This window comes from Candidatus Halocynthiibacter alkanivorans (assembly GCF_003333265.1).
Classification (GTDB): domain Bacteria; phylum Pseudomonadota; class Alphaproteobacteria; order Rhodobacterales; family Rhodobacteraceae; genus Halocyntiibacter_A; species Halocyntiibacter_A alkanivorans.
The window spans coordinates 1-83,315 of record NZ_QOLB01000066.1 but is presented as its reverse complement, the minus strand read 5'-3'; the positions used below and the strand labels follow the sequence as shown (position 1 = coordinate 83,315).

At 58.3% G+C, this 83,315-nt stretch carries 104 protein-coding genes and 1 tRNA gene; 65 read left to right on the top strand and 40 right to left on the bottom strand.

Features of this window, described 5'->3' with window-relative positions; translation table 11 throughout:
* Positions 1 to 82: 82 nt before the first annotated feature.
* Positions 83 to 1,756 carry an acyl-CoA dehydrogenase family protein gene (locus DWA01_RS06630; RefSeq protein ID WP_114285055.1) on the bottom strand — a complete coding sequence of 558 codons (1,674 nt, stop codon included), beginning with the start codon at positions 1,754 to 1,756 and terminating at the stop codon, positions 83 to 85.
* Between the two features lie 168 nt (positions 1,757 to 1,924).
* Between DWA01_RS06630 and DWA01_RS06625 the strand changes: the two genes are divergently transcribed.
* Both DWA01_RS06625 and DWA01_RS06620 read left to right on the top strand, forming a co-directional pair.
* Positions 1,925 to 2,695, top strand: coding sequence for a sulfite exporter TauE/SafE family protein (locus tag DWA01_RS06625; protein WP_114285054.1), 771 nt, complete (start codon positions 1,925 to 1,927; stop codon positions 2,693 to 2,695).
* 207 nt (positions 2,696 to 2,902) lie between these two features.
* Positions 2,903 to 3,331 (top strand): GFA family protein, encoded by a 429-nt coding sequence (locus DWA01_RS06620; RefSeq protein WP_114285053.1) that lies wholly within the window; start codon positions 2,903 to 2,905, stop codon positions 3,329 to 3,331.
* 161 nt (positions 3,332 to 3,492) lie between these two features.
* Here DWA01_RS06620 and DWA01_RS06615 read toward each other — a convergent pair whose 3' ends face one another.
* Complete coding sequence (locus tag DWA01_RS06615) at positions 3,493 to 5,091, bottom strand: phosphoenolpyruvate carboxykinase (RefSeq protein WP_114285052.1); 1,599 nt, start codon at positions 5,089 to 5,091, stop codon at positions 3,493 to 3,495.
* Positions 5,092 to 5,442: 351 nt separating this feature from the next.
* On the opposite strand from DWA01_RS06615, the gene DWA01_RS06610 reads away from it, so the two are divergent.
* From DWA01_RS06610 to DWA01_RS06580, 7 genes are all read left to right on the top strand, one after another.
* Positions 5,443 to 6,147: a response regulator transcription factor gene (locus DWA01_RS06610; protein WP_114285051.1), complete on the top strand. Its 705-nt coding sequence runs from the start codon at positions 5,443 to 5,445 to the stop codon at positions 6,145 to 6,147.
* Positions 6,147 to 7,889 carry a sensor N-terminal transmembrane domain-containing protein gene (locus tag DWA01_RS06605; protein ID WP_114285050.1) on the top strand — a complete coding sequence of 581 codons (1,743 nt, stop codon included), beginning with the start codon at positions 6,147 to 6,149 and terminating at the stop codon, positions 7,887 to 7,889. Before DWA01_RS06610 ends, DWA01_RS06605 begins: the two co-directional genes overlap by 1 nt.
* Positions 7,886 to 8,356 (top strand): HPr kinase/phosphorylase, encoded by a 471-nt coding sequence (locus DWA01_RS06600; RefSeq protein ID WP_235008441.1) that lies wholly within the window; start codon positions 7,886 to 7,888, stop codon positions 8,354 to 8,356. Before DWA01_RS06605 ends, DWA01_RS06600 begins: the two co-directional genes overlap by 4 nt.
* 317 nt (positions 8,357 to 8,673) lie before the next feature.
* Positions 8,674 to 9,585 (top strand): RNase adapter RapZ, encoded by a 912-nt coding sequence (gene rapZ, locus DWA01_RS06595; protein WP_235008443.1) that lies wholly within the window; start codon positions 8,674 to 8,676, stop codon positions 9,583 to 9,585.
* Positions 9,586 to 9,591: 6 nt separating this feature from the next.
* Positions 9,592 to 9,984 carry a PTS sugar transporter subunit IIA gene (locus tag DWA01_RS06590; protein WP_114285047.1) on the top strand — a complete coding sequence of 131 codons (393 nt, stop codon included), beginning with the start codon at positions 9,592 to 9,594 and terminating at the stop codon, positions 9,982 to 9,984.
* A gap of 11 nt (positions 9,985 to 9,995) precedes the next feature.
* Positions 9,996 to 10,274, top strand: a complete 279-nt coding sequence (locus DWA01_RS06585; protein WP_114285046.1) for an HPr family phosphocarrier protein — start codon at positions 9,996 to 9,998, stop codon at positions 10,272 to 10,274.
* Positions 10,275 to 10,355: 81 nt separating this feature from the next.
* Positions 10,356 to 11,177, top strand: a complete 822-nt coding sequence (locus DWA01_RS06580) for a lysophospholipid acyltransferase family protein (RefSeq protein ID WP_114285063.1) — start codon at positions 10,356 to 10,358, stop codon at positions 11,175 to 11,177.
* Between the two features lie 310 nt (positions 11,178 to 11,487).
* On the opposite strand, the gene DWA01_RS06575 is transcribed toward DWA01_RS06580, so the two are convergent.
* A complete protein-coding gene (locus tag DWA01_RS06575; RefSeq protein ID WP_114285045.1) occupies positions 11,488 to 12,363 on the bottom strand; it encodes a 3-hydroxybutyryl-CoA dehydrogenase in 876 nt (291 codons plus the stop codon).
* A 168-nt stretch (positions 12,364 to 12,531) separates the two neighbouring features.
* Between DWA01_RS06575 and DWA01_RS06570 the strand changes: the two genes are divergently transcribed.
* Positions 12,532 to 13,359 (top strand): DUF6473 family protein, encoded by an 828-nt coding sequence (locus DWA01_RS06570; protein ID WP_114285044.1) that lies wholly within the window; start codon positions 12,532 to 12,534, stop codon positions 13,357 to 13,359.
* Between the two features lie 107 nt (positions 13,360 to 13,466).
* On the opposite strand, the gene DWA01_RS06565 is transcribed toward DWA01_RS06570, so the two are convergent.
* The 5 genes from DWA01_RS06565 to DWA01_RS06545 all read right to left on the bottom strand — a co-directional run bounded on the left by DWA01_RS06565 (position 13,467) and on the right by DWA01_RS06545 (position 17,101).
* Positions 13,467 to 14,387 carry an electron transfer flavoprotein subunit alpha/FixB family protein gene (locus DWA01_RS06565; protein WP_114285043.1) on the bottom strand — a complete coding sequence of 307 codons (921 nt, stop codon included), beginning with the start codon at positions 14,385 to 14,387 and terminating at the stop codon, positions 13,467 to 13,469.
* Entirely contained in the window at positions 14,387 to 15,145 is a 759-nt protein-coding gene (locus DWA01_RS06560) for an electron transfer flavoprotein subunit beta/FixA family protein (RefSeq protein ID WP_114285042.1), read from the bottom strand. The genes DWA01_RS06565 and DWA01_RS06560 overlap by 1 nt, the downstream gene beginning before the upstream one ends.
* Before the next feature lie 266 nt (positions 15,146 to 15,411).
* Positions 15,412 to 15,984, bottom strand: coding sequence for a cob(I)yrinic acid a,c-diamide adenosyltransferase (locus DWA01_RS06555; RefSeq protein WP_114285041.1), 573 nt, complete (start codon positions 15,982 to 15,984; stop codon positions 15,412 to 15,414).
* 5 nt (positions 15,985 to 15,989) lie between these two features.
* On the bottom strand, positions 15,990 to 16,193 hold the full coding sequence (locus tag DWA01_RS06550) for a twin transmembrane helix small protein (protein ID WP_114285040.1): 204 nt from the start codon (positions 16,191 to 16,193) through the stop codon (positions 15,990 to 15,992).
* A 56-nt stretch (positions 16,194 to 16,249) separates the two neighbouring features.
* Positions 16,250 to 17,101, bottom strand: coding sequence for an SDR family oxidoreductase (locus DWA01_RS06545; RefSeq protein WP_114285039.1), 852 nt, complete (start codon positions 17,099 to 17,101; stop codon positions 16,250 to 16,252).
* Positions 17,102 to 17,338: 237 nt separating this feature from the next.
* Here DWA01_RS06545 and parC point away from each other — a divergent pair, with 237 nt between their 5' ends.
* The 41 genes from parC (at position 17,339) to DWA01_RS06340 (ending at position 47,202) form a co-directional block, all read left to right on the top strand.
* Positions 17,339 to 19,600, top strand: a complete 2,262-nt coding sequence (gene parC / locus DWA01_RS06540) for a DNA topoisomerase IV subunit A (protein WP_114285038.1) — start codon at positions 17,339 to 17,341, stop codon at positions 19,598 to 19,600.
* A gap of 89 nt (positions 19,601 to 19,689) precedes the next feature.
* Positions 19,690 to 20,316, top strand: a complete 627-nt coding sequence (locus DWA01_RS06535; RefSeq protein WP_114285037.1) for a hypothetical protein — start codon at positions 19,690 to 19,692, stop codon at positions 20,314 to 20,316.
* A 93-nt stretch (positions 20,317 to 20,409) separates the two neighbouring features.
* The gene (tuf, locus tag DWA01_RS06530; protein WP_114285036.1) at positions 20,410 to 21,588 is read left to right on the top strand and encodes an elongation factor Tu; all 1,179 of its coding nucleotides are present in this window, start codon (positions 20,410 to 20,412) and stop codon (positions 21,586 to 21,588) included.
* A 128-nt stretch (positions 21,589 to 21,716) separates the two neighbouring features.
* Positions 21,717 to 22,025: a 30S ribosomal protein S10 gene (rpsJ, locus tag DWA01_RS06525; protein ID WP_114285035.1), complete on the top strand. Its 309-nt coding sequence runs from the start codon at positions 21,717 to 21,719 to the stop codon at positions 22,023 to 22,025.
* Positions 22,026 to 22,037: 12 nt separating this feature from the next.
* The gene (gene rplC, locus DWA01_RS06520; RefSeq protein ID WP_114285034.1) at positions 22,038 to 22,763 is read left to right on the top strand and encodes a 50S ribosomal protein L3; all 726 of its coding nucleotides are present in this window, start codon (positions 22,038 to 22,040) and stop codon (positions 22,761 to 22,763) included.
* Complete coding sequence (gene rplD, locus DWA01_RS06515) at positions 22,760 to 23,380, top strand: 50S ribosomal protein L4 (protein WP_114285033.1); 621 nt, start codon at positions 22,760 to 22,762, stop codon at positions 23,378 to 23,380. The genes rplC and rplD overlap by 4 nt, the downstream gene beginning before the upstream one ends.
* Positions 23,377 to 23,673 carry a 50S ribosomal protein L23 gene (locus DWA01_RS06510; protein ID WP_114285032.1) on the top strand — a complete coding sequence of 99 codons (297 nt, stop codon included), beginning with the start codon at positions 23,377 to 23,379 and terminating at the stop codon, positions 23,671 to 23,673. The genes rplD and DWA01_RS06510 overlap by 4 nt, the downstream gene beginning before the upstream one ends.
* Positions 23,674 to 23,836: 163 nt before the next feature.
* Positions 23,837 to 24,679: a 50S ribosomal protein L2 gene (rplB, locus tag DWA01_RS06505; protein ID WP_114285031.1), complete on the top strand. Its 843-nt coding sequence runs from the start codon at positions 23,837 to 23,839 to the stop codon at positions 24,677 to 24,679.
* A gap of 3 nt (positions 24,680 to 24,682) precedes the next feature.
* Positions 24,683 to 24,961, top strand: a complete 279-nt coding sequence (gene rpsS / locus DWA01_RS06500; protein ID WP_114285030.1) for a 30S ribosomal protein S19 — start codon at positions 24,683 to 24,685, stop codon at positions 24,959 to 24,961.
* Between the two features lie 3 nt (positions 24,962 to 24,964).
* Entirely contained in the window at positions 24,965 to 25,345 is a 381-nt protein-coding gene (rplV, locus tag DWA01_RS06495; RefSeq protein ID WP_114285029.1) for a 50S ribosomal protein L22, read from the top strand.
* Positions 25,345 to 26,052: a 30S ribosomal protein S3 gene (rpsC, locus tag DWA01_RS06490; protein WP_114285028.1), complete on the top strand. Its 708-nt coding sequence runs from the start codon at positions 25,345 to 25,347 to the stop codon at positions 26,050 to 26,052. Before rplV ends, rpsC begins: the two co-directional genes overlap by 1 nt.
* A 13-nt stretch (positions 26,053 to 26,065) precedes the next feature.
* Positions 26,066 to 26,479 carry a 50S ribosomal protein L16 gene (rplP, locus tag DWA01_RS06485; protein WP_114285027.1) on the top strand — a complete coding sequence of 138 codons (414 nt, stop codon included), beginning with the start codon at positions 26,066 to 26,068 and terminating at the stop codon, positions 26,477 to 26,479.
* Between the two features lie 100 nt (positions 26,480 to 26,579).
* Positions 26,580 to 26,780 carry a 50S ribosomal protein L29 gene (gene rpmC, locus DWA01_RS06480; protein WP_114285026.1) on the top strand — a complete coding sequence of 67 codons (201 nt, stop codon included), beginning with the start codon at positions 26,580 to 26,582 and terminating at the stop codon, positions 26,778 to 26,780.
* Between the two features lie 14 nt (positions 26,781 to 26,794).
* A complete protein-coding gene (gene rpsQ, locus DWA01_RS06475) occupies positions 26,795 to 27,025 on the top strand; it encodes a 30S ribosomal protein S17 (RefSeq protein WP_114285025.1) in 231 nt (76 codons plus the stop codon).
* Between the two features lie 81 nt (positions 27,026 to 27,106).
* A complete protein-coding gene (gene rplN / locus DWA01_RS06470) occupies positions 27,107 to 27,475 on the top strand; it encodes a 50S ribosomal protein L14 (RefSeq protein ID WP_114285024.1) in 369 nt (122 codons plus the stop codon).
* Position 27,476: 1 nt separating this feature from the next.
* Positions 27,477 to 27,782 (top strand): 50S ribosomal protein L24, encoded by a 306-nt coding sequence (gene rplX, locus DWA01_RS06465; RefSeq protein ID WP_114285023.1) that lies wholly within the window; start codon positions 27,477 to 27,479, stop codon positions 27,780 to 27,782.
* Positions 27,782 to 28,345, top strand: coding sequence for a 50S ribosomal protein L5 (gene rplE, locus DWA01_RS06460; RefSeq protein ID WP_114285022.1), 564 nt, complete (start codon positions 27,782 to 27,784; stop codon positions 28,343 to 28,345). The genes rplX and rplE overlap by 1 nt, the downstream gene beginning before the upstream one ends.
* Positions 28,346 to 28,365: 20 nt before the next feature.
* Positions 28,366 to 28,671, top strand: a complete 306-nt coding sequence (gene rpsN, locus DWA01_RS06455; protein ID WP_114285021.1) for a 30S ribosomal protein S14 — start codon at positions 28,366 to 28,368, stop codon at positions 28,669 to 28,671.
* Between the two features lie 14 nt (positions 28,672 to 28,685).
* Positions 28,686 to 29,078: a 30S ribosomal protein S8 gene (rpsH, locus tag DWA01_RS06450; RefSeq protein WP_114285020.1), complete on the top strand. Its 393-nt coding sequence runs from the start codon at positions 28,686 to 28,688 to the stop codon at positions 29,076 to 29,078.
* A gap of 11 nt (positions 29,079 to 29,089) precedes the next feature.
* Entirely contained in the window at positions 29,090 to 29,623 is a 534-nt protein-coding gene (gene rplF / locus DWA01_RS06445) for a 50S ribosomal protein L6 (protein ID WP_114285019.1), read from the top strand.
* Between the two features lie 11 nt (positions 29,624 to 29,634).
* Positions 29,635 to 29,994, top strand: a complete 360-nt coding sequence (gene rplR / locus DWA01_RS06440; protein WP_114285018.1) for a 50S ribosomal protein L18 — start codon at positions 29,635 to 29,637, stop codon at positions 29,992 to 29,994.
* A 12-nt stretch (positions 29,995 to 30,006) separates the two neighbouring features.
* Positions 30,007 to 30,570 carry a 30S ribosomal protein S5 gene (gene rpsE, locus DWA01_RS06435; protein WP_114285017.1) on the top strand — a complete coding sequence of 188 codons (564 nt, stop codon included), beginning with the start codon at positions 30,007 to 30,009 and terminating at the stop codon, positions 30,568 to 30,570.
* 12 nt (positions 30,571 to 30,582) lie between these two features.
* The gene (rpmD, locus tag DWA01_RS06430) at positions 30,583 to 30,771 is read left to right on the top strand and encodes a 50S ribosomal protein L30 (protein ID WP_114285016.1); all 189 of its coding nucleotides are present in this window, start codon (positions 30,583 to 30,585) and stop codon (positions 30,769 to 30,771) included.
* Between the two features lie 315 nt (positions 30,772 to 31,086).
* Positions 31,087 to 31,536 (top strand): ribose 5-phosphate isomerase B, encoded by a 450-nt coding sequence (gene rpiB / locus DWA01_RS06425; RefSeq protein ID WP_114285015.1) that lies wholly within the window; start codon positions 31,087 to 31,089, stop codon positions 31,534 to 31,536.
* A 303-nt stretch (positions 31,537 to 31,839) separates the two neighbouring features.
* A complete protein-coding gene (gene rplO / locus DWA01_RS06420) occupies positions 31,840 to 32,307 on the top strand; it encodes a 50S ribosomal protein L15 (protein ID WP_114285014.1) in 468 nt (155 codons plus the stop codon).
* A gap of 104 nt (positions 32,308 to 32,411) precedes the next feature.
* The gene (gene secY / locus DWA01_RS06415) at positions 32,412 to 33,773 is read left to right on the top strand and encodes a preprotein translocase subunit SecY (protein ID WP_114285013.1); all 1,362 of its coding nucleotides are present in this window, start codon (positions 32,412 to 32,414) and stop codon (positions 33,771 to 33,773) included.
* Positions 33,770 to 34,411, top strand: coding sequence for an adenylate kinase (locus tag DWA01_RS06410; RefSeq protein ID WP_114285012.1), 642 nt, complete (start codon positions 33,770 to 33,772; stop codon positions 34,409 to 34,411). The genes secY and DWA01_RS06410 overlap by 4 nt, the downstream gene beginning before the upstream one ends.
* A gap of 196 nt (positions 34,412 to 34,607) precedes the next feature.
* Positions 34,608 to 34,976 carry a 30S ribosomal protein S13 gene (gene rpsM, locus DWA01_RS06405; protein ID WP_114285011.1) on the top strand — a complete coding sequence of 123 codons (369 nt, stop codon included), beginning with the start codon at positions 34,608 to 34,610 and terminating at the stop codon, positions 34,974 to 34,976.
* A gap of 16 nt (positions 34,977 to 34,992) precedes the next feature.
* Complete coding sequence (gene rpsK, locus DWA01_RS06400) at positions 34,993 to 35,382, top strand: 30S ribosomal protein S11 (protein WP_114285010.1); 390 nt, start codon at positions 34,993 to 34,995, stop codon at positions 35,380 to 35,382.
* A 111-nt stretch (positions 35,383 to 35,493) separates the two neighbouring features.
* Entirely contained in the window at positions 35,494 to 36,510 is a 1,017-nt protein-coding gene (locus tag DWA01_RS06395) for a DNA-directed RNA polymerase subunit alpha (RefSeq protein WP_114285009.1), read from the top strand.
* A 133-nt stretch (positions 36,511 to 36,643) separates the two neighbouring features.
* Positions 36,644 to 37,060: a 50S ribosomal protein L17 gene (gene rplQ / locus DWA01_RS06390; protein WP_114285008.1), complete on the top strand. Its 417-nt coding sequence runs from the start codon at positions 36,644 to 36,646 to the stop codon at positions 37,058 to 37,060.
* A gap of 311 nt (positions 37,061 to 37,371) precedes the next feature.
* The gene (locus tag DWA01_RS06385; protein WP_114285007.1) at positions 37,372 to 37,983 is read left to right on the top strand and encodes a helix-turn-helix transcriptional regulator; all 612 of its coding nucleotides are present in this window, start codon (positions 37,372 to 37,374) and stop codon (positions 37,981 to 37,983) included.
* A 53-nt stretch (positions 37,984 to 38,036) separates the two neighbouring features.
* The gene (locus DWA01_RS06380) at positions 38,037 to 38,624 is read left to right on the top strand and encodes an acyl-homoserine-lactone synthase (RefSeq protein ID WP_114285006.1); all 588 of its coding nucleotides are present in this window, start codon (positions 38,037 to 38,039) and stop codon (positions 38,622 to 38,624) included.
* An 80-nt stretch (positions 38,625 to 38,704) separates the two neighbouring features.
* Positions 38,705 to 40,033, top strand: a complete 1,329-nt coding sequence (locus DWA01_RS06375) for a replication-associated recombination protein A (protein ID WP_114285005.1) — start codon at positions 38,705 to 38,707, stop codon at positions 40,031 to 40,033.
* Between the two features lie 58 nt (positions 40,034 to 40,091).
* Positions 40,092 to 41,135 (top strand): RluA family pseudouridine synthase, encoded by a 1,044-nt coding sequence (locus DWA01_RS06370; RefSeq protein ID WP_114285004.1) that lies wholly within the window; start codon positions 40,092 to 40,094, stop codon positions 41,133 to 41,135.
* On the top strand, positions 41,132 to 41,794 hold the full coding sequence (locus tag DWA01_RS06365; protein ID WP_114285003.1) for an HAD-IA family hydrolase: 663 nt from the start codon (positions 41,132 to 41,134) through the stop codon (positions 41,792 to 41,794). Before DWA01_RS06370 ends, DWA01_RS06365 begins: the two co-directional genes overlap by 4 nt.
* A 1-nt stretch (position 41,795) precedes the next feature.
* Positions 41,796 to 42,506 carry an ATP12 family chaperone protein gene (locus DWA01_RS06360; RefSeq protein ID WP_114285002.1) on the top strand — a complete coding sequence of 237 codons (711 nt, stop codon included), beginning with the start codon at positions 41,796 to 41,798 and terminating at the stop codon, positions 42,504 to 42,506.
* Positions 42,507 to 42,721: 215 nt separating this feature from the next.
* A complete protein-coding gene (locus DWA01_RS06355) occupies positions 42,722 to 43,738 on the top strand; it encodes an amino acid ABC transporter substrate-binding protein (RefSeq protein WP_114285062.1) in 1,017 nt (338 codons plus the stop codon).
* 127 nt (positions 43,739 to 43,865) lie between these two features.
* Positions 43,866 to 45,083, top strand: coding sequence for an amino acid ABC transporter permease (locus DWA01_RS06350; protein WP_114285001.1), 1,218 nt, complete (start codon positions 43,866 to 43,868; stop codon positions 45,081 to 45,083).
* Position 45,084: 1 nt separating this feature from the next.
* Positions 45,085 to 46,398, top strand: coding sequence for an amino acid ABC transporter permease (locus DWA01_RS06345; RefSeq protein WP_114285000.1), 1,314 nt, complete (start codon positions 45,085 to 45,087; stop codon positions 46,396 to 46,398).
* 12 nt (positions 46,399 to 46,410) lie between these two features.
* The gene (locus tag DWA01_RS06340; protein ID WP_114284999.1) at positions 46,411 to 47,202 is read left to right on the top strand and encodes an amino acid ABC transporter ATP-binding protein; all 792 of its coding nucleotides are present in this window, start codon (positions 46,411 to 46,413) and stop codon (positions 47,200 to 47,202) included.
* A gap of 58 nt (positions 47,203 to 47,260) precedes the next feature.
* Here DWA01_RS06340 and DWA01_RS06335 read toward each other — a convergent pair whose 3' ends face one another.
* The 11 genes from DWA01_RS06335 to rpmH form a co-directional block, all read right to left on the bottom strand.
* Positions 47,261 to 47,767: a SixA phosphatase family protein gene (locus DWA01_RS06335; RefSeq protein ID WP_114284998.1), complete on the bottom strand. Its 507-nt coding sequence runs from the start codon at positions 47,765 to 47,767 to the stop codon at positions 47,261 to 47,263.
* A complete protein-coding gene (locus DWA01_RS06330; protein ID WP_114284997.1) occupies positions 47,764 to 48,435 on the bottom strand; it encodes a ferredoxin in 672 nt (223 codons plus the stop codon). The genes DWA01_RS06335 and DWA01_RS06330 overlap by 4 nt, the downstream gene beginning before the upstream one ends.
* A 72-nt stretch (positions 48,436 to 48,507) precedes the next feature.
* Positions 48,508 to 49,371, bottom strand: a complete 864-nt coding sequence (gene argB / locus DWA01_RS06325) for an acetylglutamate kinase (RefSeq protein ID WP_114285061.1) — start codon at positions 49,369 to 49,371, stop codon at positions 48,508 to 48,510.
* Positions 49,372 to 49,446: 75 nt separating this feature from the next.
* Entirely contained in the window at positions 49,447 to 50,094 is a 648-nt protein-coding gene (yihA, locus tag DWA01_RS06320) for a ribosome biogenesis GTP-binding protein YihA/YsxC (protein WP_114284996.1), read from the bottom strand.
* A 3-nt stretch (positions 50,095 to 50,097) separates the two neighbouring features.
* A complete protein-coding gene (gene yidC, locus DWA01_RS06315; RefSeq protein ID WP_114284995.1) occupies positions 50,098 to 51,909 on the bottom strand; it encodes a membrane protein insertase YidC in 1,812 nt (603 codons plus the stop codon).
* Positions 51,910 to 52,038: 129 nt separating this feature from the next.
* Positions 52,039 to 53,586: a putative bifunctional diguanylate cyclase/phosphodiesterase gene (locus tag DWA01_RS06310; RefSeq protein ID WP_114284994.1), complete on the bottom strand. Its 1,548-nt coding sequence runs from the start codon at positions 53,584 to 53,586 to the stop codon at positions 52,039 to 52,041.
* A 79-nt stretch (positions 53,587 to 53,665) separates the two neighbouring features.
* Positions 53,666 to 54,535, bottom strand: a complete 870-nt coding sequence (gene ttcA / locus DWA01_RS06305) for a tRNA 2-thiocytidine(32) synthetase TtcA (RefSeq protein WP_114284993.1) — start codon at positions 54,533 to 54,535, stop codon at positions 53,666 to 53,668.
* 30 nt (positions 54,536 to 54,565) lie between these two features.
* The gene (locus DWA01_RS06300; protein WP_114284992.1) at positions 54,566 to 55,750 is read right to left on the bottom strand and encodes an MFS transporter; all 1,185 of its coding nucleotides are present in this window, start codon (positions 55,748 to 55,750) and stop codon (positions 54,566 to 54,568) included.
* An 80-nt stretch (positions 55,751 to 55,830) separates the two neighbouring features.
* Entirely contained in the window at positions 55,831 to 56,121 is a 291-nt protein-coding gene (gene yidD, locus DWA01_RS06295; protein ID WP_114284991.1) for a membrane protein insertion efficiency factor YidD, read from the bottom strand.
* Positions 56,118 to 56,540, bottom strand: coding sequence for a ribonuclease P protein component (gene rnpA, locus DWA01_RS06290; protein ID WP_114284990.1), 423 nt, complete (start codon positions 56,538 to 56,540; stop codon positions 56,118 to 56,120). Before rnpA ends, yidD begins: the two co-directional genes overlap by 4 nt.
* 22 nt (positions 56,541 to 56,562) lie before the next feature.
* The gene (gene rpmH / locus DWA01_RS06285; RefSeq protein WP_114284989.1) at positions 56,563 to 56,697 is read right to left on the bottom strand and encodes a 50S ribosomal protein L34; all 135 of its coding nucleotides are present in this window, start codon (positions 56,695 to 56,697) and stop codon (positions 56,563 to 56,565) included.
* Positions 56,698 to 56,983: 286 nt separating this feature from the next.
* Between rpmH and DWA01_RS06280 the strand changes: the two genes are divergently transcribed.
* The 5 genes from DWA01_RS06280 to ade all read left to right on the top strand — a co-directional run bounded on the left by DWA01_RS06280 (position 56,984) and on the right by ade (position 62,503).
* Entirely contained in the window at positions 56,984 to 57,712 is a 729-nt protein-coding gene (locus DWA01_RS06280; protein ID WP_114284988.1) for a TVP38/TMEM64 family protein, read from the top strand.
* Positions 57,709 to 59,124 (top strand): dihydrolipoyl dehydrogenase family protein, encoded by a 1,416-nt coding sequence (locus DWA01_RS06275; RefSeq protein WP_114284987.1) that lies wholly within the window; start codon positions 57,709 to 57,711, stop codon positions 59,122 to 59,124. Before DWA01_RS06280 ends, DWA01_RS06275 begins: the two co-directional genes overlap by 4 nt.
* 40 nt (positions 59,125 to 59,164) lie before the next feature.
* Positions 59,165 to 60,562, top strand: coding sequence for a sensor histidine kinase (locus DWA01_RS06270; RefSeq protein WP_114285060.1), 1,398 nt, complete (start codon positions 59,165 to 59,167; stop codon positions 60,560 to 60,562).
* A 64-nt stretch (positions 60,563 to 60,626) separates the two neighbouring features.
* Positions 60,627 to 60,703 (top strand) — tRNA-Arg (locus DWA01_RS06265).
* Between the two features lie 105 nt (positions 60,704 to 60,808).
* Positions 60,809 to 62,503: an adenine deaminase gene (gene ade / locus DWA01_RS06260; RefSeq protein WP_114284986.1), complete on the top strand. Its 1,695-nt coding sequence runs from the start codon at positions 60,809 to 60,811 to the stop codon at positions 62,501 to 62,503.
* Here the strand turns inward: ade and DWA01_RS06255 are convergent, their stop codons facing one another.
* A complete protein-coding gene (locus DWA01_RS06255; RefSeq protein WP_114284985.1) occupies positions 62,504 to 62,962 on the bottom strand; it encodes an RrF2 family transcriptional regulator in 459 nt (152 codons plus the stop codon). It lies immediately after the preceding gene.
* A 485-nt stretch (positions 62,963 to 63,447) separates the two neighbouring features.
* Between DWA01_RS06255 and DWA01_RS06250 the strand changes: the two genes are divergently transcribed.
* The gene (locus DWA01_RS06250) at positions 63,448 to 63,699 is read left to right on the top strand and encodes a hypothetical protein (protein WP_114284984.1); all 252 of its coding nucleotides are present in this window, start codon (positions 63,448 to 63,450) and stop codon (positions 63,697 to 63,699) included.
* 61 nt (positions 63,700 to 63,760) lie between these two features.
* Here DWA01_RS06250 and DWA01_RS06245 read toward each other — a convergent pair whose 3' ends face one another.
* From DWA01_RS06245 to trmD, 4 genes are all read right to left on the bottom strand, one after another.
* The gene (locus DWA01_RS06245; RefSeq protein ID WP_114285059.1) at positions 63,761 to 64,570 is read right to left on the bottom strand and encodes a division plane positioning ATPase MipZ; all 810 of its coding nucleotides are present in this window, start codon (positions 64,568 to 64,570) and stop codon (positions 63,761 to 63,763) included.
* A gap of 273 nt (positions 64,571 to 64,843) precedes the next feature.
* On the bottom strand, positions 64,844 to 65,065 hold the full coding sequence (gene rpmE / locus DWA01_RS06240; RefSeq protein ID WP_114284983.1) for a 50S ribosomal protein L31: 222 nt from the start codon (positions 65,063 to 65,065) through the stop codon (positions 64,844 to 64,846).
* Positions 65,066 to 65,076: 11 nt separating this feature from the next.
* Positions 65,077 to 65,460, bottom strand: coding sequence for a 50S ribosomal protein L19 (gene rplS / locus DWA01_RS06235; RefSeq protein WP_114284982.1), 384 nt, complete (start codon positions 65,458 to 65,460; stop codon positions 65,077 to 65,079).
* Between the two features lie 59 nt (positions 65,461 to 65,519).
* The gene (trmD, locus tag DWA01_RS06230; protein ID WP_114284981.1) at positions 65,520 to 66,341 is read right to left on the bottom strand and encodes a tRNA (guanosine(37)-N1)-methyltransferase TrmD; all 822 of its coding nucleotides are present in this window, start codon (positions 66,339 to 66,341) and stop codon (positions 65,520 to 65,522) included.
* Positions 66,342 to 66,429: 88 nt separating this feature from the next.
* On the opposite strand from trmD, the gene DWA01_RS06225 reads away from it, so the two are divergent.
* Positions 66,430 to 67,413, top strand: coding sequence for a phosphotransferase (locus DWA01_RS06225; protein WP_114284980.1), 984 nt, complete (start codon positions 66,430 to 66,432; stop codon positions 67,411 to 67,413).
* 3 nt (positions 67,414 to 67,416) lie between these two features.
* On the opposite strand, the gene rimM is transcribed toward DWA01_RS06225, so the two are convergent.
* The 11 genes from rimM to DWA01_RS06170 all read right to left on the bottom strand — a co-directional run bounded on the left by rimM (position 67,417) and on the right by DWA01_RS06170 (position 74,064).
* A complete protein-coding gene (gene rimM / locus DWA01_RS06220) occupies positions 67,417 to 67,938 on the bottom strand; it encodes a ribosome maturation factor RimM (protein ID WP_114284979.1) in 522 nt (173 codons plus the stop codon).
* Complete coding sequence (locus tag DWA01_RS06215) at positions 67,935 to 68,360, bottom strand: EVE domain-containing protein (RefSeq protein ID WP_114284978.1); 426 nt, start codon at positions 68,358 to 68,360, stop codon at positions 67,935 to 67,937. Before DWA01_RS06215 ends, rimM begins: the two co-directional genes overlap by 4 nt.
* Before the next feature lie 9 nt (positions 68,361 to 68,369).
* Positions 68,370 to 69,026 carry a 5,6-dimethylbenzimidazole synthase gene (gene bluB / locus DWA01_RS06210; RefSeq protein WP_114284977.1) on the bottom strand — a complete coding sequence of 219 codons (657 nt, stop codon included), beginning with the start codon at positions 69,024 to 69,026 and terminating at the stop codon, positions 68,370 to 68,372.
* A gap of 154 nt (positions 69,027 to 69,180) precedes the next feature.
* The gene (rpsP, locus tag DWA01_RS06205; protein ID WP_114284976.1) at positions 69,181 to 69,549 is read right to left on the bottom strand and encodes a 30S ribosomal protein S16; all 369 of its coding nucleotides are present in this window, start codon (positions 69,547 to 69,549) and stop codon (positions 69,181 to 69,183) included.
* Positions 69,550 to 69,588: 39 nt separating this feature from the next.
* Positions 69,589 to 69,885, bottom strand: coding sequence for a chorismate mutase (locus tag DWA01_RS06200; protein WP_114284975.1), 297 nt, complete (start codon positions 69,883 to 69,885; stop codon positions 69,589 to 69,591).
* Positions 69,886 to 69,956: 71 nt separating this feature from the next.
* Positions 69,957 to 70,472 (bottom strand): GNAT family N-acetyltransferase, encoded by a 516-nt coding sequence (locus DWA01_RS06195; RefSeq protein ID WP_114284974.1) that lies wholly within the window; start codon positions 70,470 to 70,472, stop codon positions 69,957 to 69,959.
* A gap of 3 nt (positions 70,473 to 70,475) precedes the next feature.
* The gene (locus DWA01_RS06190; protein ID WP_114284973.1) at positions 70,476 to 70,988 is read right to left on the bottom strand and encodes a GNAT family N-acetyltransferase; all 513 of its coding nucleotides are present in this window, start codon (positions 70,986 to 70,988) and stop codon (positions 70,476 to 70,478) included.
* A gap of 3 nt (positions 70,989 to 70,991) precedes the next feature.
* Positions 70,992 to 71,327, bottom strand: coding sequence for an NIPSNAP family protein (locus DWA01_RS06185; protein WP_114284972.1), 336 nt, complete (start codon positions 71,325 to 71,327; stop codon positions 70,992 to 70,994).
* On the bottom strand, positions 71,324 to 72,838 hold the full coding sequence (gene ffh / locus DWA01_RS06180; RefSeq protein ID WP_114284971.1) for a signal recognition particle protein: 1,515 nt from the start codon (positions 72,836 to 72,838) through the stop codon (positions 71,324 to 71,326). Before ffh ends, DWA01_RS06185 begins: the two co-directional genes overlap by 4 nt.
* 265 nt (positions 72,839 to 73,103) lie before the next feature.
* Entirely contained in the window at positions 73,104 to 73,457 is a 354-nt protein-coding gene (locus tag DWA01_RS06175; RefSeq protein ID WP_114284970.1) for a DoxX family protein, read from the bottom strand.
* A 22-nt stretch (positions 73,458 to 73,479) separates the two neighbouring features.
* Positions 73,480 to 74,064, bottom strand: coding sequence for an FMN-dependent NADH-azoreductase (locus DWA01_RS06170; protein ID WP_114284969.1), 585 nt, complete (start codon positions 74,062 to 74,064; stop codon positions 73,480 to 73,482).
* Between the two features lie 177 nt (positions 74,065 to 74,241).
* Between DWA01_RS06170 and DWA01_RS06165 the strand changes: the two genes are divergently transcribed.
* Positions 74,242 to 75,129 (top strand): LysR family transcriptional regulator, encoded by an 888-nt coding sequence (locus tag DWA01_RS06165; protein WP_114284968.1) that lies wholly within the window; start codon positions 74,242 to 74,244, stop codon positions 75,127 to 75,129.
* 37 nt (positions 75,130 to 75,166) lie between these two features.
* Positions 75,167 to 76,027 carry a DMT family transporter gene (locus DWA01_RS06160; protein ID WP_114285058.1) on the top strand — a complete coding sequence of 287 codons (861 nt, stop codon included), beginning with the start codon at positions 75,167 to 75,169 and terminating at the stop codon, positions 76,025 to 76,027.
* Between the two features lie 137 nt (positions 76,028 to 76,164).
* Here the strand turns inward: DWA01_RS06160 and DWA01_RS06155 are convergent, their stop codons facing one another.
* Entirely contained in the window at positions 76,165 to 76,488 is a 324-nt protein-coding gene (locus DWA01_RS06155; protein ID WP_114284967.1) for an ArsR/SmtB family transcription factor, read from the bottom strand.
* A 215-nt stretch (positions 76,489 to 76,703) separates the two neighbouring features.
* Between DWA01_RS06155 and DWA01_RS06150 the strand changes: the two genes are divergently transcribed.
* The 5 genes from DWA01_RS06150 (at position 76,704) to DWA01_RS06130 (ending at position 79,329) form a co-directional block, all read left to right on the top strand.
* Positions 76,704 to 77,036, top strand: coding sequence for an AtpZ/AtpI family protein (locus DWA01_RS06150; protein WP_114284966.1), 333 nt, complete (start codon positions 76,704 to 76,706; stop codon positions 77,034 to 77,036).
* An 80-nt stretch (positions 77,037 to 77,116) separates the two neighbouring features.
* Positions 77,117 to 77,869 carry a F0F1 ATP synthase subunit A gene (locus DWA01_RS06145; protein ID WP_268807704.1) on the top strand — a complete coding sequence of 251 codons (753 nt, stop codon included), beginning with the start codon at positions 77,117 to 77,119 and terminating at the stop codon, positions 77,867 to 77,869.
* A gap of 41 nt (positions 77,870 to 77,910) precedes the next feature.
* Entirely contained in the window at positions 77,911 to 78,147 is a 237-nt protein-coding gene (locus DWA01_RS06140; RefSeq protein WP_114284965.1) for a F0F1 ATP synthase subunit C, read from the top strand.
* Between the two features lie 80 nt (positions 78,148 to 78,227).
* The gene (locus DWA01_RS06135; RefSeq protein WP_114284964.1) at positions 78,228 to 78,770 is read left to right on the top strand and encodes a F0F1 ATP synthase subunit B'; all 543 of its coding nucleotides are present in this window, start codon (positions 78,228 to 78,230) and stop codon (positions 78,768 to 78,770) included.
* 4 nt (positions 78,771 to 78,774) lie between these two features.
* On the top strand, positions 78,775 to 79,329 hold the full coding sequence (locus DWA01_RS06130; protein ID WP_114284963.1) for a F0F1 ATP synthase subunit B: 555 nt from the start codon (positions 78,775 to 78,777) through the stop codon (positions 79,327 to 79,329).
* Positions 79,330 to 79,397: 68 nt separating this feature from the next.
* On the opposite strand, the gene DWA01_RS06125 is transcribed toward DWA01_RS06130, so the two are convergent.
* The 4 genes from DWA01_RS06125 to DWA01_RS06110 form a co-directional block, all read right to left on the bottom strand.
* Positions 79,398 to 80,141 (bottom strand): tyrosinase family protein, encoded by a 744-nt coding sequence (locus tag DWA01_RS06125; RefSeq protein ID WP_114284962.1) that lies wholly within the window; start codon positions 80,139 to 80,141, stop codon positions 79,398 to 79,400.
* A 238-nt stretch (positions 80,142 to 80,379) separates the two neighbouring features.
* Complete coding sequence (locus DWA01_RS06120) at positions 80,380 to 81,147, bottom strand: FadR/GntR family transcriptional regulator (RefSeq protein ID WP_114284961.1); 768 nt, start codon at positions 81,145 to 81,147, stop codon at positions 80,380 to 80,382.
* A 292-nt stretch (positions 81,148 to 81,439) separates the two neighbouring features.
* Positions 81,440 to 82,111 carry a YiaD family glycine zipper/OmpA-like lipoprotein gene (locus DWA01_RS06115; RefSeq protein ID WP_114285056.1) on the bottom strand — a complete coding sequence of 224 codons (672 nt, stop codon included), beginning with the start codon at positions 82,109 to 82,111 and terminating at the stop codon, positions 81,440 to 81,442.
* Between the two features lie 97 nt (positions 82,112 to 82,208).
* Positions 82,209 to 83,204 carry a methylated-DNA--[protein]-cysteine S-methyltransferase gene (locus DWA01_RS06110; protein WP_114284960.1) on the bottom strand — a complete coding sequence of 332 codons (996 nt, stop codon included), beginning with the start codon at positions 83,202 to 83,204 and terminating at the stop codon, positions 82,209 to 82,211.
* Positions 83,205 to 83,315: the final 111 nt, after the last annotated feature.

Sequence of the window (83,315 nt, the reverse complement as noted above, 5' to 3'; positions counted from 1 at the left end):
GGCGGGCGCATTCGGGCAGGGCGCTGGTGGAGAGGCGCTGTGGGTGGGCCGCCTGCAAAGACGCCCCCCCGGTGGTGGCAGGTCAGCCGAGCAGGCGGCGGGCGATGACCTGGGCCTGGATTTCACCGGCGCCTTCAAAGATGTTGAGGATGCGGGCGTCACAGAGTATGCGGCTGATCTGATATTCCAGCGCAAAGCCGTTGCCGCCATGGATCTGCAACGCATTGTCCGCCGCTGCCCAGGCCACACGGGCGCCGAGCAGTTTCGCCATGCCGGCTTCGACATCACAGCGCCGGTCATGGTCTTTTTCCCAGGCGGCAAAATAGGTCAGCTGCCGGGCGATCATGATTTCCACCGCCATCATCGCCAGCTTGCCTGACACCCGCGGGAATTCGATCAGCGAGCGTGCGAACTGTTTGCGGTCAATGGCGTATTGCAGGCCGACTTCCAGCGCGTTCTGGGCGACGCCGATGGCGCGCGCAGCGGTCTGGATCCGAGCGGACTCAAAGGTCTGCATCAGCTGTTTAAAGCCATGGCCTTCGCGGCCACCAAGCAAGTTCTCGCCTTTGACCTGAAACCCGTCAAACGCCAGCTCATATTCTTTCATGCCACGATAACCCAGCACTTCGATCTCGCCGCCGCTCATGCCCGGGGTGGGGAAGGGATCAGCAACCGTGCCCGGTGTTTTTTCGGCCAGGAACATGGAGAGGCCTTTGTAATCCACGCTGTCAGGGTCGGTGCGCGCCAGCAAGGTCATCACATGGGTGCGGGCGGCATGGGTGATCCAGGTCTTGTTGCCGGTGACGGTATAGTCTTCGCCGTCGCGCACGGCGCGGGTGCGCAGCGCGCCGAGATCAGAGCCGGTATTGGGTTCAGTGAACACGGCGGTGGGCAGGATTTCACCGGTGGAGATTTTGGGCAGCCAGTGGGTTTTCTGCGACTCTGTGCCGCCGCAGAGGATCAGTTCGGCGGCAATTTCAGAGCGGGTGCCCAGCGAGCCGACGCCGATATAGCCACGCGACAGTTCTTCCGACACCACCACCATTGAGGCTTTGGACATGCCGAACCCGCCGAACTCTTCGGGGATGGTCAGGCCGAACACCCCCATTTCCGCCAGCTCATCGATGATTTCGATCGGGATCAGCTCGTCTTTCAGGTGCCAGTCATGGGCGTGGGGCGTGACACGTTCATCGGCAAAGCGGCGGAACTGATCGCGGATCATCTCCAGTTCTTCATCCAGTCCGGTGGCGCCAAAGGTGGCGTGGCCGGCGTTTTGCTGCATCAGTGTGACCAGGCGGGTGCGGGCGGCGGAGGTATTGCCGCTTTGCATCAGATTGGTGACTTCAGCGGGAGCGGCAGGCAGGTCGCTCAGCCCCATGTCGGACAGGCGCAGAATCTCGCCCTGGTTCATCGGAATGCCGCCGTGGATCTGATTGAGATATTCCCCAAAGGCGATCTGCAGGATCAGCGCTTCCATGTCATTGAGCCGGCCGTCGCGGTCCAGCTGCTCTGCCCATTTCTGCATCTGGCGCAGCGCCTGGTGATAGGTGGAGAGCCAGGCATAACCGTGCACGGCGGTCTGGTGCAGATCCACCAGATCACCGGCGATGCGCCCCTCTTTCAGCACCAGCGCGCGCACCGATGTCCGGGCCAGGTCGCACAGGGTCTCCACATGAGGCAGCGCGCCTGCGGTCAGGTTCAGCAGATCGGGCAGGCGGGGCTCTGGCCGCTGCAGAATCAGTCCGTTGTCAGGCATGTGCTGTCTCCTCATTGTTGGCTGCAGGTATATTCACTTTGCAGGTGCAGCGCAATTAAAATACCGACAGAACATACGTTTTGAACGAAAGTAACTCTGTCGATTTTGCAGCGCAGCATCAGAAGATCGGCTAGATTGCGGGAAAACACCGGGCAGACAGGCAGAATCATGAGCGCAGTATTCGCAGATATCCCGATGACCTATGTTTTGTTTGCGCTGGCGTTCGGGTTGCTGGCGGGGTTTGTCAAAGGCGCGGTGGGATTTGCACTGCCGCTGATCCTGATTTCCTCTCTGAGCACATTTTTGCCGCCGGAAGACGCGCTGGCGGTTCTGGTTGTGCCGACGTTGGTTGCCAACCTGTGGCAGGCCGCGCGGGGCGGCTTTGCACCGCTGAAGCTGGTGTTTCGTAAGTTTCGTCGCTTTCTGGCGGTGTTGCTGGCCGGGATCCTGATCGGCGCACAGTTTATCCCGTATTTTTCCGAACAGGTGATGTTCCTGCTGATTGGCGGGCCGGTGGTCGCCTTTTCTCTGGTTCAGCTGGCGGGCTTTAAGTTCAGCGTACCCGACGGACGCAAGGGCGTGGTTGAAGTGGTTCTGGGCTCTGCGGCCGGCGTTATTGGTGGCGTGACCGGTGTCTGGGGGCCGCCGACGATTGCCTATCTGACGGCGCTGGACACGCCCAAAAAGGTGCAGATTCAGACCATCGGGGTGATTTTCGGCTCAGGTGCGGTGATGTTGTTGCTGTCACACCTGCAGTCCGGGGTGCTGAATGCGCGCACCCTGCCATGGTCGCTGATGATGGTGGGGCCGGTGATTGCCGGCATGGCTCTGGGCGTGTTGGTGCAGGACCGGCTGGATCCGGTGAAGTTCAGACGCATTACTCTGATCGTTCTGGCGCTGGCCGGGCTGAACCTGCTGCGGCGCGGGTTGATGGGCTGATGGCGGCAACAGGCTGAGCCCACCGCGCGGCTGATTTCGGGGTCGGGCGTTCATATGCTGATATTCTGGGCGCCGTATCCGCAGGGATGCCGGCGCCCTTTATCTGTAAAACCTGCCCGCAAAATGTGGTAGTCTGGCGGCGCGGGGGCTGGTGTACCCGGCCGCGCATTCTCAATCTGATTTGTTGAAAATGGAAAGAGAGGGACGATGTCAGATGTTCAGAAAGGTTCTTGTTTTTGTGGTGCCGTTGAGATCGAGGTCAGCGGCGAACCGGAGGCGATGGGCTATTGCCATTGTGAATCCTGCCGTTCGTGGTCGGCGGGGCCAGTGAATGCGTTTACGCTGTGGAAGCCCGAAGCGGTCAAGGTCACCAAAGGTGGCGACAAACTGACCATGTTTGAAAAAAATGAGTCGAGCCAGCGGCAGTTTTGTTCCCAATGTGGGGGCCATGTGATGACCGGGCATAAGGGCTTTGGTCTGGTGGATGTCTATGCCGCCACCATCCCGACGCAGAAGTTCAGCCCCGGTGTGCATGTGAACTACGCCGAAACGGTATTGCCGATCAAAGACGGGCTGCCCAAGATGCGCGATTTTCCGGCGGAACTGGGCGGCAGTGGCGAGACCATGGAAGAATAGGCTGTCGCTCTGGCGCGCCTGCGCTGGCCAGTGCCATCAGCGGCAGAAACGTCAGACCTTTCAGTGGTACCGGCAGCAACCGCGCTTCCCGCTTCAGCGGCTTAACAAAAAACGCCCCGAAGATTATCCGGGGCGTTTTTTGTTTTCAGAGACGGGACGCATCAGCCGATGGCGGCGGCTTTCACGTCTTCATCGATATAGTCGATATACTGGGTAAAGTTTTCCGAGAACATGTTTACCAGCTTTGCGGCCTGCGTGTCATAGGCGTCCTGATCCGCCCAGGTGCGGCGCGGGTTCAGCAGCACATCTGCAACGCCGGGAACCGAAACCGGAACGTCAAAGCCAAAGTTCGCGTCTTTGCGGAACTCAACTGCGCCGAGCGAGCCGTCGAGCGCGGCGGTCAGCAGCGCCCGGGTGGCACGGATCGGCATGCGGGAGCCGGTGCCGTAAGCGCCGCCGGTCCAGCCGGTGTTGACCAGCCAGCAGGTGGCGCCGTGGCTGGCAATTTTGTCGCGCAGCAGGTTGCCATAGACTTCCGGGCGCCGCGGCATGAACGGGGCGCCAAAACAGGTCGAGAAGGTCGGCTGGGGCTCGGTCACGCCCTGCTCGGTGCCGGCCACTTTGGAGGTGAAGCCCGAAAGGAAGTGGTACATCGCCTGCGCCGGGGTCAGCCGGGCAATCGGAGGCAGCACCCCAAAGGCGTCACAGGTCAGCATGATGATGTTTTTCGGATGCCCCCCCAGCGCAGTTTTGGAGGCGTTGCCAATATAGTGCAGCGGGTAGGCGCAGCGCATGTTGGCGGTGATGCTGTCGTCCTCAAAATCTAGCTCTTTGGTGTCCGGGTCAAACACCATGTTTTCAACCACGGTGCCGAATTTCGACGTGGTGGCGTAGATTTCGGGTTCGGCTTCGGCCGAAAGGTTGATGGTCTTGGCGTAACAGCCGCCTTCAAAGTTGAAAGTGCCACGTTCGGACCAGCCATGTTCATCATCGCCGATCAGCACCCGGGACGGATCAGCCGACAAGGTGGTCTTGCCGGTGCCCGACAGGCCAAAGAAGATGGCAGTGTCGACCGGATTGTTCGGCGCGTGGTTGGCGGAGCAGTGCATCGCCATCACACCTTTACCGGGCAGGATGTAGTTCAGCAGCGAGAACACGGATTTTTTGTTTTCACCGGCATAGGCGGTGCCGCCGATCAGAATCAGTTTTTTGTCAAAGTTCATCGCGATGACAGTGCTGCTGCGGCAGCCGTGTTTCGCCGGATCAGCCAGGAAGCTGGGGCAGTTGATTATGGTATAATCGGCGATGAACCCGTCCAGTTCGGAGCGTTCCGGGCGGCGCAGCATGGTGCGGATGAACAGCCCGTGCCAGGCCAGCTCGGTCACAACGCGCACGTCAAGCCGGTGCGCATCATCAGCGCCGCCAAACAGATCCTGCACAAAATAGTCGCCGTCCTTCATGTGCTCCAGCATGTCGGCATAGAGCGCATCAAAGCTGTCGGGGGTCATCGGCGGGTTGTTTTCCCACCAGATACTGTCTTCGACAGCGGGGGTGCGCACAACAAACTTATCTTTGGGGGAGCGGCCGGTGTGGGTGCCGGTGGAAACGAGGAAAGCCCCGCCGTTTCCGAGCGTGCCTTCGTCACGTTTCAGCGCTTCTTCGATCAGCGCCGGCTCCATCAGGTTGTAATAAACATTTCCCAACCCGTTGATGCCCTGGTCCTCAAGTCGATGTGCCGGGTTCACGCGTCCGGTGGTCATCTGCAAGCTCCTCTGCCGGGTTAACGGCGAATGTCTGAATTTTATGTTAGGCGTAACATCGCCCTTCCAGCCGGGTCAGCGACCGGATGTTTAATCTTTAACATATGGATTTTATGGAAGAACAGGGCGCATTCGCACAGTTAGCGCAATCAGCGCCAGGTTAACGCTAACGGGTTCTATGATCGGAAACTGTGTGCCTGAATATGCGCCATATTAGCCATTATTTGATATTTTTATTGTGGGATAGACCCGAGGCTCTGACCGATTCGCAGATAGGTGTTGATTCCGTGTGGTCAACGCGGGATTATGGTAAAAAAATATAATATTTGGGCAGTATAAGGATACCTCACTATGTCGAGGATTGCATTGGTTGATGATGACAGGAATATCCTGACGTCGGTTTCAATGACACTTGAGGCCGAGGGCTTTGAGGTCGAGACCTATAATGACGGTCAGGCTGCACTGGATGCGTTTAATAAGCGCCTGCCCGATATGGCGGTGCTGGATATAAAAATGCCCCGGATGGACGGCATGGATCTGCTGCAGCGGCTGCGACAGAAAACCTCCACCCTGCCGGTGATTTTCCTGACCTCCAAAGATGACGAAATTGACGAGGTTCTCGGCCTGCGAATGGGGGCGGATGACTATGTCAAAAAACCGTTTTCCCAGCGGCTGCTGGTCGAGCGTATCCGGGCGCTGTTGCGGCGGCAGGACGTGCTTGAAGGGCGCGACGTGGTCGAAAGTGATGAAGATAAAGTGCTGGAACGCGGCGACCTGGTGATGGATCCGCTGCGTCATTCGGTGGTCTGGAAGGGCACGGATGTGTCGCTGACCGTCACCGAATTCCTGTTGTTGCAGGCGCTGGCCCAGCGGCCGGGCTTTGTCAAAAGCCGCGACCAGCTGATGGATGTGGCCTATGATGATCAGGTTTATGTGGACGATCGCACGATCGACAGCCACATCAAACGTCTGCGCAAAAAGATGCGCGGTGCCGACAAAGAGTTTTCGGCGATCGAAACGCTGTACGGCATTGGTTACAGGTATAACGAAGAATAATGACGCTGGTGTCCAAGATAGGCCTGCGCCCCAAAGCAAAGCCGGCAAAACCGGCCAGGGCTGCGGATGTGGTGCTGGGCGAAGACTGGGAGGCTTTGAACAGCCCCTCAGACGATGCGCTGCGGGCTTCGCGTGCGCGGCGTGGTTTTATCTCGATCAATCGTTCGCCGCTGGCGCGTAAAATCATCGTCTTCAATCTGCTGGCGATCATCATCATGGTGGCCGGGGTGCTGTATCTGAACCCGTTCCGCGACTCTCTGGTGATCCAGCGCGAGCGCGGTCTGGTGACCGAAGCGGCGCTGATTGCCGAAGTGTTTGAAGCCACCCTGCCCAAGGGCGCGCCGGTCAATTTTGTGACTGGCGACGGTGCCGATGTGGCCGAAACCCTGAGCGGGCTGAGCCTGCCGGCGGGGCTGGACGTGTTTGTCTTTGACCCTTCCGGCACGCTGATCACCACCAGCGTCGGTTCTGAGCGGGCCGAGGCCGTTGTCATCAAGGGGCTGGAGCGCAGGATGCAGCCGACCCTGATCACCGATTTTCTGGGCCGGATCTGGGACGGGGTATCGGGGCTGACCTCTGACAAACAAGCCGCGGATGCGGATTTTGACGTGACAAAGCTGGCCGGGGACCTGGTGCAGGCGACCCTGGTGGACGGCACGCAGGTCAATACGGCGCTGGACAGTTCCGGGCGCACGGTGTTTTCCGTTGGCACGCCGCTGAAACAGGGCGGGGTGACCGTGGGTGTTGTGGCGGTGACCTCGGCGGCCGGGGAGCTGGACGCGCTGGTGCAGGTGGAACGCGAGCAGGTGTTGCAGATGTTTGTGATCGCCATCCTCGTTTCGGTCGGGCTGAGCCTGGTGCTGGCCTCGACCATTGCCAACCCGCTGTCGGATCTGGCAGCGGCGGCGGAATTCGGGCGTGTGAGCAATTCACAAAACCTGGGGCCGGGACGGATCCGTATTCCGGATCTGAGCGGACGGCCGGATGAGATCGGACGGCTGTCAGGTGCGCTGCGCGGCATGGTGGCGGCGCTGTATGACCGGATCGACGCCAATGAGCAATTCGCCGCAGATGTGGCACATGAAATCAAAAACCCGCTGGCGTCGCTGCGCTCGGCGGTCGGCACCATGCGGGTGGCGCGGCGGGACGATCAACGTGAAAAGCTGTTGCAGGTGATCGAGCATGATGTGCGCCGGCTGGACCGGCTGGTCACCGATATTTCCAATGCGTCGCGGCTGGACAGTGAGTTGGTCAAAGAAGAAGAAGAGCGATTCAACCTGCTGCCGATGCTGAGCAACCTGATCGAACATCTTGGTGCGGAGGCGGGCAAAAAGGGTGTGGAATTCATTTCAGATCTGCCTGATGAGCCGGTCGAGATTGTCGGTCTGGAAGCGCGGCTGGCGCAGGTGTTTGTCAATCTGATCGCCAATGCCACCTCGTTCTGTGACGAGGGCGACGCGATCCGGATCTGGGTGCGGCGCCGCGGCAACCGGGTGCTGATTGTGGTGGAAGACACCGGCCCGGGCATACCCGAACAAGCGTTGCAGAAAATATTCAAACGGTTCTATTCGCAGCGGCCCGAGAGCCAGTTCGGCGACAATTCAGGGCTTGGGCTGGCGATCTCCAAACAGATCGTTGAGGCCCATGGCGGCGTAATCTGGGCGGAAAACATCCGCCCCACCCATGCAGATATCACCTCTGAGCCGCTGGGCGCGCGTTTTGTGGTGGGTCTACCCGTGTGAGCAACAGCACCAGATCAGAACCTATAACAGGGCCGGCACCGGAAGGGGCTGGCCCTTGTTATGTGCATGGCACCACCGTGGCCTGGGGGCCGGGCGCGGTGCTGATCCTGGGCGGGTCTGGCAGCGGCAAGTCGGCGCTGGCGCTGGAGCTGATGGCGCTGGGATGCGTGCTGGTTTCAGATGATCAGACGGAGCTGCAGCGCCAGGGGCCGCTGCTGCGCGCGACGGCACCCGCCCCGCTGCGTGGCATGATTGAGGCCCGCCATGTGGGGCTGCTGGCGGCGGAAGTGCAGGAGAGCGCCATTGTGACCCTGGTGGTGGATCTGTCGCAGGTGGAAGCAGAACGTTTGCCCCCGGAACACAAACACCACCTGCTGGGGCTGGAGCTGCCGCTGTTGTACGCGGTTCACGCGGGATATTTCCCTGCAGCGATTTTACAATATCTGAAAGGGGCAAGGAGAGCGTGATGACTGTGCCCGGGGCAAAGAGCGCGAAAAAGGCTGAGAAGAAGGCTGAAAAAAAGACTGGAACAGCGATCGGGACTGAGGCTGGGGCCGGGGCCGGGCAAATAGTCGGAACTGAGGCCGGGGCAGAGAAACAGGTCGTGACCAGCGCTGAGAGCGGGGCGCGTACAGAGGCTGAGGCCGGGGGCGGCACGGCGGCTGAAACCGCTGCGGCGCCGGGGACTGTGCCAGGCCACGGGCCTGATCGCGGGCCGGAAAGTGGGCCGGAAGGTGAGCCTGACAATGGATCGGGCCATGGGCCGGACAGTGGATCGGGTAGTGTGTCGGGCGGCGACCCGGACGGGGCCGGACCGCGTCTGGTGCTGATCACTGGCCCTTCTGGCGGCGGGCGTTCAACCGCGATCAACGCGCTGGAAGACCTGGGGTTTGAAGTCATTGACAATATGCCGCTGTCGCTGTTGCCGCGTCTGCTGGAGGGGCCGGCACTGAGCCGGTCGCTGGCGCTTGGCATTGATGTGCGCAACCGCGACTTTTCGGTAGAAGCGACGCTGGCGCTGATGGACAGCTTGTCGCGCGGCACCGCCGGCCCGGAGGTGAATGTGCTCTATCTGGATGCGCGCGCGGATGTGCTGGTGCGCCGCTTTTCTGAAACCCGGCGGCGTCATCCGCTGGCACCGGCTGAATCGGTTCAGGCAGGCATTGCGCGCGAGCTTGATCTGCTGGCACCAATCCGGGCACGGGCGGATTTTCTGATCGATACATCTGAGCTGACGCCGCATGATCTGCGTCGCGAACTGGATCAGTGGTTCTCGGAGGGCGGCAAAGCAGAGCTCGCCGTGTCGGTGCAGTCCTTTTCCTATAAACGTGGTGTGCCACAGGGCATTGATATGATTTTTGACTGCCGGTTTCTGCGCAATCCCTATTGGGATGAGGCGCTGCGGGACCTGACGGGCCAGGATGCGCGGGTACACGAATTTGTCTCCGGAGATCCGCGGTTTGCACCGTTCTTTGATCAGGTTCTTTCGCTGTCAGAAATGCTGTTGCCGGCCTATAAGGAAGAGGGTAAGTCCCATTTCTCGATCGGCTTTGGTTGTACCGGTGGCCAGCACAGATCGGTCACAACTGCGGAAAAAATGTCGGCGGCTCTTGCGATGGGCGGATGGCAGGTGTCTATAAGGCACAGAGAATTAGAACGGCGCGGCCTGTTGGTGGCGCCCGGTAAGCTGAGGTAGAGTGGCGTGATCGGAATTGTCATTGTCGCACATGGTGGTCTGGCCAGAGAATATCTGGCGGCGGTCGAACATGTCGTTGGCAAACAGGCGGGAATGCAGGCCATAACCATCGGGCCGGAAGATGACCGCGAGCAGAAACAGGCGGAAATCTGTGCCGCGGCCAACGGGGTGGATGATGGCAGCGGTGTTGTTGTGGTCACCGATATGTTTGGCGGCTCGCCCTCCAACCTGTCCTTGCGCGCCTGTAATGCCTGCAACCGGCGCATATTGTATGGCGCCAACCTGCCCTTGTTGATTAAACTGGCCAAGACCCGGCATCTGAGCGTTGATGTCTCGGTGACAAAATCTCTGGCCGCAGGACGAAAATACATCGACAGTTTCGATGCCAGCCAGCAGTGAATGAGAAAAATATGAGCAACGCCGCACCAATGACATTAAAAATCGTCAACCAAAAAGGGCTGCACGCGCGCGCGTCAGCCAAACTTGTTGAGGTTGTCGAAGCCCATGATGCAATGGCGGAAGTGTCCCGTGATGGGCTGAGTGCGGCGGGGGACAGTATTATGGGGCTGTTGATGCTGGCCGCCTCCAAGGGGACTTCGATTGAGGTTTTGACCAGTGGCCCCGAAGCTGCCAAACTTGCCACGGCGATCGAAGCGCTGGTGGCCAACCGTTTTGATGAAGATTTTTGATACACCAAAAACAGATTACATGACAGGAACACCAGATTGGTTGACAGCTACCAGGAAAACCCGGTTTCAGATGTGCCACCAATGCAGCGCCACGACCGGGGCAGCCTGACCTATGCCGATAGTTTTGAGAACCCGCTGAGCGCTGCCGCCATCCGCGCCATTGAGTGGATGACGGGCAAATATACCATTGTGCGGGCGGTGCGCCGCTTTGAAAAGGTGCAGCCAACGCCGGTGGGGCAGGCGTTCTGGGGCGCGGCGATGAAGGTGATGGGGATCGAGCTGACCACCCCTGCAGAACAGTTCGCCAATATTCCCAAATCCGGTCCGGTGGTGGTGGTGGCCAATCACCCCCATGGCATGGTGGACGGGATGATCCTGGCCGAGCTGATCGGCCGGCCGCGCCCGGATTACAAAATCCTCACCCGCTCGCTGTTGACCGGTATCGATGAAACCGCCGGCAGTTTTATGATTCCGGTGCCATTCCCCCATGACAAGGACGCTCAGAAAAAAGGCCTGGAAATGCGCGCGCGCGCAATGGCGGAGCTGAAAAGCGGCGGAGTGGTGGCGCTGTTCCCCTCCGGGGTTGTGGCGTCGTCTGACGGCATGTTTGGCCCCGCGGTTGAGGCCGAGTGGAATGTGTTTACCGCCAAAATGATCCGCCGCTCCGGGGCTGCAGTGGTGCCGATCCATTTTATGGGGGCCAATTCGCGCTGGTACCAGATCGCCAACCGGGTGTCGCCTATGCTGCGTCAGGGCCTGTTGCTGCATGAGATTGCCCATGCGTTCAACAAACCCCAGGGCCCAGTAATCGGACCGGCATTTGACCGGGATGAGGTGGATGCCCGCATTGGTGAGCCGCGTGAATTTATGAAATGGCTGCGCGAACGTACGCTTGCGCTGTAGCGGGACCGGCTTTGTCGCGCCGGCCCTTGTGTTCAGATGAAAAAAGCCCGCGCTTCACACGCGGGCTTTTTCTGTCAGAGCGGCGAAACCATGTCGGACCGGGGACAGGCCTTTGGGCCGCGGACGCTCTGGTGGCGTGGCGGCACTATGTCGTGACCGGGATGCTCTGGCGTGACCGGGATGCTCTGGCGGGCAGGGACACCCTGTGGGACTGCGGACACCCTGCGGGACTGCGGGCACTCTGTCGGCAAGAACACTCCGCGGCCGCAGAAACGCTGGTGGCCAGAGGGAAGCGGCGGGGGCGTGCCGCTCAGCGGGTCGGCACCGGGATCTCGCCGCGGTAGTCGTAAAAGCCGCGCTTGGATTTGCGGCCGAGCCAGCCGGCCTCGACATATTTGGTCAGCAGCGGGCAGGGGCGGTATTTGGTGTCGCCCAGGCCTTCGTGCAACACATTCATGATCGCCAGGCAGGTGTCCAGACCGATGAAATCCGCAAGCTCCAGCGGACCCATCGGGTGATTGGCGCCGAGTTTCAACGATTCGTCGATCGACTTGACCGAACCAACGCCCTCATAGAGCGTATAGACCGCCTCATTGATCATCGGCATCAGGATGCGGTTGACGATGAAAGCGGGGAAATCTTCGGCGCTGGCCGCGGTTTTGCCCAGCTTTTCAACGACATTGACCAGGGCCTTATAGGTCGGCTCATCAGTGGCGATGCCCCGGATCAGCTCCACCAGCTGCATGATCGGCACCGGATTCATGAAGTGGAACCCCATGAATTTTTCCGGCCGGTCGGTGCGGCTGGCCAGCCGGGTGATCGAAATTGAGGAGGTGTTGGAGGTCAGGATTGTATGGGGCAGCAGATGCGGCAGCAGGTCTTCAAAGATCGCCGCTTTGATGGTTTCGCGTTCGGTCGCCGCTTCGATCACCAGATCGGTTTTGCCCAGATCGGCCAGCACCAGGGTGGTGCTGATGCGGGCCAGCGCCGCGTCCATCGCCGCCTGGTCGATTTTTTCGCCCTTGACCTGGCGGGCCATGTTTTTATGGATCCGCGTCTGGGCGGCATCAAGACTGTCCTGGTTGATGTCGGTCAGCAGCACATCAAACCCGGCCAGCGCGAACACATGCGCGATGCCATTGCCCATCTGACCTGCGCCGATAATGCCTACGTTCTGGATTTCCATACTGCCGCCCTTTGTGTCGAATTCGCTTCAAACATTAATCTGCAGGCCGGCAACGGGCAAGGGGCAGAAGCCTGTAAAACTTGCGGTAAATTAGCAGTTTAGCCATTTCTCAACCTGTAGATGCGAATCTGACTGTGGGTGAAATTAATTTATTGAGTGGGTGGATACATGGCCTATGAATATCAGAGCGATCATGCGCTCAGTTATTTTCCGTGCAGGTACGGGAAATCAAAATTACTGTTCCGCGGTCCGAAAAAGAGGCTGGACGGGGATTATGTCGCCGTACTGGGTGGTACTGAAACATACGGAAAATTTGTTGAAAATCCGTTTACAGACATGCTGGAACAACGGCTGGGCACCACAGTGGCGAATCTGGGCTGTGTGAATGCCGGGCCGGATGTGTTCGTTGGCGACGAGGTGGTGCTGGATATCTGCTCCCATGCCAGGGTGACGGTGATCCAGATTGCCGGGGCGCAGAATCTGTCTAACCGGTTCTATGCGGTGCATCCGCGGCGCAATGACCGGTTTCTGAAAGCCTCGAAGCTGATGGAAACGATGTACCGCGACATCGATTTCACCGATTACAATTTCACGCGGCATCTGCTGAGCGCGCTTGAAAGCAATTCGGCGGACAAGTTTTTGATGGTGCGCCAGGAGTTGAAAGAGGCCTGGGTGGCGCGGATGACCACTTTGCTGGCAAAGATCGACAGTAAAGTGGTGCTGTTGTGGATGGCGGATCATGCGCCGGAAGACAATTTCGCCCAGACCGGGCTGCAGGCGGATCCGTTGTTTGTGGACCGCGAGATGCTGGAGCAGGTGCGGCCGATGGTGGATGACATCGTCGAAGTGGTCGCCGGCCACGACGAAGTGGATGCGGGCTATGAGCGTTTGGTTTTTTCCGAACTGGATGCGCCCTCGGCGCGCCAGATGCTGGGAGCCGTCGCGCACGACCGGGTCGCCGGGGCGCTGCAGGGGGTGTTGAGCGGCTTGCTATAAGCCTGGTGTTGGGCGGGCGGCGGCTCAGGCCGCTGCCGTGTGATGCAAATACAAAAAGGCCCGCCGGAGTGGCGGGCCTTTTGCATTGTAGTGCTGTGGAGCAGAGATCAGCCGAGTTTTTCGGTGAGCTCGGGCAGCACTTCAAACAGATCGCCAACAAGGCCAAAGTCCGCAACCTGGAAGATTGGTGCTTCTTCGTCTTTGTTGATCGCGACGATGACTTTGGAGTCTTTCATGCCGGCGAGGTGCTGGATGGCACCGGAAATGCCCACGGCGATGTAAAGATCCGGCGCCACGACTTTGCCGGTCTGACCGACCTGCCAGTCGTTGGGTGCATAACCGGAGTCGACCGCAGCGCGCGAGGCACCAACGGCGGCACCGAGCTTGTCAGCCAGGGCGGAGATCAGCGCGAAGTCTTCTTCGCTGCCCACGCCACGGCCACCGGAGACCACGATACCGGCCGAAGTCAGTTCCGGACGGTCAGAAGTGGCAACCTTGTCTTCAACCCATTCCGACAGGGCCGGATCGGCGGCGGCGCTGATCGCTTCTACGCTGGCGGAACCGGTTTCAGCAGCGGCGTCAAAGGTGGCGGTGCGCAGGGTCAGAACCTTGGTCGCATCCGTAGATTTGACGGTCTGAATGGCGTTGCCGGCGTAGATCGGACGTTCAAACGTATCGCCGTCAATCACGGTGACAACATCAGAAATCACCATCACGTCGAGCAGGGCGGCAACCCGGGGCAGGGTGTTTTTCGCCAGCGCAGTTGCCGGGGCAACGATGTGGGAATAGTCGCCGGCGAGCGAGACGATCAGATCGGACAGAGGCTCGGCCAGACCATGGGCGTAGAGCGCGTCATCGGCGACCAGCACTTTGGCCACACCGGCGATTTTGCCAGCGGCGTCGCCGGCAGCGGCGGAAGTGGCCAGCACGGTGATGTCGCCAAGGGGTGCGGCGGCGGTGACCGCTTTGGCGGTGGCGTCAAAGGACAACACGCCGTCGATGACTTCTGCGAGAAGAAGAACAGCCATTATACCAGCCCCCCGTCTTTGAGTTTTGCGACCAGCTCGTCCACGGAGCCGACGATGATACCTGCCGCGCGGCTGGCGGGTTCGGTGGTGGAGACCACGCTGAGGCGCGGCGAAACATCGACGCCGTAGTCGGCAGCGGTTTTCTGGTCCAGCGGTTTGCGTTTGGCCTTCATGATGTTGGGCAGGGAGGCATAACGGGGCTCGTTCAGACGCAGATCCACGGTCACGATGGCCGGCAGTTTGACTTTAATGGTCTGCAACCCGCCATCGATTTCGCGGGTGACGGTGGCGCTGTCGCCGTCCACAGAGAGCTCAGAGGCAAAGGTGGCCTGGGCCCAGCCGGTGAGCGCGGCCAGCATCTGACCGGTGGCGTTCATGTCGTTGTCGATCGCCTGTTTGCCGGCGAGCACGAGACCGGGGGCCTCTTCGTCGATCACGCCTTTGAGCAGTTTGGCAACAGCAAGCGGTTCGATGTCCTGGTGCACATCGTCAGCGGCAACAATCAGGATGGCGCGGTCGGCGCCCATGGCCAGCGCGGTGCGCAGGGTTTCCTGGCATTGTTTGACGCCAATTGACACCACAACAACTTCGTCAGCCTTGCCGGCTTCGCGCAGACGGATCGCCTCTTCGACGGCGATTTCGTCAAACGGGTTCATCGACATTTTGACATTGGCGAGATCAACACCGGAACCATCCGCTTTGACACGGACTTTCACGTTATAATCAATCACACGCTTAACAGGTACGAGGACCTTCATTGGGGGATACTCCCTTAATCTGCAGCCGCTTTTCTGGCCGATTCATGCTCTCACGGAGATGGATAGCGCTTCATGACCGTATTAAATAGCGCAAAATCGACACCAGTTGGTGCGAGGACGTCACGTATTGAGCTCTGTTGTGGGATAATCGTCGCCGCAGTGCGGAAAAATACACCGGCGCGCAGGGGCGCTGCGGCAATATGACCGGGCAGCGTGGGGCCGCTCGGGGTCAGTTTTCGGCGGGGCAGGTCCGCGCGGTCGGGGCTTTAGCGGTTGGCGCCGGGCACCCAGAGCACATCGTCGCGCCCTTCGTCATTGGCCATGCGCGACGCGGCAAAGAACCAGTCAGACAACCGGTTGAGATATTTGACCGCCACCGGGTTGACCGGCTCCTGGCCCGCGAGCTCCACTGTGTGGCGTTCCGCGCGCCGTGCCACGGTGCGGCACAGGTGCAGATGAGCCGCCAGTGCGGAGCCGCCGGGCAGGATAAAGCTGCGCAGCGGTTCGAGCACCGCTGTCATGGCGTCGATCTCGCGTTCCAGCCGGTCCACCTGGCTGTCCACCATGCGCAGGGGCGGGTATTCGGCCGTGGCATCCTGATCCATATCCGGGCGGCAAAGATCCGCGCCGAGGTCAAACAGGTCGTTCTGAATCGCCGCCAGCTGAGTGGCAGGTCCGTCGCTGGCATGCAGCCTGGCGAGGCCAAGCGTGGCATTCAGCTCGTCCACGGTGCCATAGGCGGTGACGCGGGCCGAATGTTTGACCACACGGCTGCCATTGCCAAGCGCGGTTTCGCCCCCATCGCCGGTTTTGGTATAGATCTTGTTGAGCACCACCATGCGCGTCAGCCTTTTGAACGTACAAACATGAACAGCAACACCGCCGCGATGGCGATGAATTGGGCAATAATGCGGTAGCGCATCATGCGGTTGCCGTGTTTGCGGTTGAATTCACCGCCGAGGGCAAAACCGCCGATGCCGATGGTCAGCACCACCAGAACCGACAAAGCGGCGATGATCACCAGAATGAATAGCGGGTCCTGAAACATCTGCGTCTCCTTTCAGTATCTGAGTCTGGATATAGCCGTTTGGCGCGTCCTGACAATCAATTGCGCGCCATAATCTTGTCAATCACCCGGGTGGGCAAGGCTCTTCTGAAGGCTGCGGCAATATACGTCGGGGTGGTGACGTAATAATGCGCGCGTGGCCGGGGCGCCTCAATGGCGTGGATCAGCTTGTCGGTGACCGCCGAGGGTGGCAGTTCAAAGCGGTCTTTGCCGCCGCTGTCATCATTCAGCCGTTTAAGCAGGCGATCACGGTACAGATCCGCGCGCGCCGAATCTTGCCAGTTGATCCACTTTTTAAACTGCTTGCCGGCGTTTTTGCGGAAATCGGTGGTAATCGGTCCGGGTTCGATCAGCGAGACCCGGATATTGGTGTCTGCCATTTCCAGCCGCAGCGTGTCGGTCAGCCCTTCGAGGGCAAATTTGGTGGAATTATAGGCGCCGCGCCATTTGAGTGCCACCAGGCCCAGCACAGAGGAGCAGTTCACAATGCGGCCATGGCCCTGGGCGCGCATCGCCGGGATCAGCTGGCAGGTCAGATCGTGCCAACCAAACAGGTTGGCTTCAAAGATGGTGCGCAGAGCCTCACGCGGCAGGTCTTCGACAGCGCCGGGAATGGCATAGGCGCCGTTGTTGAACAGCGCATCAAGCGTGCCGCCGGTGCGTTCAAGGGTCTCAGCCACCGCAGCGCTGACACTGTCGGGCGATTCGTAATCCAGCGGAAAGCTTTCCAGCCCTTCGCCGCGCAGTCGGGCGCAATCTTGTTCCGCACGGCAGGTGGCAAAGACGCGCCAGCCGCGCTTGTGCAGCGTATGCGCCGCGTCATAGCCGATGCCTGAGGAGCAGCCGGTGATCAGAATGGATTTTTTGCCGGAATAGTCTGCCTGGGTCATGCGCTCTGCCTTATATGCCTGTGCGTTGGCCGGGGTCCCCAGATTTATACCTGATGCCGCCCTGGGCCTTTGTGTTTGCGCTGAGTGTGCGGATAGCGGCCCGGTTTGCAAGCAGATCTGTTGATTGGCGCGGGTCACCCGGGCGGCATCCGTGGCCGTAAAACAACCGCGCACTGAATTTTCGCGATCCGGACCGAGGCGCTTTACCGCCGCCAGTCGCGGCGCTATCAACGGGGCATGAGTGATAATCTGACAGACGAATCTGAGGTGGTCACCGGCGAGGTGGCCGAACCGCTGCGCCGCGCGATTGGCGAGCGTTATCTGCAATATGCGCTGAGCACGATTATGCACCGGGCGTTGCCGGATGCGCGTGACGGGCTGAAACCTGTGCACCGGCGCATTCTGTATGCGATGCGCGAGCTGAAGCTGGCGTCCAATGGCGGCTTTCGTAAATCGGCCAAGATTTCCGGCGACGTGATGGGCAACTATCACCCGCACGGGGACGCGGCGATCTATGACGCGATGGCGCGTCTGGCGCAGGATTTCGCGGTGCGTTACCCGCTGGTGGATGGCCAGGGTAACTTTGGCAATATCGACGGCGATAACCCGGCGGCGGCGCGGTATACTGAGGCGCGCATGACGGTTGCGGCCGAGGCTTTGCTGACCGGGCTGAACGAGGACGCGGTTGATTTCCGCGACAATTACGACGGCACCCTGACGGAACCTGTAGTGTTGCCGGCGGCGTTCCCCAACCTGTTGGCCAACGGGTCAACCGGCATTGCGGTGGGCATGGCGACCAATATCCCGCCGCATAATATTTCCGAGCTGATTGACGCCTGTCTGCACATGGTCAAAACGCCTGATGTACGCGACGAAACGCTGCTCAACTACGTGCAGGGGCCTGATTTCCCCACCGGCGGCATCATTGTCGAGCCGCGCGAGATGATGGCCAAAGCCTATGCCACCGGGCGTGGCTCGTTCCGGTTGCGGGCGAAATACGAGATCGAAGATCTTGGCCGTGGTCAGTGGCAGGTGGTGGTCACTGAGATCCCCTATCAGGTGCCCAAATCACGGCTTATTGAGAAGATCGCCGAGCTGATCCAGAATAAAAGGATCCCGATTCTGGGCGATGTGCGCGACGAATCTGCCGAGGACATCCGGCTGGTGCTGGAGCCCAAGTCGAAGAACGTCGATCCGGATATGCTGATGAGCATGATGTTCCGCTATTCCGATCTGGAAGTGCGGTTCTCGATGAACATGAACGTGCTGATCGACGGGCGCACGCCAAAAGTGTGTAGCCTCAAAGAGGTGCTGCGCGCCTTTCTGGACCATCGCCGTGACGTGTTGCAGCGCCGTTCTAATCACCGTTTAGAGAAGATCGACCACCGGCTTGAGGTGCTCAAGGGCTATATCATTGCTTTCCTCAATCTGGACCGGATCATTGAGATCATCCGCAACGAGGATGAGCCCAAAGCGGTGATGATGGCGGAAGACTGGGGCGGCGGGGTGTTCCTGTCTGATGTGCAGGCCGAAGCGATCCTGAACATGCGTCTGCGTTCGCTGCGCCGTCTGGAAGAGATGGAGCTGAAGCGCGAACACGATGCGCTGCTGGAAGAACGCGGCGGGTTGATTGAGCTGCTGGGCAGTGAAGCGCTGCAGTGGGACCGGATTTGCGAAGAGCTGCGCCAGACCAAAAAGGACTTTGGCAAAGGTTATGCCGGCAGTGCGCGTCGCAGTCAGTTTGCCGATGCGGTTGAAGTCGAAGAAGTGCCGCTTGAGGCGATGATTGAGCGCGAACCGGTGACAGTGGTCTGTTCCAAAATGGGCTGGATCCGCGCCATGAAAGGCCATATCGCGCTGGACGGGGCGCTGAAATTCAAAGACGGCGACGAGAGCATGTATGTGTTCCACGCTGAAACCACCGACAAGCTGTTGCTGCTGGGCAGCAATGGACGGTTCTACACCATCCTGACCGCCAATCTGCCCGGCGGGCGTGGCATGGGGGAACCGGTGCGCCTGATCGTCGATTTGCCCAATGAGGTCGAGATCATATCGCTGTTCATTCACGATCCGGCGGGCAAACGTCTGCTGGCCTCCACTGCGGGGGACGGGTTTATCGTGCCGGAAACCGAATTGCTGGCGCAGACCCGCAGCGGCAAACAGGCGCTGAACGTGCGCGGCGAGGTGAAAGCCCTGGTCTGTTCCAAAGTGGCGGGCAATCATGTGGCTTGCGTTGGGGAGAACCGCAAAGTGCTGATCTTCCCGATCGAGGAGCTGCCGGAACTGGGCCGGGGCAAAGGCGTGCGGTTGCAGAAATACAAGGATGGCGGGCTGTCTGATGTGCGCACCTTCGATCTGGAGCTGGGGCTGAGCTGGCAGGACCCGGCCGGGCGTACCCGCACCGTCAGCGAGGCTGAGCTGGGCGAATGGCTGGGCAAACGGGCCGGCACCGGGCGCATGGCACCACGCGGATTTCCGCGCGACAACCGCTTTAACTGAGCAAACGGCATTTTGGGGCGTCCGGGCGCGTTGCGCGGACGCCCTTGCTGTGTCACGACTTGCGGGAACAGAAAATCAGGAGAATACCGATGGTTAAGTTTATGCGTGGCGTAATGGCGCTTGTTTTGCTGACAACACTCAGCGCCTGTGCCGTTGACGCGAAACTGGAACCGGCACCTGAACCACTCGGGGATTTCCGTTTTGGCTATAATGTGGTCATCACCAAGAATATGCAAAAAGGCCCCTTTTCGCGGGATGCCAGCGAAGAGATGATCAAAACGGCCATTCAGGAAGCGATGGACGCACGGTTCAAACCGTTTGAGGGCGAAAAGCTCTATCATATCGGGCTGAATGTCGACGCCTATGCGCTGGCCGGGCCAGGGGTGCCACTGCTGTTCAAACCGCGCTCGGTGCTGGCGGTCTCGGTCTCGGTGTTCGATGATGCCAGCCGCAGCAAGCTGAACGCAGATCCCAAGTTGATTACCGCTTTTGAAGGCATTTCGGGGGAGACGCTTCTGATCGGCTCGGGTCTGATGCGCACCAAGGAAAAACAGCTGGAAATCCTGTCGGTAAATCTGGCGGCGAAAGTCGAGGATTACCTGCGGGAAAATGGCACCTGGTTTGGCATGGATCCGGCCGATATTCCGGCACCATCAGAGGATGAAGGTGTGGCCGCGTTACAAGCACCGGAAGAAACGCAGCCTGAAGGCAACTGAGTCTTGATTTTGCCCTGGTTTCCAGGCTAACGAGCGCGCGATGTTGAATCAGGACCAGTTCCGGTCCCCCACTCTGAAAAAAGGCGCCTCGTCATGGCTAAGGAAAAGTTTGAGCGTAACAAACCGCATTGCAACATTGGCACCATCGGCCATGTTGACCACGGTAAAACCACGCTGACCGCAGCGATCACCAAGCAGTTTTCGGACAGCTTCAAAGCGTATGACGAAATCGACGCGGCGCCCGAAGAAAAAGCACGCGGCATCACCATCTCAACAGCGCATGTTGAGTATGAGACTGAAGCCCGTCACTACGCTCACGTTGACTGCCCAGGTCACGCTGACTATGTGAAAAACATGATCACCGGTGCGGCCCAGATGGACGGCGCTATCCTGGTTGTGAACGCAGCTGACGGCCCGATGCCTCAGACCCGCGAGCACATCCTGCTCGGCCGTCAGGTGGGTATCCCTGCCATGGTCGTGTTCATGAACAAAGTGGACCAGGTTGACGATGACGAGCTGCTCGAGCTGGTTGAAATGGAAATCCGTGAGCTGCTGTCGTCCTACGACTACCCCGGCGACGACATTCCTGTGATTTCTGGTTCGGCTCTTGCCGCGCTGGAAGACCGTGACGACGCCATCGGCAAAGACAAAATTGCTGAGCTGATGAAAGCGGTTGACGAGTTCATCCCACAGCCACCACGTGCGATCGACGAGCCGTTCCTGATGCCAATCGAGGATGTATTCTCGATTTCCGGCCGCGGTACTGTTGTGACCGGCCGTGTTGAGCGTGGCGTTGTGAACGTGGGCGACGAGATCGAAATCGTTGGTATCCGTGACACGTCCAAAACCACCTGTACCGGTGTTGAAATGTTCCGCAAACTGCTTGACCGCGGTGAAGCTGGTGACAACATCGGCGCCCTGCTGCGCGGTGTGGACCGTGAAGGTGTTGAGCGTGGTCAGATCCTGTGTAAGCCTGGTTCGGTTACGCCGCACACCAAGTTTGAAGCAGAAGCCTATATTCTGACCAAAGACGAGGGTGGCCGTCACACGCCGTTCTTCGCCAACTACCGTCCCCAGTTCTACTTCCGTACAACTGACATCACCGGCACAGTTGTTCTGCCCGAAGGCACCGAAATGGTGATGCCTGGCGACAACCTGAAGTTCAACGTTGAGCTGATCGCGCCGATTGCGATGGAAGAAAAACTGCGCTTCGCGATCCGCGAAGGTGGCCGTACCGTCGGTTCCGGCGTTGTGTCCAAAATCATCGAATAATCAGAAGTTTCTGGTTGTTTTTTCGTAGGGTGGGCGTTAGTCCACCCTACAAGTATTTCAAGGTTCGATGTGGGGTGCGCAATGGTGCGTATTCGACCTCTCAACCTTAGCCGCGAAAGGCAATGACTATGAAGTCACAAAATATTCGCATCCGGCTGAAAGCTTTCGATTACCGTGTACTGGATGCCAGCACTCAGGAAATCGTTAACACAGCCAAACGCACCGGTGCTCACGTTCGTGGGCCTATCCCGCTGCCAAACAAGATTGAGAAGTTCACGGTTCTGCGTGGCCCTCACATCGACAAAAAATCCCGCGAGCAGTTCGAGATCCGTACGCACAAGCGTCTGCTCGACATCGTAGACCCGACTCCCCAGACTGTGGACGCGCTGATGAAGCTCGACCTGGCTGCCGGTGTTGACGTCGAGATCAAGGTTTAAGGAGGGCTATCTATGTTGCGCTCTGGTGTAATCGCAAAGAAAGTCGGCATGACCCGGCTTTTCATGGAAGACGGCAAACAGATCCCTGTAACCGTGCTCCATCTCGACAACCTGCAGGTCGTTGCTCAGCGTACAGCTGACAAAGACGGCTACTCGGCTGTTCAGCTGGGTGCAGGCAACGCGAAAGCTAAACGGACTTCTAAAGCCATGCGCGGCCACTTTGCCGCTGCTAATGTTGCGCCCAAGCGCAAGATTGCAGAATTCCGCGTGGATGCAGATAATCTGATTGGTGTTGGTGAAGAAATCACTGCTGACCATTATTTCGAAGGTCAGTTTGTGGATGTGTCCGGCACATCCATCGGTAAAGGTTTTGCCGGTGCGATGAAGCGTCACAACTTCAAAGGTCTGCGCGCCACACACGGTGTGTCGGTCAGCCACCGTTCGCACGGTTCTACAGGTCAGTGTCAGGATCCCGGTAAGGTTTTCAAAGGCAAGAAAATGGCCGGTCACATGGGTTCTGCCCGTGTAACCACACAGAACCTGCAAGTAATCAAGACTGACGCTGAGCGTGGTCTGGTTATGGTCAAAGGCGCCGTTCCCGGTTCCCGTGGCGGTTGGGTCACCATCAAAGACGCAGTGAAAAAACCCGTTCCTGAGAACGTGGTTCTGCCTGCGGGTCTGAAATCGGCCAAAGTTGAAGCGGTTGCTGAAGCACCTGCTGAAGGAGGCGCAGAATGAAACTTGATGTAATCAAGCTGGACGCTGGCAAAGCCGGCTCCATCGAACTCGCTGACGACATCTTTGGTCTGGAAGCCCGTGCGGACATTCTGCACCGTGTGGTCCGCTGGCAGCGTGCGCGCAAGCAAGCCGGTACTCACAAGGTGAAGACCCGCTCTGAGGTCAGCTACTCGACCAAGAAGATCTATCGTCAAAAAGGTACTGGTGGCGCGCGTCACGGTGCCCGTTCGGCTCCGATCTTCCGCGGTGGTGGTGTCTACAAAGGCCCGACTCCGCGCAGCCACGCCCATGATCTGACAAAGAAGTTCCGGGCTCTCGGCCTGAAACATGCTCTGTCCTCGAAAATGGCATCCGGCAATCTGGTGATCCTGGACGAAGCCACTCTGGCCGAAGCCAAGACCTCCGTGCTGGCAAAAGCTGTCAAAGAGAATGGCTGGAAGCGCGTGCTGATCATCGACGGTTCTGATGTGAATGAAAACTTCGCAACAGCTGCCGCCAACCTGAGCGGCGTCGACATTCTTCCGTCGATGGGTGCAAACGTATACGATATCCTCAAGCGTGACACTCTGGTGCTCACCAAAGCGGGTCTCGAAGCATTGGAGGCTCGACTGAAATGAGCGCTAAGGCAGAACATTACGATGTAATCCGCAAGCCAATCATCACCGAAAAAGCAACTATGGCATCTGAAAATGGTGCGGTTGTTTTCGAAGTGGCGATTGATGCCAACAAACCGATGATCAAAGAGGCGGTTGAAAACCTCTTTGGTGTAAAAGTGAAGGCGGTCAACACCTCCATCACCAAAGGTAAGGCAAAACGCTTCAAGGGCATGCTGGGCAAACGCAAAGACGTTAAAAAAGCCTATGTCACCCTCGAAGAAGGGAACACTATCGACGTCTCTACCGGACTCTGATAGTAAACGGCGAATCTCCTCGGCCCCGGGTATCCCCGGGGCCTTGGGCATTTTGAGACGGGGACCTTAGGGGCCCTGTACCATTGGCCACCTTCGGGGGGCTACACCGCGGAGACTGCTTTCAAACAAGCAGGTCTGCACAGCTAAACGGAAGACAGAAAGCATGGCACTCAAGTCGTATAAACCGACGACGCCAGGCCAGCGTGGGCTGGTTCTGATCGACCGTTCGGAGCTTTGGAAAGGACGTCCAGTCAAGGCCCTCGTAGAGGGTCTGACGAAAAAGGGCGGCCGGAACAACACCGGACGGATCACGATGCGCCGCAAAGGCGGCGGGGCGAAGCGTCTCTATCGTATCGTAGACTTCAAACGGAACAAGTTTGATGTAGCCGCAACCGTAGAACGTATTGAATATGACCCCAACCGGACCGCGTTTATCGCCCTGGTTAAATACGAAGACGGTGAGCAGGCTTACATCCTTGCTCCTCAGCGTCTGGCAATCGGCGACAAAGTTATCGCCAGCGCCAAAACCGACGTAAAACCGGGCAATGCGATGCCATTCTCGGGCATGCCGATCGGTACTATCGTACACAACGTTGAGCTTAAGCAGGGCAAGGGCGGCCAGATCGCACGTGCCGCTGGTACCTATGCTCAGTTCGTTGGTCGTGACGGTGGCTACGCACAGATCCGCCTGTCCTCGGGTGAACTTCGCCTGGTTCGTCAGGAATGCATGGCCACTGTTGGTGCCGTGTCCAACCCTGACAACGGCAACCAGAACTTTGGTAAAGCTGGTCGTAACCGCCACAAGGGCATCCGCCCGTCCGTACGTGGTGTTGTTATGAACCCGGTTGATCACCCCCACGGTGGTGGTGAAGGCCGGACATCCGGTGGTCGTCACCCAGTGACACCATGGGGCAAGCCCACCAAAGGTGCGAAAACCCGCAACAAGAAAAAGGCGTCCAGCAAGCTTATCATCCGCTCGCGTCACGCCAAGAAGAAGGGCCGTTAACACATGGCACGTTCTGTATGGAAAGGTCCTTTTGTTGACTCTTATGTCCTCAAGAAGGCTGAAGCTGCCCGCGACGCGGGTCGTCATGATGTGATCAAGATCTGGTCCCGTCGTTCCACCATCCTGCCCCAGTTCGTGGGTCTGACTTTTGGTGTGTACAACGGCCGGAAGCACATTCCTGTAAACGTCACAGAAGACATGATTGGTCAGAAGTTTGGTGAGTATTCGCCGACCCGCACCTATTATGGTCACGCTGCTGACAAAAAAGCGAAGCGGAAGTAAGCCATGAGCAAGGATAAAAATCCCCGCCGCGTGGCTGACAACGAAGCAATGGCGAAATCCAAAATGCTTCGTACGAGCCCGCAGAAACTGAATCTCGTGGCTCAGATGATCCGTGGCAAGAAAGTTGACCGGGCTCTGACCGATCTGACTTTCTCCAACAAGCGGATCGCTGCTGACGTGAAGAAATGCCTTCAGTCTGCAATCGCTAATGCTGAGAACAACCACAACCTGGACGTTGACGAGCTGATCGTTGCCGAAGCCTATGTGGGTAAAAACCTGACCATGAAACGCGGTCGTCCGCGGGCTCGTGGCCGGTTCGGCAAAATTCTGAAGCCGTTCGCAGAACTCACTATCCTGGTGCGTCAGATTGAGGAGCAAGCCTAATGGGTCAGAAAGTCAATCCTATCGGCATGCGTCTTCAGGTCAACCGTACCTGGGACAGCCGTTGGTATGCTGAAAGCAAAGATTTCGGTGATCTTCTTCTGGAAGATATCCGCATCCGCGAATTCATCAAAACCGAGTGTAAGCAGGCTGGCATCAGCCGTGTGATCATCGAACGTCCGCACAAAAAGTGCCGCGTTACGATCCACACTGCACGCCCTGGTGTTATCATTGGTAAAAAAGGCGCAGACATCGAAACTCTGCGCAAGAAAATTGCCACGATGACAGCAAGCGAACTGCACCTCAACATCGTTGAAGTGCGCAAGCCTGAGATGGACGCGCCCCTGGTGGCTGAATCCATCGCACAGCAGCTTGAGCGTCGTGTGTCTTTCCGTCGTGCTATGAAGCGCGCCGTACAGAACGCAATGCGTATGGGTGCCCTCGGTATCCGCGTCAACGTCGCTGGTCGTCTGGGTGGGGCTGAGATCGCGCGTACCGAATGGTACCGTGAAGGTCGCGTGCCGCTGCACACTCTGCGTGCGGACATCGACTATGCTCACGCCGAAGCTATGACGCCTTACGGCATCATTGGTATCAAAGTCTGGATCTTCAAAGGTGAAATCATGGAGCACGATCCGTCTGCTCGTGAGCGTCGCCAAGCTGAGCTCCAGGAAGGTCCCGCGCCCCGTGGCGCCGGCGGCCGTCGCTAAGGAGACCTGACAAATGCTTCAGCCAAAGCGTACAAAATTCCGCAAGCAGTTTAAGGGCAGCATCCGCGGCCTTGCTAAAGGCGGTTCGGATCTGAACTTCGGCACTTATGGTCTTAAGGCCACCCAGCCGGAACGTGTAACCGCACGTCAGATTGAGGCGGCTCGCCGCGCGATGACCCGTCACATGAAACGTCAGGGTCGTGTCTGGATCCGGATTTTCCCGGATGTACCTGTCACCTCGAAGCCAACCGAAGTCCGGATGGGTAAAGGTAAAGGGTCCGTCGATTTCTGGGCAGCCAAAGTAAAACCTGGCCGCATCATGTTTGAGATTGACGGCGTGTCCGAATCTGTGGCAAGGGAAGCGCTCCGTCTGGCAGCGATGAAATTGCCGGTGAAGACCCGCACCGTCGTTCGCGAAGACTGGTAAGAATTACCTGACCCCCGGCAGTTTGCCGGGGGTCAGACTTGTTAACCCACCAGGCAAAAGGTGACCTCTGGGGCCTTCTGGTGATTGAAAGGATCTGGCGATGAACGTCCAGGAATTGAACGACAAGACCCCTGATCAGCTCCGTGAGGCGCTGGCTGGTCTGAAAAAAGAGGCCTTTAACCTGCGCTTCCAGCAGGCCACTGGCCAACTCGAGAACACTGCTCAGATGCGCAACGTCCGCCGTGACGCTGCACGTGTGAAAACAGTGCTGAACCAAAAAGCTGCAGCAGCAGCTGAATAAAGGAGCCTGAAAGTATGCCCAAACGTATTCTGAATGGCACCGTGACCAGCGACGCCAACGAACAAACCATTACCGTGTCCGTTGAACGCCGTTTCACACATCCGGTTCTGAAGAAAACCATCCGTAAGTCCAAAAAATACCGGGCTCACGATGAACAGAACGCCTTCAAAATTGGTGACCTGGTCCGTATCCAGGAATGTGCACCAAAGTCGAAGACGAAACGCTGGGAAGTTCTCACCAACTAAGGTGAGCATTTTCCGGTTTGATCGAAACCCTGGGGCTTTCGTCTTGCAAATGCAGACGCCCCACAGGTCGGGAGAAACCGCATGATCCAGATGCAGACCAATCTCGATGTGGCTGACAACTCCGGCGCTCGCCGGGTTCAGTGCATTAAGGTTCTGGGTGGTTCCAAGCGTAGATACGCATCCGTAGGCGACATCATTGTCGTCTCGGTAAAGGAAGCCATTCCACGCGGTCGCGTAAAAAAAGGGGACGTCCGTAAGGCCGTCGTCGTACGCACTGCAAAACAAGTCCGTCGTCCAGACGGCACCGCAATCAAGTTTGACAGCAACGCTGCTGTGATCCTGAACAACAACAACGAGCCGGTAGGTACCCGTATCTTTGGCCCGGTTGTTCGTGAACTGCGCGCGAAAAACTTTATGAAGATCATCTCGCTCGCACCGGAGGTGCTGTAAGATGGCTGCTAAGTTGAAAAAAGGCGATAAAATCGTCGTGCTCACCGGCAAAGACAAAGGCAAACAGGGTGAAATCACCTCTGTGAACCCTTCTGCCGGTAAAGCAGTTGTGGAAGGCGTCAACGTCGCCATCCGTCACCAGCGTCAGTCGCAGGACTCGCAGGGCGGCCGTGTGCCAACCGCGATGCCTATCGCGCTGTCGAACCTGTCACTGCTCGACGCCAATGGTAAAGCAACCCGTGTTGGCTTCCGTATGGAAGACGACAAAAAGGTACGCTTCGCCAAGACCACGGGAGACGTGATCTGATGCTCGATACTGCAAATTACACCCCCCGTCTGAAGACAGTTTACAAAGACGTGATCCGCGCCGCGATGAAGGAAGAGTTTTCCTACAAAAACGACATGCAGATCCCACGTCTGGACAAAATTGTTCTGAACATTGGTTGTGGCGCCGCGGCTGTTCGTGACTCCAAAAAAGTGAAATCAGCTCAGCAAGACCTGACCCTGATCGCCGGCCAGCTGGCCGTTGTGAACAAGGCCAAGAAATCGATCGCTGGTTTCCGCGTCCGTGAAGAAATGCCTCTGGGGACCAAAGTGACCCTGCGTGGCGAGCGGATGTACGAGTTTCTCGACCGTCTGATCACAGTTGCAATGCCCCGTATCCGCGACTTCCGCGGCATATCGGCAAAGAGCTTTGATGGCCGTGGCAACTATGCCATGGGTGTTAAAGAGCACCTTGTATTCCCAGAAATCGACTTTGATAAAGTTGATGAAAACTGGGGCATGGACATTGTTATTGCCACCACCGCGAAGACCGACGCGGAAGCGAAAGCGCTGTTGACTGGTTTCAACATGCCTTTCACTAGCTGATCGCGGGAGGAAAATTAGATATGGCTAAGAAATCCATGGTCGCGCGCGAAGTGAAGCGTCAGCAACTGGTGGCAAAGTTTGCTACTAAACGTGCTGCGCTGAAAGAAATCGCAAACGACAAAGACAAGCCAATGGAAGAGCGTTTTAAAGCGCATCTGAAACTGGCGAAACTGCCGCGCAATTCATCTGCGACCCGGCTGCACAATCGTTGTCAGCTTACCGGTCGTCCACACGCTTACTATCGTAAGCTTAAAGTTTCGCGGATCATGCTGCGGGAACTGGGCTCTAATGGCCTGATCCCTGGTATGGTCAAGTCGAGCTGGTAAGGAGGGTATAGAGAATGAACGATCCTCTCGGTGATATGCTCACACGTATCCGCAACTCGCAGATGCGTGGCAAGTCCACAGTGATGACTCCTGCGTCCAAGCTTCGTGCCTGGGTTCTGGATGTCCTCAAGGACGAAGGCTACATCCGCGGCTATGAAGCCAAGACCGATGTCAACGGACATCCGGCTCTTGAAATCAGCCTCAAATATTACGAAGGCACTCCTGTCATTCGCGAAGTCAAGCGGGTCTCCACCCCTGGTCGTCGTGTTTACATGGGCGTCAAAGACATCCCGTCGGTCCGTCAGGGCCTGGGTGTGTCGATTGTCTCTACACCTAAAGGTGTGATGTCGGACGCAAGCGCACGCGCAGCCAATGTTGGCGGCGAAGTGCTCTGCACCGTCTTCTAAGGAGGTCTGTAATGTCTCGTATTGGTAAGAAACCGGTCGAGCTGCCCGCAGGTGTTTCCGCATCTGTGTCCGGCCAGGCCATCGAAGTTAAGGGTCCCAAAGGGGTTCTGAGCTTCAAAGCGACCGACGACGTAACACTCTCGGTTGAAGACAATGCTGTGTCGATCACACCTCGTGGTTCGTCAAAGCGTGCTCGTCAGCAGTGGGGCATGTCCCGTACCTGCATTCAGAACCTTGTGACCGGCGTCACCGTCGGTTTCAAGAAAGAGCTTGTGATTACAGGTGTTGGTTATCGTGCTGCGCTTCAGGGCTCCGTCCTGAAACTGGCTCTCGGTTACTCGCATGATGTATTGTTTGATGTGCCTGAAGGGATCACGATCACGGTTGCTAAACCGACTCAGATCGCCGTTGAAGGCATTGATTCGCAGCTCGTCGGACAAGTCGCGGCCAACATCCGCGAATGGCGCAAACCAGAGCCCTACAAAGGCAAAGGCATTGCGTACAAAGGCGAGTATATCTTCCGTAAGGAAGGCAAGAAGAAGTAAGGACGACCAAGATGGCAAACAGCAAAAGAGACCTGTTCCTCAAGCGTCGTCTGCGCGTGCGGAACAAACTGCGGAAAACAGCGGATGGGCGTGCCCGTCTCTCTGTACACCGTTCAAACAAGAACATCAGCGTTCAGCTGATCGACGACGTGAATGGCGTTACACTCGCATCTGCCTCCACACTGGAGAAAGATCTGGGCGTAGTCGGCAAGAACAACGTCGATGCAGCCACCAAAATTGGTGCTGCGATTGCGGAACGTGCGAAAAAAGCCGGCGTCGAAGAGTGCTACTTCGACCGGGGTGGCTTCCTCTTTCACGGCAAAGTGAAGGCCTTGGCCAACGCTGCGCGTGAAGGCGGCCTGAAGTTCTAAGGAGACGATAGAATGGCAAGAGAAGACAAACGCCGGGACCGTCGCGATCGCGACGAAACCCCGGAATTCGCCGATCGTCTCGTAGCGATCAACCGTGTGTCGAAAACCGTTAAGGGTGGTAAGCGCTTTGGCTTTGCTGCTCTGGTGGTTGTCGGCGATCAGAAGGGCCGTGTCGGCTTCGGTAAAGGCAAAGCGAAAGAGGTCCCTGAGGCCATTCGCAAAGCCACCGAGCAGGCAAAACGTCAGATGATCCGCGTACCTCTGCGTGAAGGTCGTACACTGCACCACGATATCGAGGGCCGTCACGGCGCTGGTAAAGTGGTCATGCGTACTGCCCCACAGGGTACTGGTATCATCGCCGGTGGTCCGATGCGTGCGGTATTCGAGATGCTCGGTATCCAGGACGTTGTTGCGAAGTCGCTTGGCTCGCAGAACCCCTACAACATGATCCGGGCCACTCTCGACGGTCTGAAAAAAGAAGCCAGCCCCCGTTCGGTGGCACAGCGTCGCGGTAAGAAGGTTGCAGATATTCTGCGTAAGCCTGAAGCCGATGTCGACGTTGCGGCTGAAGCATAAGGAGACGTCATCATGGCAAAAACCATCGTCGTCAAACAGATCGGTTCTCCGATCCGCCGCCCACAGGACCAGCGCGCTACGCTGATCGGCCTGGGTCTGAACAAAATGCATCGTGTACGGGAACTGGAAGATACGCCTTCCGTTCGCGGCATGATCCGCAAGATCTCTCACATGGTAGAGATCGTCGAAGAACGCGGTTAAGGCCCGGGGCAACCCGACCTGATGCAGACATAAAGGCGCCCCGCAGCAATGTGGGGCGTTTTTTCTATGTTTGGCTGTTTACTGTGAGCGAGGTGTCGGCGGTGGCCAGGCTGGCTGCCACGCTCAGACAGGGCAGGGGGCAAGGCAAGTCCTGTCGGAGAGCAGCCGTAGCACGCGGTCTCAGAAACATAACGTGCGGTGCACTTTGCGTAGCTCCTCCCAGTTTGATATGATAATGCCGATTCAACAGTCGGGTTTTCACGGGACTACCCGGCCCAACAGCCCGATTTCCTCGAGTTACAGGACAACGTCTCAATGACAGCCAACAACCGCATCGTTCTTTCCAGCGACCATGCCGCGATCCCGCTTCGACAGGTGATTGCCGATCATATTGCGGCGCGGGGCTGGGAAGTGGTCGATATCGGGCCCACATCACCTGAAAGCACACATTACCCCAAGCATGGCGAAGCGGCGGCGCGGCGAGTCGCGACCGGCGATTGCCGGCTGGGCATCATTCTGTGCGGCACAGGCCAGGGCATCATGATGGCGGCGAACAAGATAAAAGGCATCCGCTGCGGCGTCTGTGCCGATGCATTCTCGGCCGGCATGATCCGCCAGCACAACGATGCCAACATGCTGGCGTTGGGCGCCCGCGTGATCGGCGAAGGTCTGGCGCTTGAGATCGTGGACGGGTTTTTGAATGCCGAGTTCGAGGGCGGCCGGCACGCCATGCGGGTGGAGATGATCAACGCGCTGGAAGGGTAGAACTGCTCATCGGGGCTGCTCTGGCGGTATCTCTTTAACCCGAAAGAGCCATGATCACGGGTAATTTGTGAGTTGCCCGATCCCCAACCATCACCTGACCCCTGCGCGGATCATCGCCGTTCATGAGTCCTGAACCAGGCTTCGTTATCAGTGCGCCTGCTCAGGCCTCACCCAACACCCTTGATCCTGCGCTGCAACGCGTCTATACGCAGCCAGTGGCCTTTTGGGGGCACAGAATCAATATGCAAAAGCCGTGTTTGATCTTCCGTCGCTGGGGGTCAGTTCCGGCAAAGGAGTAGCGACATGAAATTGAATGAACTGCACGACAACCCAGGTGCAACAAAATCCCGCAAACGCGTTGGCCGTGGTCCTGGGTCCGGCACCGGTAAAATGGGTGGCCGTGGTATCAAAGGTCAGAAATCCCGTTCGGGTGTGGCGATCAAAGGGTTTGAAGGCGGTCAAATGCCTTTGTACCAGCGTCTTCCAAAACGTGGTTTCACCAAACCAAACCGGAAGAAATATGCTGTTATCAACCTGGGTCTGATCCAGAAATTCGTTGAAGCCGGCAAAATCGACGCATCTGCAGAGATCAACGAAGACGTGCTGGTCGCTTCCGGTGTTATCCGCCGCAAGCTGGACGGTGTGCGTGTTCTCTCCAAAGGTGAAGTCACATCCAAGCTGACACTGAACGTCACCGGCGCTTCCAAATCGGCTGTTGAAGCTGTTGCAAAAGCCGGCGGTTCGCTTTCTGTGGCGGCTGCGGCAGAATAAGGACTTGTGAGAGCGGCTCCGGCCCCTTACATCTTCTTCTAGTTTTCCAAATGCCGCCGTCGGGAAACCGTACGGCGGCGTTTTTTATATGAAAGAGACTGCGAATGGCTTCAGCAGCGGAACAAATGGCGGCGAATATGAGCTGGGGCACCCTCGGGAAAGCCACAGAACTTCGTCAGCGAATTTTTTTCACCATCGGACTTTTGATCGTTTACCGTCTGGGGACTTATCTCCCGGTTCCTGGTATTGATGCAGGTGCGTTGCGCGAATTTATGCAACAGGCGTCCAGTGGCATTGGCGGCATCCTGTCGATGTTCACCGGCGGTGCACTTGGTCGCATGGGCATCTTTGCGCTTGGCATCATGCCCTATATTTCGGCCTCTATTATCGTTCAGCTGATGACGGCGATGGTTCCCAAGCTGGAACAGCTGAAAAAAGAAGGCGAGCAGGGCCGCAAGAAGATCAACCAGTACACCCGCTTTGGTACGGTGTTCCTGGCGATGTTCCAGGCCTACGGTCTGGCGGTCAGCCTCGAAGCCGGCGATCTTGTGGCCGATCCTGGCTGGTATTTCCGCGCTGCGACTGTTGTGACGCTCGTTGGCGGCACCATGTTCCTGATGTGGCTTGGTGAGCAGATCACCGCCCGCGGTATCGGCAACGGCATTTCGCTGATCATCTTTGTTGGCATCGTTGCTGAAATTCCCAGCGCTCTGGCGCAGTTCCTGGCCTCTGGCCGTTCTGGTGCGATCAGCCCTGTGGTGATTATCCTGGTACTTGTAATGGTGGTCGGGGTGATAGGGTTTGTGGTCTTTATGGAGCGCGCGCTGCGCAAGATCCATATCCAGTACCCGCGCCGTCAGGTGGGCATGAAAGTCTATGACGCCGGCTCCAGCCATCTGCCGATCAAAGTGAACCCTGCCGGTGTGATCCCTGCGATTTTCGCCAGCTCACTGCTCTTGCTGCCGACCACGCTGGCGACGTTCTCTGGTTCTGACACTGGTCCGGTGCTGTCGACTATCCTGGCCTACTTTGGGCCCGGCCAGCCGCTGTACCTGCTGTTCTTCACTGTGATGATCGTCTTCTTCGCCTATTTCTATACCGCGAATGTGGCGTTCAAAACTGAAGACGTGGCGCAGAATCTGAAGAATCAGAACGGTTTTGTTCCGGGCATCCGTCCTGGCAAGAAGACCGAAGAATATCTCGACTACGTTGTGGCACGGATCCTGGTGATCGGCTCCGCTTACCTGGCCGCGGTTGCGCTGCTGCCTGAGATCCTGCGGTCCCAGTTTGCGATCCCGTTCTACTTTGGCGGGACATCGGTGCTGATCGTTGTGTCTGTGACTATGGATACCATCCAGCAGGTTCAGTCACATTTGCTGGCCCACCAGTATGAAGGGCTGATCGAGAAGTCACAATTGCGGGGCAAAGGCAAGAAGCGCGGCAAAAAAGGGGCGGGCAGAAAATGAATATTATCCTTCTCGGCCCACCTGGCGCCGGCAAAGGCACTCAGGCACGCCGGTTGGTTGAAGAGCTGGGCATGATCCAGCTCTCGACCGGCGACATGCTGCGAGAGGCCAAATCAAGCGGCACTGAAATGGGGCTCAAAGTGGCGGCCGTCATGGACGCCGGGGAATTGGTGACGGACGAGATCGTCATCGGTCTGATCGACGAGAAAATCCGTTCCGATACCGGCGCTGGTTTTATCTTTGACGGTTTTCCCCGCACCCTGGCTCAGGCGGATGCCCTGGCCGAGCTGCTGTCGCGCAACGGGGCGACGCTGGATGCGGTGATTGAGATGCGCGTCGATGATGCGGCTTTGGTCAAGCGGATCTCCGGTCGCTACACCTGTGGCACGTGCGGCGAGGTCTATCACGACGAGACCCGCCCCTCCGCTGTTGACGGTGTCTGCGACAATTGCGGCGGCACCGACATGAAGCGCCGTGCCGATGACAATGCGGATGCGCTGAAAACCCGGCTGATGGAATATTACAAAAAGACCTCACCGCTGATCGGCTATTATTATGCCAAAGGTGATCTGACCCCGGTCAACGGGCTGGCGGATATCGAAGATGTCGCCAAGTCAATCAAGCTCGCTTTACGCTAAATTTGCCCGGCCCCTTGACGGGGCTGGGATATCTCCGTAATGCAACACATCCCCTCTGGGGAATCGGATAAAGTGGGGTCGCACCTCGCAAAATCCACTTCATTGAATTCAGCTACGGCCCGTAGGAAATTCCTTCGGGCCTGCGTTGTGAAAAAAGGTTCCGGAACTACGGAATCGCAACGAAAGGAAGAGACACGTGGCACGTATTGCCGGCGTTAACCTGCCGACCTCTAAACGCGTACCTATCGCCCTGACTTATATCACGGGTATCGGTACAACATCTGCAGAAGCAATCTGCGAAGCTGTAAGTATCGACGTCACCCGCCGTGTTAACGAGCTGGCCGACACTGAAATTCTGGCGATCCGCGAGCATATCGACGCAAACTACGCCGTTGAAGGCGACCTGCGTCGTGAAACTCAGATGAATATCAAGCGCCTGATGGATCTTGGTTGCTACCGTGGCCTGCGTCACCGTCGTAACCTGCCTGTCCGTGGTCAGCGTACTCATACAAACGCACGTACTCGCAAAGGCCCTGCACGGGCTATTGCTGGTAAGAAGAAGTAAGGGAGGGTTCTGATCAATGGCACGCGATAAATCCCGCACGAAGAAAAAAGAGCGTAAGAACATTGCCGCAGGCGTGGCACATGTGAACAGCTCGTTCAACAACACCAAGATCCTTATCTCTGACGTTCAGGGAAATGCGATTGCCTGGTCTTCCGCCGGTACAATGGGTTTCAAAGGGTCGCGTAAATCGACTCCTTATGCTGCTCAGATGGCTGCTGAAGACGCTGGTAAAAAAGCGCAGGAACATGGTCTGAAAACACTGGAAGTCGAAGTTCAGGGTCCTGGTTCGGGCCGTGAATCCGCACTTCGCGCTTTGGCTGCAATTGGCCTGAACATCACATCGATCCGTGACGTTACTCCAATGGCACACAACGGCTGTCGTCCGCCTAAGCGCCGCCGCGTTTAAGTTTTACGATTTGCACGGGCTGCGTTTTGGCGCGGCCCGTGTCTGGCATTTTTAACCTCGGGCGTCTTCCGCTTACGGACATGGGCGAAAGACAGGTATGGAGGCTAACGCATGATCCACAAGAATTGGGCAGAGCTCATTAAGCCGCAGCAACTGGACGTTAAACCAGGCAATGATCCTGCGCGTCAGGCAACAGTTGTCGCGGAGCCGCTGGAACGCGGTTTCGGCCTGACACTGGGCAATGCGCTGCGTCGCATTCTGTTGTCATCGCTGCAGGGTGCTGCGATCACAAGCGTTCAGATCGACAATGTTCTGCACGAGTTTTCGTCTGTTCCCGGTGTACGTGAAGACGTGACCGATGTGATCCTGAACCTGAAAGGTGTCGCGATCCGCATGGAAGTCGAAGGCTCCAAACGTCTGTCCATCTCGGCCAAAGGCCCGATGGTTGTGACGGCTGGCGACATTTCGGAATCCGCTGGGATCGAGATCCTGAACAAAGATCACGTGATCTGTCACCTGGATGACGGTGCCGATCTGTTCATGGAGCTGACTGTGAACACCGGCAAAGGTTATATCTCTGCCGAGAAAAACAAGCCGGAAGACGCGCCCATCGGTCTGATTCCGATCGATGCGATCTATTCGCCTGTGACCAAAGTGTCTTATGACGTGCAGCCCACCCGTGAGGGCCAGGTGCTGGATTATGATAAGCTGACACTGAAGCTGGAAACAGACGGATCGGTGACACCTGAGGACGCCGTGGCCTATGCGGCGCGCATCCTGCAGGATCAACTGTCGATCTTCGTGAACTTTGATGAGCCTGAGTCGGCTAGTCGTCAGGAAGAAGATGACGGTCTCGAGTTTAACCCGCTTCTGCTGAAGAAGGTTGACGAGCTTGAACTGTCGGTCCGCTCCGCAAACTGCCTGAAAAACGACAACATCGTTTACATCGGCGATCTGATCCAGAAGACCGAAGCAGAAATGCTGCGGACGCCGAACTTCGGCCGCAAGTCTCTGAACGAGATCAAAGAAGTGCTTTCGGGCATGGGCCTGCACCTCGGCATGGATGTCGAAGAATGGCCACCAGAGAACATCGAAGACCTGGCGAAGAAATTCGAAGACCAGTTCTGAGATTTGGGGGCTGCGTGAGCGGCCCCCTGAATGCCCGGACCGCCGGGGAATGAATGGGCGCGAGCCCCAAGGAGAGTGGCCTACACGCATGGGCCGCCAGACAAAGCAAAAACAAATACTTTAGGAGATGACAATGCGTCACGCAAAAGGCTACCGCCGCCTCAATCGCACCCATGAGCACCGTAAAGCTCTGCTGTCGAACATGGCCGGCTCGCTCATCGAGCATGAGCAGATCAAAACAACCGTGCCCAAAGCCAAAGAACTTCGTCGTTACATCGAGAAGCTCATCACGCTGGGCAAACGCGGCGACCTGCACGCCCGCCGTCAGGCGGCTTCGCAGCTGAAAGAAGACAAGGACGTTGCAAAACTGTTCGAAGTCCTCGGCCCGCGTTATGCTGAGCGTCAGGGTGGTTATGTCCGCGTTCTGAGAGCCGGTTTCCGGTATGGTGACATGGCTCCGATGGCGATCATCGAATTCGTTGAACGCGATGTTTCTGCCAAAGGCGCGGCTGATCGCGCTCGTCTGGAAGCGGAAGAAGCTGCAGAATAAGTGTCGGGCTGCTTGCGGTCGGAATGATAAGAAAACCCCGTCTCTGGCGGGGTTTTTTGCATTTTGAGTCGCAATTGTGCGACAATCTGCTCTGACGTCAGCATTGCAATTGCTGACGTTGACGGGCATCTTGATCAAACCTTCGGGAACAACTCGCTGGGGTACTGGCGGCAATGCAGCGGCTAAATTGGGTTTAACCAAATTGCATGCTGCTCGTTGTAAAATGCAGCGAACCAATTTACCGTTGATTCGGATTATAGATTGGCAACTTCAAGTAGAGCAGAGACGCGGCAATATCAAAAGTGAATACAATGTCCAGGACCACTGAATTAGAGACCCTGTTCGGCAGGCTGGAAGAGATGTCGCCTTGTGGTTTTTCGGCCGGGCTGCATATTCGCTTTGCGGCGCCACTGGTTTACCGGCGAACCTATGATCCCGCCTGGACCACCAAATATGATGAAAATGTTTTTGCGCTGAGAGATCCGCTGGTCTTTTGGGGTCTGGGCACGCGCGGGGCGACACGCTGGAGTGAAATCAAGCTTCCGGATCCGTTTAACATCATCGGCCAGGCGAAAGAGCATGGGCTGCTCTTTGGTGCTGTTGTTTCCTGTGGTCCGATCAAATCACGTTCCATTATTGGTGTGGCGCGGGATGACCGGGAGTTCAGTGACGGTGAGATCAAAGAATTAGAAATATTAACCCATGCTTTGCACGTAGCTGCTGAGCCTCCGACAAATCTGACGGATGCGCAGACAGAGGCGTTGCGCCTTATTGCCGAAGGGGACCGGCATACTGCCGCAGCAGCAAAGCTTGGGATTTCAGAAAGTGCATTAAAAGCGCGCCTCAGTTCAGCACGGGTCCGATTAGGCGCCCGAACGACATCTGAGGCGCTTAAAAAAGCGCGGGAATACAGGTTTTTGTAGAGTGGTGGCCCACCCCCTCCGGTTTGTTTCAACACAACCGCCTGGAGGCACCTATGCAAGTCACAACACTTTCCTTCGATAACCTGCACAAACACGGTGAATTGTTCGCCAACATGCTGCGCGCACGTCACAATACATTTATTGAGCGCAACAACTGGGATCTGCCCCATGTCGATGGCATGGAATATGATCAATATGACACCCCGGCCAGCCGCTGGATTGCGGTGCATGAGTTTGGCGAGGTGCTGGCGGGGGTCCGTTTGACCCCGACGACGGCGCGATGTGGCATCTATACCTATATGATCCGGGACGCGCAGCGTGGGTTGCTCGACAGTATTCCGGCAAACCTGCTGGATCATGAGGCGCCGGTGGCCGGACATGTCTGGGAAAGCAGCCGCGTTTTTGTCTCTCACAATGTGCCTGCCAAACAGCGTCTGCGGGTGCAGATCAGTCTGATTGCGGAAATGGTGAAATCGGCGCGGGAACTGGGGGCGACCTCGGTTCTGGGGCTGATCCCGGAGCATTCCCCCCGGCTGGCGCGGCGCACCGGCATTGATTGCCAGCCTGCGGGGCCGGTGCTGGACATCGGTGGGTCCCGCTCAGTCTGTGTCGACATCAATCTGACGTCGAAACTGCACTGAGAACCCGGCATTGCCCGCTGTAGCCATCTGGCGGGCAATAATGGCTTTCACCCTCTGCATGGGGCGGATAAGTTCGCCCCATGGCAGATCTTTTTGAAACACCTTCGACTTCCCTTGCAAACGCCGCAGGAACGCCGGCAGCCCCACGCCCGCTGGCGGATCGTTTGCGGCCGCAAGCGCTGCGTGAGGTGATCGGGCAGCAACAAATCCTTGGGCCGGAGGCACCACTCGGGGTGATGCTGGCGTCAGGGGCGCTCAGCTCTCTGGTGCTCTGGGGGCCGCCCGGTGTTGGTAAAACCACCATCGCCCGCCTGCTCGCTGCGGAAACCGACCTGCATTTCATCCAGCTCAGCGCGATCTTCACCGGGGTGCAGGAACTGCGCAAAGTGTTCGAATCGGCGAAGATCCGGCATCAGAACGGCCAGGGTACCCTGTTGTTTGTGGACGAGATCCACCGCTTCAACAAAGCGCAGCAGGACGGGTTTCTGCCCTATATGGAAGACGGCACCATTCTGCTGGTGGGTGCCACCACGGAAAACCCCTCGTTTGAGCTGAACGCCGCGTTGCTGAGCCGGGCCCAGGTATTGGTGCTGGAGCGGCTGTCGGAAGCTGAGCTGGAGCAGCTCTGTGCCCGGGCCGAGACCGAGTTGGGCCTGGAGCTGCCCCTGACCGCTTCGGCGCGCTCAGCACTGTTTGAAATGGCAGACGGCGACGGCCGCACTTTGCTGAACCTCGTTGAGCAGGCGGCCGGCTGGCGTGTTGCTGCACCGCTGGAACGCGAAGCGCTGACCAAACGGCTGATGCGGCGCGCGGCCAAATACGACAAGTCGGGCGAAGAGCATTACAACCTGATCTCCGCCCTGCACAAATCGATCCGCGGCTCGGATCCGGATGCGGCGCTGTATTGGTTTTGCCGCATGCTGGAAGGCGGCGAGGACCCCAGGTACTTGTCGCGGCGTCTGTTGCGTATGGCGGTGGAAGATATCGCGCTTGCTGACCCTCAGGCGCAGTCCATCTGTCTGCACGCCTGGGAGACTTATGAGCGGCTGGGCTCGCCCGAAGGCGAACTGGCGCTGGCCCAGGCGGTGATCTATCTGGCGCTGGCCCCCAAAACTAACGCGGGGTATGTGGCCTATAAAACTGCTCGTGCCGCGGCGCGCAAGTCGGGCTCAGCGCCGCCACCCAAACATATCCTGAATGCGCCGACCCAGATGATGCAGGATCAGGGCTATGGCAGCGGCTATTCTTATGATCACGACGCGGAAGACGGCTTTTCGGGACAAAACTATTTCCCGGATGGTATGAACAGACCACAGTTTTATGCCCCGGTGGAGCGCGGATATGAGCGGGATCTGAAGAAACGGGTCGACTATTTCGCCAAACTGCGCGCAAAACGCCAGGATGGTTGACAAGCGGCCTCCCAGCCCGCAGGAGACACGCTGACCCTTTTACAGGTGGAGATATCGCATGAGCGGCGTGCAGAAAATAACCGTAGACGAGAACGAAAGTGACCAACGGCTGGATCGTTGGATGCGCCGCCATTTCCCGCATCTGGGGCAGGGGGCAATTGAAAAGCTGTGCCGCACGGGCGAGATCAAAGTGGACGGTGTCAAAGGCAAGCCAAACACCCGGGTGGTGCCTGGCAATCTGATCCGCATCGCGCCGCTGCCCGAACCGGGCGAACGCCCGGCACCCTTGCCGGCCCGGATCAAAAAGGCCGATGTGGCGATGATCCAGGCGACGGTGATCTACCGCGATGACGACATCATCGTGCTGAACAAACCTTCGGGTCTTGCCACCCAGGGCGGCTCTGGGCAGTCGCGCCATGTGGACGGCCTCGCCGAAGCACTGCGCTTTGGCTATGAAGAAAAACCACGCCTTGTGCACCGGCTCGACAAAGACACTTCCGGCATTCTGGTGCTGGGGCGCACCCAGCGGGTGACAACCGCACTGACCGCCGCTTTCCGCCACCGGGAGACCCGCAAAATCTACTGGGCCGCCGTGGGCGGTGTGCCACATCCAAAAATGGGCTCGCTGAAATGGGGCCTGGTGAAAGCACCGGGTCACGGCAAGGGCGGTGAGGGCGAAAAGATGCACTGTGTGCATCCGCGCGATGTGAACAGCACCTATGGCGCCAAACGCGCCCACACCGACTATGCGACCCTGTCCGCGCTCGCCCGCCGGGCAGCCTGGGTGGCGCTGGTGCCGATCACCGGCCGCACCCACCAGCTGCGTGCCCATATGGCCGAGCTCGGTCATCCGATCATCGGCGATGGCAAGTACGGTGGCTCGGGCCAGGAAAATCTGGGCGACGGCTGGGGTGCGCGCCTTGGCGGTGACATGAGCAACAAGCTGCATCTTCATGCGCGTTCGCTGACCATTGAACATCCGCGCACAAAAAAGCTGGTGACCTTTGTGGCGCCGTTATCAAAGCATATGGCCGACACGTGGTCGATGTTTGACTGGCGCGAGAACGAGGTGCCGGCGGATCCGTTCGAGGACGAGCTGTGAGCGCAGCGCTGCGGCTGGTGATCTTTGACGTCGATGGCACGCTCGTCGACAGTCAGGATTTTATTGTTGCAGCGATGGAGCAGGCCTTTGCCTCAGAAGGCCTGCAGGCGCCAGAGCGCGGCGAGATCCTGTCGATTGTCGGTCTGTCGCTGGACGAGGCCGTAGGACGGCTCTCCGGCGGTTTACGGGTTGCGGCCATCGTGGCGGCCTACCGGGGCGCCTTTCTGAAGCTGCGACAGGCAAAGACCGAACCGCTGTATCCAGGCGTGCCGGAGATGCTGGCGGAACTGGCAAAGGACGAGACCCTGTTGCTTGGCGTTGCCACCGGCAAGGCGCGCCGGGGGCTTGATCATATCCTGGACACCTATAATTTAAGACAGTTTTTTGTCACCAGCCAGGTGGCGGATGACCATCCGTCCAAGCCCAACCCGTCGATGGTGGACGCCTGTCTGCGCGATACCGGGGTTGCGGCTGCCAATACGGTTATCATTGGCGACACGGTCTATGACATTGAAATGGGCCGTGCTGCCGGCATCAGACGCATTGGTGTCAGCTGGGGCTATCACCCGGCAGAGGATCTGATCGCAGCGGGTGCTGCCCGCGTGGTTGATGAGGTGAAGGCGCTGCCAGCGGCGATCGCAGCGCAATGGGAGACTTGAGATGAGTGACTGGAAAACAAAACGGTTCTGGAAAGAAGCCAGCGTCAGTTCTGAGGACGGCGGTTTTGGAGTGCGGCTGGATGGCCGGCCGCTCAGAACCCCGGCAAAAGCCGTTTTGTTGGTGCCGAGCCGGGGCATGGCGGCGGCGATTGCGGCAGAGTGGGATGCCCAGGAAAAACGAATCACCCCCGAATCAATGCCGGTCACCAGGGGCGCAAACGCTGCGATCGACAAGGTGGCGAATCAGCGCAGGGAAGTCGCAGATATGTTGGCCGCTTATGGCGACAGTGACCTGCTTTGTTACCGTGCCGAGGCGCCACAGAGTCTGGTGGATCGTCAGGCGGCGACCTGGAACCCATTGCTGGATTGGGCTGAAACGGCCCTTGGTGCCCGCCTGCAGACCAGAACCGGGGTGATACACGCACCACAGGCACCAGAGGCGCTGAAAGCCCTGTCAGATCATACGCATAGGCTAACTAATTTTGAGCTTGCCGGTTTTCATGATCTGGTAGCGCTATCGGGGTCTTTGATCCTCGGTTTTGCTGTTTTCCGCAATCAGGGCGCGGTCTCAGAAATCTGGAAAAAGTCGCAACTGGATGAACAATGGCAGGCAGAGCGTTGGGGGCGGGATGAAGAGGCCGGGGTTCTGGCGGAAAAAAAGAGGCAAGCTTTTGTAAATGCTGCACTTTTTGTCACTCTGCTTTCGGCCTGAGCCGGGTGGAGCTACTGCATCCAAAGCGTGTATTGGTCTGAATTTACCTTGGGGAAGCAATTCGATTTATTGATCGTGCACTTGACGTTTCTGAATGAATCTAATCAAACTCTTCTACAGTGCGAAGGACTTAAACCTTTGCACTCCAAAATACCGGCCCGGACAGGGTCGGATGAACCGCCAAATAAATGGCGGAAATTCAGGAAGAGGTAAAAATGAAAAAAACCGTATTTCTTGGTGCACTGACCGTAGCCAGCTTTGCTGCTGGCCTCGCATCAGCCGGCACGCTCGAAGATGTTCAAGCACGCGGCAAACTGAACTGTGGTGTGACCACCGGCCTGACCGGCTTTGCTGCTCCCGATGCAAACGGCGTCTGGAACGGCTTTGACGTCGCAATTTGTCGCGCTGTTGCTGCCGCAGTTCTCGGTGACGGGGCTGCTGTAGAGTTCACACCTACAACCGGTCAGACGCGCTTTACCGCTCTGGGTTCGGGTGAGATCGACGTTCTGGCACGCAACACCACGTGGACATTTTCCCGTGATGTTGACCTCAAGTTCGAATTTGCCGGCGTCAACCTCTATGACGGTCAGGGCTTCATGGTCCCCAAAGACCTGGGCGTGTCGTCCGCAAAAGATCTTGATGGCGCAACTGTTTGCATTCAGACCGGTACCACAACTGAGCTGAACCTGGCCGATTTCTTCCGCGCCAATAACATCAGCTACGAGCCTGTGCCGATTGAAACCAACGCAGAAGCACAGCAGCAGTACCTTGCCGGTGCCTGTGACGTGTACACAACAGACGCTTCTGGTCTGGCCGCAACACGTGCGACCTTTGAAAACCCGGGCGATCACATTGTTCTGCCGGAAATCATTTCCAAAGAGCCACTCGGTCCGCTTGTACGCCACGGCGACAACGAATGGGGTGATATTGTGCGCTGGACGCTCAACACTCTGATCGTTGCTGAAGAGCTGGGCGTTTCGTCTGCCAATGTCGAAGAACTGGCCAAGGGCACCAACAATCCGGAAGTGAACCGTATGCTGGGCACCGAAGGCAACCTGGGCGAACAGCTCGGTCTGTCGGCTGACTGGGCCAAGAACATCATCATGGCGGTTGGCAACTATGGTGAAGTCTTTGAGCGCAACATCGGCGAAACGACACCGATTGGTCTTGCTCGCGGTCTGAACGCACAGTGGAAAGACGGCGGCCTGCTCTATGCACCGCCCTTCCGCTAAGATCTGATACTTGTAGGGCGCGGCTTCGGTCGCGCCCTACTTACATACGACACAATAATAAACAGACGGGTGAAAATGCACCTGTCGGACGCATTGGGCTGCGTCTGAAACTCGGGGAGCGTCAGTCATGACGACACTTAGCGATCCTCACCAGGATTCGTTTAAACTGAGCCAGCTGATTTACGATTCGCGTTACCGTTCCATGACCATCCAGGCTGTCGCACTTGCTGCGTTTGTTCTGGCTCTGGGCTGGCTGGTAAACAACGCCGTCGTCAATCTCGCCGCGGCTGGGAAAGACTTCAACTTCTCTTTCCTCAGTGTGCGCGCTGGCTATGATATCAACCAACGTCTTGTCGAATATTCGTCAGACTCTGACCATTTACGCGCCGCGTATGTCGGGCTGCTCAACACGCTTCTGGTGGCGTTTATGGGCTGTATCCTGGCGACCATTGTCGGCGTGGCGGCGGGCGTGCTGCGTCTGTCGCACAACTGGATCACAGCCAAAATAATGACGGTTTATGTGGAGAGTTTCCGCAATATTCCGGTTCTGCTGTGGATCATCGCTTTTTTCGCGGTTCTGACGGAATCCACCCCAGCGCCAAAGGCGTTCAGGGGGGCCGAACCTGAAGCAACCATGTGGCTGAATGACGCGGTCGCAGTGACCAACCGCGGGACTTATATCCCTGCACCGGTCTGGGGCGATGGCTCCTGGGTTGTTGTAGTGACCTTCTTCCTGTCGCTTGCCGCAATCGTCTTTTTTGGCCGCTACGCCCAAAAGCGTTTTGAACGCACCGGGCTGAGCCTGCCGACCTTCCGGATTAAACTGGCGATCTTCGCCGTCCCTGCGGTTCTGGTTTTCTTTGTGATGGGCTCGCCCATCGGCCTGGAATATCCGGCGCTGAAAGGGTTTAACTTCAGAGGCGGCTTTCATGTCCGCAACTCCCTGATTGCATTGTGGCTGGCGCTGTCTTTCTACGCCGGTGCATTCATCGCGGAAAATGTGCGTGCTGGTATTCTCGCTGTGTCCAAAGGACAGACAGAAGCTGCTTATGCGCTTGGTCTGCGTCCGGGTAAGACGATGAATCTGGTGGTTCTGCCGCAGGCGCTGCGGGTGATCATTCCACCGATGATTTCCAACTACCTGAACCTGACCAAAAACACTTCGCTGGCAATTGCGGTGGGTTACATGGATCTGCGCGCCACCCTGGGTGGCATCACGCTGAACCAGACCGGGCGTGAGCTGGAAGCAATGATGATGATGATGCTGATCTATCTGGTCATTTCATTGTGCATTTCTTCGGCGATGAACGTCTACAATAAATCAGTCATGCTGAAGGAGCGATGAGATGACAAATTCTGCTTCACATGACCACGCATATGTCCGTGATGAAATGCTGTCCGAGATGGCGCCCCCTCCAGGCGAAACTGGGCTGGTTCACTGGCTGCGCGATAATATGTTTTCAAGTGTCAGCAATGGTTTACTGACACTCGTAGCCCTTTATGCAATTTACGCGATGCTGGCGGCGGTGCTGCCCTGGATGGTACTGGGGGTCTGGAACGCAGGTTCGCTGAGTGAATGCCGCGAGATCCTCGCGGCGAAATATGGCGACACAGATTATGCCTGTTGGGCGGTTCTGAGCGAACGCTGGAAACAGCTGCTGTTTGGCTTCTATCCGCAGGATCTGTACTGGCGTCCGGTCCTGGCGTTGGTGCTGTTGTTTGTGGCGCTTGCGCCGCTGCTGTTTGATCATCTTCCACGTAAGTTGTTGATCTTTTCGGCGCTTTATCCTTTCGTGATGTATCTGCTGGTCTGGGGCGGCTCGGTCTGGGTTCCCCTGTCCGTGATCGCGGGATTTGCCATCGGCTATTTCGCCTCAAAGATCATCACCCCTGTCGCCGGTGGCCTTGCGGGCACGATTGCCTTGTTCCTGGCGCCGGTGATCTGGTGGTTGTTCCTGGCCGGTCCAATAGCCGGGCTGTTTGAGGATATCATCCCGCTGTCAATTGAAGCAGTGAAATCCAAGACCATTGGCGGTTTCATGATTTCGATCGTGATCGGCCTGTCGGGCATCGCCCTGTCACTGCCAATTGGCGTCGTGCTGGCGCTGGGTCGCCAGTCTGACCTGCTGATCGTGAAATCGATTTGTGTCGGTTTCATCGAGTTCATCCGCGGCGTTCCGCTGATCACTCTGTTGTTTACCGCTTCGCTTCTGTTGCAGTACTTCCTGCCCAAAGGCACCAATTTTGACATCGTCTTGCGCGTGATCATCATGGTGACCCTGTTTGCGTCCGCTTATATGGCGGAAGTGATCCGGGGCGGGCTGGCGGCGCTGCCACGGGGCCAGTATGAGGCCGCAGACGCGCTGGGGCTGACCTATTGGCAAGCGCAGAAGCTGATCATCATGCCGCAGGCGCTCAAAATCTCGATTCCCGGGATTGTGAACACGTTCATCGGGCTGTTCAAAGACACCACTCTGGTCATTTTCATCGGTATTTTTGACATACTGGGTCTGACCGGCGCCATCCGGGCCTCTACCGAATGGAACGGCATCTACTGGGAACTGTTCATCTTTGTCGCGGTGGTCTTCTGGGTCTGCTGTTTCTCGATGTCCCAATACTCTCAATGGCTGGAGCGTAAGCTTCGCACCGACCACGTCTAAGGAGCCAGAAAAATGAACGAAACAACGATAGATCGTGATATTGACCGGAGCCATATGCAGGTTTCGGACCAGGTGGCCATTCAGATCACCAACATGAACAAATGGTATGGCGCCTTCCACGTGCTGCGCGATATCAACATGACGGCGAACCACGGGGAACGCATCGTGGTCTGCGGGCCTTCGGGCTCGGGGAAATCGACCCTCATCCGCTGTATCAACCGTCTGGAAGTGCACCAGGCCGGTTCGATCCAGGTGGACGGTGTTGAGCTGTCCTCTGATCTGAAGAACATCGACAAGATCCGCTCAGATGTGGGCATGTGCTTTCAGCACTTCAATCTGTTCCCGCATCTGACCATCCTTGAAAACTGCACCCTGGCGCCGATGCATGTGCGCAAGACTCCAAAGAAGGAAGCCGAAGAAATTGCGATGCAGTTTCTTGAGAAGGTGAAAATTCCGGAACAGGCGCTGAAATATCCGGGCCAGCTGTCCGGTGGTCAGCAGCAGCGGGTGGCGATTGCACGTTCTCTGTGCATGAAACCGCGCATCATGTTGTTTGATGAGCCAACGTCTGCGCTTGACCCTGAGATGATCAAAGAGGTGCTCGACACCATGATCGAACTCGCGGAAGAGGGCATGACGATGATCTGTGTGACCCATGAGATGGGTTTCGCCCGTCAGGTGGCAAACCGGGTGATCTTTATGGATCAGGGCCAGATTGTGGAGCAGAATGAGCCGGAAGAGTTCTTCAGCAACCCGCAGTCTGAGCGCACGCAACTGTTCCTGAGCCAGATTTTGGGTCACTGAACAGGCGCACAGCCAGATTTAAAATCAGAACGCCGGCGGAGAGATCTGCCGGCGTTTTCTATTGCTGGGCGCGGGGCACTGTGAAAGCGGCGATATGGCCTGTGCCCCATTTGACCCCGGACCAGGTTTCGGCCTGAAACTCCAACACTGTGGTGGCGGCGGGCGGGTATCGTTGAAATTGCCTGTCTGCAGGGGGCGCGGCAGCAAAAGATATTGCTGCGCGCGCGATTCCCGGGTTGTGGGCGATAATCATCACCACTTGCGCCTGTTCAACCTGCTGCAGTCGCTGGAGGATAAAGGCCGGATTTGCCTGGTAAAGCCGGGGATCGATTTCGAATTTGCCCGCAAAGCCCAGAGTGGGGGACAGACCCGCCCAGGTCTCGCGTGTGCGCTGCGCTGAGGAGCAAAGCACGTGTTCGGGGGCATACCCCTGCCGGGCAAGCCAGCTGCCAATCAGAGGCGCGTCTTTGCGTCCGGCTGCGTTCAGCGTCCGGTCATGGTCGGTGGGGCAATCCTCATCCCAGTCCGAACTGGCATGGCGGGTCAGGATCAGGCGCAGTGTCATCGGTGAAACGCCGACATGTGAAATGCCGATTGTGCCGGCGCGCGCGGATAGGTTCTGGACACAGGGCAGGCGCGGCGCACCAGACAGCCGCCCTGCAGACAGTCCTGGCCCTCAGGAGTGTCAAGAAACGTATGGCAGGCCGGCACGTCATACTGCCCTTCCGTGATGGCGCCGGCCGGGCAGGCGCTGATGCAGGGGCGTCCCGCGCAACTCTGGCACGGCGAGGGCTGCGTGGCGGGCAGCTCAATATGGTGTGAAAAGGCCAGCGCGCCGCGGTAGGACACCATCAGCCCGGCCTTGTCATGCACCAGCAGCGACACTGGTGAGCTGAAGGACTGCGCGCTGCGCAGCGCCCAGGAAATGAACGGGTGCCAGGGCGGGCCGCCAAAGGGAAAGACTGGTGTTGCACCAAGGTCCTGAGCGAGTTGAGAAACCACCCGTAGCGACCAGCGGTCAACCGGGTCAGCCTTGCCATCGCGGAATTCAGCGGAGTCCGTGAGCACCGGCCAGAACCCGGGTTCCAGTGGTCCCAGCAGCAGGACGGTTTTGCAGCCTTCAGGGGCGCCATCTGTGTCTGCCGGGTGAAAACCGCCAAGCAGTTCAAGCTGCGCCGGGCGGATCTGTGACTTCAGATGTTGGTATTCGGAGTTTATGGCGCTGTTCTTCATGACGCCAACTTAGAGCAAGCCACAGGGCTTGGGAATTCCAGAATTCCAGTGCGCGTAATCGTGAGGGCGCCGTCAGCCGGCGCGGATCAGCGAGCCGGCACCGTGTTCGGTGTAGAGTTCCAGCAGGCAGGCGTTGGGGACACGCCCATCCAGGATCACCACCGCACGCACGCCCTGGTCCAGCGCATCCAGTGCCGTTTCGGTTTTTGGAATCATGCCGCCGGCAATGGTGCCGTCTGCGATCATATCGCGGATCTGGCCAGCGTTCAGTTCGGTCAGGACTTTGCCATCACCGCCTTTAACGCCCGATACGTCGGTCAGCAGCAACAGGCGGTCCGCCTGCAGTGCGCCGGCAATTGCGCCGGCAGCGGTGTCGCCGTTGACGTTAAAGGTCTCGCCGTTGCGCCCGGCGCCCAGCGGCGCGATGACCGGGATCAGACCAGAGGCCCCAAGATCGCGCAGCACTTTGGGATCCATATCAGCCGGCGTGCCGACAAAGCCAAGATCCGGGTGGGTCTGATCACAGATCATCAGATTGGCATCTTTGCCCGAAAGGCCAACCGCGCGGCCACCCTGGGAATTGATCGCCTGCACCAGCCGTTTGTTGACCTGACCTGAAAGCACCATTTCGACCACTTCCACCGTGGCCTGGTCGGTCACCCGTTTGCCGGCGACAAATTCAGATTTGATATCAAGCTTTTCCAGCATCGCGTTGATCATCGGACCGCCGCCATGCACGATGACCGGATTGACCCCAACCTGCTGCATCAGCACCACGTCGCGGGCGAAATTTTCCATCGCCTCGTCGCTGCCCATCGCATTGCCGCCAAGTTTGATGACGACGGTGGCGCCTTCATAACGTTGCAGGTAAGGGAGCGCCTGAGACAGGGTCCGGGCAGTTGCTGGCCAATCGCGGTTCATATCCTGGGTCTTCATCATGAGGGCTTTTCTCTGGGTCAGCCGGTTTTAGTCGACAGGGCGGCTCTAGTGCAAGACATTCCCGGACCGGGGTTATTCCATCGTGGCGATTATGGCGCGCAGATCTTCGATACCTTCGCCTTTTTCGGAACTGGTCAGGATGATTTCAGGGTAGGCGGCCGGGTGTTTTGACAGCGCTTTGCGCACCTGGGCAAACATCGGTTCCAGATCTTTTTCTTTGACCTTGTCGGCTTTGGTCAGCACCACCTGAAAGGTCACGGCAGACTTGTTCAGCAGCCCCATGATCTCTTCATCCACTGGTTTGATCCCGTGACGGCTGTCGACCAGCACAAACGCGCGGCGCAGCGTGGCGCGGCCGGACAGGTAGGCCTTCAGCAGCCGCTGCCATTTTTCAACGACTTTGACCGGTGCATTGGCAAAACCATAACCGGGTAGATCGACCACATAGTGGCTTTCGCCGCAGGTGAAGAAGTTGATCTCCTGGGTGCGGCCCGGAGTGTTGGAGGCACGCGCCAGAGCTTTGCGCCCGGTCAGGGCATTGATCAGGGTGGATTTGCCCACGTTGGAGCGCCCGGCAAAACAGACCTCCATCCGGTCCGCCGGCGGCATGCCGTCCATGGCGACAACGCCTTTGAGAAAATCGGTTTCGCCCGCAAACAGCAGACGCCCGGCTTCCCGGGCGTCTGCGTCAGTTTCAGCGAATGGAAAAGAAAGTTCCATTGATCAGCTTTCAGTTTTTTTGCGCTTAAAGGTGCGGATAATGTTGCCAAACACATCCGGCTTATGCCCATGGCTGCGCATGATGAGATATTGCTGGGTGAAGGTGATCGTATTGTTGGCGATCCAGTAGAGTACCAGACCGGAAGCAAATTGACCCAGCATGAACATGAACACCCAGGGCATCCAGGCCATGATCATCGCCTGAGACGCGTCGGTCGGTGCCGGGTTCAGCTTTTGCTGCAGGAACATCGAAATGCCCAGCAGGATCGGCAGAATACCAAGCGACAGGATTGCGAACAGGCTGTCGTCTGCCGGCAGCGAAATGGACAGCAGGCCAAACAGGTTCAGGATCGAACTGGGATCAGGGGCGGAGAGGTCATAGATCCAGCCGAGCCAGGGGGCCTGACGCAGCTCAATGGTGACAAAGATCACTTTGTAGAGCGAGAAGAAGATCGGGATCTGCAGCAGGAGCGGCAGACAACCGGAGGCCGGGTTGACCTTGTTCTTCTTGTACAGCGTCATCATTTCTTTCTGAAGCTTAGCGCGGTCATCACCGGCTTTTTCCTTCAGTTTCTCCATTTCCGGCTGCAACTCTTTCATCCGCGCCATGGAGACGTAGGATTTATAGGCCAGCGGGAACAACAGCGCTTTGATCACCAGCGTCAGCGCGATGATCGACCAGCCCATGTTGCCGATCACCGAGTTCAGCCAGTGCAGCATGGCAAAAATCGGTTTGGTCAGGAAAAAGAACATGCCCCAGTCAATTGAGTCGAGGAAGTTGATGATGCCATTGTCATCTTCATAGCTGCGGATGGCGGCCCATTCTTTGGCACCGGCAAACATACGTGTTTCCACCTCAACGGACTGGCCGGGCTCAACAGAGACCACAGGGTTACGGGTTTCGACGAAATAGATGTCGGAACCTGTGTAGTAGCCGGTGGTCGAAGTGAACGCCTGACCGCTGGCTGGGATCAGCGCGGTCATCCAGTTTTTATCGGTAAAGCCGATCCAGCCGTTTTCCTGCACCGAGGCTTCTTCGCCAAGACGGGCCTGATTGGCCAGCGGGTCCATGTCCGGCAGTTCTTTGTATTTGATTTCCGACAGCTCGTCGTCGCTTTGACGGACCACACCCTCGTGCAAGACAAAGAAGTTCAGCGTGTCGGGCGTGCCCTGACGTGCAACCAGACCATAGGGGGCCATGCGGGCCGCTGTGGCGCCGGTGTTTTCAACGCTCTGGGTCACGGTGAAGAGATAGTTCTCGTCCACTTCGATCTGGCGGCGGAAGGTCAGGCCTTTGCCATTGTCCCAGATCAGGGTGACAGGCTTATCGGTCGTCAGGACATCGCCGGATTCGATCTGCCATGCCGTTGCGCTGCCGGGTACGTCCGCTGCGGCAAGATCGCCACCCGGGGCCCAGCCAAAGACCGAATAATACGCTGAGTCAGACCCGGCCGGGCGCAGCAGGGTCACCAGCTCGCTGTCAGCGTCCAGAGTTTCGTTGTAATCCTTCAGCGCAATGTCGTCGATACGGCCGCCGGTGAGCGAAATAGATCCGGTCAGGCGGTCCGTGTCGACCGTCAGGCGTTCGGTCTTGGCCAGGGCCGTCTGCAGCGTCTCTGCCGGTGTCGCGGTGACAAGCGGTGCGCTGTTCAGAAGCGGTGTCGGAATGCCGGTATCACCGGCCCCCGCGGTCTGCTCGCTGACCGGGACCACTGGGGCAACCGGGGCGTCCGGGGCGAAGAAAAACATCCACCCCAAATATACAATGGCGCTCAAAGCGAGAGCGACGATGAGGTTCTTGTTCTGATCGTCCATGGATGGTGGCCCAACTGCTGTTACGAAAGTCAGTCGTGGTTCAACAACCCGGGGGGCAAAAGGTCAAGCTATTTCGGGTCACAACCCGCGCAAAACCGGTGAATCGTGCGGAAAATTGCGCAGCGACGCTCAGCCGGCATGGCGACCGAGTATCGACGGCGTGGCGAGTTTCTCACGGTGTTTGCGCATCCAGGTGGTGGTTTCGTCAAACGGCATTGGCCGCGCAACACTGAAACCCTGGATATGACCGCACCCAAGTTGCGCCAGCATGGAGTGTTCGCCGACGGTTTCAACGCCTTCCGCCAGTGTTTCCAGATCAAGCCGTTCGGCCATGGTCAGGATGGCAGCCGCCATGTTTTGCTGATCGCGGTCAACGTCAACGCGGGTCACATAGGAGCGGTCAATTTTGATCCGGTCCACGGCAAAACGGCGGATATTTGCGATCGACGCGTGACCGGTGCCAAAATCGTCAAGATCGATACGGCAGCCCATTTCTGACAGAGCCCATATGTTGCGGGTGATAGTGTCATTGTCAGAGGAGGCAATCACGTCTTCCAGAATTTCAACGGTCAAGCGGTCCGGTGTCAGGTCAAACCGGTCCAGCTCCCAGCGCAGTTTGTCGACCAGTTTCGGGTTGCTCAGCTCTTCGGCGGCAAAATTCACCGCCACATTGGGCACGTTGATGTCGATATTGTCCCAGGCCTGGATCGCCGCCAGCGACTGGTTCAGCATCACGTCACCCAGATGTTCAAACAGCCCGGCATCCGCGATTGCAGGCAGGAATTCTGCCGGTGGGATCAGCCCGCGTTCGGGGTGTTGCCAGCGCGCCAGCGCTTCCAGCCCGGTCACCTCGCCCGTGTCAGTGGACACCTGCGGCTGAAACCAGGGGGTGATCTGGCCATTTTCAAGCGCATTGCCGACTTCGGCCGCGATGGCAGACGCGGCCGCAGCCCGTTTTACAATGTCCGGTGAATAGGCGCGAATTGCAGAGGGTCCGTTGTTTTGCGCATCGACAAGCGCCCGTTCGGCGGCCGCAAGCAGCGCGGCGCCATCGGAAGACGGGGCGCGGGACGGGGTGCAAAAGCCAATGGAAGAGGTCACATAGACACGCGTTGCATTGATGCTGAACGGGTCTGACAACGCGCCCTGGATGCGGGCCGCGATTTGCAGCATGCCTTCCAGATCAACGCGGCGTCTGGGCGCCATTGCGATGGCAAAACACGGCCCGTCCAGTTTGGCGATGAGATCATAATCCCGCATGGTGTCGCGCAGCCGGGTGGCGGCGCTGGCCAGCACTTTGTCAGAGGCATCCGTGCCATAGGTGCGGGATATCGTCGGAAATTCGTCCAGTTCGACCACCAGGCAGGCGGTAGAATGACCATTGGTACCAGCAGTTTGATACGCCTCGTTCAGCGCTCCAATCGCCGAAGCCCGCAGTGGCAGGCCGGTGATGCTGTCGCATTCTTTTGCCCCGGAGGACCCATTCGCCGGCAGCAGCCCGGCCAGGGCGATAATCGCAGGGAACAGAATCGCGATGAACAGGAGGACCCCTTCGCCGCCATACCAGTAACCACCCAGCGAGATTGCCGGCAAAAACGCAAGAAGCTGTGGCCCCAGGAGGATGGAGCGCAGCGCCGTTCTGAAGCGCAAAGCGTTGAAATCACGTATGAACGGCATGGACGCGTCCTTCAGGTATTCTCAGACAGATAAGCTGCCTGTTCAGTACCGACGCTAGGGCGAGTTCCTGTGCGTCTGGTTAACGCAACCTGGGAATATTAAGGCCATTTTCGTTCAATTTGTCAGCATTGCGTTCAAGCCCGGTGAAATCGAACAATTTTGGGTCAAGAAGATGGCTGGGCCGTGCATTCATCAGCGAACGGAACATAACCTGGCGCCGGCCGGGGCTATTTTTTTCCCAACCATCCAGAATCGCTTTGACCTGCTGGCGCTGCAAACCGTCCTGAGATCCGCACAGATCGCAGGGAATAATCGGGTAATTCATTGCGGTTGCGAACTTTTCGCAATCCACTTCAGCCACATGGGCCAGCGGGCGGTATACAAACAGATCGCCCTCCTCGTTAATTAGTTTCGGCGGCATGGTGGCGAGTCGCCCGCCGTGAAAGAGATTCATAAAAAAGGTTTCCAGGATATCGTCGCGGTGGTGGCCGAGCACAACGGCGGAACAGCCCTCTTCCCGCGCCACCCGGTAGAGATTGCCGCGGCGCAGGCGCGAACACAGGGCGCAAAAGGTGCGCCCTGCGGGGGTCTTGTCCATCACCACCGAATATGTGTCCTGGTATTCGATCCGGTGCGGGATGCCCATCTTTTCCAGAAACGCCGGCAATACGGTGGCGGGAAAACCCGGCTGGCCCTGATCCAGATTGCAGGCGAGGATCTCCACCGGCAGCAGGCCACGCCATTGCAGCTCATGCAGCACCGCCAGCAGCGTGTAGCTGTCCTTACCGCCGGACAGGCAGACCAGCCAGCGGGCACCGCGTTCAATCATGCCGTATTGCTCGATCGCTTCGCGGGTCTGGCGCACAATGCGCTTGCGCAGTTTTTTGAACTCAGTGGTCGATGGGGCACCGTGGAACAGGGCGTGAATGTCGTCGATATCATCAAGCATAGCTGGCTCCGGCGATTGGATTGGGCGGGTCTACGCGGGATTGGGGGCGGGCGTCAAATGTTTCAGCAGCATCAACACCGGCAGCGCCGCAAGAGCCGCGGCTGCGGCGAGGTAGATGCTGGCCTGATAATCAAAGAGGGACGCCATCAGCCCCATCAGCGCGGAGCCCAGCATGCCGCCCAGAAACAGGCTGGATACATAGGTGGCGGTGGCCTGGCCCATGCGCCCCATGGCAAACCCCTGGATGTAGCCAATCGCTGCGCCGGCAAACAGCCCGTAATAGAGACCTTCCGCGGCGGCCAGAAGGATCAGTTGAGGGATGCTCTGCAGCTGGGTGATGCTCAGCATAACCACAACGGCCAGCATGGCGGCGGCCATTAACACCCGTCGCTCACCCCAGCGTTGGGCGAGTATGGCCGCGAAATAGATCGCCGGGATCTCAAACAGGCATTTGATGGCAAAGGACAGGCCGGGCGCATAGCCGGGCAGCCCGGCTTCATACTTGAAAAACAACGGCATCGCGGAAGAATAGAGCACGTTTGTCATCGACAGCAGCATCGAGACCGCGGCGGCGATCAGCAGGATGTGGTTGCGGCCGGTACGCCCGGACCCTGTCGGCGCTTGGGCCGCCCGAAAGCCGCCGGGCAGGGTGATTGTCCACAGCGCAAGCCTGAGAACCGCGATGAAAAATGTGGCAAGGAAAGCGGCCCTGAAGCTGAAGCTGTCCAGCAGCACAAATGCAAACGCCGGGCCGAAAATCCAGCCGGTGGAGGTCACAATGCGCAGCAGCGCGTTGAAGCGGGCAATATCAAGTTGTTGGCGTTCCGCGTAAAGGCGGCCAAGGCTGTAGCCCACCGACAGGGCGGTATTGGCCAGCGAAATCAGCGGCGCAAAGACAAGAAGCAGCACCAGGTAGCTGGTGAGGAAATAGAGCAGCATGGTGGCCAGTAAAAAGGCCGCTATCGACACCAGCTGCAACTGCCGGATGTCGCGGCCACTGTCGATGGCGGCGCCGAAACGTTTGTTCAGCCCCATGGTCAGGGCCGTGACGATGACAAAATAAAGGCTGATCGCCCAAGGCGGCTGCCCCAGCTCATCAACGATGAAGAGCCCCATTACGGGCACCAGTGAAGACGCGGCAATACTGCCGGTGAGCGCCAGAGCCAATATCAGGCGGGCGTCGCGGTCAAGGCTGCGCAGAAAGGAAATAAACATGTGCAATCCGGTAAGCAGAATATGGATGCACTCTGCGGGCGACGGGCACGCCTGTCCAGCCTTGCGCTTGTATTCCCAGCCTAGTCCTGGTGTGGCTGATCTGCAGCGTCATCTTGCTGCAGGCCGGTCTTTTGTGAAGCTGTCTTCTCCGGCCCGGGCACCGGATCATAGCCCTGACTGCCAAACGGGTGGCAGCGGCCAATGCGCCGCAATGTCAGCAGGCTGCCACGCACGGCACCATGTTTTTCCAGCGCTTCAAGCGCATAGGCGGAGCAGGTGGGCTGATAGCGGCAATTGGCGCCAACGAGCGGCGAGAAAATCAGCCGGTAGGCGCGCACGGGCAGGGCTGCGATTCGGGCCAGAGGCGTCATTTGCGCGTCCTGTGGATCTTGCGCACCGCCGTGCGTAGGTCGTCCTGCAGCGCCACAAAGTCGCGCGCGGCCGTGACGTCTTTGCGCCCGATCAGCACATAGTCCCAGCCCGGCTGACCCAGGTCGGGCAGCAGCAGACGCGCAATCTCGCGCAAACGGCGTTTGGCGCGGTTGCGGGCGACGGCATTGCCGACTTTTTTGGAGCAGGTGAAACCGACTCGGATCCCCGCATCGCCATCATCGCGGTTGCGGGCCTGCAGCATAAAACACCCGGCGCCCTGACGTCTGGCCCGGGCGGCGCGCAGGAAATCGGCGCGTTTGGTGATCACTGTCAGGCCGGGGGGCGGACATGACGAAACCGCCGCTGCACCCTGATCCGCGGCAATCGCAGAGAAAAAAGGCACATCCGGCGGTGTCATATTATTGCCTTCCGGCAAGATCTTACGCGCTGAGCGTCTTACGACCCTTCGCACGACGTGCGTTCAGGATCTTGCGGCCAGCTTTGGTTGCCATGCGTGCACGAAAGCCGTGGCGCCGTTTGCGAACCAGGTTCGAGGGTTGGTAGGTGCGCTTCATGGCAGCATCTCCGAGGGTTAGGCCCAAACCCCACTATGGGATTCGAAGGCTGATATCTGTACGAAGCCCGGTCAATAGGGCGATGTTACAGAGTTGTCAATTCGCCCCGGGGTGAATCCGGGAATAAATTGGCGGACCCTGTCAGAATGTTTCAGTTTAGCACAGAATCCGCAGGTTTTCTGACATCCTGGTGACGTGGAATCAAGCACGCGTGAGGCGGGTTTCGCCGGGCGCATTATGGTCGCATGCTGGCGGAGCGTCAAAAACAGGCAGGACAAGGATAGATATGACTGATTCTCACAAGCCCGGGTGGATAAAAAAGCTGCCTCTGATTGCGATTTGTGCCGTTGCCCTGATCGGGGCATTCACCTTGCGGGACTATTTGTCGTTTGAAACGCTGCGCGACAACCGTGAAGCCCTGACCGCCTACCGCGACGCCAACTATATGACCACGGTGGTGGTCTTTGTACTGATCTATATCGTGATCGTTGCGTTTTCGCTGCCTGGGGCCGCGATTGCAACGCTGACCGGTGGTTTTATGTTTGCGACCTTTCCCGGGGTACTGTTCAACCTTACCGGCGCCACTGTCGGTGCGACACTTATCTTTCTGGCGGCACGCTGGGGCCTGGGCGAAAGCCTGGCACGTAAGTTAGACGCCTCGCACGGGGCGGTTAAAAAGATCAAAGACGGCATTGATGAGAACCAGTGGTCGATGTTGTTTCTGATCCGGCTGGTGCCGGCGGTGCCGTTTTTTGTCGCCAATCTGATCCCGGCGCTGGTCGGGGTGCCGCTGTCGCGATTCGTTATCACCACCTTCCTCGGCATTATTCCCGGCGGTCTTGTTTATACCTCTGTCGGGGCCGGGCTGGGCTCGATATTTGAGCGTGGCGAGACGCCGGACCTCGGCATCATCTTTGAACCACAATTTATTCTGCCGATTCTGGGGCTTTGTGCCCTGGCGATCCTGCCCATTGTGCTGAACGTATTCCGCCACAAGAAGGACGCACAGCAATGAAGCGGATCAAAACAGATCTTTGTGTGATTGGCGCCGGATCGGGCGGCTTGTCGGTGGCCGCAGGTGCGGTGCAGATGGGGGCCAGCGTGGTGCTGATTGAAGGCCATAAGATGGGCGGCGATTGTCTGAACTTTGGCTGCGTCCCGTCCAAGTCGCTGATTGCTGCCGGTAAAGCGGCGCATGCGACACGTAAAGGCGGTTTTGGTATTGCCGGGGTCGAGCCTGAAATCGACTATGCCGCCGCCATGGATCATGTTCACAGCGTGATCGACACCATCGCACCGCTGGACAGTCAGGAACGCTTTGAAGCACTTGGCTGTACCGTGATCCGTGAGTTTGCCCGTTTCATCTCGGCCACGGAAGTCCAGGCCGGAGACACCGTCATTCAGGCGCGCCGTTTTGTGCTGGCGACCGGATCCTCCCCGCTGGTGCCGCCGGTGCCGGGGCTGGACACCGTGCCCTATGAGACCAATGAGACCCTGTTTGATCTGCGCGAAAAACCGGAACATCTGCTGATCATTGGTGGCGGGCCAATCGGCATGGAAATGGCGCAGGCGCACCGGCGTCTGGGCTGTAAAGTGACGGTGATCGAAGGCTTAAAAGCGCTCGGCAAAGATGACCCGGAAATGGCCGCAGTGGTGCTGGACAACCTGCGCACTGAGGGGGTTGAGATCGCCGAAGAGGCGATGGCGTCGCAGATCCGTGGCGCCGCCGGGGCGATTGAAGTCGAAGTGCAGGACGGTCGCGTGTTCCGGGGCAGCCACCTGTTGATGGCAGTGGGGCGCAAGCCAAATATCGACAAGCTGGATCTCGACAAGGCAGGTGTTGCCTATACCCGCGCCGGCATCACAGTCGGCGCCGATCTGCGCAGCAGCAACCGCCGGGTCTATGCCATTGGCGATGTGGCTGGCGGGCTCCAGTTTACCCATGTGGCGGGCTATCACGCCGGGGTGATTATCCGCTCGATCCTGTTTGGGCTGCCGTCCCGGGCATCTGACCACCACATCCCCTGGGCCACCTATACCGACCCGGAACTGGCGCAAGTCGGGTTAAGCGAAGCACTGGCGAAAGAGGCGCATGGTGACCGGCTGGAAGTCATCCGCTTTGAATATGCCCACAACGACCGGGCCCTCACCAGCGGGAAGACGGCGGGGCTGATCAAACTCATGGTGGTCAAAGGCCGGCCGGTCGGGGTTTCGATTGCCGGGGCAGATGCGGGCGAGCTGATTTCGCTCTGGGCGCTGGTGCTGGCCAATAAAATGAAGATTGGCGCGGTTGCGGCCATGGTTTCTCCTTATCCGACACTTATGGAGGTTAACAAACGGGCCGCGGGTGCCTATTTCTCGCCAAGGCTGTTTGACAGCCCTATGGTAAAGAGAGTCGTCAGGCTGGTGCAGAAAATCCTGCCCTAGACATGATATGGCGGATACCGCCGAGATAAGGACACGCGCAGTGCTGAACACGCTATCAGGCCGGTTTCTGATCCTGACCACCGTATTTGTGATGTTGGCCGAGGTGATGATTTTCGTGCCGTCAGTGGCGCGGTTCCGCCAGGATTTCCTGCAGATGCGTCTTGAACGCGGCCAGATCGCGTCGCTGGCCTTGTTGGCCGACGATATGCTTGAGATGGACCTGGAAGAAGAGCTGTTGAAAAACGCCGGTGTCTTTAATGTGGTGCTGCGCCGCAATGAGGTGCGGCAACTGGCACTGTCCTCGCCGATTCCTGAGCCCATATACGCCACCTATGACCTGCGCGATCCTGGTGCGCTGGTGTTGATCCGCGATGCGCTTGCGGATCTGGTCAATCCGGACAACCGGGTGATCCGGGTGATCGGGGATCCGGTGCGTGAAGCTGGGCTGCAGATCGAAATCACCATGGAAACCGATCCGCTGCGCAAGGCGATGATCGAATACGGGGTGAATGTTTTTCTACTGTCGCTGGTGATCTCGGTCATCACCGCGGCGCTGTTGTTTGTGGCGGTTCAGCGGCTGATGGTGCGGCCGATCAAGCGGGTGGTCACGGCGATGACCTCTTACACCGAAGCCCCCGAGGACGCGCGGCGCATCTTTGTGCCTGACGCCACCGTGTCTGAATTGCGGGAGGCAGAAAACGCCTTGCAGGCGATGCAGCAACAGCTGACCAGTTCGTTGCGTCACAAAGAACGCCTGGCGCAGCTGGGCGAAGCGGTGGCGAAGGTGTCCCATGACCTGCGCAACATCCTGACCACGACCCAGCTGATTGCTGACCGGATGGAAATGTCTGCGGATCCCGGGGTGCAGCGCGCCGCGCCCAAACTGGTGAATTCGATTAGCCGGGCGGTGAACCTGTGCGAATCGACGCTGGCATTTGGTCAGGCGGCAGAACCGCCGCCGCGGCTGTCACGTGTTGTGCTGGCCGATCTGGTCTCTGATGTGATGGAGGGCGAACGCCTGGCGGCCGGTGAGTATGAGCTGTCTCTGGGCGAAGACGTGCCGGCGACGCTGCTGATCCGGGCTGATGGCGAGCAAATGTACCGGGTGTTGTCCAATCTGGTGCGCAATGCGCGTCAGGCCATCATGGCGACCGCCCGGCCCGGGGAAATCCAGATCCATGCCGATGAATCTGATACCAGCTGGAATATCTCGGTGACCGACACCGGGCCCGGGCTGCCGATCAAGGCGCAGGACCATCTGTTCCAGGCGTTTCAGGGCAATGTGCGTAAAGGCGGCATTGGTCTTGGCCTGGCCATCGCTTCTGAACTGGTGACCGGCCACGGCGGAAGCCTTGAGCTGATCCGCTCTGATGAGGGGGGCACCAGCTTTCTGATCCGGCTTCCGAAAAATATCGGAGAGCAAAATGAAGAAAAATGATTTTTCTTGTTTTTCGCTCTTGCGGCCCCGGTGAGTAGGGGCTAAATCCTGCCACACAAACCGCGCTCTGGTAGCTCAGCTGGATAGAGTACCTGACTACGAATCAGGGGGTCGGGGGTTCGAATCCTCCCCAGAGCGCCATTTGTTTCCCAGCACAACCGAAGTGACAAATGGCCCGTCAGGGCTGGACAGTCTGTGCCCCATACGCACACACTGACAGCCTGAATACAAAGCGGAGCGCCTGTAATGACTTCTTTATCTGATATTATTTCCCAGGGCAGCGGTGCGGCGCGCGCCGATATGATTCTCCGTGGCGGTGAGGTGTTTGACCTGATCACCGGTGAGATGATTCCCGGTGATGTGGCGATCTGTGGCGATACGATTGTTGGTGTAGGTGAGGCTTACGAATCGGACAATGTGATTGATGTGACAGGTCGCGTTCTGGTGCCGGGCTTTATTGACACCCACCTGCATATCGAAAGCTCCCTTGTGACCCCGTTTGAATTTGACCGCTGTGTCACGCCGCACGGGGTGACCACGGCGATCTGTGATCCGCATGAGATCGCCAATGTGATCGGGCCGGACGGTATCCGCTATTTTCAGCGCGCCTCAGAGCTTACTGTGATGGATATCAAAGTGCAGCTGAGTTCCTGTGTGCCGTCAACCGACATGGAAACCGCAGGGGCGGACATCAGTGCGGAAGATCTGCAACAACTGCGGGGGCATCCCTCGGGTATCGGGTTGGCGGAATTCATGAATTATCCCGGTGTGATCTACCAGGATCCCGGCTGCATGGCCAAACTGAACGCGTTCCGGGGCGCCCATATTGATGGTCATGCACCGATGCTGTCGGGGCGGGATCTCAACGCTTATATTGCGGCGGGCATCCGTACCGAGCACGAGGCGACAACGGCGGAAGAAGCGCTGGAGAAGCTGCGCAAGGGCATGCGCATCCTCGTGCGTGAAGGCTCGGTCTCCAAAGACCTGCATGCGCTGGCGCCGATCATCACCGAACGCAATTCCCCCTATATTGCGCTGTGCACAGATGACCGGAACCCGCTTGATATCGCCGAGCAGGGGCATCTGGATTATATGATCCGCACCGCGATCGCGCTGGGCGCCGAACCGCTGGCCATTTACCGGGCCTCAAGCCTGTCGGCAGCTGAAGCCTTTGGGTTAAAGGACAGGGGGCTGATCGCGCCGGGCAAACGCGCCGATATCGTGGTGCTGGACAGCCTGCAGGCCTGTAATGCGCAAATGGTGCTGACGGCCGGTCAGATCGCCTCTGACGCTCTGTTTGCCGCGCGTGGGACCGTTGCGCCGGTGGGGCGGAACTCAGTAAATGCGCCGCATGTCCGTGCCGAGCATTTCCGCACCGGCGGCAACCGAGAGCAAACCGATGTGATCGGCATTATTCCCGGCAAAATCATCACCGATCACCTGCATGAAATCATTCCGATTAAAGACGGCGACAAACGCCCTGACCCGGCGCGCGACCTGATCAAGATTGCGGTGATTGAACGCCACGGGAAAAACGGCAACATGGCAACGGGCTTTGTACGAGGGTTTGAGCTGAAATCCGGCGCAATTGCCTCTACCGTTTGCCACGATCATCACAACATCGCCGTGGTCGGCACCGATTACGATGACATGGCAATGGCGGCCAACCGGTTGGGTGAAATTGAGGGCGGCTTTGTCGTGGTCAAAGACGGCGAAGTGCTGGCGGAGCTGGCGCTGCCGGTGGCCGGGCTGATGAGCCTGAACAGCTTTGAGCAAGTGCGCGACGATCTGATTGATCTGCGTAAGGCTGCGCGTGGGCTTGGGGTGACGCTGGAGGAGCCGTTTCTGCAACTGGCGTTTCTCGCGCTGCCGGTGATTCCAAATCTGAAGATCACTGACCGGGGTCTGGTGGACGTGATCAAGTTCGAAATTATCGCCTGATCAGCTGTGCTGGCAGCCTTGCAGAGCGGCAGGGTTGAACAGCTCAAACAGCGCCGTGTTGCCGCAGACCAGTGTGTCCAGGGTGACCTCGTCCAGTTGAGAGTAAAAGCTCTCTACGGCCTTTCGGAGCGCGCCGCGCAAAATACATAAATTGGTGAGCGGGCAGGTATTGTCGTTGTCGGCAAAACAGTCTTCGTCTGCGACTTCGCCTTCAAGGGCTCTGAAGATCTGACCAACCCGGATATCGGACATATCGAGCGCCAGGCGTACACCACCACGCCGGCCGCGCACGGTGGTCAGATACCCAAGCTGCCCCAGCCGGTTGATCACCTGCGCCATGTGATTCACCGATGAGTTGCAGGCCAGGGCGGCTTCGTGTTTGGTCACCAGCCGGTCAGGGTTGGTGCCGCAAAACATTAACAGGCGCACTGCGAGATTGCTGCGTTTAGTGAGTCGCAAGGGTCAGATCCTCTGGGGAGGCTATCCCCGATCATGCGAGGCTATCGCCTGAACGGGTAACTGTATTTGATATGTGTCAAATTGCGTGATTCCCGCCATTTTGCTGCGCGAAGAGCATCTGAGGCGTCGGTTTGGCGTGAAATCTTCAGGCAATACACCGGAGTCTGAGGGACGCTGCGGGCAAGTTTGCCAGAAAAGTCGCAAATGTGGCGGCGATGTGACGGCGTGTGGCTGCACATAGTTGTGGCGTCGTTTAGTGAGCGTTCCACAAGATAGATGTTATTTTTCAGTACGTTGCGTGTATTTCTTGGGGCGAAGCTGTGGCGTTGCGCCGGATCAACTGCCTGAAACTGGTGGAGAAACCGTAAACAATAGCGCCCAAATTCGGAAATTGGTCCCGCTCAGCACGAAACTGCCCAGGCCGCGTCTCATTTGCGCCCCAATTGAATGTGAAAACATCCTTAACGAGACGTTAGGAGAGTGTCATGCACCAGGCTTTGATCGCAGTTCAGGAAGTAGCAAACGCAGTTGGACCCCAGCAGTTGCTGATGATCGCACTGTTTGGTCTGAGCATGATCTGTCTCGCGCTGGTGCTGATGGTCTTTGAGAGTTTCGGACCTGTATTGCAGCAGCGGCTGGTTGCTTTCTGTGAAGAGCTTCAGATCTCCATGACGCAGAAGATCGTTCGTTTTACCGAAGTCGATCCGTTCATGATGCGCCTTGAGCGCCTGGCCTGATCCGAGGCTAAACCGGCCACGCCGGGCCAGCTCTTTAATCATGTTGTAGCGGGTATGGGGCTCAGAAGTCGCTGGAAACGCCGGGCAGATTGAGCGTTTTCATCAGATCCCGCAATTCCTGCCGCGCCGCGACATTGGAAATGTTCATTTGCTTGACGCCCACGTCTTTGAGATCCAGCAAAGTCAGCCCGCGTGGAAACAGTTCCCGAAAAATCACCCGCTCAGAAAAGCCAGGGGCGACCCGGAAGCCAATGCGGCGTGAAAGATCATCCAGCGCTTCGCCGACCTTCTTTTTATTATGCATCTGCTGGGCGCCAAGACGGTTGCGCAAAACCACCCAGTCAATGGGTTTTAAACCGGCCTGAGCCCGCAACTGACGGGCATTCCATACCATTTCCGAATAGACGGACGGGCCGAGGATGCGGTTGGTGTCCGCATCAACATGGGCCAGCAGGTCAAAATCCACGAAACTGTCATTGAGTGGCGTAACCAGCGTATCGGCCAGTGAGTGCGCCACCTGGCTGAGCCGGGTGTGAGAGCCGGGGCAGTCGATCAGAATGAAGTCAGCCTCTTGCTCGAGACCGGACACGGCGGCAGACAGACGGCGGTCGTACAGGTTTTCACCCTCGGCCAGCACCGATCTGTCGATCTCGGGAAGATCACGAAAATCCGGCGACGGCAGCGACAGAGATTCTTTGGCCAGAAATGCGGCGCGATTTTCCATGTAGCGGCCAAAGGTGGTCTGGCGCAGGTCCAGATCCAATGCGCCGACCCGATGGCCCATACGGGCCAGTGCGGTTGCCACATGCATGGAGACGGTGGATTTCCCGGCCCCGCCTTTTTCGTTGCCCACGACGATAATATGCGCCACTGCCTGTTCCCTCACTGAAATCATATTCCCGTTCCTGCGGGATTACGGCGACTATATGCGCTCTGCCTGCGGATGGAAAGAAGCCGCAGGGGCCGCTGAGAGTGCTGTGACATAAGCGTCAGCCCGGTGGAAAAGCTGTTGTTATGGCCTGATGATTTCGGCAGCGGCGGGTGTATTTTCCGGTGTTTTCCGCCCGTTTGCGGGGCCACGCACAAACAAAAAACGCCGCAACCCGAAGGTGCGGCGTTTTCCGATCGAAACTGAAGGCTGTGCTTAGAAGCCCAGGCCTTCGTATTTCTTTTTGAACTTGCTGACACGGCCACCGGCATCCATCAAACGAGTGGAGCCGCCATTCCATGCGGGGTGCACAGAGGGGTCAATGTCGAGAGACATGCTTGCGCCTTCTTCACCGTAGGTGGAGCGCATTTCAACGATCGTACCGTCAGTCATTTTGACGTTGATCGTGTGGTAGTCGGGGTGGATATCTTTTCTCATCACTCGACTCCTTAAGCGTCGGCGCTTTTGCGCGGCTTGTAGTTGGTTACTTCTTTAATACGTGCGGACTTACCACGACGGGCGCGCAGGTAATAAAGTTTGGCGCGACGGACACGACCACGGCGAACAACAGTGATGCTGTCGATGTTAGTCGAGTGCAGGGGGAACACACGTTCCACGCCTTCGCCAAAAGAGATTTTGCGAACGGTGAAGGAACCCGCAATGCCAACGCCGTTTTTGCGCGCGATGCATACGCCTTCGTAGTTCTGTACCCGCGAACGGGTGCCTTCGGTTACTTTGTAACCAACGCGGATGGTGTCACCCGCTTTGAAATCCGGAATTTCCTTTGCAAGTGCAGCGACTTGCTCAGCTTCCAGTTGTGCGATCAGGTTCATCTGACAGCTCCTATATTGCCCGTGGTTTGCCCACGAAGATTGGTGCGTCCTGAGAGCTCTCAGTCTTCATCCGGGTCCCTACCATATTTACTACAGTAAGCCCGCCAGAGATCAGGTCGGCGTTCCTTGGTCAGCCTTTCGGCCATCGCCCGGCGCCAGGAGGTGATTTTCGCGTGATGTCCGGATTGAAGTATTTCCGGGATCAAACGACCTTCCCAAACGGCGGGCCTTGTATACTGGGGATGCTCAAGCAAAAAGTCCGAAAAGGATTCGTCCTCAGTGGATGCCTGATTCCCAAGTACGCGCGGTATAAGCCTGACTGTGGCATCAATCAAGGCCTGAGCGGCGATCTCGCCACCTGTCAGGACAAAATCGCCCAAAGACACCTCTTCGATGCCAAAATGTTCGATGACACGCTCATCTACACCCTCAAAACGACCACAAAGGATGGTCATGCCCCGGGCCTCGGAAAAGCGCTGCGCCATCGCCTGATCCAGCGGGTTGCCACGTGGTGACATATAGACTACGGGCCAGGCTGCCCGGTTTTGCGGCGTGCCGCGCGCGGCCTGATCCAGCGCATTGCCAAGCACATCGGCGCGCAACACCATGCCGGCGCCGCCGCCGGCAGGGGTGTCATCCACATTGCGGTGTTTGCCGTCACCAAAGCGGCGCAGATCAATCGTGTCCAGCTGCCACAGCCCGTCTTTTAACGCACGCCCGGTCAGGCTTTCGCCCAGCACACCAGGAAAAGCGTCTGGAAACAGAGTGATAATGCGGGCCCGCCAGGCCCGGTCCAGCTCGGGGCGCTCCACCATCAGTTCGCGGGGCTTGGCGCTGGCGCCGATGGCCAGGCGACCGTGGGATTTGTTTTCTTTCTTCATGCTGCGTGTGTGTAACAAAGCAAATGAAATTGCAAACGGGAGATCGGTTTGTGATAGTGCGCCCGTATTGGATTATGAAGGCAATTGAATGGAACTTTCAAAAGAGGCGTTGGTGGAACATGCGAGCGCCCAGTGGCCCAGGATGCTGCAATCGCTTGGAAAAGACCCGTCAACATTCCAGGCCGTTGTTTTAAAATCAAGATTGGCCGGGGAAACTTCACGCATTTTATTTTTGCTGAAAAGTGTAGTGGGGGAGTGTTTTGTCTTTAAGGCCCATTTTCCGATAAGTGATCTTAAATTCTTTCAAAATCAGATCGCATCGCAGCGGCAGGCGTTTGAGCAGATGGCAACGGAGCCGGGCCATAAAGTCCCTGAAATCCTCTTTGTCGACGAAACGAACCGCAGTCTATTGATGGAATATGTCGTTGGCCCGACTGTCCATCACGCTCTGAAGCTCGAACTCGACCACAGGCATGCGGTGTTGGAAAAAGCCGGGGCCTGGATTGGCGCTTTTCACCGCACGACTTATGTGCGTTACAATCCGGTGAACCCTGATGTGATGCTGCAAAGCTTCGCTCAGATAACGTATCGGGTGGAACAGCGCGATATAATAATCGCCAGGCGTTCAGAATACCTCGAATACGCGGCCCAGGTGCCGGCTATGGCCGAAGCTATCCGCGGACAAAGTACCCGAATTTCTGCCGTGCATGGCGACTTGCACCTGCAGAACGTGGTTTTTGGCAGAAATGCGGTCTATGGTATTGATTTCAAAAAGGTTCACCAGGCGCCGACCGCCCATGATCTGTCTTATTTTCTGGTGAGTTTTGGCATGCATTTCTGCACAGGCAACAGCGACAATGCAGGCAGCCTGTTTGATCCTGGCGATATGGATGCGTTTTATCGTGGTTATGGCGAGGAACATCGCGATGATCCGGCGTTGTGCTATCTGGTGCCGATGCGGGTACTGGCGGAGTGGCGCGCAGTGCCAAAAGACAAAAGAAAACGCTCAGAGTCTGAGCGAGATAAATTCCACCGTTTGCAGCGTATGGCGCGGATTGTGTTTGAAAGCTGACGCTTAGTCGGCGTCAGCCTCCGGGAAAATGCCTTCGGGAGGGTCGGCGATGATACGGCCGGAGGCGAGATCTACCGTAGGAACATTCACCAGCGTAAACGGCAGCAGGGCCGGCGTTGGCAGCCCTGGCGCGGTGATTTCCAGCAGGTCGGCAGCGCCAAAATTCTGCACCGATTTCACCCGGCCCAGAACAGCGCCACCAGTGTCCAGCACGGTGAGGCCGATCAGATCGGCGTGGTAATATTCGTCATCAGGCAGGGCGGGCAGCTGGTCTCGTTCTGCAAACAGATCAGTGCCTTTCAGCGCATCTGCCTGCTCTTTGCTGCTGACGCCAGACATGGTGGCGGAGTAGCCATTTTTCACCGGACGGGTGATTTCAATGGACACTTGCTGCCCGTCTTTGGTCCAGAGCGGTGAATAATCGGCGATTGCGGCGGGTTCGGCGCAATAGCTTTTGATCCGCACCTCACCGTGAACCCCGAAGGACCCGCCAATGCTTCCTACACAGATACGATCGTCGCTCATGATGTGCCTCTCAGTGCGTTTTCAATGATTTCAAAGTCTTCGGCGCTCACCTCAAACAGGCTGCGGCGAAACGCCATGCCCCAGTGCTGTGGGTCGCGCACGAAGCTCAACTCTTCCAGCAGGGGGCGTACCGGCATTGGATTTACGGTCTCAAAGTCGGCGTCCCTGACCCAGGGCATGTGCTCAGTGCCGGGCAGCGGGCGCTGTTCCACATGGTCTCCCGTCACAGTCGCGAGACCGCAAAAAGCCTGGACAGGGCTGCCTTCAAACGTATCGCGGGGCGCATAAAACGCCACCCGGTCGCCAGGGGTGACCTTGCGCACCGCGGTTTCTTTACCGTGTGAGAAGGCGACAAAGCCGCCAGCGCGACAGGCTTCCACCTGCATGAGGTGCACCACGGCGATCCATAATTTGTGTTCCATCACAGCGCCTTACCGTGTTTCCAGCGGCGGGAGTTCACGACGGTATTCCCAGCCCAACTGTTCCAGCTCTGGCTGCTCTTTATCATCCTGAGGCCAGCCAATGCAAAGATAAGCGACGAGCGCCCAGTCCTGGGGCACCTCAAGTGTCTGGCACAGAGCGGGGGCATCCAGGATCGAGACCCAGCCCAGCCCGAGCCCGTGGGCGCGGGCCGCGAGCCAGAATTGCATGATGGCAGAGACCACGGAATAGCGGCGCATCTCGGGCATGCTCTGGGCCCCGAGGCCTGCGCCCTGTTCGGTGGTCTCGTCGCAAAATACCGCGATCTGAACCGGTGCGTCCTGCATGCCGGTCAGTTTTAAGCCGGCGTAAAGGCAGGCTTTTTCGCCTTCGTAGCCTTTAAGGGCTTCGGCGTTTGCGTGTTGGAAATTCTTTAGCGCGCCCTGACGGGCGGCGTCTGATTTGATCTGCACCAGGCGCCAGGGCTGCGACAGGCCAACCGAGGGGGCCAGCGAAAACGTCGCCAGGCAGTCGTCCAGAATCTGTTGGGGGACCGCATCGCGGCGGAAGTGACGTACGTCACGGCGCCAGTGCATCAGGTCAAGAAGACCGGCGCGGAACTCGTCCGAGAACTGTCCCGCGCCGATGTTTTTATCGTTGTCTGTCATCGGGTTAACCCCAGGCACAGACCGGCCGCAGTGACCACGCCTCCGGCTTTCTCACAGCGCTTGGCGTGGAGAAGTTGCTGGGACTGAATCCCAAGCCATATCCCCACACCAAGCCCGCTGATGATCAAAAGCCGGAACACGCGGTCAAAGCGCCTTATTCAGCGGAAGCAGCAGCTTCAGCGGCAGAAGCAGCTTTGGCAGCTTTTTCTTCAGCGCGCTCAGTTGCTTTTTTGCCTGGTACAGCTTTCTCGGGGTTATTGCGGTCTTTTTTCGCAATGATACCAGCAGCTTCCAGCATGCGGGAAATACGGTCGGTGGGCTGTGCACCCTGGTCGATCCAGTACTGAATGCGCTCTACATTCATTTTCACGCGCTCTTCGCTGTCTTTGGCGAGCAGAGGGTTGTATGTGCCCAGTTTTTCAACAAAACGACCGTCGCGTGGCATGCGGGAATCCGCAGCTACAATACGGTAAAAAGGACGTTTTTTGGAACCGCCGCGGGCGAGCCGGATTTTCATAGCCATGATAGTATCTCCTAGGGTGATCTAGCGGGTAAGGACCCGTTATTCTTGGTGTTTTTTGTGATGCTGAATGACTTCAGCGATGATGAAGTTCAGGAAGGATTTGGCAAATTCCGGGTCCAGATGGGCGCGGTCTGCAAGGTCTTCCAGTCGTGCGATTTGCCGGGCCTCACGGGCGGGGTCCGACGGGGGCAGGTCGTGTTCGGCTTTCAGCGCGCCCACGGCCTGGGTGTGTTTGAAGCGTTCGCCCAGCGTATAGACGAGGATCGCGTCAAGCCTGTCGATGCTTTCACGATGGCTGCTGAGCAGCTCTTCGGCCCGGGAGGCGGTATCAGACATGAAATTTCTCCTTAAGGGCTGCGCACTTATGTGAAAATTGCACAAAAGAGGCCGGGTTTTGTACAAAAGTCTTATCCACGGGGCACCTCGGGTGCCGGGTGGCGGTATGCGTAAAAGGTTTCGCTGCGCGCGTTGCTGGAGAGGTCCCGCACGGCGCCGATACGTTCCGCCAGGGCGATGGAACGGGTGTTGGCGTGGGTGATATATGAGGACAAGCTGTTAAAGCGGAGGCGGGTGAAGGCGTCATCGCGCGCCGCAATTGCTGCTTCCGAGGCGAAACCCTTGCCCTCGGCTTTTGGCCAGATCAGCCAGCCAAGCTCGCGCTCGGGTGCGCCGCCGGGCTGCCAGCAGCCGACCATGCCGAGCGAAGCATCCGGGGCGGTTTTGTCGCAAACTGCCCAGGTGCCAAAACCCTTGAGTGTCCAATGGCCGATCTCGCAGGCCAGCAGCAGCCAGGCAGCGGTCCCGTCGATCGGGCCGCCGGTGTGCTGCGAGCGGTCGTCACCATAGAAGCGGACAAAATCGTCCACGTCCCGGGCATCGGGCTGGCGCAGGATCAGGCGTTGGGTTTCAAGGATGAGGGCCATAGCTCAGACGGTCCCCTTCGCATGGCGGTAGACCAGATGTGGCTGGCTGAAAACCGGGGTTGCCGCATCTGGGTCAAGCCGCGCACCAAGCCGTTCGGCAAGTGCGATCGAGCGGGTATTGTCCGGGGCGATGTAGCTGACGGCGGTGTCCCAGCTGAGAGTGCCAAACGCATGTTGAAGCGCCGCTCTGGCGGCTTCAAATGCAATGCCTTTGCCTTCGGTTTTATCCGAAAATACCAGCCAGCCGATTTCCTTTTCCGGCCAGTCAGCCGGGTACCACGGGCCGATTTGCGCAATTGCGGTGTCGTCACCTTTTTTGGTGACGGTCCACATGCCGTAGCCGCGGATATCCCAATGTCCAAGTTTGGTCGCAAAGGCCCGCCACGCAGTAGCAAGACTGTCCGGCCCGCCAATAGCTCGTGCACGCTCTGACATAAAAAAATCACGCACCTGCGGCCAATCGTGCGCCGCCAGGCGGCGCAGTATCAGGCGTTGGGTTTCAAGGATGAGGGTCATGGTTCAGACCATCCCTGCGGCTTGCGGCGATATACCGTCGAGCACGGGGCGGGTGAAGCTGCGCTCATAGCTGCGGATAATGTGGTTTTCGGTCGCGAAGGCGAACGCCGCCTGGCATTGCGCGTCAACAGCGGCTTCGGCGCGGTAAATTTCATAGGCCGCAAGGGACGGGAAAGAAAAATGCGCAAAGGCCACGTCATTGGCGCCTTCATGGGGCAGCCAGTAGCCGTGGTGCATGCCGCCCATCCGGTTGACCAGATGAATCCAGACTTTGGCGTAGGTTTCAAACGCGGCAACCTGACCGGGGTCGATCTTATATGTCAGCGAGCAGGTGATCATTTGGATTTTTTGCCAAAACCAGAGAGGCCGGGGGGCAGGGCGCTGCCGCCAAGACCGGGCAGACCACCCATGCCGCCGGGCAATTTGCCCTGCAGTTGTTTGGTGGCTTCGGCCATTTTCGCCGGGTCCATATCGGCCAAACCCTGAGGGCCGCCTTTGGAGCCGAACATGCCGCCGAGCGCCTGTTTCAGCATGCCTTTGCCGCCCTTTTTGCCGAGCTTCTTCATCATGTCGCCCATCTGGCGCTGCATTTTCAGCAGTTTGTTCAGCTCGGACACTTCAAGGCCGGCACCTTTGGCGATGCGTTTCTTGCGGCTGGCCTGCAGCAGCGACGGGTTGGCGCGTTCTTTTTTGGTCATCGACTGGATCAGCGCCACCTGGCGGCGGATCACCTTGTCGTCAAAGCCGGCCTGTTTTACCTGCGCGGCCATTTTGCCCATGCCTGGCATCATACCCATGATGCCTTCCATGCCGCCCATTTTCATCATCTGTTCCAGCTGCATCCTCAGGTCGTTCATATTGAACTGACCCTTCTGGAAGCGCTTCATCATGCGCTCAGCCTGTTCGGCCTCGATGGTTTCCTGGGCTTTTTCAACAAGGGCGACAATGTCACCCATGCCAAGGATACGGCCGGCCACACGTTCGGGCTCAAACGTTTCCAGCGCGTCCATTTTCTCGCCGGTGCCGACAAATTTGATCGGTTTACCGGTGACCGCGCGCATCGACAGCGCCGCACCACCACGGCCGTCGCCGTCCATCCGGGTCAGGGCCACACCGGTGATGCCGATTTTGCGGTCGAATTCTTCTGCGACTTCCACAGCGACCTGGCCGGTCAGCCCGTCAACCACCAGCAGGGTTTCGCGCGGTTTGACCGCGTTGCGCACGTCTTCGACTTCCTGCATCAGCACTTCGTCGATGTGCAGGCGACCGGCGGTGTCGAGCATATAGACGTCATAGCCGCCAAGCGTGGCCTGCTGTTTGGCGCGTTTGGCGATCTGCAGCGCTGATTCTCCGGCCACGATCGGCAGCGTATCCACGCCGATCTGGGCGCCAAGCACCGCCAGCTGTTGCATCGCTGCCGGGCGGTAGATGTCGAGGCTGGCCATCAGCACGCGTTTGCCGTTCTTTTCCGTCAGGCGTTTGGCCAGTTTACCAGTGGTGGTGGTTTTACCGGAGCCCTGCAGGCCGACCATCAGGATCGGCGCCGGGGCGTTGTCGATTTTCAGCTCGCCGGGCGTGTCGTCATCGCCTGCCAGCACATGCACCAGCTCGTCATGGACGATCTTGACGACCTGCTGGCCCGGGGTCACCGATTTGGTAACATTCTGGCCAGTGGCTTTTTCCGCAACGGCTTTGACAAAATCACGGGCCACGCTCAGCGAGACATCGGCCTCAAGCAGGGAGACGCGGATTTCGCGCAGGGCAGTTTTGACGTCGTCCTCAGACAACGCGCCCTGTTTGGTCAGACGATCAAAGACACCTGTGAGGCGTTCGGACAGATTTTCAAACATGCCTGCGGTTCCTTATAACCGTTGCGATATGGCCGTTTATATAACAACGACCGGCCCATGTGCCAAATCCCCCGTGGGCGCAACGCGCTGACGGAGGGCGATCCCTGCAAGAAGCAAAGGGACCGGAAGTATTGACGGACTTCCGGAGTTGGCTTGCGTTTACGCCCGTGGTGGCAGGGAGTCAAGACGTGCCCTTGTTGTGCCCGGACGTGGCTCAGGGGCCGCTGGTGAAGGCGGCCCCTGAGCAGTTCGAATATTCAACGCGCTACAGCTGCAGCTGGTCCCGGTTCTGGTACAGGATCAGGGCTGACAACAGTCCCAGAACGGTGGCCGGCATTGCCGACGGGCCGATGATCAGGAAATGAGAGGCGACTGCGCCCAGCATTGTCGCGACCAGCAGGGCGGCGCCCCAGGCGCGTTTTCCCGGCAGCCAGAGCAGGATCACCGCTGAAATCTCGACCAGGCCGGTCAGATAGCGAAACCATTGCCCAAACCCAAGCGTATCAAAGGTCTGAACCATCATTTCGGCGCCGGCGAGTTTTGACAAGCCGGCAGCGAGAAACGCGAGTGAGACAAGCGCGGGGATGATTTGGTGTATGATTTTCCTGAGGTCGGGCATTGGAGGTTCCTTTGCGTTGGGTTTAAGCGGCTTTCAGGTTGGCGATCTGGTCGTTGGCGGCTTTCAGGGCTGCATCAGGGTCTGCAGCAAGGCCGGTGGCGCCGACAAACTCAACGTCAGTGATGCCGATAAAGCCGAGCACCTGGCGGACAAACGGGGTGGCGTGGTCATAGTCTGAACCAACCGGAACGCCGCCGGACGCAACTGCAACGATGGCGCGTTTGCCGCTGAGCAGGCCTACGGGGCCATTTTCGCCATACTGGAAGGTGATGCCGGCACGGGCGATCTGGTCGACCCAGGCTTTAAAGCTGGCGGGCACACCAAAGTTGTAGATTGGCAGCGAGATCACCAGGGTGTCAGCTTTGATCAGTTCAGCAACCAGCGTGTCTGACAGAGCCAGCGTTTCGTTCTGCGCCGCGCTGCGGTCAGCGGCGGGTGTGAAGTTGGCGCCGACCCATGCTTCATCAAGCTGGGGGATCGCGTTGGTCAGGTCGCGGACGGTAACAGTGGCGTCGGAAAACTTGCCGATGATGCTGTCGGCCAGTTCGCGGGAAACTGACTGGGACTTACGGGCGGAGGCGTCGATGCGCAGGATATTCAGGGTCATTGTATTTTCCTTTTCTGTGTTCTGGACCCAAAATAGATATTGCAAAGATGAACTCAATCGGCGAATTTAAACGACCACTGTGTGAATGTGCACAGAACTTTGTGCGCGACGGGAATGAAGCAGTGGCGCGTATAAGAAGGGCCTGGTTTTGGGCGTTTCGGGTTGAGGAGTTAAGTTTTGAACAATTGGGATGAGATCCGCACCGCTTTGCATGTGGCAAAAGTCGGCACGGTGTCGGGTGCTGCAGAAGCACTGGGGGTGCATCATGCCACGGTAATCCGTCATATCGATGCGCTGGAGGCGCAACTGGGCGCCAAACTGTTCCAGCGCCATGCCAGGGGGTATACCGCGACCGAATCCGGGCGCGATCTGTTGCGGGTGGCCCAGGCCACGGATGATCAGTTTTCCCAGCTCGCCGGGCGGATCAAAGGTCAGGGCGAAGAGGTAAGTGGCGATCTGGTGGTCACCGCCGTGCCGGGCATGGGCGAGCTGCTGATGCCGGCGCTCACGGCGTTTGAGGAGCAATACTCCGGAGTGGTGATGCGCTATCTGACCGGCTATCGCCTGTTCCGGCTGGAATATGGCGAGGCCCATGTGGCGATCCGCGCGGGCAGCGCGCCCGAAGAGCCCGACAATGTGGCACAGCCGTTTTACCCGCTGCGTTTCGCCATCTATGCCAGCGAAGCCTACCTGGACAAGTTTGGTCAGCCAGAGAGTGACGAGGCGATGAAGTCCCATCGTTTTGTCGGGCCGGATGATGAGGACAGCCGTGCACCGTTTCACCGCTGGATGAAGACCCATATTCCGCGCGAGAATGTGCGGTTCCGGATGAGCGAAGTGGAGGCGTTGGCCCAGGCGTTACTGTCCGGGGCAGGGCTTGGTTTCCTGCCGGTCTGGATCGCGGAGGAAATTCCGGACTTGGTGCAGGTGATGTCGCCACGCGATGAGTGGACAACGTCGACCTGGCTGGTGACCCATGTGGATCTGCACCGCACACCTAAGGTGCAGGCGATGTTGAAGCATCTGAAAGAGGCAATGAAAAGTTGGCCGGGTGCTGAGGACTGAGCGCGCTGTCAGCGCCGCGGCGGCGGGCCATCTGGCGATGCTGCTGTTTTCGGCGCTGGTGGCGGGCTCTTTCTCACTAGGCGCACTGGTGGCGAATGAAATCTCGCCGCTGGCACTAAGTGGGGCCCGCTTTGTCATTGCCACCGTTCTGGTCGGTGGCCTGCTGGCGCTGCGCGGTCAGTTCCGCGCCGAGTCATTGTTGGCGGCGGCGCGGGCGCCCTGGCGCTATGCGCTGCTGGGCGGCATTTACGGGCTGTATTTCGTGCTGATGTTTGAGGGGCTGAAAACGGCGCCGCCGGTGTCGATGGCGGCGGTGTTCACCCTGACGCCGCTGGCCTCGGCCGGGCTGGCGTTTTTGCTGCTGCGCCAGCTGACCTCCCTGCGCGTTGCGCTGGCGCTGCTGATCGGAGCTCTGGGCGCGCTCCAGGTGATTTTCCGCGCCGATCTGTCTCTGTTACTGGCGTTTGCGCCGGGGCGGGGCGAGGGGGTCTTTTTTGTCGCCTGTGTGACCTACGCCGCCTATGCGCCGCTGGCGGCGCGGCTGAGTCGGGGTGAGGGCACTTTGATGTTCTCTTTCTTTGTGCTGCTGGGCGCCTCTGTGATGTTGCTGCTGGCCGGGGCGGCGGATCTGAGCGCCACCCCATGGCGGCACTTACCGGCGATTGTCTGGGTCACGCTGATCTATACGTCGGTGGCGGCGACGGCGGTGACCGTGGTGCTGCTGCAATTTGCCAGCCTGCGCCTGCCGGCGAGCAAAGTCATGGCCTATACCTATCTGCTGCCCAGCTGGGTGATCCTGTGGGAAGTGGCGCTGGGTCAGGCGCTGCCGGCGGCTCTGGTCTTTGCCGGGGTCGGCCTGAGCGTGCTGGCGCTGGGCCTGCTGTTGCGGGCGCGGTAGCACTGAGGGCAGGACAAGACAGGGCAGGGCAGACAGTCGTGCAAGTCGGACAGGTAAGTCGGGCGGGCACGGCGCGCGCAGACAAAACTACAGGATGCAGGCATCCCGGCGGCAGCAAGCGGTGCAGGGTTGGCGCTCTAACTCAGGTCTTCCTCTTCCAGGAACCGTTCAAAGGCGTCAAAGTCGAGTTCCTTGAACTGACCAAAGCCTTTCATCCAGGTGGAGGCGGCGCGCATTGCGTCGGGTTCCAGTTTGCACCATTTCACCCGGCCGCGTTTTTCCTGCGAGATCAGCCCGGCGCGGCTGAGGATCATCAGGTGTTTGGACACCGCCGCCAGTGACATCTCAAACGGCTCGGCCACATCGGTCACCGCCATGTCATCTTCCAGCAGCAGCGACAGGATGGCGCGGCGTGTCGGGTCAGCAAGGGCAGCGAAGGTGCGGTCTAGGGTCGGGTCCATGAGGGTTTAAAGCGCGAAGCGGGGCGGATCGTCAACCAGATGGTTGAATAAGCGATTTGCATCGAATTGGGGTGATGTGCCGGGGGTGGGATTCAGCTTATTTAAAAGATTGTTTGTTTTCATAAGGTTGACTGGTGAATTAGCCGGGCGTTGCCGGTTGACTCGAAGCCCCGGGCTTCCTAGGTTGCCGACGGATGAACAAGGAGCCTGATGGCATGGATGATGACGCCCGCAAGGCGCGGCTGACCCGGCTGGAAGAGCGGATTTCTGAGGCGAAGAAAACTCAGGAGCCGCAGCCACGTTCAGACCAGCATTATTCTCAGGCCAATATGGCCTGGCGGATGGTGATAGAGCTTGTGGCCGGGCTTGGGCTTGGTTTTGGCATCGGATTTGGGATGGACACCGTTTTCGGGACGACCCCCATATTCATGGTGCTGTTTATATTGTTGGGTTTTGTGGCCGGGGTGAGGACTATGCTTCGCACGGCGCAGGAGATCCAGGACAAAAACGCGGCTGAGGCCGATGAAGATGAGGGATCGAAACCGTGACCGAGGCAAATAGCAAATCCGGCTCTTTCGGGCGCATCGCATTCTGGGTGATCCTGGTGGTGGTAGGTCTGGCGATCGTGCTGACCGGCAAGCCCCTTGGCGAAGAAGGTCTGGCCTTCCACCCGATGGCGCAGTTCGAAATCACGCCGCTGTTTGGTGATGGCGACATTTCCTGGTACACCCCGACCAATGTGACCAAGTGGATGGGCCTGTCGGTTCTGGCGCTGGTTGGTCTGCTGGTGATTGGCACCCGGGGGCGCGCCATCGTGCCGTCGCGGATGCAGTCCGTGGGCGAGCTGATGTATGGTTTCATCTACAAGATGGTGGAAGACATCGCCGGCAAAGACGGCGTGAAATACTTCCCTTATATCATGACCCTGTTCAGCTTCATTCTGTTTTCCAACGTGCTGGGCCTGCTGCCAATGTCCTACACACCCACCACCCATATCGCGGTGACTGCGGTGCTGGCGATGCTGGTGTTCACTTTCGTGACCGTGCTGGGCTTCGTGAAAAACGGCGCGTCTTTCCTCGGGTTGTTCTGGGTCTCGTCAGCACCAATGGTGCTGCGTCCGGTGCTGGCAATCATCGAGCTGATTTCTTATTTTGTGCGTCCGGTAAGCCACTCTATTCGTCTGGCCGGTAACATCATGGCAGGCCACGCTGTTGTGAAGGTTTTTGCAGCCTTTGCCGCCGTGACCATCATGTCGCCCCTGTCCATTGCTGCGATCACCGCAGTCTATGGTCTGGAGTTGCTCGTAGCCTTTATCCAGGCCTACGTGTTCACAATTCTTACTTGCGTGTATCTGAAAGATGCACTGCACCCGAACCACTAATCCAACTTTTCAGCCAAATTCCAACGTAAGGAGATACTCTCATGGAAGGCGATATCGCAGAACTCGGTAAATACATCGGTGTAGGTCTCACAGCCATCGGCATGGGCGGCGCAGCCATCGGTGTTGGCAATGTTGCCGGCAGCTACCTCTCGGGTGCACTTCGCAACCCATCTGCTGCTGCTTCGCAGACAGCGACACTCTTCATCGGCATGGCCTTTGCAGAAGCCCTGGGGATCTTCTCGTTCCTCGTTGCGCTCCTGCTGATGTTCGCCGTTTAAGTCCAACGGACCATCCTTACGGTCGGGTGGGTCTGTCACAGGCTCACCCGATGTAATTTGGGTTCCAGGGGGACGACGATATGAGTGTAGATACAAAAAGCGTTGCTGATGCAGCCGAGGCCTATGAAAAGGGCCCTGGTATGCCGCAGCTGGATATCAGCACATTCCCCAACCAGATCTTCTGGTTGCTCGTCACGCTGGGCGTGATGTATTTTGTGCTGGCGCGCATCGCATTGCCACGGATTTCATCGGTTCTGGCCGAACGCCAGGGCACGATCACCAGTGACATTGCAGCGGCGGAAGAACTGAAGCTGAAAGCCGCGGCAGCGGAATCAGCCTATAACCAGGCACTGGCCGATGCCCGGGCGGAAGCTCAGGCGATTGTGGCCAGAACGCGGGACGAAATTCAGGTAGATCTGGATGCAGCGATTGCTGTGGCAGATGCAGAGATTGCGGCCAAAGCGGCGGAATCGGAGAAGGCAATTGCCGAGATCCGGGACGGCGCGGTGGATGCGGTCAAAGTGGTTGCCAAAGACACTGCCAAAGCCGTGGTTGCTTCCATGGGGTTTGAGGCGGATGCCAAAACACTGACCGCAGCCGTCAGCGCACGTTTGAAAGGTTAAGCACATGAAAAAACTCATCGTACTGGCCATTCTGACTGCGACACCGGCAGCGGCAGCAGAGGGCTCCTTCTTTGCCCTGACCAACACGGATTTTGTCGTCATCCTGGCGTTCTCGCTGTTTGTCGGGCTGCTGCTGAAGTTCGGCGTGCCTGCCATGATCGCCAAACTGCTTGACGAACGGGCCGAAGGCATTCGTTCGGATCTGGAAGAGGCCAAAGCCCTGCGTGAAGAAGCGCAGATCGTGCTGGCCTCGTTTGAGCGCAAACAGCGCGAAGTTCAGGACCAGGCGGACCGGATTGTTGAGCAGGCCAAGGCAGATGCTGAAAAAGCAGCTGTTGAAGCGAAAGCCGAACTGAAAGCTTCGATCGCACGCCGTCTGGCAGCGGCAGAAGATCAGATCTCTTCCGCTCAGGCCAGCGCTGTCAAAGAAGTGCGTGACACCGCGGTTACCGTGGCCGTCGGTGCTGCGCGCGACATCATCGCCAAGCAGATGACCGCCGCGGACGGCAACAAGCTGATTGACGCATCAATCGAAACTGTGGGCGCAAAACTGCACTAAGCAGCGCGCGTCTTCACGATTAAAGAACCCGGGCCAGTGGTCCGGGTTTTTTGTTTTGTATTCGGATTTTATGCGGCAGTCGGTGGCACGTATTCATAACTGTCGTCACCGAGATCTGAGGTATCGTTGATATTGTGAATATCAAATTCTGCGTCCCAAGGGTCCAGTTTAGCGTCAGCACCCGAGAGGGCAGCCTTTTCTCCGGGGTTATTCGCTTGCCACATGGACCATATCCTGTCGATCTGAGCGTGGTGTAGCCAAAATGCGGGATCGTTGGGCGAGGCCATTGATGCCATATCGCCGCCGATCCAAACGTGGCCGCGGTTGTGGGGGCCCGTTTCAAGCTCTGTGGAAAAGCCGAAATAATTGCCGCCGAAGTTTGTGAGAGCGCTGAAATCGTCCGGGCTGGTAAACCAGGGAACACGGCCGGGTTCTGGCTGGATGCTGGCGCCTGTTCCAAGCGTGCGGGTTTCAGCCAGGCCCATCAGACCCGAAAAGCCGATCAGCTTGCCTTTGTCTGCATTCCAGTCCCAGTAGGGCACTGAGAGGTCCGGATCAATGCTGCGCAGTGCGCGTTCAAACTGGATCAGATATGCGCGGTGCCAGGGCAAAAATCTGCGAAATCCAAGAGGGCCGGAACTTGAGCCGTGCATGTTGTGCTTGCCGTGCATGTGGCCGTCGGGTGCCAGAATTCTTGCCGCATGTATTGCAACAAGATCCTGATATATTTCATCACTAATCAGGGTCTTCAGCGCGTCTTTAAACTCGGGCCATTTGGGGAAATTGATATTGCTGTAACGTTTAATAGCCATCGTGCAATCTTTTCCGTTAAAATTGGAAGTATAGCACGCTTTTCAGAATTACACGCTTAAGTTGTTCATCGTGAACGTCGGGCTGCAGGCGGCGCACTCCCGCCCGTTGCCGCAGGATCAGAGATCCGGCGGCGCCCGTTGGGCCGCGCCGCGCTTTGCGCGGCAGGAGGCCAATGATCGTGGCTGCCGGGCAGGTTTTCAGAGCGGTATGGCAGCGGGGAGGGGCCGGAAGACCCGCTCAGCGCGAGCTTTCGTGCTGCATGCGCTGGCGGGCAATTTCTTCGTTAAGTTCAAATTTCTTATGGTCTGAAAGTGCGCCTTGCACATAGTCGAGATGCGCGGTGACAGCGGTGCGCGCTGTGGCGGGGTCGCGCGCCTGCAGCGCCTCATTGATGGCGCGGTGCTGGTCCAGCAATACCTGGCGGGTGATGCGCTGTTTGAACATGACGGCACGGTTGTAGAACACGCCTTCACGCAGCAGTTCAAACATCGAGCGCATCATATGCAGCATGATGACGTTGTGGCTGGCCTCGATAATGGCGAGGTGGAATTCCGCATCGAGCCGGGCTTCGTCTGCCGGGTTGCGTTTGGAATGCGCTGCGGTCATTTTTTCAAATACCGTGTTGATCACCTGCAGGTCGGTGTCCGAGCCCAGCCGTGCAGCGCGTTCGGCGGCGAGGCCTTCGAGGTCCCGGCGGAACGAGATATAGTCAAACACCGCTTCGTCATGGCTGGCAAACAGCTGGATCAGCGAGTCTGAAAATGCCGAACCGAGCACATCCGCCACATAGATGCCGGCACCAGCCCGGGTGGCGAGCAACCCGCGTCCCTGCAGGTCGGCCACCGCCTCGCGCAGGGAGGGGCGCGACACACCGAACCTTTCCGCCAGGTCCCGTTCAGAAGGCAGGCGTTCTCCCGGGCGCAGGATGCCACGCAGGATCAGCAATTCAATCTGGCGCACCACCGACTGGCTGAGTTTTTCGCTCTGAATTTTCTGAAACGGCATGTGGGTGATCCTGACAGTTGCTGGTCAAAACATATGACCACTGCCAGGCAGCTACAACGAAAATCGCTGTGGGCTGGTCTGCGAACTGGTCTGCACGCCGGGCCAGGCCTTATGCAGGAGACACAGAAAAAGGGCCAGACGATGTCTGACCCTTTTGAATTTGTCCGGCTTTGCGGCAGCGACCAGCGTTTTCTCTGTCCCGCTTTTGCTGCCGGAGTTTGCCGCCAGGTTCCGCGGATGGTTTCACCACCCGTGATGCCACCTGCACCTGCGACCCGGGCATGTGGCGCGATTACGCGGCGGGGCGGATGATGATTTCGACGCGGCGGTTTTGCGCTTTGCCTTCTTCGCTCAGGTTGGTCGCCACCGGTTCGTTTTCGCCACGGCCCCAGGAGCGTACCCGGTAAGGCGCCACACCGTTGGAGGTGATCAGCGCTGCAACCGCGCTGGCGCGGCGTGCAGAGAGGTCCTGGTTATAGGCGGCGGACCCGGTGTTGTCAGTGTGACCCAGCACATCCACCGTGCTGTCAGGGTAGTTCTGCAGGTTGCGTGCCAGCGCACGCAAGTCGCTTTGCAGCCCCGGGCGCACCACGGCGCTGTCGACGGCAAACAGAATGTCCTGCGGCAGGGTCACGATCAGCTCGGAGCCGGTGTTGACAATGGAGACGTCCGAGTTGCCAAGCTCCTGTTGCAGTTCCGCAGCCTGACGGTCCAGCACAGAGCCGATGCCGCCGCCGATGACAGCCCCCAGCACGGCCCCTGTGGCGGTGCGGCCAAGATTGACATCATCGCCGCGGGTGGCGCCGAGCAGGCCGCCCAGAATGGCGCCGGCGATGGCGCCGTTTTTGGCGCGGGAATCGCCATATTCGGGTGTGGCGGCGCTATAGCCGGTGGTATCGACACAGGCGCTCAGAACCAGAAGCCCGGCGACGCCGAGAAGAAGAGATTTGTTTACGCGGATCATGTTTGCCTCGTTAATGGTTTTGGGCAAAGTGACGATATTGGCGTCGGATTCCAAGGGGGCGGGCGGTGATTTCCGCTCTTCGGCGGCAATTTGCCGCTCAGCCGGCTGAGGCACGCGCCGGGGTGTCATTTGCGGCGCCCTCCGGGCTGGTATCTGTCTGGACTTCTGTGCGGGCATCTGCGCGGGCGCCCTCCCAGGCCAGCATGGCGCGTTTCACCGGCAGCCCCCAGTGATAGCCGCCCAGCGCGCCGGATTTGCGCAGGGCGCGGTGGCAGGGCACCAGCCAGCTGACCGGGTTGCGCCCGACCGCGGTGCCCACGGCGCGCACGGCACGTGGCGCACCGGCGGCCCGGGCCAGTTCGCTGTAGGTCGAGACTTGGCCCGAGGGGATCGCCAGCAGCGCCTCCCAGACTTTGATCTGCAGCGGTGCGCCGATCAGGAACAGTTTGGCCTGACCGGGCCCCCCAAAGGCGGCATGGGTCCAGGCGGCGAGCGGTGCCGGGTCGTGGCTGAAAACGGCGTTGGGCCAGCGCGCGCGCATATCGTCCATTGCGGCCGTGCGCCCGACTTCGCCAGTGAAGGCCAGACCGCAGAGCCCGCGCCCGGTGCCCATCGCCAGCACTTCGCCAAACGGGCTGTCAAACCAGCCATAGCGGATGTTCAGCCCGGCACCTTTGCGGGCGTATTCGCCGGGGCTCATTGCTTCCCAGGTGACAAACAGGTCATGCAAACGCCCTTGCGAGGTCAGCCCGGCTTCCTCGCTGGTCTGCAGGGTGGTGAAGCGGTCGCGCAGCAGCGACTTGGCGTGCGCCAGGGTGAGATACTGCTGGTAGCGTTTGGGGGACACGCCGGCCCATTGCGAAAACAACCGCTGAAAATGCGCCGGGCTCATGCCGATGGCTGCGGCAAGGTCATTGAGGGACAGTGGGCTGCTGCTCTGGTCGATCAGATCAATGGCGCGTTTGATGACCTGGTAGTGATAAGCGCTCTCGCGGGTCTCGCTGGCATCGCTGACCTCACGGGGCTTGCCAGATGGCAGGTCCTGGCCCGGTTGTGGGGACAGGGAGACAGAATGGATCAGTGGGTCAGACATGGCGCGGCTCCTTGGCTTTACCTGAAGATAGGGGCAAGTGGGGCTGCAGACGACCCGTTTCCTGCGCTTTGAGCAAAGAGGGCGCTCAGGCAGTTTGCGCCGTGGGGATGT

What these genes read in the sequence shown, in the direction of transcription:
- yidC (WP_114284995.1), bottom strand. Translation starts at nt 51,909, where the DNA reads ATGGACGATCAGAACAAGAACCTCATCGTCGCTCTCGCTTTGAGCGCC.
- DWA01_RS06155 (WP_114284967.1), bottom strand. Translation starts at nt 76,488, where the DNA reads ATGGACCCGACCCTAGACCGCACCTTCGCTGCCCTTGCTGACCCGACA.
- rpsE (WP_114285017.1), top strand. Translation starts at nt 30,007, where the DNA reads ATGGCAAGAGAAGACAAACGCCGGGACCGTCGCGATCGCGACGAAACC.
- DWA01_RS06410 (WP_114285012.1), top strand. Translation starts at nt 33,770, where the DNA reads ATGAATATTATCCTTCTCGGCCCACCTGGCGCCGGCAAAGGCACTCAG.
- DWA01_RS06630 (WP_114285055.1), bottom strand. Translation starts at nt 1,756, where the DNA reads ATGCCTGACAACGGACTGATTCTGCAGCGGCCAGAGCCCCGCCTGCCC.
- DWA01_RS06135 (WP_114284964.1), top strand. Translation starts at nt 78,228, where the DNA reads ATGAGTGTAGATACAAAAAGCGTTGCTGATGCAGCCGAGGCCTATGAA.
- rpsS (WP_114285030.1), top strand. Translation starts at nt 24,683, where the DNA reads ATGGCACGTTCTGTATGGAAAGGTCCTTTTGTTGACTCTTATGTCCTC.
- rpiB (WP_114285015.1), top strand. Translation starts at nt 31,087, where the DNA reads ATGACAGCCAACAACCGCATCGTTCTTTCCAGCGACCATGCCGCGATC.
- rplN (WP_114285024.1), top strand. Translation starts at nt 27,107, where the DNA reads ATGATCCAGATGCAGACCAATCTCGATGTGGCTGACAACTCCGGCGCT.
- DWA01_RS06620 (WP_114285053.1), top strand. Translation starts at nt 2,903, where the DNA reads ATGTCAGATGTTCAGAAAGGTTCTTGTTTTTGTGGTGCCGTTGAGATC.
- rplF (WP_114285019.1), top strand. Translation starts at nt 29,090, where the DNA reads ATGTCTCGTATTGGTAAGAAACCGGTCGAGCTGCCCGCAGGTGTTTCC.
- rplE (WP_114285022.1), top strand. Translation starts at nt 27,782, where the DNA reads ATGCTCGATACTGCAAATTACACCCCCCGTCTGAAGACAGTTTACAAA.
- DWA01_RS06545 (WP_114285039.1), bottom strand. Translation starts at nt 17,101, where the DNA reads ATGACCCAGGCAGACTATTCCGGCAAAAAATCCATTCTGATCACCGGC.
- DWA01_RS06190 (WP_114284973.1), bottom strand. Translation starts at nt 70,988, where the DNA reads ATGACCCTCATCCTTGAAACCCAACGCCTGATACTGCGCCGCCTGGCG.
- rpsK (WP_114285010.1), top strand. Translation starts at nt 34,993, where the DNA reads ATGGCACGCGATAAATCCCGCACGAAGAAAAAAGAGCGTAAGAACATT.
- ade (WP_114284986.1), top strand. Translation starts at nt 60,809, where the DNA reads ATGACTTCTTTATCTGATATTATTTCCCAGGGCAGCGGTGCGGCGCGC.
- DWA01_RS06125 (WP_114284962.1), bottom strand. Translation starts at nt 80,141, where the DNA reads ATGGCTATTAAACGTTACAGCAATATCAATTTCCCCAAATGGCCCGAG.
- rplX (WP_114285023.1), top strand. Translation starts at nt 27,477, where the DNA reads ATGGCTGCTAAGTTGAAAAAAGGCGATAAAATCGTCGTGCTCACCGGC.
- rpmH (WP_114284989.1), bottom strand. Translation starts at nt 56,697, where the DNA reads ATGAAGCGCACCTACCAACCCTCGAACCTGGTTCGCAAACGGCGCCAC.
- DWA01_RS06580 (WP_114285063.1), top strand. Translation starts at nt 10,356, where the DNA reads ATGCAGCGCCACGACCGGGGCAGCCTGACCTATGCCGATAGTTTTGAG.
- DWA01_RS06575 (WP_114285045.1), bottom strand. Translation starts at nt 12,363, where the DNA reads ATGGAAATCCAGAACGTAGGCATTATCGGCGCAGGTCAGATGGGCAAT.
- DWA01_RS06110 (WP_114284960.1), bottom strand. Translation starts at nt 83,204, where the DNA reads ATGTCTGACCCACTGATCCATTCTGTCTCCCTGTCCCCACAACCGGGC.
- DWA01_RS06345 (WP_114285000.1), top strand. Translation starts at nt 45,085, where the DNA reads ATGACAAATTCTGCTTCACATGACCACGCATATGTCCGTGATGAAATG.
- DWA01_RS06150 (WP_114284966.1), top strand. Translation starts at nt 76,704, where the DNA reads ATGGATGATGACGCCCGCAAGGCGCGGCTGACCCGGCTGGAAGAGCGG.
- DWA01_RS06200 (WP_114284975.1), bottom strand. Translation starts at nt 69,885, where the DNA reads ATGTCTGATACCGCCTCCCGGGCCGAAGAGCTGCTCAGCAGCCATCGT.
- DWA01_RS06330 (WP_114284997.1), bottom strand. Translation starts at nt 48,435, where the DNA reads ATGAAGAACAGCGCCATAAACTCCGAATACCAACATCTGAAGTCACAG.
- rpsH (WP_114285020.1), top strand. Translation starts at nt 28,686, where the DNA reads ATGAACGATCCTCTCGGTGATATGCTCACACGTATCCGCAACTCGCAG.
- DWA01_RS06370 (WP_114285004.1), top strand. Translation starts at nt 40,092, where the DNA reads ATGAGCGGCGTGCAGAAAATAACCGTAGACGAGAACGAAAGTGACCAA.
- rplR (WP_114285018.1), top strand. Translation starts at nt 29,635, where the DNA reads ATGGCAAACAGCAAAAGAGACCTGTTCCTCAAGCGTCGTCTGCGCGTG.
- DWA01_RS06355 (WP_114285062.1), top strand. Translation starts at nt 42,722, where the DNA reads ATGAAAAAAACCGTATTTCTTGGTGCACTGACCGTAGCCAGCTTTGCT.
- DWA01_RS06555 (WP_114285041.1), bottom strand. Translation starts at nt 15,984, where the DNA reads ATGGTGGTGCTCAACAAGATCTATACCAAAACCGGCGATGGGGGCGAA.
- rpmD (WP_114285016.1), top strand. Translation starts at nt 30,583, where the DNA reads ATGGCAAAAACCATCGTCGTCAAACAGATCGGTTCTCCGATCCGCCGC.
- DWA01_RS06385 (WP_114285007.1), top strand. Translation starts at nt 37,372, where the DNA reads ATGTCCAGGACCACTGAATTAGAGACCCTGTTCGGCAGGCTGGAAGAG.
- yidD (WP_114284991.1), bottom strand. Translation starts at nt 56,121, where the DNA reads ATGACGCCTCTGGCCCGAATCGCAGCCCTGCCCGTGCGCGCCTACCGG.
- rpsC (WP_114285028.1), top strand. Translation starts at nt 25,345, where the DNA reads ATGGGTCAGAAAGTCAATCCTATCGGCATGCGTCTTCAGGTCAACCGT.
- rplO (WP_114285014.1), top strand. Translation starts at nt 31,840, where the DNA reads ATGAAATTGAATGAACTGCACGACAACCCAGGTGCAACAAAATCCCGC.
- DWA01_RS06310 (WP_114284994.1), bottom strand. Translation starts at nt 53,586, where the DNA reads ATGCCGTTCATACGTGATTTCAACGCTTTGCGCTTCAGAACGGCGCTG.
- DWA01_RS06215 (WP_114284978.1), bottom strand. Translation starts at nt 68,360, where the DNA reads ATGGAACACAAATTATGGATCGCCGTGGTGCACCTCATGCAGGTGGAA.
- DWA01_RS06350 (WP_114285001.1), top strand. Translation starts at nt 43,866, where the DNA reads ATGACGACACTTAGCGATCCTCACCAGGATTCGTTTAAACTGAGCCAG.
- DWA01_RS06140 (WP_114284965.1), top strand. Translation starts at nt 77,911, where the DNA reads ATGGAAGGCGATATCGCAGAACTCGGTAAATACATCGGTGTAGGTCTC.
- DWA01_RS06550 (WP_114285040.1), bottom strand. Translation starts at nt 16,193, where the DNA reads ATGTTTCAGGACCCGCTATTCATTCTGGTGATCATCGCCGCTTTGTCG.
- bluB (WP_114284977.1), bottom strand. Translation starts at nt 69,026, where the DNA reads ATGACAGACAACGATAAAAACATCGGCGCGGGACAGTTCTCGGACGAG.
- DWA01_RS06565 (WP_114285043.1), bottom strand. Translation starts at nt 14,387, where the DNA reads ATGGCTGTTCTTCTTCTCGCAGAAGTCATCGACGGCGTGTTGTCCTTT.
- rplQ (WP_114285008.1), top strand. Translation starts at nt 36,644, where the DNA reads ATGCGTCACGCAAAAGGCTACCGCCGCCTCAATCGCACCCATGAGCAC.
- DWA01_RS06360 (WP_114285002.1), top strand. Translation starts at nt 41,796, where the DNA reads ATGAGTGACTGGAAAACAAAACGGTTCTGGAAAGAAGCCAGCGTCAGT.
- rnpA (WP_114284990.1), bottom strand. Translation starts at nt 56,540, where the DNA reads ATGACACCGCCGGATGTGCCTTTTTTCTCTGCGATTGCCGCGGATCAG.
- rplP (WP_114285027.1), top strand. Translation starts at nt 26,066, where the DNA reads ATGCTTCAGCCAAAGCGTACAAAATTCCGCAAGCAGTTTAAGGGCAGC.
- DWA01_RS06225 (WP_114284980.1), top strand. Translation starts at nt 66,430, where the DNA reads ATGGAACTTTCAAAAGAGGCGTTGGTGGAACATGCGAGCGCCCAGTGG.
- DWA01_RS06115 (WP_114285056.1), bottom strand. Translation starts at nt 82,111, where the DNA reads ATGATCCGCGTAAACAAATCTCTTCTTCTCGGCGTCGCCGGGCTTCTG.
- rimM (WP_114284979.1), bottom strand. Translation starts at nt 67,938, where the DNA reads ATGAGCGACGATCGTATCTGTGTAGGAAGCATTGGCGGGTCCTTCGGG.
- rpsP (WP_114284976.1), bottom strand. Translation starts at nt 69,549, where the DNA reads ATGGCTATGAAAATCCGGCTCGCCCGCGGCGGTTCCAAAAAACGTCCT.
- secY (WP_114285013.1), top strand. Translation starts at nt 32,412, where the DNA reads ATGGCTTCAGCAGCGGAACAAATGGCGGCGAATATGAGCTGGGGCACC.
- DWA01_RS06170 (WP_114284969.1), bottom strand. Translation starts at nt 74,064, where the DNA reads ATGACCCTGAATATCCTGCGCATCGACGCCTCCGCCCGTAAGTCCCAG.
- DWA01_RS06605 (WP_114285050.1), top strand. Translation starts at nt 6,147, where the DNA reads ATGACGCTGGTGTCCAAGATAGGCCTGCGCCCCAAAGCAAAGCCGGCA.
- DWA01_RS06585 (WP_114285046.1), top strand. Translation starts at nt 9,996, where the DNA reads ATGAGCAACGCCGCACCAATGACATTAAAAATCGTCAACCAAAAAGGG.
- rplC (WP_114285034.1), top strand. Translation starts at nt 22,038, where the DNA reads ATGTTGCGCTCTGGTGTAATCGCAAAGAAAGTCGGCATGACCCGGCTT.
- trmD (WP_114284981.1), bottom strand. Translation starts at nt 66,341, where the DNA reads ATGAAGAAAGAAAACAAATCCCACGGTCGCCTGGCCATCGGCGCCAGC.
- yihA (WP_114284996.1), bottom strand. Translation starts at nt 50,094, where the DNA reads ATGGAACTTTCTTTTCCATTCGCTGAAACTGACGCAGACGCCCGGGAA.
- DWA01_RS06395 (WP_114285009.1), top strand. Translation starts at nt 35,494, where the DNA reads ATGATCCACAAGAATTGGGCAGAGCTCATTAAGCCGCAGCAACTGGAC.
- DWA01_RS06175 (WP_114284970.1), bottom strand. Translation starts at nt 73,457, where the DNA reads ATGCCCGACCTCAGGAAAATCATACACCAAATCATCCCCGCGCTTGTC.
- rplV (WP_114285029.1), top strand. Translation starts at nt 24,965, where the DNA reads ATGAGCAAGGATAAAAATCCCCGCCGCGTGGCTGACAACGAAGCAATG.
- rplD (WP_114285033.1), top strand. Translation starts at nt 22,760, where the DNA reads ATGAAACTTGATGTAATCAAGCTGGACGCTGGCAAAGCCGGCTCCATC.
- DWA01_RS06120 (WP_114284961.1), bottom strand. Translation starts at nt 81,147, where the DNA reads ATGCCGTTTCAGAAAATTCAGAGCGAAAAACTCAGCCAGTCGGTGGTG.
- DWA01_RS06560 (WP_114285042.1), bottom strand. Translation starts at nt 15,145, where the DNA reads ATGAAGGTCCTCGTACCTGTTAAGCGTGTGATTGATTATAACGTGAAA.
- DWA01_RS06610 (WP_114285051.1), top strand. Translation starts at nt 5,443, where the DNA reads ATGTCGAGGATTGCATTGGTTGATGATGACAGGAATATCCTGACGTCG.
- ffh (WP_114284971.1), bottom strand. Translation starts at nt 72,838, where the DNA reads ATGTTTGAAAATCTGTCCGAACGCCTCACAGGTGTCTTTGATCGTCTG.
- DWA01_RS06510 (WP_114285032.1), top strand. Translation starts at nt 23,377, where the DNA reads ATGAGCGCTAAGGCAGAACATTACGATGTAATCCGCAAGCCAATCATC.
- DWA01_RS06130 (WP_114284963.1), top strand. Translation starts at nt 78,775, where the DNA reads ATGAAAAAACTCATCGTACTGGCCATTCTGACTGCGACACCGGCAGCG.
- rpmC (WP_114285026.1), top strand. Translation starts at nt 26,580, where the DNA reads ATGAACGTCCAGGAATTGAACGACAAGACCCCTGATCAGCTCCGTGAG.
- argB (WP_114285061.1), bottom strand. Translation starts at nt 49,371, where the DNA reads ATGAAGACCCAGGATATGAACCGCGATTGGCCAGCAACTGCCCGGACC.
- DWA01_RS06300 (WP_114284992.1), bottom strand. Translation starts at nt 55,750, where the DNA reads ATGTTTATTTCCTTTCTGCGCAGCCTTGACCGCGACGCCCGCCTGATA.
- DWA01_RS06250 (WP_114284984.1), top strand. Translation starts at nt 63,448, where the DNA reads ATGCACCAGGCTTTGATCGCAGTTCAGGAAGTAGCAAACGCAGTTGGA.
- DWA01_RS06160 (WP_114285058.1), top strand. Translation starts at nt 75,167, where the DNA reads ATGCTGCTGTTTTCGGCGCTGGTGGCGGGCTCTTTCTCACTAGGCGCA.
- DWA01_RS06195 (WP_114284974.1), bottom strand. Translation starts at nt 70,472, where the DNA reads ATGGCCCTCATCCTTGAAACCCAACGCCTGATCCTGCGCCAGCCCGAT.
- DWA01_RS06375 (WP_114285005.1), top strand. Translation starts at nt 38,705, where the DNA reads ATGGCAGATCTTTTTGAAACACCTTCGACTTCCCTTGCAAACGCCGCA.
- DWA01_RS06380 (WP_114285006.1), top strand. Translation starts at nt 38,037, where the DNA reads ATGCAAGTCACAACACTTTCCTTCGATAACCTGCACAAACACGGTGAA.
- DWA01_RS06275 (WP_114284987.1), top strand. Translation starts at nt 57,709, where the DNA reads ATGAAGCGGATCAAAACAGATCTTTGTGTGATTGGCGCCGGATCGGGC.
- rplS (WP_114284982.1), bottom strand. Translation starts at nt 65,460, where the DNA reads ATGAACCTGATCGCACAACTGGAAGCTGAGCAAGTCGCTGCACTTGCA.
- tuf (WP_114285036.1), top strand. Translation starts at nt 20,410, where the DNA reads ATGGCTAAGGAAAAGTTTGAGCGTAACAAACCGCATTGCAACATTGGC.
- rpsJ (WP_114285035.1), top strand. Translation starts at nt 21,717, where the DNA reads ATGAAGTCACAAAATATTCGCATCCGGCTGAAAGCTTTCGATTACCGT.
- rplB (WP_114285031.1), top strand. Translation starts at nt 23,837, where the DNA reads ATGGCACTCAAGTCGTATAAACCGACGACGCCAGGCCAGCGTGGGCTG.
- ttcA (WP_114284993.1), bottom strand. Translation starts at nt 54,535, where the DNA reads ATGCTTGATGATATCGACGACATTCACGCCCTGTTCCACGGTGCCCCA.
- DWA01_RS06625 (WP_114285054.1), top strand. Translation starts at nt 1,925, where the DNA reads ATGAGCGCAGTATTCGCAGATATCCCGATGACCTATGTTTTGTTTGCG.
- DWA01_RS06335 (WP_114284998.1), bottom strand. Translation starts at nt 47,767, where the DNA reads ATGACACTGCGCCTGATCCTGACCCGCCATGCCAGTTCGGACTGGGAT.
- parC (WP_114285038.1), top strand. Translation starts at nt 17,339, where the DNA reads ATGAGTGATAATCTGACAGACGAATCTGAGGTGGTCACCGGCGAGGTG.
- rpsN (WP_114285021.1), top strand. Translation starts at nt 28,366, where the DNA reads ATGGCTAAGAAATCCATGGTCGCGCGCGAAGTGAAGCGTCAGCAACTG.
- DWA01_RS06340 (WP_114284999.1), top strand. Translation starts at nt 46,411, where the DNA reads ATGAACGAAACAACGATAGATCGTGATATTGACCGGAGCCATATGCAG.
- rpmE (WP_114284983.1), bottom strand. Translation starts at nt 65,065, where the DNA reads ATGAGAAAAGATATCCACCCCGACTACCACACGATCAACGTCAAAATG.
- DWA01_RS06615 (WP_114285052.1), bottom strand. Translation starts at nt 5,091, where the DNA reads ATGACCACCGGACGCGTGAACCCGGCACATCGACTTGAGGACCAGGGC.
- DWA01_RS06280 (WP_114284988.1), top strand. Translation starts at nt 56,984, where the DNA reads ATGACTGATTCTCACAAGCCCGGGTGGATAAAAAAGCTGCCTCTGATT.
- DWA01_RS06570 (WP_114285044.1), top strand. Translation starts at nt 12,532, where the DNA reads ATGGCCTATGAATATCAGAGCGATCATGCGCTCAGTTATTTTCCGTGC.
- DWA01_RS06185 (WP_114284972.1), bottom strand. Translation starts at nt 71,327, where the DNA reads ATGATCACCTGCTCGCTGACATATAAGATCGACCCCGGTCAGGTTGCC.
- DWA01_RS06535 (WP_114285037.1), top strand. Translation starts at nt 19,690, where the DNA reads ATGGTTAAGTTTATGCGTGGCGTAATGGCGCTTGTTTTGCTGACAACA.
- rpsQ (WP_114285025.1), top strand. Translation starts at nt 26,795, where the DNA reads ATGCCCAAACGTATTCTGAATGGCACCGTGACCAGCGACGCCAACGAA.